Below are 103180 nucleotides of genomic sequence, written 5' to 3' on the forward strand. Positions count from 1 at the left end.
TTTTGTGACCAGGCTTTATGGAGTGCGCTGGTCGCCTGAGCAAGGTGCTGACGCAGTGCCACCTGGTCCTGACTTAACAGCTCAGCTCCGGCCGACGGGGTAGGGGCTCGCAAGTCAGCGACAAAATCGGCAATGGTCACATCAATTTCATGGCCTACCGCGCTCACTACCGGTAGCTGACTCTTTGCTATAGCATGTGCCAGATTTTCGTGGTTAAAACACCATAAATCTTCCAGTGAACCGCCTCCGCGGGTAAGCAGAATAACATCTACCTCGTTACGCTGGTTGGCGGTTTGCAACGCATCGATAAGCTGAGTATGGGCGCTGTCTCCCTGAACCATGCTGGGATACACCACCACTTGGGTGGTAGGGCTACGACGTTGCAACACCGTTAATGCATCATGTAATGCCGCACCTGATAGCGAGGTAATAATACCAATTCGGCGGATGGTATGGGGCAATGGCTGTTTTTTTTCAGGGGCAAACAAACCCGCCTGATGCAACTTAGCTTTTAATGCTTCAAAAGCTTGTTTTAGCTGACCCGCCCCGTCTGGCTCGAGATGTTCAACAACAAGCTGATAATCGCCCCGTGGTTCGTACAGACCTACCGAGGCCCGTACTAATACCTTATCGCCTTCTTTAGGGCGCTGACGCACACTACGATTGGTATTTTTAAACATAGCCGCACGAACCTGTGCTTTATTGTCTTTTAAAGTAAAGTACCAATGCCCGGAAGCGGCACAAACAAAATTTGAGATTTCAGCAGAAAGCCAGACAAGACCAATCTCGCCTTCTAAAACGTTTCGGGCCAGGCGATTAAGCTTGGTTACAGACAAAATTTGGCGACTAGAAGAGGGGCTGTTAAATAACATTAAAAAATTTCTTATTGATAAAATTCAAATACAGTTTACCTCAAACTTAAAAAACACTACAATTGCGCCGCAATTAACCCTCGACTCAAAAGGTGTTGTTGCATGCTCCGAATCGTTCAGGAAGCCCTAACATTTGATGATGTTTTGCTGGTACCCGGCCACTCATCAGTCCTCCCTCATACTGCGAACCTGCAGACTAAACTCACGCGCAATATAACGCTGAACATTCCGATGGTCTCGGCGGCTATGGATACTGTTACCGAAGCGCGTCTGGCTATCGCTTTGGCGCAGGAAGGTGGTTTAGGATTTGTTCATAAGAACATGCAGCCTACCGAACAGGCTCGTCATGTACGCGAAGTCAAAAAATACGAAAGTGGCGTGGTTTCTGACCCGGTTACGGTTTCTAAAGATACCGCTCTGGGCGAGGTACTGGCGCTGAGTAAGAAACTGGGCTATTCAGGTTTTCCGGTGACCGATGATGACAACAACTTAATTGGTATTGTTACCGGTCGCGATATGCGATTTGAAAACCGGCTTGAGCTACCTGTTCATAAGGTAATGACCGGCAAAGACAAGCTGGTTACCGTTAAAGAAGGTGCCAGTTCTGAACAAGTGCTTGAACTGATGCACGCCAATCGTATTGAAAAAATTCTGGTCGTTGACGATAATTTCAAACTAACAGGTTTAATAACGGTTAAAGACTTTCAAAAAGCTGAAAGCAAACCTAATGCCTGTAAAGATTCGTTGGGTCGGTTAAGAGTTGGTGCTGCGGTTGGCGTAGGTCCGGGAACCGACGAGCGTATTGAACTATTGGTAGAAGCCGGCGTGGATGTATTGCTTATCGATACTTCTCACGGGCATTCGCAAGGCGTTATCGATCGGGTTGCGAAAGTTCGCCAGAATTACCCCAACCTTGAAATTATTGCAGGCAACGTAGCCACAGCCGCAGGCGCAAAAGCGCTGGTTGAAGCCGGTGTGGATGCGGTGAAAGTAGGCATAGGTCCAGGTTCTATTTGTACTACGCGTATTGTCACGGGCTGTGGTGTTCCGCAAATCAGCGCGGTTTCTGATGCGGTGGACGCGATTGAAGGCACCGGGGTTCCAGTAATTGCCGACGGTGGCATCCGTTTTTCTGGTGATATTGCCAAAGCCTTAGCGGCCGGGGCAAGCTGCGTAATGGTGGGCAGTATGTTAGCTGGAACAGAAGAAGCTCCGGGTGAAGTAGAGCTTTATCAAGGCCGGTATTTCAAATCTTATCGTGGTATGGGCTCGCTGGGTGCGATGGACCAGAGCCATGGTTCTTCTGACCGCTATTTTCAAGATCCTAACAGTGCTGAAAAACTGGTCCCTGAAGGTATCGAAGGCCGAGTGGCATACAAAGGACCAATCTCTAATATTATTCATCAGCAAATGGGCGGATTACGCTCGGCGATGGGCCTGACAGGCTGTGCAACTATTGATATTTTGCGCAACGAAGCGAAGTTTGTAAAAGTGACCTCGGCCGGAATGGGTGAGTCGCATGTGCATGACGTCAGCATCACCAAAGAAGCGCCTAACTATCGTTTAGGCTAAGCCACGACATTGCTTTTCATCAGGCTGGTTTCGACCAGCCTGATTAGTTTTATATATACGGGTAATCATAATGACCACTAATATTCATGATCAACGCATACTGATATTGGATTTCGGCTCTCAGTATAGTCAGCTAATAGCGCGGCGGGTACGAGAAATTGGCGTGTACTGCGAACTTTGGGCATGGGATGTCACCGAAGCTCAAATTCGTGAATTTAACCCTCAGGGTATTATTTTATCTGGCGGGCCAGAGTCGGTCACCCAACTTGATTCGCCCCGGGCGCCTCAGTATGTATTTGATGCCGGTGTTCCGGTACTTGGCGTATGTTATGGCATGCAGACCATGGCCGAGCAACTCGGTGGTGGGGTATTTGGTTCGAACAAGCGCGAATTTGGTTATGCCCAGGTTGAGGTCACCGAGTCGTGTCCGCTGTTGAGCAAAATTGAAGACCATATCGGTGATAACGGCAACGCACTAATGGATGTGTGGATGAGCCACGGCGATAAGGTACAGACAATTCCTGACGGCTTTGTGACGACCGCGCAAACACCTTCTTGCCCGCATGCGGCAATGCACAACCTTGAAAAACAGTTTTTTGGGGTGCAGTTTCATCCTGAGGTTACCCATACGCGTCAAGGCATGCGTGTTTTGACCCATTTTGTGATGGACATCTGTAAGTGTGAAAAGCTTTGGACCGCTGAAGCGATTATTGACTATGCTATTGCACGTATTAAAGAAAAAGTAGGCGATGACCATGTGGTGCTGGGGCTTTCAGGCGGTGTAGATTCGTCGGTCGTGGCGATGCTGGTGCATCAGGCCATCGGCAGTCAGCTTACGTGTGTGTTTGTTGATAACGGCTTGCTACGCCTTAATGAAGGCCAGCAGGTTATGGATATGTTTGGCGATCATTTTGGTCTGAACATTATTAAAGTAGATGCGGAAGAACGTTTTTTAAACGCACTTCAAGGTGAAGACGAGCCTGAAGCCAAACGTAAGATTATTGGTAATGAGTTTGTACGCGTGTTTGATGAACAAGCCGCCAAACTGACTAATGCCAAGTGGCTGGCTCAGGGAACAATTTATCCTGATGTTATTGAATCTGCAGGTTCTGCTACGGGCAAAGCGCACGTTATCAAGTCGCACCATAATGTGGGCGGGTTACCAAAAGATATGAAAATGGGTCTGGTTGAACCATTGCGCGAATTGTTTAAAGACGAGGTGCGTAAAATCGGTCTTGAGCTGGGTCTGCCTTACGATATGTTGTATCGCCATCCATTTCCGGGGCCAGGTTTGGGCGTACGGGTGCTGGGCGAGATTAAAAAAGAGTACTGCGACTTACTGCGTAAAGCGGATGCGATTTTTATCGAAGAGCTGCACGCCGCTGATTTATACAATAAAGTTAGCCAGGCGTTTACTGTATTTTTGCCGGTACGTTCGGTCGGGGTGATGGGTGATGCGCGTAAATACGATTGGGTAGTGTCGTTACGAGCGGTCGAAACCATCGACTTTATGACCGCCCACTGGGCGCATTTGCCTTACGATTTTTTAGGGCGGGTTTCAAATCGTATCATTAACGAAATCGACGGAATTTCGCGGGTGGTTTACGATATCTCAGGCAAGCCCCCGGCTACTATTGAATGGGAATAGACTAACCATTTACTACTAAGCCTTACCGTTAAAAGCCCGGATGAATAAATCCGGGCTTTTTAAGTGAAATAAGTGTCAACTTATTCTAGGACGAGTCAAAAGAGCACTACGGGGGAGATTAAGAACGCGGAGTGCTTAATACCGGCTTTCCGGCAAGGTAAGGTCTTCACCTGTTCATTACTAATGATCTTCGACTCGTTGCTTTATAATCCGCATCTGCTATTTGCTACCGATTGACGTCTACCCATCAAGCCACAGAGCATGTTAGCCTTGACTTACTTTCTATCAAACCCGAGATTTAAAGCCATGCTCGCATTTGGATACAAACAAACCAGTGAGACCCCACACGCTGAAGCTCTCAGTGCCTTTAACACAGCCAAGCCGACCCCCGCGGGTCATGATCTGCTTGTTGCCATTGAAGCGATATCCGTTAATCCGGTAGACACTAAAATAAGAAAAAGTGTCGCTCCCGAGGCTGACGAATTTAAGGTTTTAGGCTGGGATGCGGTAGGTACCGTGAAAGACGTCGGAAGTAAATGCAGTTTGTTTAAGCCGGGCGACAAAGTTTTTTATGCGGGGGATATTTCGCGTCAGGGCAGCAATGCTCAATTTCAATTAGTGGATGAGCGCATTGTCGGGCACGCTCCTTCATCAATCAGCAACTGTGAAGCCGCGGCCTTACCCCTGACTTCACTGACCGCCTGGGAGTTGCTATTTTCGCGTTTGCAGGTACCTACCGATGAAGCCGGAAAGCAACAAAGCCTGCTAATTGTAGGCGGCGCCGGCGGCGTTGGTTCAATAATGATTCAGTTGGCAAAACAGCTTACCGGGCTTACTGTCATCGCCACCGCCTCCAGAGCGAAAAGCCAGGAGTGGGTGCGTAATCTGGGGGCTGATCATGTTATTGACCATAGTCAGCCCCTGGACCAGGAGTTGAAAAAAACCGGTATTGAAACCGTCGATTATGTCGCCAGCCTGACCCACACCGACACCCATTTTGATGCCTGTGTGAATGTTCTTAAAGCGCAGGGGAAATTTGGTCTGATTGATGATCCGCAACAGCTAAATATATTAGCGTTAAAGCGTAAAAGTATTTCGCTGCACTGGGAGTTTATGTACACCCGCTCGCTGTTCAACACCCCCGATTTACACGAGCAGCACAATATTCTTAATCAGATTAGCCGCCTGATTGACAATAACACTTTGCGAACCACCCTGGGTGAGCATTTGGGCAAAATTACCGCCGAAAATATCCTTAAGGCTCACCAGATACTCGAATCTAACAAAGCGTGCGGTAAGCTAGTGCTTGAGGGTTTTGACGCCGACGCCGAAAATTACGACAGTGATTAAGCGCTGTCAGCGCTGAACTATCACCAACAGACCTACAAAGGTATCGCCGGGAAAACCAAACTTTTTCCTGGCATACCCGAGCGGGCAGGCTTTGTCATCAAACGGTAACAAAGTCTGCGTGTAATGGCGTCCGCAAAGTTCACCTTAGGATCCGCCATTATGAAGTACACCAGTATTAACCGACTGGTAATGACCCCCGTTTTAATTACTCTGATAATTCTGGTGGCACTTAATGCTGCGTCGCTTTATCAGTCTTTTTCTTTACTGAACCATTATGAACGCCTGGAAAATAATCAGCTGCAGGCAGAGCGCGAAATAAATGTGGTTTTATCCACCTTTAAAACTCAGGTTCAGGAGTGGAAAAATGTCTTGCTGCGAGGACAGGATGAGGACGCCCGGAACAAATACTGGCAGCGTTTTTTACAACGCGAAGCTCAGATAGGCGATCTCATTGCGGCCCTGGGGCAAAACACCTACCTAAGCGAAGCAACTCAGCGTGATATCGAAAGTTTTACCCGCCCCCATGCGCTGATGGCGAAAAAATATCGCGACGGCTATCAGGCATTTATTGATTCGGGTTTTGACCCTGCGATGGCTGATGAGAAGGTGCGGGGAATCGACCGAGAGCCGGCCCGGTTACTGGCTTCGGCGGGAGAGAATATTGCACAGGCCTCTCATCAGGCGTTTGCCCAGCTACGTAGTACCACGCGCACTACCTTGTGGCTGATACTGGGCGCAGCGCTGCTATTGTCAGCAGGCGGTCTTCTTTATGTGGTGATGCGCTTACGTACCGGTGTGATAAAACCGGTCAGACAAATTGCACATTGTCTGGATGCGCTGTCGAAAAGCGATTACCGGGATGAGCTGAGCTACACCAGTGCGCATGAACTGGGAATACTGGCACAGGCTACCCGAGCCCTGCAAAGCAAGCTGCTCAACTCGGTCGATATGTTACAAAGCGCCGAGCAAAAAATGAGCACCGCCATCGACTCACTGGCACAGGTCAGTCAGTCAATTCAGGGTGGAGCCACCCAACAGCAGCAGGCCAGTCAGTCATTAGAGCATAGCACTACGCGGCTGACTTCCATGGTACATAATCTAACCCATATTTCTGAGCAGGTGGCACAAGCCACGGGGAGCTCCCAGGCCCAGGTTGCCAGCTGTTATGCCACCTTTGAAAAAGCCAATGCAGGATTTCATCAGCTGGCGCAAACCGTTAATGCCACCGCCGGTACGGTGAATGAGTTACAAAGTCGTAGTGTGAATATTCTGAAAGTAGTCAATGTAATTAACGAGATTGCCGATCAAACCAATTTGCTGGCCCTGAATGCTGCAATTGAAGCCGCCCGGGCGGGTGAGCATGGGCGTGGCTTTGCGGTGGTGGCTGACGAGGTCAGGGCGTTGGCAGCAAAAACCCAGCAATCAACCCGTGAAATAAATAATATTTTATCCTCGTTTGAAGCTGAAGCTCACTCAGCGGTGGCGGCGATGACGCAGGGTAAAGCCCTGTCTGACAGTAATGCCCAGGAAGCCAGCTCGGCGTTATCCACCCTTAGTCAGGTGGTTGCAAATATTGAGCAAACCGCAACAGTGGTGCACTCTTTACATACTACCGCCGACGAACAGGAGCAGGTTCTTAAAGAGGTCGAAGATGTCATCGGGCAGGTGGTAAGCTCGGCCGCGCATTATGAACAGCTGTCTCAACGTGATGATATCTCGGCAGCGATGAAAGCCATGGCAGCGAATGTAGAGAAAGTTGTGGGATCCTTGACCCGCTGAGCGCTTTCTGTCAGGTTGGCAATCTTGATTTTTTTGCTGCCGGGTAATTTGTAATTCATGATTCCCTTGACCTTTGCTCCAATTTACAGCCAGTTAAACCTGTCGGCACGTCATCGGTTTCCTATTCAAAAGTATCAGGGGATTTATGATGCCTTACGTCGGCAGGGGGTTCCTCACAATGCATTTGAACACCCCGAACCGGTGACAGAAGATACGCTTTGTCAGTATTACGATGTAGGTTACGTACATGCGCTGACACAAGGTAAGTTAGAGGCTAAAGCCATGCGGCGGATTGGCTTTGAATGGTCGCCGCAATTAATAAAACGTTCACTCACCGCCATCGGTGGCACCTGCCTGACCGCACATAATGCCTTGCGTGATGGCATAGCGCTAAATTTAACTGGCGGCTATCACCACGCATTTGCCAGCTATGGCTCCGGCTTTTGTTTGTTTAACGACTTGTATCTGGCGGCTAAATCTATACAGCAGCAACCAGGTATTGATAACGTGCTGATTATTGACTGTGATGTGCATCAGGGCGATGGTACGGCGCATTTAGCCGAAAACGACAAGTCGGTTTACACTGTGTCGTTGCATGGCGAAAAAAACTTTCCACATCGCAAACAGCATTCAAATCTTGATATGGGCTTGCCTAAACATTGTACCGACGCAGAATATCTGGACGCTCTGGACACCACTTTGCACTTAATTGAACGCTTTTATCAGCCTGACGCTGTGATTTATGATGCCGGTGTCGATATTCATGTTGATGATGACCTGGGTTTACTTGATATCAGTACCGCCGGGGTACGCCAACGCGACACAATGGTGCTTAACTGGTGTAAAAAGCATAGCTTACCGGTAGCCTGTGTTATCGGAGGCGGTTACCAACGCAACATTGAGGCGCTGGTCGAGGTACATATGCAGCTATTTCATGCTGCTGGGGTTACCAAAAAAGGGGGCTATTGCCAGGGGTTAGTCATTGAATATGGGCTATAAAAACATTAGCTGAAAGCCTAATCCCACTCGTTCCTGCGAACGGTCATAGTCAATCAGTGAGTCGCCATAACCGTTAAAGTACTGCAACAAAACTTCATAACGGTCAGATAGGGGATAACTCAGGTTCATCTCGATGCTGCCCCGATTAGTGCCAAAATTCAAATTATTGCGCAGCCGGGCCAGCAATTTGAAATTACCCATTCGGGTACCGTAACCTAACTCTATACGACCGTAATAATCCTGTATGTTCGGGTTGTCATCACCCGTAGGGTCGGTAGGCGAGCTTTTGTCATCTTCAGGAATACGATACCAGGTTTTAAGGTAATAAAGGTCATCAAAGTCAGAAAACAATACCGTGGCAAACAACCGGTTCCAGCTTCGCGAGCGCAGACCCGACTGTCCATTTGACATATGATTAAAGCCTACCTGAAACGCACTAAAGTCATAGCCTAAAAATGTGATGTCAGCTTCTTTCATGTAAAAAACTTCAGGTTCGTAGTTAGTTTCGCGAAAAGGTTTCGAGACCTCTGAATTATACAGTTGCCAGAACGATGTGAGCGTAAAACCCAGATACACCCCGTCGGTAGACTCATTGGGCAAATACATAGGCAACTTTACACTAAGCTGAAATTTAGCTTCTTTATTATCGACATTTAGCGCAGTAAGTTCTTCGTTACCTACCGAATTTGGGTTGGTCACGTAGGTCATGGGCAAAATAAAATTGGGATGATGCTGCGAGATAACGAACAGATTATCCAGGGCTTGTCGGTCAGCTTCAAAGCGTGAGCTGAGGATACCTGGCGCTTGTTTTATTTTATCTGTTTCCTGAGGGCTTTCGGCTACCGGTTCAGGATCAGGCTGCTGCTGAGCAGCCCCGTCAGGGCTGCTTAGCGAAGTCAGTATAACAAGGGTTAAAAAAACACGTTTCACCCACGTTTCTCCTGTTAGGCGAAATTAAGTGACAGTCCTTCAGAAGCCGCCATCATGTCCAACGGCGATTCAGCGGCATCGATAAATCGATGACAATGTGCAACCACTGCATCAATATCGTCATCAGTACGTTCCGGATCGTGGCTGTATAAAGCTAAGCGTTTTGCGTTACAGGCCATTGCCAGCTTAACTGCTTCTTCGGCCACCGAATGACCCCAGCCAGACTTGGCGGGCATGTCGGTTAGCATATACTGCGCATCATGTATAATAAGATCAGCATCACGGGCAAAGTCAACAAAAGACAAAAAGTCAGTTTCTTTTTGATAGGGAGGATATAACTCGTTATCAGTCATATACACCACTTTTATGTTATCGGCAACAATGGCATAAGCACTGCCTTTACCCGGATGATTCATCGGCAGGCGCGAGATTGCTGCTGAACCAATTGTCCAATTTTCGGTTTCATCCGGCAATGGTGTTATTTGAATATCAGACAGCAGGGCACTTGAAGGAACCGGAAATACCGACCCCTGCATTTGACGTAATATTTGGTCATGCTCGGGTAAGGTGGTTTGCCCAGGCGTGATTTTAATTTCACGATCTTTTTGATAAATGGGCGCAAAAAAGGGAAATCCCTGAATATGATCCCAGTGATTGTGGGTTAATAATAGATGAATAGGTGTCGTTTTTTTGATCAGAACATTGCCGAGTTGGCGAATTCCTGTACCCGCATCAAAAATAATATCAGTGCCATCATCGGTGGCCACATGCACACACGCAGTATTACCCCCATAGCGTACAAAATCCTTTCCCGGAGTGGGAATAGAACCGCGTACACCGTAAAACGTTAGCCGCATGGTTCCTCCTGCAGGCCCGACCGACTTTTAAACATTACAGCGCATGAACAAAATCGCTGACCGAGTCGATATCGAGCAATTGTTTTTCACCTGTTCGGCGATGCTTGTATTCAACCTGCTGATTGTCTAGGTTTCTCTCGCCAATAACAATACTGTGAGGTATGCCAATTAATTCCATGTCATTAAACATAACACCTGGGCGCTCTTTACGATCATCAAACAGTACCTCAATATTGAGGTCGGTGAGCTTTTGATACAGGGCTTCAGCGGTTTCTTTGATACGCTGAGATTTATGCATGTTCATCGGAATCAATGCGACTTTAAATGGCGCAATCGCGTCAGGCCAGATGATGCCGTATTTATCATGATTCTGCTCGATAGCCGCCGCTACTATTCGTGACACCCCAATACCGTAGCATCCCATCGTCAGGGTTTGGTGTTTACCAGTCTCGCTCAGTACACCGCAATTCATTGCTTTAGAGTATTTGTCGCCCAACTGAAATATATGACCCACTTCAATGCCACGCTTTATCTCTAACTGGCCGTTATCATCAGGTGAAGCATCGCCTGCCATCACATTGCGTATATCTGCAATCTCAGGTTTGTCCGACCAGTTTGCATTTAACTGCATGTGATTGGTTTTGCCCGCTCCGCAGATAAAGTCGGCCAAAGCTGCAGCGCTATGATCAGCAACCGTTGAAATCTTCAGGTTGGAGGCATCAGCAAACAGGGGGCTGCATCCCAGTAAGCTGGTGGCTTTTTCTTCACTGGCGAACACCAGTGGAGTAGCTACCATTGGCAGTTTTTCAGCTTTTACTGTGTTCAGCACGTGGTCAGCTCGTAATACCAACGCGACCCACTGTTCGGAAGTCTCGGTGCTATCTTCAGGTTCGGCCGCTTTAACAACCAAAACCTGCAGCGCCTGGCTGGCACTACTGTCTGCTTTACTATAAAACTCGTCCATAGGCTGGTTTTCAGGTTTTTCGACGACCTTAACCGATTTACCGGAGGCTTGCTGAGCCTCTGTAGGCTTTTGAGCCGGGGTCATTTCAACATTTGCCGCATAATCACCGGAACTTGAAAACGCGATAGCATCTTCGCCAGATTCAGCCAATACATGAAATTCGTGAGACACGCTACCGCCAATAGAGCCTGAGTCGGCAATTACCGCGCGATAGTCCAGCCCTAAACGTTCAAATATAGCACAATAAGCCTGATACATTTTTTGATAAGTAGTATCTAAGCAGTCGTCGTCTAAATGAAAGCTGTAGGCATCTTTCATGGTAAACTCACGGCCCCGCATAATGCCGAAGCGTGGTCGAACTTCGTCACGGAATTTAGTTTGAATCTGATACAAATTCAGCGGTAGCTGTTTGTAGCTGCTTACTTCGTTGCGCACCAGTGCAGTGATCACCTCTTCATGAGTCGGGCCCAATACAAAGTCGCGTTGATGGCGGTCTTTAACCCTCAACAGTTCTGGACCATATTCGTCCCAACGGCCAGACTCTTCCCACAAATCGGCTGGCTGAACCACGGGCATCAACACTTCAACGCCACCGGCACGGTTCATCTCGTCACGCACTACATTGGCAACTTTATTTAAAACACGAAGACCCGAAGGAAGCCAGGTATACAGTCCTGACGCCAGTTTTCTAATCATACCGGCCCGCAGCATAAGCTGGTGACTGATAACTTCTGCATCTGCTGGCGTTTCTTTTTGAGTGGAAAGTAAATATTGGCTAGTGCGCATTATTCGCGTCTCATCCTTAGGGAATTTAAAATCGGCAGTAGTTTAGCAGTATAGAAATGGTCTAAAAAGAAAAATGTCAGTTGTTATTCATTACATAAAGACAAATCACACACTATCACGCGCTTGCCCCTTACCTGCCAGCTTACATCAGCGTTATACAGCTTCACTTTATACACTTTTGGGTCGTCGTCATTTTGCTGGCGATAGGCCGGGCGGGGGTCCTGTGAAAGTACGCTTTTAATTAATTCTTTTAACTGCTGAGGGTAGGGTGAGTCGGGCGCTGTCAGCTGCTTCGTTACGGGCGGGGTAAACTCAACGGTTCGCATTGGAATATTGTGATATTGCGCCAGCGAGTCAGTGGCCTGGTTAATGCTGTCAGCGTAGGGCAGATAAGGTTTGATATCGACAATGGGTGTATGGGTCACCAGATCAACACCGCTGACTTTGAGTACCGGACGGTTGTTACGAACCACCAAACCCTGATTCTTAACCACTGACATGCCAATACCATTGGGACGGTGAGTGCTGCGACTGGCAAACACGCCCAGGGTGGCATTGCCACCTAAACGAGGAGCTTTAACCAACGGTTTCCACCCTCGTTCTAAAGTTTCATGAAATACAAACAGCAACCAAAGATGGCTGTAACCGTCTATACCCCTGAAGGCACTGGCATCGTAAATATCGTCATTAAAAAATATTTCACCTTCGGCGTCAGCCAGATTAGGCTGGCGGGGTATAGCGAATTTTTGTTTAAATGGACTGACAATATGGCCTATTGGTGACAGTGCGTACGATTCATAGGACATGGGCGCGATACTCCGGGAGCAAATAAGCCCAGCATTGTAATAGCAATATTGAAAATGTCCGAGTTTTCTATACTGGTATTCGCCTACCCGAACGAATAACCGGCGGGCTGGTTACCGGCAGATGGAAAAAGCATCACGTATAATTTCGTTGCTGAAATACAACAAGTGTACACTTGGCGCTAAAAACTACCCGGAGCGGGTCTTACTAATATTGATTTTTGGGGTAAAATCCCAATAAAGAAGTCGCTGTAAAATTACTTTTCAGACACCACAACAATCGCAAAAAATTTTGAAAAAAATGCGCTTGTAGCAGGAATTTCATGATATCAGTAAAAAATTTAAGTAAGTCATTTGGTGAGTTCACTGCAGTTAATGATTTATCTTTTGAAGTAAAGGCGGGAGACATTGTCGGTTTTTTAGGCCCTAACGGGGCAGGCAAATCTACCACCATGAAAATGCTGACCGGGTTTCACACGCCTACCCAAGGTGAGGTAAAAGTGAATGGCCGCCGCATGAGTAAAAATGCCAACCGATTACAGCGCGATATTGGGTATCTTCCGGAAGGGGCACCGGCTTACTCTGATATGACCACCTTCCAGTTCCTGAATTTTATCGCAGATATTCGGGGGCTGGATAAACACGAGAAGCGTGACCGTTTAAAAGAGGTGATAGACCAGGTAGAGCTGCACCAGGTGCTGGATAAAACCGTCGATACGCTGTCAAAAGGCTTCAGGCGCAGGTTGGGGCTGGCTCAGGCGTTAGTCCATAATCCGCAAATTCTTATCTTAGACGAGCCGACGGACGGGCTTGACCCTAACCAAAAACAACATGTTCGCCAGCTTATAAAGAATTTGTCTAAAGATAAGCTGGTTATTATTTCTACACATATTTTGGAAGAAGTCACCGCGGTGTGTAATCGGGTTATTATTATTGCCAATGGCGCGATGCGTTTTGACGGAACGCCGGCCGAGCTTCAGCAGCAGTCTAAGTACCACCAGGCAGTAACAATAAAGCTCAGCTATGCCGCTGATATCACCGGTCTGTTAGAAATTGATGGTGTGGCCGATATGGAGGTCGATAAACAAACTGGCGAAGTCACCTTGTTCCCGGAGCCGGGGAAACATATTCTCGGCCCTATTACAGAGCACGTTCAGCATTACCGGTTACCTATTGACCGGCTACATGTTGATGATGGCCGGTTAGAAGATGTGTTTGCCAACCTGACTCAAGAGGACGCTTAACCGATGAATGCTATTTTTGTTCTTGCTCGTCGCGAGTTTGCTTCGTTTTTTGCCACGCCCATCGCCTATGTATTTATTGCCATATTTTTGATACTCAGCGGTATTTTTACCTTTTTTATGGGAGATTTGTACGAACGCGGTCAGGCCGACTTGCAACCTTTTTTCTCGTTTCATCCCTGGCTCTATTTATTTCTGGTACCGGCCATTGCCATGCGCGGCTGGGCCGAAGAAAGGCGTTCGGGCACCATTGAGTTGTTGATGACACTTCCAATTACGGTAACGCAGGCGGTAATAGGTAAGTTTATTGCAGCGTGGCTGGTGCTGTTGTTGGCGTTGCTTTTAACGTTTCCGGTGTGGCTGACCGTTAATTATTTGGGGCAGCCCGATAACGGAATAATATTGACAGGATATTTGGGTAGCTGGTTAATGGCGGGCGCCTTTTTAGCCATTAGTTTGTGTATGTCAGCGCTGACAAAAAATCAGGTCATTGCGTTTGTACTGGCAATAGCACTCTGTTTTTTGTTTGTGGTGGCAGGTTCCGATCTGGTGTTAGACGCCTTTACCTTATGGGCTGATAACAGTGTGGTCGATACTGTTGCCTCGTTTAGCTTTTTGCAGCGATTCGATGCCCTGTCAAAAGGGGTAATTGCGCTAAATGATGTTGTGTATTTTTTGCTCTCCACAGGATTCTGGTTATATGCGTGCCAAATTATCATTGAACAAAAAAAGGCGGCCTGAACAATGCGCAAGATAACGACTCTGTTTACTTTATTGCTGGTGGCTTTGTTATTTATCGCACTGGTTATGATTAACCATAAGGTACTTGATCACGTCAGACTTGATTTAACCGAATCAAAAATTTACACCTTATCAAAAGGCAGTCGTGAGGTTATCGATGACATTGATGAGCCGGTAACATTGCACTTCTTTTTTTCAGATGATGCGACCAAGGGCATGACCAGCCTGCGTAATTACGCGGCGCGGGTTGAAAGCGTGTTACGCGAATATGAAAAGGCTGCCAACGGCAAAATCCGGTTAAATATTGTTGACCCTGAGCCATTTTCTGAAGAAGAAGATCGCGCCACCCAGTTCGGCCTGACCGGCGCGACACTAAACGGCGCCCATGAAACCGTATATTTTGGGCTGGCCGCCACCAATATGCTTGACGATCAGTTTGCGATTCGCTTTTTCGACCCGCAAAAAGAGTCGTTTCTGGAGTATGAACTAAGTAAGTTGCTGCATCAGCTCAGCAAGGTCGATAAGCCGGTAGTGGCTTTGGTGAGCGACCTGCCTGTAGCCGGGGGGCAAAACCCTATGTCAGCCCAATTTGACCGCTCTATGGTTTTTTACGAACAACTTACTCAACTATTTAATGTGGTACGGGTCCCGGCTGCGGCCGAAAGCCTACCGGCGAATACCAGTGTTGTGATGCTGGCTCACCCTAAACAAATGAGTGAGTCTTTGAAGTATGCGGTTGACCAGTTTGCCATGAAGCGCGGACGGGTTATTGCCTTTGTCGACCCGCATTACGAATCAGACATGTTAGCGATTATGGGCAATGCCGACGCAAACAGTTCTGACACCAGTTTATTGCGTGCATGGGGTATTGAGGTAAACGGCGATGAAGTATTACTGGATAGTACTTTGGGGCTTGATATTCGCTCTGAGCAGGGCGACATTACGCAGCACCCCGGGTTTATAGGGCTGGGGCATGAACAAATGAACAGTGAAGATGTGATCACTGCAAATTTGGAGTCAATTAATCTGGCTTCGGCAGGCACCGTTTCATTGTTACCTTCTTCAACGCTGGATATAACGCCATTATTGCAGTCGTCGGCGCAGGGGTATTTATACAATGCCAGTAACTACGCGACCCAAGCGGGCAGTAGCGCACTGAAACCCGAGACAGGCAGTATCGCAAAAAAATATACTGTTGCCGGCCATGTGAGCGGGACCACTATCTCAGCGTTTTCAAAGGCTATTAATACGGCGAGTGAAAGCGACTTCAAAGCCACCACGGATCATCTCAACGTGTTGGTGGTGGCCGATGCTGACATGCTGACTGATCGCTTCTGGGTACAGCAAAGCCCCTTTTTTGGGGACGTGGTGTTTACTCCCTTTGCCAATAACGGCGATTTTGTTATCAACGCCATTGAAAACTTAGCGGGGGGCAATGCACTTATCAGTATTCGCGGCCGGGGGCAAAGCAGCCGGCCATTTACCCGGGTCGAAGCCTTACAAAATACAGCGCAACAGCGTTTTACTGAGCACGAACAAAAGCTTCAGGATGAACTGGCTGTCACCGAGGCTAAGTTGGCACAATTACAAAGCCAGCAAGGCCGAAGTAGCTCGGTTATGTATACCGACGAGCAGCAAAGTACGGTAGACCAGTTTGTTGAAAAACGCGTTGCCATTCGCAAACAGCTACGCGAAGTACGTTATGAGCTGGACCGGGATATCGACCAGTTGGGCGGCTGGATTAAGTTCATCAATATTGCTCTGGCGCCCTTAGTGCTGATATTTTTTCTTTATTTGCTGGCATGTGCATTACGACTGCGCCCCGGTAAAGCGTATCTAAAAGGCTAGGCGATGAATATTAGAGTAGTACTACTAAGTATAGCCGTTGTGGTTGCAGGTGGTGTGGCCTGGTATCTCAATTCTGCCAACGAGCAGGGGGTTAGAAGTAAGTCGCAGCCGTTGTTTAAGAAATTTGCTAGCGAAGCAGGCCAGCTAGATAGCATTCTGATCGAAAATCAAAACGGAGAGGTGTTTAAAGCTCAACGAAATAAAAACCAGTGGCTGGCAACACATTTGGATCAGGAACAAAGTTTTCCGGTAAATAAGCAGCGTATGACCACGATGATAAATCGTGTATTAAAAGCCAATGTGATAGAACAAAAAACCAGTAAAGCTGAATACTACCCTCGGCTAGGAGTAGCCGGTATTACCGATGATTCGCATAGCTCTGCCCGATTAACCCTAACAAGCAAAGAACAAAGCAGACAGGTAATTATTGGTAAGATGGCGCAAAGCCGACACGGTACGTTTGTAAGAAGGCCTGATGACAAAGCCAGTCTGCTTATTAACGAGCGGGTGCTTATGCCTGAGTCTGAAACCGATTGGCTTGCCCAGAAGGTATTGCCTTTTGATGCTTCTGAGCTACTCAGTATTCGTTTTACCCAGAACAACACTACCTCGTTACTGTTAATGCGTCCTGAGCAGAATGCCAAGTGGGAAGTGGTTCAGGTTGATAACCGACGCATTGAGGTAGAGCCGCAAGGGCTGGCATATCCCGGAGTCATCGAACAAGCAGTGCAAGATATTACCGACTTTCGATTTCTGGGGGTATCGGCGTATTTCCCAGAGCAGTGGCAACAACAAGAACCGGTGGGTCAGGTTACTTTTACGCTGGCTGACCAACAGCAGATTACCGCTTATCTGGTGCAAACCAATGAGCTTAATCAGTATCAGGTTTGGTTTGACGATCAAAACACCTCACCCTGGTTATCGGGCTGGGTGTTTGAAGTGTCAGGATATCAGGGCCGCGCATTAATGCTGACCCTGGATGATTTAACCAAGTCTGGATAATTTAGTTAAAATAACCAGCGCTGCAATCAACGTGTTCTACACTGCTTTAAAAGATTTTCAAAATGACCACAACCCTGCTTGTCGGTTTCTGCCATGTTATTTTCAAAGATACTATGGGGGTCGGCGTAATCGTCCATAACCCGGGTAATATCGGCCTCTCTTAAAATATGTAAAACCGGGTAGGGCGAGCGGTTCGTATAATTAGAAGGCGCATTAGCCGCCTCGCCTTCAAACTGATATTGAGGATGAAAACTGGCCAGCTGGTAAATACCTTCATAGTTCCATTGCTCTAACATAACCTGCGCTAACTCCAATATATCAAGATAGCGTTCAAACTGCTTGAGCGCAGGTGTAATCAGCAGGGTCGTAGAGATAGCATCGTTAGCATCTAACCGTTGGCACTCTTGATACAGCTCCAGCATAAGGTCATCAGGTTTATAAGACTGACTGACCACATAGTGAATGGTTTCGGGGGTGCGCACAAAGCGTGCAAACGGACAAAAGTTGTGTCCGATAACCACCCGGTCAATCCATTCTCGGGTCGCTGTGATTAGCGCCTCAGGGTTGATTGACGATGTGTTCACGAATGGTACTTCACGTAGGCTTCAAGGGTATTTTCAATTAAACTGGCTACCGTTAATGGGCCTACTCCGCCAGGTACCGGGGTGATCCATCCTGCCCGCTCTTTGGCCTTTTCAAAGTCGATATCGCCCACTAATGAGCCATCTGCCATACGATTAATTCCCACATCGATAACAATCGCGTTAGGCTTAATCCAGTCCCCGGGTATAAAATTAGATTTACCTACCGCGACAACCAGCAAGTCAGCGCGGCTAACGTGATCTTTTAATCCTTTGGTGAATTTATGACACGTAGTGACGGTACAGCCTGCCAGAAGCAGCTCCAAACTCATTGGCCGTCCCACAATATTAGAAGCACCTACAATAACAGCATCTAAGCCTTTTACCGGGCGCTTAGTCGACTCAATCATAGTCATAATGCCCTTCGGCGTGCACGGTCGCAGCGCTGGGATACGCTGGGCCAGGCGACCAATATTGTACGGGTGAAAACCGTCAACATCTTTGTGAGGGTCGATTCGCTCTAACACTTCTTCTGCGTTTAAACCCGCAGGTAACGGTAACTGCACTAAAATGCCATCTATTTCACCGTCTTCGTTTAATTCGTCGACCAAAGATAACAAAGCACTTTGGTCGGTGTCAGCGGGCAAATCGTACGAGCGAGAAACAAACCCCACTTCTTCGCAGGCCTTTCTTTTATTGGACACATAAACTTGTGAAGCGGAATCGCTGCCAACCAAAACTACCGCGAGTCCGGGTGCGCGTTTACCTGAAGACTTAAGAGACTCCACATAAGAGGCCACATGTTGACGAACTTGTTTGGCAATTAATTTGCCATCAATAAGGTGCGCAGTCATAACTAAGGAAACTCTTTATAGATGAAAAAAACGTCGGCTATATTGTTCCATAAAACCCTATCAGCCTGCCAGTGCTTCATTGTCAGACACATTACCGTAAAAAAGTTTTAATAAGCAGCAAAATAATTATGGGTGTTATGGCTTATCGCTAAAATGAAAAACGGCAGTAAAAAAACTTAAAATAGCGCAAGAAAACACCAGAATGTATAAAATTAAAACGCAATTGCATGGTTTGTGAACGGTTGATGTTTTTCTTTCAAAAAGTGTTTGACGGGGTAGGGGCAAGTCAGTAATATGCGCTTCCCGTAACGACGAGGAAGAAAAACGCGTTGTTACACAGGTTCGGTGAGTGGCGCAGTTTGGTAGCGCACTTGGTTTGGGTCCAAGGGGTCGCAGGTTCAAATCCTGTCTCACCGACCATTTTTGCTAGCGAAGATTCGCCAGGCGCCCGTAGCTCAGCTGGATAGAGCAACGGCCTTCTAAGCCGTGGGTCGCAGGTTCGAATCCTGCCGGGCGCGCCATCTATTGCGGGTCAGGTAGTTAAGCAAGAAAAGTTAAATTTTTCACTGACATAGAGAAAAATTTGATGTAAACTTGCTAAGCCGCTTTCGATAGTGAAAAAAGCAACATCAGTGGTGGGCGTAGCTCAGTTGGTAGAGCCCCGGATTGTGATTCCGGTTGTCGTGGGTTCAAGTCCCATCGTCCACCCCACTTTTTTGCGGGAGTGGTGGAATTGGTAGACACGCTGGATTTAGGTTCCAGTGCTTCACGGCGTGAGAGTTCAAGTCTCTCCTTCCGCACCATATCTAAGATATTCAAAAAGCATCGTTCGGTGAGTGGCGCAGTTTGGTAGCGCACTTGGTTTGGGTCCAAGGGGTCGCAGGTTCAAATCCTGTCTCACCGACCATCTTTGCACAGTTCATTTCTCAAAATATCCTTTTTTCTTTTCTTGTGCTGCAGCTTTTGTGGATAAACTCTTCAATAATGCGCAATTGTTCCTGTTTGCCTCTCGACTCTCAAATGCTGTAGCTGTATACTACGGCGTCTTTTTTTAACCAATGTGTTTAATCAGCGGTTTAAAATAATCGTTAGTCAACGACCTCTAAATCCTAGGGCAACACTTTGCTTTGGTGAGGGGGCGGGGGCATGAAAACAACACGTCACCAGACGTCAAGTTGAGGTAACATAATGCAAGTTTCAGTCGAGACGACCCAAGGTTTAGAACGCCGTCTTACGATCACAGTGCCAGCCGATTCTATCGATTCTGCTGTAAAATCACGTCTTCAGCAATTAGCGAAAACTCAGCGTATCAATGGTTTTCGTCAAGGCAAGGTACCAGTAAGTGTGATTCAAAAGCGCTATGGTCAAGCGGTTCGTCAGGAAGTGGCTGGCGATGTCATGCAGCAGAACTTCTATCAGGCGGTAATGCAGGAAGAAATTACCCCTGCCGGAATGCCAAAATTTGAACTGACTAAGGATCAGCAAGGTCAGGATCTGGAATTCGTAGCTTCATTTGAAGTTTATCCAGAAGTTAAGGTTCAGGGCGTTGACGAAATCGAAATTGATCAACCTAAGGTTGAAATCAAGGACGAAGACCTCGATAACATGATGGAAACGCTTCAAAAGCAACACGCAAACTGGGTAGAAGTTGAACGTGAAGCAGCTGAAGAAGACCGAGTGGTTATTGACTTTGTTGGCAAGATTGATGGTGAAGAGTTTGATGGCGGAAAAGCCGAAGACTTTACATTAGAACTTGGCAAAGGGCGTATGATTCCGGGTTTTGAAAAGCCATTAGTTGGCGCCAAGGCTGGTCAGGATGTTACTGTTGAAGTAACCTTTCCAGAAGATTATCACGCTGAAGCCTTAAAAGGTAAAGATGCTGTATTTGACGTTCACGTGAAAAAAGTGGAAGGTCAGGAATTACCAGAAGTAAACGAAGAATTTGCTAAACTGTTTGGTATTGAAGAAGGCGGCATCGACGCACTTAAAGACGAAGTGCGTAAAAATATGCAGCGCGAACTAGACCAAACGCTTAAAGCAAAAGTAAAAGAAGATGTTATTGCTAAGTTGCTTGAAAAGAATGAACTAGATGTGCCTCAGGCACTCGTAGATCAGGAAATCGAAGCATTGCGCGAACAGGCAAAGCAGCGTTTCAGCCAACAAGGCGGTGGCCAGAATATGCCAGAACTGCCTGCTGAATTGTTTACTGACAATGCCAAGCGTCGCGTTTCAATTGGTCTGTTGCTGGGTGAAATCATCAAGCAAAACGAATTGCAGGCTGATGAGAGCAAAGTTGATGCATTGATCGAGACTTCAGCGTCGGCTTATGAAGATCCGCAAGAAGTGATCGAGTATTACAAAAATAATGAAGAACTGATGCAGCAAATGAAAAATGTGGCATTAGAAGAGCAGGCCATTGAATGGGTATTGGATAACGCCAAAACTCAGGAAGTGACCAAAGATTTTGATGAGGTTATGAACAAACAAGCTTAATTTTAACCGCTTGTTTGACTTAACCTGTCAGCAACTGCTTAAATGCTCGGAGCCTTCCGAGCATTTTTGTTTTTAACGCTAACGAATCAAGGTAGATATGATTAACCCATTAGAGCCGCAAAATGCACTGGTACCTATGGTTGTCGAACAGACAGCTAAGGGTGAACGTTCTTACGACATTTACTCACGTTTATTAAAAGAAAACGTCATTTTCTTAGTTGGTCAGGTTGAAGATCATATGGCTAACCTGATTGTGGCCCAGATGCTGTTTTTGGAAGCAGAAAATCCAGAAAAAGACATTTACCTGTACATCAATTCGCCAGGCGGTTCGGTTACAGCAGGTATGGCTATCTACGATACCATGAACTTTATTAAGCCTGACGTGAGCACGGTCTGTGTAGGCCAGGCTGCTAGCATGGGTGCTTTCCTGCTATCAGGTGGTACTAAAGGTAAACGCTATTGTTTGCCTAATTCTCGTGTCATGATCCATCAGCCGCTAGGTGGCTTCCAGGGTCAGGCGTCAGATTTTGAAATTCATGCAAAAGAAATTCTGTCTATTAAAGAAAAGTTGAATCGTTTGATGGCACAGCACACAGGTCAGGATTATGAGAAAGTTGCTCATGATACCGATCGTGACAATTTCTTAAGTGCAACCGAAGCCAAAGAGTACGGTCTAATCGATCAAGTACTGACAAATCGATCTGACGCGGCCGCGACGAAGTAGTATAGTTATAAAGACAGTCCGGACATCCTGTATTGAATTTGGGTCCGGCTAAGGCAGAGGCATTACGCAATGAGTGATAAACAGAACTCAGACGGCGACAACAAATTATTGTATTGCTCCTTCTGTGGCAAAAGCCAACACGAAGTGAGAAAATTAATTGCTGGTCCGTCCGTTTTTATCTGTGATGAATGTGTTGAATTATGTAACGACATTATTCGCGAAGAAATCAAAGAAATCGCACCTAAGCAAAAGCAGGACGCACTGCCCAAACCACATGAAATTCACGTTCATCTGGATGACTATGTTATTGGTCAGAAGCATGCGAAAAAAGTTCTGTCGGTGGCGGTTTATAATCACTACAAGCGACTTCGTCACGGAGACGTGCATGAAGGCGTAGAGCTGGGTAAAAGTAATATTTTGCTTATCGGGCCCACGGGTAGCGGTAAAACGCTATTGGCCGAAACCCTTGCTCGACTACTTGATGTGCCATTTACCATGGCTGACGCTACCACACTGACCGAAGCGGGCTATGTGGGCGAAGATGTTGAAAATATTATTCAAAAGTTACTGCAAAAATGTGACTACGATGTAGAAAAGGCCCAGCGCGGTATTGTCTACATTGACGAAATTGATAAAATTTCACGCAAATCTGATAATCCTTCGATTACGCGGGACGTGTCGGGTGAAGGTGTTCAGCAGGCGTTGTTGAAGCTGATTGAAGGAACCGTAGCGTCGGTGCCGCCCCAAGGTGGCCGTAAACATCCGCAACAGGAGTTTTTGCAGGTAGATACCTCGAAAATTTTGTTTATTTGTGGTGGCGCTTTTTCTGGACTTGATAAAGTTATTGAGCAGCGGGCACAAACCGGTAGCGGTATTGGTTTTGGCGCTAAGGTTAAGACCAAAGACAGCCTTCACAAAGCCAGTGAACTGTTCAAAAAGGTCGAGCCTGAAGATTTGGTCAAATATGGTTTGATTCCTGAGTTCATCGGCCGGTTACCTGTAGTAACCAGTTTAGAAGAGCTAAACGAAGATGCATTGATTCAGATATTGCGCGAGCCTAAAAACGCCATTACCAAACAATACGGCGCTTTGTTCGCAATAGAAGATGTCGAGCTTGAATTTCGTGAAGACGCACTTCAGGCAATAGCGAAAAAAGCGATGCATCGTAAAACTGGTGCGCGAGGCCTTCGTTCAATTGTCGAAGCGATATTACTGGATACCATGTATGACTTACCTTCACTTGAAGATGTGAAGAAAGTAGTTATTGATGAAACGGTGATTCGTGGCGAGTCAAGTCCGATATTGATTTATGCAAATGAAGAAAAAAAAGCAGCGTCTGAATAGGCGTTGTGGATTTTCTTGAAGAGGCCTCCTATGAGGTCTTTTTTGTTTTTATAGATTGTCCACTGATAGGTATCTTCCGTTTATTTAAACAACGCTGTTTAGATATAACCTAAAGAATAGTTGCCATAAACTGGTAAATAACTGAAGGTGAATAAAAGTTTTTCTCACAGGGGAGAACAGGCTGCCAGGTGAAGTAAAATTAACCCTTGGCTGTAACTAACTATTTGAACTTTGCCTGATTATCCCCATATAAATCGAAATCAGTAATCAATAGAGTGCAAGTATGACAGACGAGCGTGAAAATCGCATAGAAATACCCGTATTAGCCCTTCGGGATGTGGTGGTTTACCCACATATGGTCATACCCCTGTTTGTTGGTAGAGAGAAATCGATCCGTTGCCTTGAAGCCGCAATGGAAAACGACAAACAGATCTTCTTAGTTGCTCAGAAAGATGCCAGCGTCGATGAGCCTGAAACCGATGATATCTATCGGGTGGGTACAATTGCCACCATTCTCCAACTGCTGAAATTACCCGATGGCACGGTAAAAGTGCTGGTTGAAGGTAATGTAAGAGGTGAAATTAGCGAATACACCCAATCAGAACCTTTCTACTGCGCTACAATCGAAAAGATTGTTGACGGCGCCATTGCCGAAAACGAGCAGGAAGTGTTGATTCGCTCGGCAGTCTCGCAATTTGAAGGTTATGTTAAGTTAAATAAAAAAATTCCGCCCGAGGTATTAACCTCATTAAATGGGATTGATGATGCCGCCCGGTTGGCGGATACCATGGCGGCGCATATGCCGTTAAAGCTCACTGAAAAACAAAAAGTATTAGAAATGAAAGGCGTCAATGAGCGTCTTGAATATTTGATGGCGCTCATGGAAGGCGAAATAGATTTACTCCAGGTCGAGAAAAAAATTCGCACCCGGGTTAAAAAACAAATGGAAAAAAGCCAGCGCGAATATTATTTGAATGAACAAATGAAGGCGATTCAAAAAGAATTAGGCGAGATGGACGATGCGCCTGACGAATTTGAAGCGTTAAGTAATAAAATTACTGAAGCTAAGATGCCGAAAGAAGCCGAAGAAAAGGCCCGTGCAGAGCTGCAGAAGCTGAAAATGATGTCGCCAATGTCAGCAGAAGCAACAGTAGTTAGAAGCTATATAGATTGGCTTACTGGGGTTCCCTGGCAAAAACGGAGTCCCGTGAAAAAAGATTTGGCCAAAGCCGAAACGGTTTTAGATGCCGATCATTACGGGCTTGAAAAAGTTAAAGAGCGTATTGTCGAATATCTGGCAGTACAGCAAAGGGTGAAGAAGCTAAAAGGGCCGATTTTATGCTTAGTGGGCCCTCCTGGCGTGGGCAAAACCTCGTTAGGTCAGTCAGTGGCTAAGGCCACAGGCCGTAAGTATGTGCGCATGGCATTAGGTGGCGTACGTGATGAAGCTGAAATTCGTGGTCATCGTCGTACCTACATAGGTTCGTTACCGGGCAAGTTGATACAAAACATGACCAAGGTAGGCGTTAAAAACCCGCTGTTCCTGTTAGATGAAATCGACAAGATGTCTGCCGATATGCGTGGCGATCCGGCCTCAGCTTTGTTGGAGGTTTTAGACCCCGAACAAAATAATAGTTTTAGTGACCATTATCTTGAAGTCGACTATGACTTATCGGATGTCATGTTTGTGGCAACATCGAACAGCATGAACATCCCAGGCCCGCTATTAGATAGAATGGAAGTGATTCGTTTATCAGGGTATACCGAAGATGAGAAACTGAACATCGCTATGCGTCATTTGTTGTCTAAACAAATGGAGCGCAACGGGCTTAAAAAGAATGAACTGGAAATTACCGACTCGGCAATTATAGGGATTATTCGCTATTACACCCGAGAAGCGGGGGTTCGAAATCTTGAACGCGAAATATCCAAGGTTTGTCGAAAAGCCGTTAAAGATGTGTTGTTGTCTAAAAGCAAAGACAAAGTAGTGGTAACACAAGATAATTTAAAAGATTATTTGGGTGTTCAACGCTTTGATTATGGCAAAGCTGACAAGGATAATCAGATAGGCCAGGTCACTGGGCTTGCCTGGACTCAGGTAGGCGGCGACTTACTTACGATTGAAACCAGTACCGTGCCGGGTAAGGGTAAAATGACCACCACCGGTTCACTGGGCGATGTTATGCAAGAGTCTATCAAGGCGGCAATGACCGTAGTACGCAGCCGCGCTGATAAACTTCGTATTAACAGTGATTTTTACGAAAAACGTGATATCCACGTGCATGTTCCTGAAGGTGCGACGCCTAAAGATGGTCCAAGTGCAGGTATCGCAATGTGTACAGCATTGGTATCGTCGTTAACAGGAAACCCGGTAAAATGTGAAGTAGCCATGACAGGCGAGATTACATTGCGCGGTGAAGTTCTGGCAATTGGCGGGTTAAAAGAGAAACTATTAGCGGCCCACCGCGGCGGAATAAAAACAGTCGTTATTCCCAAAGAGAACGAACGCGATCTTGAAGAAATTCCCGACAATGTTAAAGAAGCATTGTCGATTCATCCGGTTAAGTGGATTGATGATGTATTAGATATCGCGCTTCAGGAGCCGGTTGAATCTTTCAAAGTCGAGGATAAAAAATAGTCGACTAAGTAAGGCTGTAACTCCTGTCATATATGGGTTGCAGCTTTTTTTTAGGTAAAAAAGCTTAAAAAATAACCACTAATGCATCGATTTGCTGGTTTTTTCGAAAATAGGGCTTTCAAGTCGCAAAAGTTGTGTTACCTTTACTGGGTTATCGCTTGAAGCCTTGTCTTTAAAGGGATTGCAGCGAGTCACTAAAAGTTAATTAATTGTAACAGAGTGCTTGAAGTTAATGTTCAAGCTTGTTATAAAGTCCGGCGATAATTCGATAATTGTTTCGGACAAACAGTATAATAACAAACGAAGGGGATCATAATTGTGAACAAGTCTCAACTCATCGACCAAATGGCAGCTGGTGCGGACATCTCTAAAGCGGCTGCTGGCCGAGCTCTAGACGCATTCACTGATGCTGTAACCGCAGCGCTTAAAGAAGGTGACCAAGTAGCATTGGTAGGCTTTGGTACTTTCGCAGTTCGTGAGCGCTCTGCTCGCAGCGGCCGTAATCCTCAAACTGGTGAAACCATTCAGATTGCAGCGGCAAAAGTACCTTCTTTCAAAGCAGGTAAAGCTTTAAAAGACGCGTGCAACTAATCTATATTCATTTATAAAAAGGCGATGGTAACCCCATCGCCTTTTTTATTTGTACGCACTTTAATATCATGCCTGGCGAGCAACGAATACATAGCCTTAATAAAACCGTAAACCAACAGGCCAATAGGTTTTTTACGGCTGCATTATAAAAATCACCTATGTACGTAATTCATTGTAGTTCAACGTGCCAACGGGTTATAAAACCGTCGCGTTTGTATAGGTAATCGCGTTATAATCTTGCCAAATTTTTGTCAGTCAAACGCTCAGATATTCAGTTATCTACTCTACAAAATGCAAATACTGACATGCAGAAGTAAGCAACGGAGTTGAAAGAACAATCATGCTAGAAAGAATCAGAGAAGGTTCTCAGGGCCCATGGGCCATGATCGTAATCGGCCTTGTAGTGCTGAGTTTCGTCTTCGCCGGCGTCGGCAGCTACCTGAACTCTTCAGGGCCTACCGCGGTCGCCACAGTTAATGGTGATGAAATAGATCAAAGCACGCTTGAACGCGCTTATCAAAATCAACGAGCTCGTATGGAGTCAGAATACGGTGAAAGCGTATCTGCCATGTTTGCCGACGAAAATTACCTGAAAGATTTTCGCCGCAATGTTCTCGAGCGACTCATTAACGACAAGCTGATTGAGCAAGAAGCTTTAGAGTTAGGTTTGCGGGTAGGCGATAAGCAAATCAGAGAAACGATTCGCGATATGCAAGAATTTCAAACTGCCGGACAGTTCGATAATGAGCGTTATCTTGCTATTTTACGCCAAAGTGGCTTTCAGCCTTCAGACTTCAGAGACTATCTTCGTACAGAGATGACACGTACCCAGTTAGCGCAGGCCTTGGGTGCTGCTTCTTTTGCCTTACCCGGTGAAGTTGAGCGAGCCTGGCAGCTTCAGTCGCAAACCCGTGATGGTCGTTATGTGGTGGTACCGTCAGCTAAATTTGCTGAGTCGGTCGAGATAACCGAACAAGACATTAAAAATTACTACGAGTCTAATATCACGGCATTTGATACTCAGGAAGAAGTTAACATAGCGTTTGTTACGTTAAGTATCGATGATCTGACAGACGAAGTGAACGTGTCAGAACAGGACATTGAGCAGTATTACCAGGAAAACAAAGACAGCTATCGCGAAGAAGAAGAGCGTCGTGTTTCTCATATTCTTATTGAATTTGGCGACGACAAAGACGCAGCGCGTCAAAAAGCTCAAAGTATTAAAGCAGAATTAACGGAAGGCGCAGACTTTGCTGAGCTTGCCGAGTCACGCTCTGACGATACCTTTTCAGCAGAAAATGGTGGCGATTTAGATTTTATTAATCGCGATATGATGGACCCGGCTTTTGATGAAGCGGCTTTTGCTTTGGAGCAAAACGGTGCGGTATCTGATGTCGTAGAAACCGAGTTTGGCTTTCATATTATTAAGTTAACTGATATCAAACCAGAGCAGGTAACGTCATTAGCTGAAGTGAAAGACGATATTCGCGATCGTTTGCAAACAGCACGTGCTACCGAACGTTTTTACGAAATTCGCAGCCGTATGGAAGAAGTTGCTTTTGAAGTCCCTGAGTCGTTGGAAGATGTTGCGGGAGTGGCAGACCAGCCTATTGAGGAAACCGGGATGTTCACTGAGCAGAAAGTTCCCGCACCAATAGACAATCCTAACGCAGCGTCACGTGCATTCAGCCCTGAGCTGGTTGAAGATCGTATGAATAGCGAGGTGATTGAGCTTGATGACAGTACCGTGATGGTGATGCGTGTTAAAGAGCATGAACCACAACGTACGCGTCCACTTGCTGAAGTCTCACAGAGTATCTCGAAGCAACTGCAAGTACAAAAAGCGCAACAGGCTGCATTAAACTGGGCGCAGTCATTAGTACAAAAATACACTGCTGGCGAAGACGTCGACGCATTACTTAGTGAACACGATTTAGCGTGGCAGCAGGCTAACGGGATAAATCGAGGCCCGGGCGACTTACCTCGTTCAATGGTCGAGACGTTGTTTACGTTATCGGGCCAGGAAGGAAATAGCGCCCAGGCGACCAAGCTGGCAAATGGCGATGTCGGGATAGTAGAGCTTACTGATGTCCAACAACCTGAAGCGCCCGACGAACAGCTTGCCGCCTCGTTGCGACAGCAATTAGGTTCAGCTTACGGACAAACGCTTTTCCAAAGCTATATCGACGCCTTACGCAGTGAAGCAGAAGTCGAAATATTACAGCCGTAATAACGTCTAATAGAAAAACCCGGCTTTATTTGCCGGGTTTTTTATCTCTGTTTAACACCAGTGCTCGACTTACCAGACAGTATCTATAGGTGCGTAATAAACATCATAAATGTATAAAACAATGCAATAACAACGGATATTACAAAAATATACACAAAACCTTGTTTGCCCTGAGCAATTGAATACCGATTCAACTTTAGATAAACCATCCACAATGCGCTGAGAAGCAGCGGAATTAAAACAATAATTTTTAGCACAAGCACTCTTAATGACGTTCGACATAAGCTGATGATGCGAAATTTTCGCCGGTACGTCCAGTAAGCCGGACACATTTTTACACTGTGACTAAATGGGAACATATTTCACATAACTGTAGCAATTTTGGCTGGAAATGACCCATATTTTCATGACGATTTACGCGTCAAGGCTGAAAATCAATAAAATACTACCAAAAAACAATAGTATAGTTAAATTTAGACTTTAGTATTAAAAAAGGGAATGGGAATTGCTCTTACTAAGTCTCTGGTAGTATTTATTACGGTGTTTTCATGAATTTTTGTAAGATTGCTTTCTCAACCGTTCTTCTAAGCTGTTTTGCCTCGGCTGCATTTGCTGCCGACCGTGGTCATTATAATCCTCAGAATTTAAATGATATCGATGTCTCGTACAGTGAACTATCTGAAGATCTGGAAAGTAAGCTGAATAAAGGCTCTGTATTAGATTATGACTTGTTTCAAAAGGGCCGGGTAGTCTATCGCGATGTTACCCAGGGTATGGTGGCACTTCGTTTAGAGAACAAAGTGGTACGCATGATTGAAGATACCCGTGAGATTGTTGATATTCTGGATACACTGTAAACGTCTATCGTATAACGGGCAGTATCATGCTGGCCGTAGCTTAATGTAAAAGACCTCACACGCGACATAGTTAAAGCCATAGTGTCGCCAATGGGCATCACACGCTACATCTTCAGTTGCTCTTGTTAGCCTTTCGTTATTTCACCACCGCAGCTTTCCGACTTCTTGTTTTGTCATAAAACGGAAGCCACTTACTATATGATTTATTTCCTTTCAAATTCAATCACCTGAATATTAGAAGGCAGCGTATTAGAGGCTAGCAAAAGCGCACAGGTGTAAGTACCAATAGAAAAAGAAACTTAACTACGTCAGCGATAGAGGTAATGGGCACGCAAAAGACGCGGGGGGGGGGGGGTGGACAAATTCATGTTGCTTAAAAAAGACACATAAAAAAAGCGCCGTGAGGCGCTTTTTTAACTGCAATTCAAGAGAATCTTAAAGCGCTTTAATTTGCGCAGCAAGACGGCTCTTATGACGAGCAGCTTTATTCTTGTGAATCAAACCTTTGGTAGCCATTCTGTCAAGAACAGGGGTCGCTGCGGCCAGTGCTGATTGAGCACCTTCTTTATCGCCATTGGCGATAGCTGCTACAACTTTCTTGATGCTTGTACGAGTCATGGAGCGACGGCTGGCATTATGCTGACGACGCTTTTCGGCTTGAATTGCACGTTTCTTAGCAGACTTAATGTTAGCCAAGGTGTAACTCCCAAATAAATTCATATCAAAAACGAGGGTGCGGATTGTGCCTAGCAATCGATTACTTGTCAAACTATTTAATAACAAATAAAAGAAGTACTAATCAGGTCCGACCCAACCAGGGCGCGGATTATAGCAGGCAACAATATAAAGTTCATCCTCCTTTAAGAAGAATTACTAATTAAATTGAACATTTTATTCAGCTTTGTCAGTTTTTATTATCCCCGAACGTTTTCTAGATATAGGCATTCAGCTATAGTGTGAATCCTTTTTTGCTACGTAAAAAACAAGAGGCTTTGTGTCGGGAAAATTAATCAGGTCGGGGCTGATAGTAAGCACAATGACGTTGCTGTCACGCATTTTGGGTTTAGCCCGGGATGTTGTTGTAGCGCGACTGATGGGTGATGGGGCGGGCGCCGATGTGTTTTTCTTCGCTAACAAGATTCCTAACTTTTTACGTCGCTTGTTTTCAGAAGGTGCCTTTGCTCAGGCATTCATTCCGGTTTTGACCGAAGTTCATCATGTAGAGGACGAGGCTAAGCTAAAAGCCTTTGTTGCAAAGATATCCGGTACGTTAGGCGCCATCGTTTTTGTGGTAACGATTATTGGGGTGATAGCCTCACCTGTATTGGCGGCACTATTTGGAATGGGTTGGTTTATAGAGTATCTCAACGACGAACCTGGTGGCGATAAATTTACGCTGGCCTCTGCGATGCTTAAAATTACTTTTCCTTATTTAGCGTTTATTTCTTTAACCGGATTGTCAGGCGCTATTCTCAATACCCTGAATAAATTTGCGGTAGCCGCCTTCACTCCCGTGTTGCTCAATGTTTGTATTATTAGCAGTGCGGTGTGGCTTGCGCCCCAAATGCAACAACCCGCCTATGCGCTGGCCTGGGGAGTATTTATAGGAGGTATCGTACAGCTTTTGTTTCAATTGCCGTTTTTGTATCGGGCGGGGGTGTTAGTTAAGCCAAAATGGGGCTGGCACGACCCTCATGTGGTCAAGGTTCGTACATTAATGATACCGGCACTATTTGGTGTCTCAGTGGGCCAGCTCAATCTGTTATTTGACACACTTATCGCCAGCTTTCTGGTCACCGGCTCAATTAGCTGGCTTTATTATTCTGATCGATTACTTGAGTTTCCGCTGGGTTTGTTCGGCATTGCCATAGCAACGGTAATTTTGCCAACACTGTCGCGCAATCATGTGGGTAAAGATGCGGTTTCGTTTGCTGGCAATATGGATTGGTCGGTTCGGATGGTTTCGGTTCTGGGTTTACCCGCAGCGGTGGGGCTTGCGTTTATGGCCGAACCTATTTTGACGGTTATTTTCCAGCGCGGTGAGTTTACCGCGGAAACCGCCAAAATGGCTTCTTACTCTTTAATCGCCTATTCGTTCGGACTGTGGTTCTTTATGCTGGTCAAGGTATTGGCTCCCGGTTTTTACTCGCGCCAGGATACCAAAACACCGGTTAAGTTTGGCATTTACTGTATGGTAGCCAACATGGTGTTTAACCTGATTTTCGCGATTCCTTATGGCTATGTGGGGCTGGCTATTGCCACCAGTTTATCAGCAGCATTAAATGCTATTTTGTTGTATCAACAGTTGCATCGCGATGGTGTTTTTGCGCTGTCGCGTCTTACTATTGTGTTTTTGATAAAAGTGGCTTTGGCCTGTATTGCAATGGCCTGGGTTATCGCACAATTTGCGCTGCATGATGCGTTCTATCTATTAAATTTGAGCGAACAAATTTTACATGTTGCTAAAACCATTGGTGCTGCCGTGGCTACATTTATGACCGTTTTACTGTTAAGCGGCACAAAACCAGCACATTTTAAAGCTTCAGGGGGCTAAACCCATAGAACAACGATTGGTATTACGTGTTGGGTCGTTTATAATCGCGGCTTTTGTATTATTTATCGCAGGAAAAGGTACAGGCAAGTTGTGGAATTGATCAGAGGGTTACATAACCTGCGTCCCCGGCATCAGGGCTGTGTATTAACAATAGGAAAATTTGACGGCGTTCATAAAGGGCATAAGGCAGTGTTGTCGAATGTACTTAAAAAAGCCCGCGAATTGGATCTTCCTGCAACCGTTATGGTTTTTGAGCCTCAGCCTGAAGAAGTTTTCGCTCCGGCTAAAGCACCAGCACGACTTAGCACATTATCTGAAAAGTACCGTTTGCTTGTTCAGGCCGATATCGACCGTCTTTTGTGTGTGCGATTTAACCAGGAGTTTGCCAGCCAAAGTGCTGATACGTTCATCCACGATTTATTAGTCGATAAACTGGGCGTGCGATTTTTAGTCGTCGGCGATGATTTTCGGTTTGGCCAGAATCGACATGGTGATTTTGCTATGTTGCAGCAAGCTGGAAAACAATATGGTTTTGAGGTTGTAAGTACTCAAAGCTTCCGGCTTGATGATAACCGTATCAGCTCGACTGCGGTGCGTGAAGCTCTGGAAACCGGAGATTTTGAAAAAGCCGAATCGATGTTAGGACGCCCATTTAGTGTTCAGGGCCGGGTTGTGCACGGAGAGAAAAAAGGGCGGACCATAGGTTTTCCTACGGCTAATGTATTGCTAAAACGCTTTCGCACACCCATTAAAGGGGTCTTTGCTGTTTCGGTAACCTTAAATAATACCACGTTTAATGGCGTAGCAAATGTGGGACGACGGCCTACCCTTGGCGGGCAGCGCACGCAGTTAGAAGTACATTTGTTCGATTTTAATGGCGACTTATATGGGCGCCCCATTAACGTAATACCACGCAAAAAACTGCGTGATGAACATAAGTTTGAGTCTTTTGATGCACTTAAACAACAAATTCAGGTCGATGCTGAGCATGCACGACGCTATTTTAAAGTGACTGATTCGTAAGCTGCCCCCGGGGCAGTAAAATTTAGGGTACGTCGTTGTCACGTACACTTCAGGTGGATGGAAAAAACAATTTTATGAGCGATTACAAGGCCACACTAAACCTTCCGGAAACACCGTTTCCAATGCGCGGTAATCTGGCGCAGCGCGAACCAAAAATGCTAAAAACCTGGTATGAAAAAGGCATTTACAAAAAAATTCGTGAAGCCAGATCAGGCAATACCCCTTTTGTTTTGCATGATGGCCCTCCGTACGCCAATGGTAATATTCATATTGGTCACGCGGTAAATAAAATTCTCAAAGATATTATTGTTAAGTCAAAAACTCTGTCTGGTTTTGACGCACCTTATGTCCCTGGCTGGGATTGCCACGGTCTTCCTATTGAGTTGATGGTTGAAAAGAAGGTGGGGAAACCGGGTAAAAAAGTATCAGCAGCAGAATTTCGACAAAAATGTCGTGATTATGCCGATAAACAAATCGATGGACAAAAAGCCGACTTCATTCGTTTGGGGATTTTTGGCGAATGGGATAACCCATACAAAACCATGGATTTCACCTCAGAGGCCGATATTATCCGGGCCTTGGGTAAAATAGTGGACTCAGGCCATCTGGAAAAAGGTTTCAAGCCGGTTCACTGGTGTACAGATTGTGGTTCAGCTTTGGCTGAAGCAGAAGTGGAGTACAAAGATAAAGTTTCTCCTGCCATTGACGTAAAATTTCCGGTAACCGAATTTTCGGCGATAGCCAATGCTTTTGGGGTAAGTGAAGAAGATTTAGCTGCTCACAATACCGGCGTGGTCATCTGGACAACCACACCCTGGACATTACCGGCTAACCGCGCAATTACGCTGCATCCTGAGTTTACCTACTCGTTGGTAGAGCTCACTGAAACCGGCGAATGGCTGGTAGTGGCGCACGACTTAATTGAAAGCTGTATGCAGCGCTATGGTATTCAGGCTTACTCAGAAAAAGCCAGTTGCTTAGGACAGGCTTTAGATAAGGCAACGGTTGCTCATCCATTTATTGAGGCGCAGCAAACGCCACTGATTATGGGTCATCATGTTACGACTGACTCGGGTACAGGCTGTGTACATACCGCCCCGGCGCATGGTGTAGACGATTTTAATGTAGGTAAAGAGTACGGGATTGAAGTCTACAATCCGGTAGGCAGTAATGGCGTATTTTTAGAAAATACCCCCTTGTTTGCGAACCAGTTCGTCTTTAAAGCTAACGATGCCATTATCGAAACAGTGAAAGCTAAAGGTAATCTGGTTTTAGAAGTAAAATATGAACACAGCTACCCCCATTGCTGGCGTCATAAAACCCCGATTATTTTCCGTGCCACGCCACAATGGTTTATCAGCATGGACAAAAAAGGGTTACGTGACGCGTCGTTAGAACAGATTAAACAAACTCAGTGGATTCCTGAGTGGGGCGAAAGCCGTATTCAGAAAATGGTTGAAGGCCGTCCAGACTGGTGTATTTCACGTCAGCGTACCTGGGGCGTTCCTATTCCGCTGTATGTGCATAAAACGACCGGCGATATTCATCCAAACAGCAACCAACTAATTGAGCAGGTTGCGGGCAAAGTAGAAACGCAGGGTATTGAAGCCTGGTGGACATTAAACGATGCCGAGCTGTTGGGCGATGATGCGCAGCAATATGATAAAGTTACTGATACGCTGGATGTGTGGTTTGACTCTGGCGTAACTCATTATTTTGTGGTTGACCGTCGTGATGATATTCCGGCCAAAGCCGATCTTTATCTTGAAGGTTCAGACCAACACCGCGGCTGGTTTATGTCATCGTTGATGACCTCTACTGCTATGCATGAACACGCTCCTTATAAACAGGTGCTGACACATGGCTTTACGGTAGATGCTCATGGCAAAAAAATGTCGAAGTCGGTAGGTAACGTAGTCGCACCACAGGAAGTAACGGGTAAGCTGGGCGCTGATATTTTAAGGCTTTGGGTGGCTTCAACCGATTATCGCGGCGAAATTGCCGTGTCGGATGAGATTTTAAAACGTGCTGCAGACTCGTACCGCCGATTACGTAACACTGCACGCTTTTTGCTGGCCAACCTGAACGGTTTTGACCCCAAAACAGACGTGGTTGCGCCTGAAAACATGGTGGCACTGGACCGCTGGATTGTCGCTCGTACTAATGCGTTACAGCAAGAGCTTACCAAAGCGTACGAGCAGTATGACTTACTGTTTGTCAGTCAAAAGCTTATGCATTTTTGCTCAATTGAGTTGGGCAGCTTTTACCTGGATATTATTAAAGACCGGCAGTACACCGCCAAAGCAGACAGCAACGCCCGTCGTTCGTGTCAAACCGCGCTGTATCATATTGTTGAAGCATTGGTTCGCTGGATGGCTCCCATTACCAGTTTTACCGCTCAGGAGCTGTGGGAAACGCTGCCCGGTGAGCGCGAAGAGTTTGTTTTCACGCAAAGCTGGTACGAGGGGTTGTCTTCGTTTACCGGTGATGGCGAACTTGGTACTGACTTTTGGCAACAAATTATGCAGGTGAAAGATGCCGCGAACCAGACCATGGAGCAAGCCCGTAAAGAAGGTAAGTTAGGAGGTTCGTTAGAAGCAGAGGTACATTTGTACGCCAACGAAGCGCTGGTCAGTTTATTAAGCCAGCTTGATGATGAATTGCGCTTTGTACTGATCACGTCAAAAGTTCAGCTACATAACATCGCCGATGCGCCCGACACCGCCAGCTCAACAGAGCTCGACGGATTACGTATTGAAGTAACCAAAAGCGATGGAGAAAAATGCGTACGCTGTTGGCATGTACGCGAAGACGTAGGTCAGGACAGTTCACACCCAGAGCTTTGTCAGCGTTGTGTGACTAATGTTGAAGGCGATGGAGAAACGCGTCAGTATGCTTAACTCTGTAAAAGCCAGCGGCTTGCGTTTTTTGTGGGTTAGCGTAGTGGTATTTGCTTTAGACCAATGGAGCAAATATGCAGTACTAGGTGCTATGGATTTGTATCAGTCAGTGCAGATTGCGCCGTTTTTTAACCTGACCTATGTTCACAACTATGGTGCTGCATTTAGCTTTTTGCACGACGCCGGCGGTTGGCAACGTTGGTTTTTCACCGGCATTGCGGCATTGGTCAGTGCTTTGATTTTATGGTGGCTAAAAAATACTCCACGTGAACAAACGCTGCTCCCGGTTGCCTATACCTTAGTCTTGGGAGGCGCCTTGGGTAATGTATACGATCGTCTGGTTCACGGCTATGTCATTGACTTTTTAGATTTTTACGTCGGCCAATGGCATTGGCCGGCGTTTAATCTGGCTGACAGCGCTATATTTATGGGCGCCGTTTTACTTATTATTGATATGCTGACCGCAAAAAAATCGGCCGGCGACAATACAACCTCATCGTAAAAGCAGTAATTGAAGGGGGCGAAATGTCTGATGCTGTAATTGGTTCGCATAGCGAAGTGTTGATGCATTTTGATTTGAAGCTGGAAGACGGTTCAGCCGCTGACAGCACCCGGGTTAACAAAAAGCCCGCCAAGCTGGTCATGGGCGATGGCAGCTTAACAGCAAATTTTGAAGACTGTTTGCTAGGACTGAAGCAGGGCGACAAAAAGTCGTTCACCCTAGCCCCGGAAGATGCATTTGGCCATTCTAATCCGGATAACATCCATCATATGGATCGCAACCGATTTTCCAGTGATATGGAGATCAGTGAAGGGATGATTATGGGCTTTGGGCAGCCAGATGGTCAGGAAATTCCAGGCATTATTCGTAGTGTTGCAGGCGACTCGGTAACGGTAGATTTCAATCATCCACTGGCCGGACAAACAGTCATCTTTGATGTCGAAATTTTAGAGGTTAACGAGCCGTCGGCTTAAAGGAGCTTTGTATGCAAATTCACTTGGCAAACCCACGGGGCTTTTGCGCCGGCGTAGATCGAGCCATCACTATAGTGGAGCGGGCGCTGGAAATGTTCAAGCCTCCCATTTATGTGCGTCACGAAGTTGTGCACAACAAATTTGTGGTAGACGGGTTGCGTGAAAACGGGGCGGTATTTGTCGATGAACTTAGCGAAGTACCTGATAACAGCATTGTTATTTTTTCAGCGCATGGGGTCTCCAAGGCCGTACGCACCGAAGCAGATCGCCGGGGATTAAAAGTTTTTGACGCCACCTGTCCGTTGGTGACCAAAGTACATATGGAAGTCACCCGGGCCAGCAAAACCGGAACCGAATGTGTTTTAATTGGCCACGCCGGACACCCGGAAGTAGAAGGCACCATGGGTCAATACAGTAATCCCGAAGGTGGGATATACCTGGTGGAGTCGAGCGCTGATGTTGCTAAGTTAACCGTTAAAGATTCTAACGCCTTGTACTATTGCAGTCAGACAACGTTATCGGTAGATGACACTGCCGATGTTATTGATGCGCTACGCGAACGCTTTCCCGCTATTCAGGGGCCGCGTAAAGACGACATTTGTTATGCAACGCAAAATCGTCAGGATGCAGTGCGAGAACTTGCCAGCGACTGTGAAGTGTTGCTGGTGGTCGGGGCGCAAAACAGCTCAAATTCGAACAGATTGCGCGAACTAGCTGAGAAAGTAGGGGCCCGTGCTTATCTTATTGCCGATGCAGACTGCATTAAACAAAGTTGGCTGGATAATATCGAACACGTGGGCGTTACCGCGGGAGCATCGGCGCCCGAAGTACTGGTTAAAGGGGTGATTGAGCGCCTTAAATCCTGGGGCGCAGAAAAAGCCTCTGAACGTCAGGGAAGAGAAGAAAACGTTGAATTTGCGGTACCAAAAGAGCTGCGGATTAAAGAGGTTAGTTAAACCCACGCGAATTAGATTCGATACGCTAACGCATCTACTGATACTTAACATTCATTGAAGCTGATATAGCATAAGATTGTTAATAGTCACTCAGGTAGATGCAGCGTATGGGCAATCAGACGCCCCACCATCAGCAAGGCGTAGGGATGATCGAAATTTTGGTCACCCTGTTTGTTCTGGCAATTGGTTTGCTGGGTGTTGCTTCACTGCAATTTGTGGGTTCTTTTCAAAATCGTGACGCCATTAGCCGCACCCAGGCTGAATTTGTGGCCGAGCAGGTAGCCGAAAGTCTGCGCTCTGCAGCGCGTCCCGCGATAGCGGGCGATGGTATGGTTGCCCATAACGACTATTTTAAAAATACAACGTACAACTTCAACGGTCTTTCCTGTGAGGGTTCAGACCCTTACCTGTGTCATTGTTTAGAACGTCCCGCCAGCATCCCCGACTGCGAAGGAGCCCAATGCTCTGAGTCACAAATGGCGCGCTATGAAGGCTGGGCGTTGTCTTGTGCAGCCGTTCAGACCAACCCCAGTACCCGTATAAGTTTAGGTTGTCAGGACAGCAATAGCGCCGACACTGATGCTTGTAGTGCGGGTTCACGAATTCAAATAACACTCACCTGGCCGGTAGCGGTATCGGCCAACCGCAGTTACAACCTGATTGCCCGTTGCAATCCTCTTGATAGTAATACTAACGAATGTGTGTTCAAGGACATCACATTATGAAACGGCAGCAGGGTTTTTCACTGGTAGAGCTCATGATATCGCTGGTGTTAGGGCTGGTGATTACCGCAGGTGTGATTCAGGTTATGGTCAGTAGCCGGGTTACCAATAGCCTTAACCAGGCGATTAGCCAGGTGCAGGAGTCGGGGCGCTTCATTATGACCCGTTTAACCCGCGAGTTACACGAAACCGGACGTTATGACCAGATAGGTGCACGTATAGACACCAGTGTCGATACATTAGTTGAGTCAGCATTTATTCAAAACAGACCCATTGGTTTACCCGGTGATTTTAGTGCTAAACCCGCGTTGGGCAGCCTGCAAAGCACTGACAACGACAAACTGGTGGTTAACTTACTGGCAGAAGCCGATTGCACCGGGGCCAGCCACAGCCATCCCGCCGATGAAGAGTTTCATGTCGTCAATGTCTACGAGGTTGTAGGCTCTCAGCTAATTTGCACAGGCTACGATGGCCGGGTTCTGCGTGGTGTAGATGCCGGTTCGGTGAATGATACTCAGCAGGTATTGATGGACAATGTTCAAAGCTTCCAGGTGCAATACGGTATTACCAATCAGCGTGATATTTCTCAGGGCCAGGTGGTCAGATATGTTACGGCTGACGAGCTTGCACTTGCGCGGGCGAACACGCAGCAGGTGGTGGCCCTGCGCATAGGTGTGTTGTTACGAGGCGATAAAGGTCTCACTGGTGGGATACCGTCCACGGATATCGCGGTACTCAATGAAGCCAAGCAAAAAACCGACGCTAACTATTACTATCAGGTGTTTAGCCAAACCCTGACCTTGAGAAATATGAAAAACTTTGTAAGGAGCGCCAAATGAAACGTCAACAGGGCGTTGTACTGGTATTAGCATTACTGGTGCTATTGTCATTAACCATATTGGGAGTCAGCGCCGTTTCCAGCAGCCTGAACCAAAACAAAATGGCGTCTTCAATGCAACAGTCAGGGTTGGCATTTGATGCGGCCGAAGCCGCTTTAGCCGGGGTCTTCTTTGAGTCAGAAGACGAGATTTTGCTGACAAACTCTGCACTACTTGACCCCTTATCTGAAGCACGCCAGGGCGCTCAATACAATCCGGATATCGAAAAGCTTAGCTGTAAAGAGGATGAAAAATGGACCAACCGACAAATGACAGATGCCGGTCTGACTATCAACTCTATACATACTGCGGTAGGCGACTATCAAAAAGAAGTTAAAAGCCGTAGCTGGTCGCGTACGGCATTTGTTCGTGAACAGGCTTGTCGTGGCTCAAGTAACGTCATCGGCGGCAGTAATATTAACTGCCATGTATTTGTAGTACGCGGTTGTGGTCAGTTAGATGGACGCTCAACCATTGTAGCTAACAGTGTCTCTGCGGCGGTGCTCGCACCTGCAACGAATTAATTCAGGAGAAAGCATGAAAACGCTGGCAAGATTTACATTATTTTCTACATTGTGGTTAGGTATCGGCGCCGCAGCAATAGGCGATGATTTGGATATTTATCTAGGCACAGCAGACTCTGCGACGACTTATAAACCCAATGTTATGTTCATTATGGATACATCGGGGAGCATGCAGAATCAGGATGATACTGAAAAGTCGCGAATGTTGCGGGTAAAAGAAGCGTTGTCAGAAGCGCTTAGCTCGGCGACCGATATTAATGCTGGCTTAATGCGTTTTTCTGATTATGGCGGACCCGTTTTGTATCCGGTGCGAGATATAGACGGTACGGTTTACCCTGAAATTGTAACGTCAGTAAACACCGATACCGACGACGGTTCTCAGGCCGGGAACTATCCCCGCATATACCGTGATACTTTGGATTTAAGTAATGGTACGCAACGTGTCATTTCGGGAGTCAGGTTTTCCAATCTGAAAATTCCTCAGGGCGCGGTGATTGAAAATGCCTACATTCGCTTTACCTCAGCCCAGTTAAATGTGGCTTCGACTGACATAAAAATAATGGCCGAAGACACTGGCGATGCACAAACTTTTAGTCAGTCGTATAGAAATATATCGAACCGTAATGTAACCAGCAACTTTGTTGACTGGCAAGATAACGGGTTTCCGGTGAACGACGAAACGCTGGTGACGCCGGATATTTCCAGTGTGGTTCAAGAGGTTGTCGACAGTAATGCATGGTGTGGTGGCCAGGCTATGAATATCTTGTTTGATGCTGATAGCTCAGATTCTGCCAGCGCCCGAAAAGTTCATGCCTACGATGCAGGTACAGACAAAGGCGCGCAGTTGGTGGTTACCTACGATCAGTCAACCGCATCGGGTTGTATGTCAGGTGAAAGCTTTTTTCAAATAAATGATCAAAGCAACAACCGCGAAGAAAGCTCTTCGGGTAAAGGCAATACCGGAAGTCGTCTAGATATTGCTGAAGATCAGAATGACTCTATCGGTTTGCGCTTTACCGATGTAAAAGTCGCCCCAGGTTCAGAAATTGAAGCGGCATACCTTATTCTTTATTCAAATGGTAATTTTAATTCAGAATCCTATGCCCGGGTTCGCGGTATTAATGTGGCCGATGTAAGTCCATTTGATGATGGTAAAAAAAGACAGCTTCGAAATTACAGTAAAACAGCAGGTATAAGCTGGAGAATGCCTGGCACAAGTAACTATCAGGGATTCATCAGCCCTAATATTCGGGACATTGTTAAAGCAATAGTAGGGCGAAGCGATTGGCAATCCGGAAATAACATGGGCTTTGTTCTGGATGACTTTCAAGGTAATGATAAAGGCGTATTTTCGTACAAAGGCCATGCAGGTTATGCCCCACGGCTTTACATAAAATACAAAGGGGATGCCCAACCAGGTCAGGTGGCCACGGTCAGAGAACATCTGATAAGCAAAGTCAACGAGCTGTCGGCCAATGGCTATACTCCTATAGTGGATACCTTATATGAAGCCGTTAATTATTACGGCGGCCGGGCAGTAGATTATGGCAGAAGCCGGGGTCGAAATGACACTCACAGCAGTATTCGCCGAAGTACCCGGGTTAGTCACAGAAGTTCATATATTGGCAGTGACCCGGTCCGCTCTGTAGCCTGTACCGATGCCAATCTTAGCGCTGGCGATTGTGTTACCGAGTACATCCCGGCTGGTGCGGTATACGATTCGCCCATCTCCGATTTACAGTGTCAGACCAACAATCACATTGTATTGCTGTCTGATGGTGAGGCTAATTTCAATCATAGCGTGGATAAAATACAAAGTTTGCTAGGAGCTACTTGTTCAGGCAGTGGCGGGGAAGCCTGCGGTTTAGATTTAGTTCGCAATGTTCGTGACAAAGACACGTCAAAAATAGATCGCCGTATCATGACCCATACTATTGGTTTTGCAGCAAATGCCACCGCCAATAATTTTTTGAACAAATTGGCGTTGCAAGGGGGCGGGGGGTTTTACAAAGCAGACGACAGCACCGAGCTATTAGAGGCTTTTGATTCAATCTTACGTTCGGTAAAAGATGTTAATGCAACCTTTGTATCCCCCGGCGTTGCGGTAAATCAGCTTAATCGTCTTACTCACCGCGACGAACTTTATTTTGCGCTATTTAAACCGGCTGAAGGGGCTTTGTGGCCCGGTAACCTTAAAAAGTACAGATTAGACGGCAACACTATTGTCGATAAGGACGGTATTAACGCAGTAGACAGTGTTACCGGCTACTTTACCGAATCCTCACATAGCTTTTGGTCTGTGCTTAACGACGGTAACGATGTTAATAAAGGGGGAGCCATTAGTCTATTTGACTCAAGCCGGAATATGTTCTTTTTTGAAGGTAATGGCACAATAAAAAAAGCCGGTAACTGGCTACACGAAATGAACAGTAATATTACGATTGACGATATGGGTCTGGGCGGCCGGTCTGACCGCTTACTTCTACGCGACACGGTTTTAAAGTGGTCCAGGGGTGTAGATATCAAAGATGCCGATGGCGATGGAGATATTGATGACGTGCGGTTGCAAATGGGAGACCCTATTCATTCGCAGCCGGTGATAGTGAATTACTCACCTACTGACTCGGCCATATTTGTGGCCACAAATCAGGGCTTTTTGCATTCGTTTGACGCCGAGTCCGGGGAAGAAAACTTTGCGATAATACCCAAAGACTTGTTGCAAAACCTGCATGTTTTTTATGAAGATAATTCAACCCTTAATCATATTTATGGGCTTGATGGCGATATTGTTTATCGCAAGGTAGATAATAAACAGTATTTGTATGTGGGCATGCGCCGGGGCGGAAGAAACTATTATGTCTTTGACGTTACCAGCAAAACGTCACCTAAGCTGGTCTACAGTATAAAAGGCGGCGAAACCGGTTTAGAAAAACTCGGTCAAACCTGGTCTCGACCTACCATCACCAAAATGAAAATTGGCGATACTGTTAAGAACGTAATGATTGTGGGCGGTGGTTACGATGAACAACAGGATGACAGAGCCGAACGCAGCCCGGATTCGGTGGGTAATGGGGTGTTTATTTTTGATGCAGACACCGGCACATTGCTATGGAGCGCCAGTAATACGGGGGCCGATTTAAACATTAGTGAAATGCAATACAGTATACCCGGACGTATTTCAGTGATAGATCGCGATCGCGACGGACTGGCCGATCATATGTATGTAGCCGATATGGGGGGGCAGATCTTCAGGCTGGATATATACAATGGAAAATCGGGAACCGATTTGGTTAAAGGAGGCAGGCTTGCAGACTTCGGCGGTACAGGCAGCGCAAACAATCGTCATTTCTATTATGGACCTGATATTTCTGAAATTGCCTTAGACGATGAGATTTATTATGCGGTAGCAATTGGCAGTGGCTGGCGTGCAGCGCCTTTGAATGTCGAAGTCGATGACCGTTTTTATATGCTTAAAGACAAAGGCGTGTTTATTACCGACGAAAATGGTCTGTACACATTTTCTAAAAATACGACACAAGCTGATTTATTTAATGCTACTTCGCATGCCTTAGCCAGCAGTGACAGTGCTACCCGCGACCTGGCGGCCAGTGCATTCGCCGGTAAGTCGGGGTGGTATCTTGAGATGACCACTGCAGGCGAAAAAATACTCGCTTCTCCACTTATCATTGACTACAAAGTATTATTTACCAGCTATATTCCTGCCGCCAGCTCGCAAAGTGCATGTGCCCCCCCTACAGGAAGCAGTCGCGCTTATCTTGTTAATCTGGTTAATGGGAATGCTGTAGACGATTTGAACCAAAACGAAGAGCTGGACCACTCCGACCGCTATACCGATTTAAGTCAAAGTGGTATCGCACCTGAAACCAAAGTGCTTATAGAAGAGATTACGACCCCCGTGGTTTGTTTGGGTACCGAGTGCGCCTCTGCGGTCATAGAGACCAACGAAGATGGCTCTGAAAAAGCGTGTTCGTCTACTTTCACCTGTTTAATGCAAAATATTTATGGTCGCTTTGAGCGTGTCATGCACGAAAGCTGGCAGTCCGAATTTGAACGAGAATAATATGAGAATTCAATCAATAGCAAGGGGCTCTAAGTCTCGGGGGTTCACCCTCATAGAATTAATGATCACGGTGGCCATAGTCGGAATTATAGCCGCAATAGGGTATCCGGCGTATCAAAATGTATTAGTAAGCAGTCATCGGGGCACGGCTCAGGCTGACTTAATGGCCTTCGCCGCCAGTATGGAGCGTCATCATAGCGGCGGGTTTACGTATGAGGGGGCTGCCAGCGAAGGAGCCGATACAGGTGCGCCTGCCGTATTCGCCAGTTTCTCGCCCGCTGCCGAAGGTTCTCAGAACAAACGCTACGATTTAGTTATTGATGAAGCCGATGGCCAAAGCTTTGTTTTAAAGGCTACGCCGGTCTCCGGCTCTACACAAGCCTCAGACGGTAACCTTTATTACTATAGTGATGGCCGCAAAGGCTGGGACCAAAATGATAACGGCGAAGTAGATAAAGGCGAGTGGTGTTGGTCGTGCTGATGATAAGTTACAAACCGGGCTGAAGTGGCTTAAAGCTTAACTTTTCAGGGTAGGGCGCCGGTGACGAGCGCGTAATTAAATAAACGGTTTTGTGCTGTACCTCACCAATTTCATCGGGAATTACAGACAATAAAGTAATGTAAGTCGCGTCGCTATCAGCCGCTGATGTAGACTTGCTGGTCAGCCGCTGTGTCTCAACACTGAACGCTGAATGGTCCAACTGGGTACGCACTCTGGATACGCTATTATTCGAAGCCACCAGTGCGTCATCCAGCCATGTTTCGTGGTTAACGGTTGCTAATATATTTTCATAATGAGGGTCGCTTAGAGCCAGCGCCGTGGTGTAGATTGACCATATTGTTTTATGATGCTGGCAACGAATTTCGTGAGACTGCTTTAAATAAGTGAGTTGCTGCTGCCATTGAAGTTGAAGCCGGGCTATTGCAGTTGCTGACATAGTTAATATGAACCCTGCTATGAGACATTCCGATAAGCTCATTGTTTATACCTTTTGTTACGGCTCAAAAATCTCTCCAACTGCCCTTTAGCGGCTGTACACGTTGAAGCTCAATACTTTTTTGTAAAACCAGTAAGATATCTTTGCGGTAATGCACGGTCAGCTGTGAAGACGGATCAAGATCACGGTCGACAATTAAAGCGCCCGCAACGGTGGCTGATTCTGAATCTCCGGTTATTTGTATTGCAGAGGTCGATGTGGAATGTACCGCTAACACCAACCCGTATATCTGGCTATGGGGCGCGAAGTTCAGCATTTCGCCAGTTAAAATGAGCAGTACAGGTTGTGTCTCACTACCAATTTTTTGACCCACCGAAAGAACACAGTTTCCCGATACGACAAACAGCCCTGTTGAAGCCGAAGACAAGGATTGGCAGTTTTCAGCCGGTTGGGCAAAATCGCTCAGATGCGACAACGAGTTGATTTCCGGACCAAACAAAGAGGGTAGTATATGCGCTGGATAGCCAGAGTCGTCAGCATAGACACCTGACAAGGACGGCAAGTTTAGCAGCATAGATTCGCAAATTGTTGTGTTTCCCACCAGCAAAGAAATACAACGTTGTCGCCCCGGAGCTAATGTCACCGTTTCACGACTCCACAATGTTGCCGCTAAAGGCTGACCAATAGACTGAGTAAGGTGAACATTTAGCCGAGTGGGGCGCGGCAAAGTGTAGCTCAGCATAATTGCAGCCTGGGGAACAGCCTGCAATAGTGGGTAGCGGATAAGCTGCTGCTGCGCACTGAGGTTCCATTTGTTGTCAGAAGCGACCTTAAGTTGGAACACGCCAACCGGCACCTGGTTTATTAAAGCAGATTGCTGGTTAACTAGCTGAATTCGTGAACTATGAAAGTCAGGCAGCGTAGGTTGACGTAGTGCAATATGACTACCGTGGATTGCCATTGTTAACTCATGAGCTGTGTCATCCACTGCTTTTTGTTGTTCTTTTATCTGTGTACTGAAACGGGATTGCTGGGTCACGGTATCAACCATTAGCATCGCTGCACCTGTGACCATAAGCAATATCATAAATAACGGAACAATTACGGTAAAACCGGCGCTATGCTGCATCTTTAGAAATTCCTTACCGTGACTGTAGTGGTAAGGGTTCGCTGAATATCAGGGCTGTGTTTTAAAGCCGCGCGCAGGGTAATCAACACAAACGCCCCATTACTTTGGTCAGGCATAGGTATAAATTTAAATTCCAAATGAGTGATCACCAAAACGGTGACAGAGGTAAGGTCGTGCCAACCAGAACTATGGCACAAACGATTGCTCATACGATACTCAATAGCCTGCTGGCGTAACCGAAAGCCCATCTGCTCTGAAGGGTGCTGCGCGTTTTTTACTCCGTTATGATTTTTGTCGTAATGAAACAAAATACAACTATCGGTCATTTCTTCGGGGTGAGCATTGATGGTAAAGGCCGGATAAAAAGGGCTATCTGAACGGGGCTTTTGACTAAGCAGGCGTGTAGCGGTTAATCCGTCGTAACCGGCGCGGCGAATTTGCGAGCGCATAAGTTGTATAAGCCGGCTAAGTTCATCTTCCATTGCGGTTGTTTTTAGTACCAGCTGGTGGGTGGTGAGGGAGGTTCTTGCCCAAAGCAATGCTGCGCTTAATAAAGCTGAAGCGACGGCCAAACCTATCATAAGACTAATCAGAGTATACCCAGAAGCCTTTAACATGATTTTATTGCCACCACGGGCTGTTGTAATGAGCATAATCTTATGCGGCCCAGATTATTCAGCACCACCTTTATCTGGAACGCCCCGTTTTTCAATACGAATGAACCGGCATGACCAAAACTAAGCCCGGTTAATGCCTGGAATGCCGCCGGTTTGTTGTGCGTATACGTAGTGCTTATCAGCATAGGTCCGGGCTTGAAAAGTTGGGTTTTGTTACCGCTCAACACCACGCATCCATGTTGGTTCGCACACTGACAATCGGGCCGATAGCTTATCAGGGCACAACGGTTGTTTACTTCAATATAGGTAGGCACATACACGCTTTTATTGCTGCTGATAGCCAGTTGTTGGGCGTGTTTTAAAAACAGAACCAGTCTTTGGGCCTGATGGCGTATCGCATTTTCCTGCTGCCACAAGGTAAGTGGCGGCAACACCAGCTGCGCTACTATGGTCACTATTGTAAGGGTAATCAGTAGTTCAAAAAGACTAAATCCGTTTACTGGTAAAGTTCTGATCTTCTGCACAGTGTTTTGTTCACCTATAAGCGATAATCTGAATACCTATAGTATAAAAAAACGCCAGCTTAAAAAGCTGTACAGAAGGTAAGGATTAGCGCGTCATGGGAAATAGTAACGGATTTACTTTGGTAGAGTTAATGATAGCGTTAGTTATAAGCGCCATTCTGGCGGCCGTAGCAATGCCGGGCTATCGTCATATTATTGAACAAAGTCAGCTGCAACAAGCCAGAGTGAAGTTACTTACTCTGCATTCGTCACAAGAACTTTATTATCTTAAGCATGACTCTTATGCAAACGCAGCACAGCTTAGAATTTCAGGCTCTGAATTCTTTTCTTTTGATGTGGTGGTGGCCGACAACAACCACTATCAGCTAATTGCACGTAGTACAACACCGCGAAGTAAGTGCAAAGAGATAAGCCTGAATCAAGCTCTTGAGAAAAAACCGGCCGCGTGCTGGTAGGGCTTGTTTCTGGTTGGTGTTAACAGCTCAGATCGGCTCCGTCAGCGTCTTCTTTAATGCCATTATTGTCGCTGTCAGTAGCAACAGCAAGACGCCCATAAAGCGAAATAAGCAACGCTGAGGCTGACTTATTGTCTTTTGATGAAGGACAGATTTCAATGGTTGCTTGCTTACTCACCGACCCGTCAGGCCCGAAAACTAAAGAACCGGAAATACCCTTAACTTTGTTAGAGTCGGACAATGGTTCGGTGGCGGCAATCAGAATATCGTTCTCATCCAGTTCGCCATTGCCATTTTCGTCAATAAAAGCCATTTTGGCTTCTTTCCAGTTGTTTTTACATTTTTTGTAGTCTTTGGTCGGACATAAAATCACCTCGGTGCCTTCATCTACAGCGGTAAAGCGAGCCGCCCGGGCCACTGAGCTAATATTATTAATATCGGCGATAACCTGATTTTGCTGTAACATAGATGAAATGCCCGGTGCGCCTACAGTCATAAGAATCGCTACAATAGCAACTGTTATCATAAGCTCGACTAAGGTTAGACCGCGTTGTTTTAACATAAAAGCAGCGTTGTTAGATTACCGTGGTTACAGCCTAACCAAATTAAAGAAAAGTTGGGTATACTTTTATTAGCCCCTCTGTGAGAATTAATACCCCAAAGACTTCTTTACAAAAGTAATCTTGCGGCGAACCCAGCCGTATTGGCTAAAGAGCTTTTAAAAGACCGTAACAACTACTGACAGTTTTTTCTTGGTACAGTAAACTTATCGGGCGATAAATCATTAGACTACGTGGAAGACAACATGCAAAAACAAGCCATTATTGATGAAATGAAGGTGCTTGGTGAGATAGATTGTGAGCATGAAGTTTCACGTCGGGTTGAGTTCATTAAGCATCAGCTGACATCTTCAGGATTGACTGCAGTGGTGCTCGGAATTTCAGGTGGTATCGACTCGTGTACCTTAGGTCGCCTTGCCCAATTAGCTGTTAACGAACTTAACCAACAATACCCGGATAAGTCGTATCAATTTGTAGCGGTGCGGTTGCCTTACAACACGCAGGCCGATGAACACGATGCAGTAAAATCGATTGAATTCATTCAACCCAGCAAAAGCCTCAGCGTGAATATTCAGCCAGGTACAGACGGTTTACACGAAACTACCGCTGCGGCGCTTAGTCAGGCAGACCTATTGCCAGAGGACCCAGCCAAACAAGATTTTGTGAAAGGCAACGTTAAAGCGCGGGCTCGAATGATTGTGCAGTATGAAATTGCCGGCATGCTGGATGGCTTAGTTCTGGGTAGCGATCATTCAGCCGAAAATATCACCGGTTTTTATACCAAATATGGCGATGGGGCCTGTGATCTGGCGCCGTTGTTCGGGCTTAATAAACGTCAGGTTCGCCAGCTAGCGACGTATCTTGGCGCTCCGGCTGAGGTTATTAACAAAGCGCCCACAGCCGACTTAGAGTCATTAACCCCTCAAAAAGCCGATGAAGAAGCGTTAGGTCTGACCTACGATCAAATCGATGATTTTTTGGAAGGAAAAAACACCGATGCCGAGGTAGATGAAAAGCTACTGGCTATTTACACCCGAACGCAGCACAAACGCGTTTCAATACCGACTATCTACGATAAAGAGTAATGGTGACATGAAGAAGATCGAAGCAATAATCAAACCCTTCAAAATGGACGACGTGCGCGAGGCCCTCGCCGATGTCGGAATTTCTGGTATGACCGTTACCGAAGTAAAAGGATTTGGGCGTCAAAAAGGACATACTGAACTGTACCGAGGCGCTGAATATCAGGTCGATTTTTTACCTAAGATTAAGCTGGAAATTATTATAGGCAGTGAACTGGTAGAGCAAGCTGTTGAAGCCATTCAGGAAGCCGCGAACACCGGCAAAATCGGAGATGGAAAGATATTTGTCTACAATGTTGAAAGCGCGTTGCGTATTCGAACCGGCGAGACTAACGAAGAAGCCCTGTAGGTAAAATCAACGCATCACAGGTATTAAAAAAGGGGCCATAATATTGGCCCCTTTTTAAATAGCGTTACAAAGGTATTGTGTTGACCGCTAAACTTAGTGGTCGTTACCTGAACCCGGACCATGGGCATGGCCATGCTCAAGTTCTTCGGCAGTAGGTTCGCGAACATCTACCACTTCAACGTCAAAAGACAATGGCACACCTGCTAAAGGATGGTTACCATCGATAACCACATGCTCTTCTGAGGTATCGATGACCATTACCGATTGTTCACCCTGGTCGGTAGTGGCACGAAAAGACATACCAACTTCGACATCCATACCCTCAAACATATTGCGGGGTACCTGTTGAACCAGTTCATCAGCGCGCTGGCCATAGGCTTTATCGGGTTCTACTGATACAGAAAACTGTTCGCCTTTTTCTTTGCCTTCTAGTGCGTCCTCAAGCCCTTCTATTAAAAAGCGCTTACCTAACAATACCGTCAGGGGCTCTTTATCTACAGAAGAATCAAGCTGAGTGCCATCTTGTGCAGATACGGTATAGTGAAGGGTGACGACACTGTCTGATGTGATTGTCATAAAAAATCCTGAGTTTTGCATGGCAGTCTTACTGCCGTGAATTTTGCATCTTCACAATAAACTATTGCAAAGACGCTCGTTACTTTTTGCTATCTTCAATTGAGTAAGGTAAAGGCTCTATTGAAAATGTAGGCTGCTCTGTTTTAGCCAGTCTGAAAACATCATCAGAAGTCGTATCGTTATTGATCACTGCCAACAACCAGGTTTCATTACCCAGTACAGCATGCCGGATAACCGCGCCGCCGCGCCGCCAGTTTTCGCCGAGCTGCTTTTCAATAACCGCATCGGTACTTACCGTTAAGGCTGTCTGTGTTTTAAACGCAAACGCAGCGCGCTTGTTGCGACCCAGATACCGGGTACGAGCCACGACTTCCTGACCCATATAGCAGCCTTTGCTAAAATCGATACCTGCTAAAGCCTGAACATTCATCATTTGAGGAACATACTCATTGCTGTGATCAGCGGTAACATGAGGCACCGCATTTTGCACAGATAAAGCTTCAAAAACTTCATGGCTGTACTGCGTTATAGGGGTGGTATTTGAAAATTCAACCAATTGCTGACAAAAACTCTGCTCAGCGATCACTAAAAACACCTCTTGTGCATAATCCAGTTTGATTACCACACCATGGTCAAAGCTTTGTGCCTGCATAGAAGACTCAGGCGGGGTGAGGCCTTGTTCTTTAAGCCAGTTTAAAACTTTATGCCCGCCCACCGCGACCTGAGAATATTGGTCGCTGGCATCTTCAATATTTACTTTAGAAAATACACCGTATTTATTCAACTGTGCGTGAGTCATTGCCAGTGCACTTTTTTCAATACTTAACAAAATCTCGTCTTGAAAACGGGTAACAATCTGCAAAGACCAGGTTTTTCCTTTAAAATCACAATGAGCAGAATGTCTTGCCTGAGTTTCACTTAACGCGTTTATATCTATCGTAAGCTGACCCTGCAAATATTTAATTCTGTCTTCACCACCCACCGTTAAAAGGCCATAATGGGAAAGCGGAATAATAAAATCTTCAGAAAGTTCACTGAGTCTGGCTGGCAAATTCATAAACAACACGTACCTTTATATACATCGATAGCAATAGTGTTGGGATGAACCAAACAGAAGCAAGGGAAAGAGATTGAAAAACGGCAAAAAGGGCAGTGATTCGCTTTGTTTCAACGTGGTATGATACGCCTACTTTAATGACAGGTTATATGGTTTATGTTTTCACCCAAAAGATATGCACGTCTTAAGTGGGCGTGTCGTAGAGGCATGCTAGAACTTGATGTCCTGTTTTTGCCTTTTGTTGAAACTGGCTTTAATGAAATGAGTTTTGAACAGCAGGAAACTTTTGAACGACTTCTTACCAGTGACGATCCCGATTTATTCGCCTGGTTTATGGGCCATCAAAAATGCGAAGACACAGAGCTGGCCGGTATGGTTCAACATATTTTAAGTCGTGTTAAAGTATAAATTTAGCTTATATTCTCATCCTATTCGTCGATGGCAAAGGTTACTGCCAGTGTGCGCTGCTGCAATAGCAACGGTATGCATGCCCGAACAAGTTTACAGTTATATTGGCAAACCCGCGGTTTTTGTTTGTCTTGTTTTGCTGGCGGTGATTACGTATAAAACTAAAGACTATGCTTTGCAGCCCACCCGGCGGCTGGTTATCTTTGATGGGGTTTCACGGTGGCAACAGGCTACCGTAGCCGACGAGTTAGCTGAAGCCCCGGTGTGGTTATTGTCACGGCAATCTCGTCACACGCCTTTAGGGTTGTATTTACACTTCTGTTGCTCAGGACAGCAAGATCATTACCATTGGGTAGGGCGTACCGAATGTTCACAAAAACACTATCGGCGACTGTCACGGGCTATTCTTCATCTTCAACAAGCTTCATTACCAACTCATTAATTGCTTATGAAATCACTGAATCTTTTTTTTAATGCGTTAACCCGGCGTAGCGACAAACAACGGCTTATACAATTTAAGCCGCCGGCGTTACCCAGTTGTCAGTATTCACGTGTGGTTGATATTGATGCAGGCCATTATCACCAATACTGTGATTTAGTAAAATGGTCGCCTGCTGACTCTTTGCATCCATGTTATCTGCAAATGCTCAGCTTACCACTGCAACTTCAGTGTTTAACCACGGTGAATAGCCCGTTTCCGGTGATGGGATTAATTCATAAAGCCAACCAGATTATTCAGCATGATCGCGTAGACACAAAAGCGCCTTTTGTCCTTTATGCCCGGTATCATGCTGCGCGAGCGCATTCGAAGGGTTGGGTGATAGATATTGAAGTGACCGCCCAGCAACGACAACAAACGGTTTATCGAGCCGTAGGTTCATATCTGGTAAAGGCAAAAGCACCGCATGTCGATCTCAATGCTCGCCGGCGCTCGCCCCTGCCGTTTATATTACCCGAAACCGCCCAAGAGCTTAGTGCATTAATCGCACGTAAAGATATCGGTCGAAAATATGCCCGCGTATCTAATGACTACAATCCTATCCATCTTAGTCGAAGCAGTGCAATGCTATTTGGTTTTAAACAGGCCATTGCACATGGTATGTGGACACTGGCCCATACATGGAGCAGCCTGCCTGAAGTAAATAGCCCCGGCAATTCAGGGTCTGCGAATATAAAGTGTGAATTTATCAAGCCTGTGCCATTGCCCGGTACAGCCCGGTGTTTTTATAGCAATGAAGCATCCACCACAGATTTTTGGTTAGCCAATAATTCGCTCACTTCACCACATATTATAGGCAAGATTGGATAGGCAGAATTGAATAGGCAGAATTGAATAGGCAGGAGTGAACCGTAACAAGTTTGAAGCTACGGCCCAAGCACGCCCGGTGTGTTTTTTGTGCGACTGGCTGACGGCATTAGCGTAGAAGGCTCTGAACTCTCTAAAGTGTCAGGATAATCAAGGTTAAAATGCAAGCCACGGCTTTCTTTACGCTGCATAGCGCACCGAACAATTAATTCGGCCACCGTGACCAGATTGCGCAGCTCTAAAAGGTTATTTGACACCCGAAAATGGGCATAGTATTCCTGAATTTCCTGCTCTAATAAATTAATACGTCGCAAAGCGCGCTCTAAGCGTTTGTTTGTGCGTACAATTCCTACGTAATCCCACATAAACAGACGGAGTTCGTGCCAATTATGTTGAATAATTACCTCTTCATCAGAATTGGTAACCTGGCTTTCGTCCCACGGGGCAATATCTTCATTGCTGACGGGAGTATCCAAGCGACTCAGAATGTGTTCCGCTGCCGAGGTTGCATAGACCACACACTCTAGCAGTGAGTTTGACGCCATTCGATTGGCACCATGCAAGCCGGTATACGCCACTTCTCCTATCGCATAAACATTATCAAGGTCGGTAAGGGCGTGGGTGTCGGTAATCACCCCTCCGCAACTATAATGAGCAGCGGGTACCACTGGTATTGGCTGGCGGGTGATATCAATACCTAAATCCAGGCAACGTTTTTGTATATTCGGAAAATGCTTTTCGATAAATTCGGCCGGCTTATGACTGATATCCAAATACATACAATCAGCGCCCAGGCGCTTCATTTCGTAATCAATTGCTCTGGCGACAATATCCCTTGGCGCTAAATCGCCCCGTTTATCAAAATTGTGCATAAATCGGGTGCCATCAGCATGACAAAGCTGAGCCCCTTCGCCCCGAAGCGCTTCAGAGATCAAAAAGTTTCGTGCGTCTGGATGATACAAACACGTGGGATGAAACTGATTGAATTCCATATTGGCTACCCGACAGCCGGCACGCCATGCCATCGCAATACCGTCTCCGCTGGATACATCAGGGTTGGAGGTATACTGATACACCTTACTGCCACCCCCCGTGGCCAGGGCAATAAAGCCTGAGCGGATAACTTCAACATGCTCGCGTTTCCGGCTCCATACATAGACCCCTGAGCAGCTACCCGGATGCTGTTTTGACTGAATCAGGTCAATAGCATTGTAACGTTCAAAAAAATGAATGTTGGGGTGTTTCGCTACTGCATCGTTCAAAGTGATTTGTAACGCTTCGCCGGTGGCATCGGCGGCATGTAATATACGGCGGTGGCTATGCCCGCCTTCGCGGGTAAGATGATAACGCTCTTCACCCTGTTCGTTTTGCTCTTTATCAAACGGCACACCATAGCCTATGAGCCAGGTTAGTGCTTCTTTTGCCCGCTGGGCAGTGTAACGAACTGCGTTTTCGTCGCACAATCCGGCTCCGGCCTGTAAGGTGTCCTGAACATGTGCTTCAATAGAGTCTGTTTCGTCAAATACGGCTGCGATTCCGCCCTGTGCATAGCGAGTAGAACCTTCGTTACGATCGCTTTTGCTAAGCACAATAACTTTACAATGATCAGCAAGTTTCAGTGCCAGGCTGAGACCTGCCGCACCGCTACCGATTATAAGAACATCACATCGGTGTTCGATAGAGTGGGGTGAAGCAGAAGATAGTGAAGAGGACGCTGAATTCATGTATTTTAGCGGGTAATCATTAAGCTAAGGTTTGGCAAGTCTAATGGATAAGCTGCAAAACTCAATGGCCTTATGTGTAATGGGGCGCGGAATTTACGATATTTATTAATTATAATACGAACTTTATGAGTTTGTGTCAGTCTACTTTGATGCTTAAGAGAGCTATTAAGTAGTAGAAGTATAGGAGTAATGGCTCGAATGAGCGAGCAGATAACCGATCAACAACTTGTTGAAAAAGTACAAAGCGGTGACAAAAACGCGTTTAATCTGCTAGTAACACGGTATCAGCATAAAGTTATGCATTTGGTATCTCGCTATGTCAAAAACACCGGAGATGTGGCCGATGTGACCCAGGATGCGTTTATAAAAGCATATAGGGCCTTACCTAATTTTCGTGGAGACAGCGCGTTTTATACCTGGCTTTACCGCATTGCGGTAAACAGTGCGAAGAATTATTTAGTTTCGCAGGGCCGAAAGCCGCCTGCAAGCGACGTTGACGCTGAAGATGCAGATTATTACGAAGGAAGCGATGCGCTCAGAGAGCATTCGACGCCTGAACGTACTTTATTGTCAGATGAAATTGAATCCACCTTATTTCGGGCTGTTGAGAAACTGCCTGAAGATTTACGTATGGCCATAACCCTTCGCGAAATTGAAGGAATGAGCTACGAAGAAATAGCGAATGTAATGGAGTGTCCGGTTGGTACGGTACGCTCTCGTATTTTTCGGGCAAGGGAAGCAATTGATAAAGTTTTGCAGCCTTTGTTAGAAAATTGAACTTTTCTGTAATGCGTCGCACTAAACAGATGTTATAGGGTGTAGTGCGATCAGAACTGATCAGGATGTTTATATGACGCAACAGCAAGAAAAATTGTCAGCCTTTATGGATGGCGAGCTTGATAGTAGTGAAATCTTGTCAGAAATTAAGCAAGATGCAGAACTTCAGGCAAAATGGCACCGCTACCATGTTATCCGCAGTGGCCTGCGTAAAGAGGCCACAGTGGCGCCGACGTTTGATATTACTGCTCAGGTGGCCGCAGCATTAGCCGATGAACCGGTAGTTATCGCGCCAAAGCAGTCTATGTGGAAGCGTTGGTCTGGCTCGGGTAAGGTTACCCCGTTTGCGAAGCATACTGGCCAGCTGGCGGTAGCCGCTTCAGTGGCTTTGGCGGTAATTTTAGGCGTTCAGCAAATGAATCAGCCTGCGCCGGTAAATACCCCTTCCGGGTCAGCCGTACCTTTAATTGGAACCCCTGGTGGTTTAGCGCCGGTGAGCTTAGAGCAAACTCGTTCGTTACCACGCAACGATATGGCCGGTATGGTAGAAAAGAAACGTAAAATTAATGCGTTAATTGCTGACCATAATCAGCAGATAAAACTAAAACAAACGACTAAAGAAGATCTTAAGCATCAAGAAAATCACCCTGAACAATAGTTTTCAGTGGAGTAAAGTACCGATGAGTAAGCAGTGTGAATTTAACAACTCTGGATGTACCGGCTATTAAAATAAATTTTTATCGTCGCAGCCATGCGATTTTCAGACAAGTCAGTACAGCGGGGCTATTGGGCAGTATTGTGGTATCTGCTGCCTCGATTACCAGCCAGGCTGAAGCGGCTCAGGCCGTCTCTGAACCCATCACGAACCAGGCAAAAGACGCCCAGGCAAAAGATAGTCAGGCCAGTGCGTCGCCGGGCGACCCTGCTGTAGACATCAAGGCATCCTCAAATGTAGCAGACTGGTTGAGCAAACTGGCGCACGTGGTGGCTTCTGCCAACTTTCAGGTTTCGTTTGTTCAGTCAAAACTGGGACAGGAGACCATTCCGTGGTTATGGCGCCATGCGGTACTGGAAGATGGTACTGAAATGGAGCAGCTAAATTTGCAAAATGGTCCTGGACAGGAGCAAATCAGGGTTAACGACGTGGTTAGCGTGTTTGAGCCTGATGTGCCGCCGTACAGTGTTCGTTCCGGTGCTATTCATGGTCCAATTCCGGCTATGTTGTTGCAGCAGCCAAAAAAACTCGAAGATGCCTATAAGTTTGTGGCTGTGGGGCGGGCCCGGGTATCGGGGCGTACTGCGCAACAATTACGCATTATCAGCCGCGATAACACCCGTTTTTCTTATCAGCTTTGGCTTGACGAGACGAGCGGTATGCTACTTAAATTCAATACGTTAGATTTGCAGGGTAATGTTCTGGAGCAAATTCAGGTAACGTCGCTGGACATTACTCAAGGCCCTCATGACTATTTTTCTAAAGTGAATCAGTCTTCTTTACCGCAATCGGTCACGGGCAATCTTAGTCGTTCTGATAAACACAAATGGCAAGTCAGCTATCTGCCCCAGGGCATGGTTGAGATAAGCGGTAATGTGCGTCGATTAGCCCTCACCGGGCAGGCAGTAGAACATAAGCTATTTAGTGATGGTCTGGTGGATGTTTCTATATATGTGCAATCAGCGAAACAAGCGATTGGTAGCGATCTTGCCTTGCGTCATGATTTAAGCACATTTCTTACCTTCACCAGAGGCGCAGCACAAATTACCGTATTGGGCGAAATTCCTCTGCAGACCGCCACCGCCATGGCAAAATCTATCTCGCTAACGGATAAAAAACAATGATCACCGAGACTGCACGGGTGGTTGCCATAAAAGACGATTGTATAACCGTAGAGGCGGCCATTAAGTCTACTTGTTCAACCTGCCAGGCCCAGTCTGATTGTGGTTCGGGGGTTATTTCGCGAGCTATGGCCCCGAAGGTACAGCATTTAGTTATTGAAAGCCCCATGTCGGTTCGTATTGGTGATACCGTTAAAGTAGGTATACCTGAAACAGGTCTGTTAAGCGCTTCGGTATGGCTATATTTAGTACCTTTGCTGGTTTTTATTTTTGCCTCGGTGGGATTAACTCAGTTTTTGGTCTGGGTAAACTTTAGTCACGAACTTTTGGTTGTTGCAGGTGCTATGCTTATTACGCTGGCCGCATTTGTGGGCATTTCCGGGCACCTTAAAAAAGCAGACAAAAGCCGTTTTCGTCCAGTCATTCTTTCGATTTTACCTGCCCCTGTAGCAAAGCCTTCCGCGCAATAATCTACCCGAATCAATCATTGATTCATTGCAGATGAACTAATTCGCTTTTATGTTCAGAAATAGGTAAAATCCGCACTCTTTACGCTGTTATCCGACTTTGTTTTATACAATGAAATGACAGCGCCTCTGTGTCTTTGCTACGGCAAAGTATTTATAACGTTTTGACTTATTGCAGGTAACCTCCAGCATTATGCAACATTCGCACATTCGTAACTTTAGTATTATTGCTCATATCGACCATGGTAAATCCACGCTTTCAGATCGGTTAATTCAGGTTTGCGGGGGGTTAACCGAACGTGAGATGGCCGAGCAGGTACTGGATTCCATGGACCTTGAGCGTGAGCGCGGGATCACTATCAAGGCTCAGAGTGTGACATTAAATTACACTGCGAAAAACGGTGAAACTTATCAGCTGAACTTCATCGACACCCCAGGACACGTCGATTTCTCTTATGAAGTTTCACGCTCGTTAAAGGCCTGCGAAGGGGCCTTGCTGGTGGTAGATGCCGGTCAGGGTGTTGAAGCACAAACCCTGGCAAATTGTTATACCGCCATTGAGATGGATTTAGAAGTCGTACCGATTCTGAATAAAATCGATTTGCCCCAAGCTGAACCTGATCGTGTGGCAGAAGAAATCGAAGATATAGTAGGAATTGATGCTGTAGAAGCCGTTCGTTGTTCAGCGAAAACCGGTATTGGTGTCGAGGATGTTCTTGAAGAGATAGTAAAACGTATTCCGCCGCCGGTAGGCGACCGTAACAAGCCACTAAAGGCATTAATCGTAGACTCCTGGTTTGATAACTACCAGGGCGTGGTTTCGCTGGTTAGAATTATTGAAGGCGAAATGCATGTAAAAGATAAGTTGCAGATTATGTCTAACGGTCAGGTGCATCAGGCTGACAAAGTTGGTATTTTTACGCCTAAGCAAAAAGACACCGGCGTGTTGCGCGCAGGTGAAGTAGGTTATGTCATTGCCGGCATCAAAGATATTTTGGGCGCGCCGGTTGGCGATACCATTACCACTGCTAAAAATCCGGCCACAGAGATGCTCGAAGGCTTCAAGAAAGTAAAACCCCAGGTTTACGCAGGGGTCTTCCCTGTCAGTTCTGATGACTACGAAGACTTTCGGGATGCACTGACCAAATTGAGTCTTAATGACGCTTCATTATTTTTTGAGCCAGAAAGTTCCGCGGCACTGGGCTTTGGTTTCAGAATTGGTTTTCTGGGTATGCTGCATATGGAGATTGTTCAGGAGCGTCTTGAACGTGAGTACGATCTGGACCTTATCACCACCGCGCCAACGGTAATATATGAAGTACTCAATACCAAAGGTGAGCTGGTAGTAGTAGACAGCCCGGCTAAACTTCCTCCTATTAATGACATTGAAGAAATTCGCGAGCCTATTGTCGAAGCCAACATTCTGGTTCCGCAGGAATACCTGGGTAATGTTATAACCCTGTGTGTAGAAAAGCGCGGAATGCAGACCAATATGGCATACCACGGTAACCAGGTGGCATTGACCTATGAAATTCCGATGGCTGAAGTTGTATTAGATTTCTTCGACCGTCTTAAATCAACCAGTCGCGGTTTTGCCTCGCTTGATTACAACTTTAAAAAGTTTGTGGCCTCAGATATGGCCCGCGTAGACATTATGATCAACGGCGAGCGGGTTGATGCGCTGGCGGTGATCACGCACAAAGAAAACAGTCAAAGCCGGGGCCGCGAATTAGTCGATAAGCTGCGTGAACTGATTCCAAGACAAATGTTTGATATCGCCATTCAGGCCGCTATCGGCAACCACGTTATTGCCCGAAGCACCGTTAAACAATTGCGTAAGAATGTTATTGCTAAATGTTATGGCGGCGATGTCAGCCGTAAGAAAAAGCTTCTTCAAAAACAAAAAGAAGGAAAAAAACGCATGAAGCAGGTGGGCAATGTAGAGCTACCTCAGGATGCGTTTTTGGCGGTGTTAAAGGTAGGTAAATAATGGCAAATTACTTTTCTATATTGCTGGTTATCCTTACCGTTGTAACAGGACTGGTATGGTTGCTGGATGCTTTATTTTGGGCGCCTAAGCGCAAAGATGCGGCGGCAAAAGGACAATCTTCAGAGCTGCCATACTGGGTCGATACCTCACAGCAGTTATTTCCTGTCATCGCTTTTGTGCTGGTATTACGCTCGTTTTTGTATGAACCGTTTCAAATTCCGTCGGGCTCTATGATGCCTACATTATTAGTGGGCGACTTTATTCTGGTCGAAAAATACACCTACGGTTTGAAAGATCCGGTGGTGCGTCACAAATTTTTAGAAACAGGCGCACCAGAGCGTGGCGATATTGTGGTCTTTAAGTATCCAGAAGACCCGAATATTGATTATATCAAGCGGGTAGTGGGTTTACCGGGCGATACTGTCGTTTATCAGGACAAGCAGTTATTTATTAAGCCCAAGTGTACCGGTGACAATGCGCAGCGGTGTGCAAAGTTGCAACCGGTTCCGTTGGAATTTAAAAACCGTGGCGAGTTTGTTCAAAACATGGCTCCGTTGCTACGCTTTACCGAAGATCTCAATGCCACGGGGCATGATATTCTTCGACACCCCATGCGTGCAGATATGACCCACCGGTATTACGCTCAGCCAGGTAGCCGGGCAGGGCAGTGGTTAGTACCCGAAAATGAGTATTTTGTGATGGGCGACAATCGCGACAATAGCCGCGATAGTCGGTTTTGGGGCTTTGTACCCGATGCCAATCTGGTGGGTAAAGCAGTGGCAATATGGGTAAGCTTTGAATTTGAGCGCAATCCGGAAGATTGGATCCCCGCGTGGGTTCCTACCGGCATTCGTTTTAACCGTATTGGTGGCATTGACTGATGCAGGGTATTGATAAATTTGCGCATTTATCTCGCATACTAAACTATCGTTTTGAAGACTTAACCTTACTTGAGCAAGCTTTGACCCATCGAAGCGCCGCTAAGCTTCACAATGAACGATTAGAGTTTTTGGGAGACGCGGTACTGGGGATGGTGATTGCCGAGGCCTTGTATAATACGTTTGAAAGTGTGCCAGAAGGCAAGCTAACCCGAATGCGTTCGACCCTGGTCAAGGGTGAGACATTGGCTGAGATTGCCAAAGAAGCAAAGCTGGGAGAACTGCTGAGATTGGGGCAGGGCGAACTCAAAAGTGGCGGTCATCGTCGTAGCTCTATTTTAGCCGACGCCGTTGAAGCTATTTTAGGGGCGATTTATCTGGAAGCGGGTTTAGAGCCCACACGTAACGTGATTCTGAAACTATGGGCACAGCGTATTGAAGCGTTGAATCCTCATGAGCACCCTAAAGATAATAAAACTCAGTTACAGGAGTTTTTACAATCACGCCGTCAACCTTTACCTATTTATGAAGTTGTTAATATCTCGGGTAAAGATCATGACCAAACTTTTGAGATAAGCTGTAAAATTTCTCAGGAAGGTGAGCCGGTAACGGCCTCGGGAAACAGCCGCCGTAAAGCTGAACAAAAGGCCGCTAAATTAATGCTTGAGAGGTTAGAAAATGCAGCTCGATGATATACAAACCCGCTGCGGGCTAGTTGCCATAGTCGGCCGGCCCAACGTTGGGAAATCGACCTTGCTTAATTGTCTTTTAGGGCAAAAAGTCAGTATTACGTCGCGTAAACCGCAAACCACGCGCCACCGTATTCTAGGCATTGATACCGAAGCGCAGTCGCAAACCATTTACGTCGATACTCCCGGGTTACACAAAGAAGAAAAACGAGCGATTAATCGCTACATGAACCGCGCGGCATCTTCTTCACTTGCCGAAGTAGGCTTGATTTTGATGGTGGTAGAAGGCACACGCTGGAGCGATGATGACGAAATGGTACTTACCAAGGTTCGTCAAACCGGGTTGCCGGTCTATTTGATAGTGAACAAAATAGATAAAGTTCAGGACAAAAAAGCCCTGATGGAGCATCTGCAAAAACTATCTTCGCAATTTGATTTTGAACATATTGTTCCGGTTAGTGCTAAACAAGGCAAACAGGTCGACGCCTTGCGAGAGCTTGTGCAAAAAAGCTTGCCCGAAAGCGAATTTTTCTTTCCCGAAGATTATATTACCGACCGTTCCAGTCGCTTTATGGCTGCTGAAATAATTCGTGAAAAACTGATGCGTTATACAGGTGATGAGCTGCCTTACTCTACCACGGTAGAAATTGAACAATTTAAGATGACTGACAACGGTGTTTACCGAATTAATGGTCTTATTCTGGTAGAGCGTGAAACTCAGAAGCGAATGGTTATTGGTAAAGGTGGCAAACATATTAAAACCATTGGTGAGCAGGCACGTATGGACATGGAAAACCTGTTTGATACCAAAGTATTTTTAGAACTGTGGGTTAAGGTAAAACAAGGCTGGGCCGATGACGAGCGGGCGCTTCGTTCATTAGGCTACGGCGAGGACTAATAATCCGACGTAGTGGTCGCCGATTAATGTATGCAGAAGGGCACAATAATGGCTATTTCAAATATGCGTCGACAATACTCTATGGGGACTCTCACCAAAGAAGCATTACCCCTCGACCCCATGGTATTGTTCGATACGTGGCTTAATGATGCTATTGAAGCAAAGATACCCGATCCTACCGCAATGACTGTTGCTACGGTTAACGAGCAGGGTCAGCCTTCCCAGCGCATTGTTCTGTTAAAAGAGGTTACCCGCGAGGGGTTTGTCTTTTACACGAATTTCGGTAGCCGTAAAGCGCGCGAACTGAGTGGCAATGCGCGGGTTTCTTTGCATTTCCCCTGGTTTTTTATGGAACGTCAGGTCAGTGTTCGCGGCGTAGCAGAAAAGTTATCGGCTACGCACAACGCCGCTTACTTTTTTTCCAGGCCCATCGACAGTCAACTTGCTGCTTATGCTTCGCGTCAAAGCCAGCCTATTGATGATAAAAAGACACTATTAACGCGCTTTGCCCAATTAAAAGAGCAATACAGCGATAATACCCTGCCGGCCCCGGATTTTTGGGGCGGTTTTTTGATTAAGCCTTCGCAGATTGAATTTTGGCAGGGTGGAGTAGATCGCCTGCATGACCGGTTTGAGTATACCCGCGGTTCAGGCGAAAGCTGGGACGCCCAACGTTTGATGCCGTGATGATTGACAGTCATTGTCATCTTGACTTACCCGCGTTTAAGAATGACGTTGACGACGTAATCGCGCGCAGCGAAAAAGCCGGTGTTGTTCGGTTTCTGGTTCCGGGAACTACCCCAAAGGGTTGGCAACGCCAAAGTGTATTACGGCAACGTTACCCGCAGGTTGATATCGCTTTTGGTTTGCATCCGTACTTTGATACATCAATGCAAACCAAAAGTCTGGATGCGCTCAATGCATGGTTGTACGATGCGCATGAAGATGCAGTGGCCATAGGTGAGATTGGCCTGGATGCAACGGTGTCTACGCCTGTGAAAACGCAGCAATATATCTTTGCGCAGCAACTACAGCTGGCTAAAGAATATCAGTTACCGGTGATTCTCCACCACCGCAAAACGCATCATTTGTTACACGCGTCGCTTAAGCAGGAAAACTTTGAAGGCGGCGGTATTATCCATGCATTTTCAGGCAGCCAGCAACAAGCAGAGAAATACATTGAGCGAGGTTTTTTACTGGGGGTCGGTGGCACAATCACCTATGACCGGGCCACGAAAACTCGCGGCGCCCTAGCCTCAGTCCCATTAAGCAGCCTGGTTTTAGAAACCGACTCACCCGACATGCCAGTAGCAGGCTATCAGGGTCAGCGCAATACCCCCGAGCGACTTCTTGATATTACCAACGCATTAGCGTCTTTGTTAGATACCGGCCCTGAGCAAATTATCCAGCAAACCACCGATAATTATCATCGGTTATTTGTCAGAAGATGAGCGCTGATGCAGCTTTTTACTCAACCATGGCCGAAGCTGATAATAAATACGCGCACAGTAAGCGCCGCCAATAAAAACAATTATGGCCAGCATAATGGCGCTTTCAAAGCGCATGGCTGCTAATTCGTAAGGTCGTTTTAACTGACGTGCTGCATCATTGTTAATTTGTACATACCCAACAACACTTTTTGCCCGGTTAACAATGTCGGCAACATGCACCACCGGAGGCCAGTCATACGGTGAACTAATCTCGGTTTCACGTTGTTTACTAAAGAGCACTTTACCTTGTGCATCAAATATTTTTGCGCTGATTACCCCGGGTTCCTGAGTAATAAAAGCCATGGATTGCTCAATGGTCTGCGTATCACCAGTTTGCATAGGCTGGGTTAATAAGCGGGCATAGTGACGAGCAAGTACGGCCGAGGGTTGATTGACCTCATGGGCCAGCCAAGCTGTTTGTTGTTCCTGATATTTATGCCACGCCATTACCGCAAGGGCTGCGGTCAGCAGCATTATTGTGGTATGAATCAAACGACGTGCAGCAAAAAATCGTTCTGGCATTTCATGTTGCTTACGCCGACTCTCCTCAAGTCTCATCGGTACCTACGGTGATAAAGATAAATATCATAAAGTTATAGTATCAAGTTCGTGAGGCTATCGGTAAAAATTATCGATTACGTTTATTTCGCTAAACATCAGCATAAGGTAGGATGTATGCACTTTTTTGCTGACAGTAACAGGTAAGAGTGTGGCTGTGCTACCGATATCCGACTATCAACGCTATGCGCATCAGTTTCTTTTAGAAAGTTTTCAAACCCGGTCTTATCTGAACTACAGTGACGGGGAGTGGAAAAAACACCTCACGCCTGCTGATGAGGGTGGCAATACCGTGCTGACTGTATTTGGCCAGGCAATCAACTTCCATCAGCTTGAAGGTTTACTCATGCAGTTAGGCACGAGTATAACGTTGCACCGCATTCAGCGGCATTCGCTGTGTAATGTATATGGTGAAACTGTGTTGCGCGCTAATGTCACCTTAAACGATGAAGCGCAGGCGAGGGTACGTTTAGCGCAGGCTTGTGAGCAGTTTGCACTAGAAGCCGGTATTCAGTTGCAGCAACCCAAACTAAAAGAAGCAGGGTTGCTGGTCATGGATATGGACAGTACGGTTATACAGATTGAATGTATTGATGAGATTGCCGCCCTGGCAGGGTGTAAAGATGAAGTTTCTGAAGTTACCCTTCAGGCGATGCAGGGCAAACTTGATTTTGACGCGAGTCTTATTAAGCGGGTGGCGTGTTTAAAAGGAGTTGAAGTAGCGGCGCTTGAAAAAATTCGCGATAGCTTACCGCTAACCCAAGGCATTCAGATACTGATTAAAGAGTTGAAAATGCGCAATTGGAGACTGGCAATTGCTTCAGGTGGGTTTACTTATTTTGCCGATTATTTGGGTGAACGCCTGGGTTTAGATGAGACCCTGGCAAATATTCTTGAGGTCAATAAAGGTAAGCTAACCGGGCAGGTGACGGGCTCTATTGTGAATGGTGAAACAAAAGCGCAAACCATCGCCAGACTTGCGAGCGCTTACGATATTCCTCTTAGCCAGACCGTAGCAGCAGGAGACGGTGCTAACGATCTCCCAATGATGCAGGTCGCTTCATTAGGCGTAGCTTGCCATGCAAAACCTACGGTCACAGAACACGCTGATGTCAGTATACGGCACAGTGGTTTACATGCGTTGCTGTATTTTTTAGAGGTATAACCGGCAGCTATTCTGCCGGGGTCAGCGTCTTGTAATTAGCTCCGTTTTGTTGATTAAACAGTCGGTTTTGGCGAATACGTTCTGGTTCAATATTATAACGTCCCAACACTTCATCGGTAATGTCTACCAAGTGAACACAGGCTGCTATGTTCCAGATTTTGTCTTCTAGTTCGCGGGCTTTGTGAATGGCGTACATACTCACGTAATTCATTTCAGCCTGTAACATATCGCGATCTGGCTTGCCGGTTGTGGTAAGCAAAACATGTAATGCAATAAACTGACCTCTGGCCATAGCATCGTTAATAAAATTAATACGGGTTTCGTCGTGCACAAACCGTGTATCAAAGCGGGGTATAATGGCGAGTTTGTTTTCTTTACGGGTGGGATCAAAGGAAATATAAAGCTCTTGTCGTAATGGCAGCTGCTCTACTTTGATTTGTTTTATACCGTGCTGAATAAATGGGGCTTCTAAATTGCGGTCCCGAAACATAAACTCAAAATTTAATTCACGGTCGGCCGCAAAATGCGCTGCAATCCGATTTACATTTTCATCCCGACGACTAATTATGGCCGACTGAGGAAGATATCGAGCCCCGTCTTTTGCCATAACAAAGGCCAGTGAAGGAATATTTTTCGCATTAATGCATCGTAAAGCGTGCCCCATACCGGGAATGTCTTCTTCTTCCGGATACGTTTTTAATGCGGCTTTGTTCTTCTTAATGAGGTTTTCAAAAAAGTTTCTGGCCGATGTGCCCAACTCACCTTCTAAAGCTTTTAGATGCAAGATATTTTTGTCGTCATTGATGTTAATCACTTTATAGCGTAGCTGCATAACATCATAGCTTTCGGTTAACGCCTGCAGGGCTGGAAAGCCTACTTCAACCACGGAGTCTATTTCACCGCTAAACTCATGGGTGAGCTCAATTCGCAGACCGCGAACGGAAATATCCTCACTGACACCTTGCCACTGCGCTTCGGTTTGCGACAGCGATAACAGCAGGTGCGAGCGCATAAGGTATCGTTTTTCCATGCGTTTATCATGATAACGATACCGGTAAGTGGTTATGGGGGCGGGTATGCGGTTACGGGGGTGTGCAAATACTTTTAAATGCGAAAGGCTGCTGCGATTGAACTTGTATTCACTGTAATGACGCTGACCACTTCCAGATGTAATATCGGTAATGTGTACGATAAAGCGTAAGCTTTTTAGCCGAGCCATCAGGCGTGGTGAGGGCGCCTGATTTTGCTGCTTTACTTTACTGCTGATATTATCAGGAATAGACAAAGGTGCATGCGCCTGTCCCGGTGACATATCGGTCATAGTCAGTTTGAATACCCGCCAGCTTGCTTTGCGCGACCCAAATCCCAGATAGACGGACTTCAGGGCAGCGTTTTTATCCAGCTCCTGCATGGAGGCAGAGTAAAAATAAACTTTTTCATTTTGCAGATGAGTAAATGCAAAAACGTAAAGTTCACGTTCGTTTTTGGGCAGTTTAACCAGTTTTGCTAACCGGGCAAAGTTTACCAGATAGCCGACTTGTAAGGTGTCTTCTTCGTTTGACCAATATTCCAGTATGTCTGTGTTAACTTCATTGGTCATTGCATAACGAGGGCTAAGTTTGCCGTCTTCATAGGCAATGAAAATGGGCAGCGAAGGGCTTCGGGGCGACAAAAACTGCTCAACCGTTTTATTGAAAATCGCCTCGATGGTGTTGTTCATATTGACTTTATAACGGCGCTTATTGCCGTGAATAAAGTTTTCTAAAAACTCATCAAAAGGAGTGTTTGGCGTATCAGTGCTGCGCTTGAGCATTAGATACAAAAATTCATTTTTATGAATGATTTTTAAAACGTTGTAAGCAATACCGTGATTTTTGTCCAGAGAGAATTCTTCTTCAAGTCCCCGAAAGAAAACCTCAATAGTCTGGCCTGTAGTTATGTTAGCGGCATGAGAAAGCTTGACCTGCAAGCCTTCGGCCGAGATGTCAATACTGTTGCCGCGCCATTGATATCCGGCGTCGTTCATCACTTCTACGGCGACGGCAAAATTCATACGCTCGTGCTGGCGCTGGGCGTAGGAAAGCAAGTTTACTACCGGAACATTGTAGCGTTCCATAGGCATCGTCTGATACGCCGGCACTTTCCCTTTCGCGGAATCACTGGCTTTTTCACGCATTACCCGAAAGTTGTTTTCGGTTTCCATCACCGACTCGTAAACACCAAAGGTAAAGTTGCCATAAACCGCGATTTGTTTTTTAAATTCTTTTATCGCCGTATCGTCAAGATAGTGTTTTGTCCCAGCATACTCATACAACTGACATTTGCCCTTAACATGTCCACGAAGATCAATTGAACGCAAGCACGGCCGGGCCAGACGTTTTACCTCCATTTTAATCAAAAATCGACGTTCATTAGCAAGACCCGCGGTGAGTCTGTTGAGCTTTTGGTTAAAATCTTGCCGGGCCACGTAGGGCTTTAGCTGATCAATTATCTCAGCGTACTGGCGCAAATCATCATTCATAGGCAATTATAATTATAATATTGAGCAGACAGGCTATTAAGGTTATCGGCAGCACGTCCAGACTCTGAAATTAGTTGTTATTATGATACCTGAGTTCAGCATGCAGGCATGGTGGTAACGGTGTAGAATACCCTGAAATGTCAGAAGTGAAAATAGTTTATGGCAAAACGAAAAACCGCCTACGTATGCGCTGAGTGTGGTGCTCAGTTTCCGCGCTGGCAAGGCCAGTGCACCGAATGTAAAGAATGGAACAGCATCACTGAATTTGTGGTGAGTGCGGCTAGCCCTGTTAAGCAGGCTACCAGCGGCTATGCCGGACAAACCCAGGCTAAAATAGAAACGCTCAACGCGATTGATTTGGAAGCCTTGCCCCGCTTTTCTTCAGGCTTTAAAGAGTTAGACCGCGTTCTGGGAGGCGGGATAGTTCCCGGGGCTGCGATGCTTATTGGCGGCTCACCGGGAGCGGGCAAGTCGACCTTGCTGTTGCAGGTTATGTGCAATATGGCGAAAACACAGAATGCGCTGTACGTAACCGGCGAAGAATCATTACAACAGGTGGCCATGCGAGCCCATCGCCTGGCGTTGCCCGATGACAAACTGATGATGCTTGCTGAAACAAACGTAGAAACCATCTGTGAGCTAGCGTTAACTCAGCTTCCGCGAATTATGGTTATTGATTCAATCCAGGTGATGCATGTGGCCGATGTACAGTCGGCGCCCGGCAGTGTGTCGCAGGTACGAGAAAGTGCAGCTTACTTAACCCGCTTTGCCAAACAGCACCATATTGCTATGTTTGTGGTAGGTCATGTTACCAAAGACGGCAACCTGGCCGGGCCTAAAGTGCTTGAGCACTGTATTGATTGCTCGATGATGCTTGAAGGAGAAAGCGACGGGCGTTTTCGCACCTTGCGTAGTCATAAAAACCGTTTTGGCGCTGTGAATGAGCTAGGGGTTTTTGGCATGACTGAAAAAGGTCTTAAAGAGGTAAACAACCCTTCTGCTATCTTTTTAAGCCGCGGTGAAAACCAGGCGCCAGGATCCTCGGTTATGGTTATCTGGGAGGGCACAAGGCCTTTGCTGGTAGAAATTCAGGCGCTGGTGGACTATTCACAAATGGCGAACCCGCGGCGAGTTGCGGTGGGTTTAGAACAAAACCGTCTGGCGATGCTTTTGGCGGTATTGCATAGGCACGGCAATGTACAAATGAACGACCAGGACGTATTTGTAAACGTAGTAGGCGGGGTTAAGGTGAGTGAAACCGCAGCCGATTTGGCGCTGTTGCTGGCCATGGTATCAAGTTTTCGCAACCGGGCATTACCGCGCGATCTTATTGTCTTTGGTGAAGTAGGACTTGCAGGCGAGATACGACCCGTTCCCAATGGTTCTGAGCGTATTGCCGAAGCCGCTAAACACGGCTTTACACGTGCCATCGTACCAAAAGCAAACGCACCCAAAAATAAGCTTAAGGGTATAGAGATAGTGCCGGCAGGTCAGCTTTGTGAAGCGTTGGAGGCCTTGCCATAAATAGCATTGGTTAACGTATCAATGTCGTATTGAGACATCGATGGGTCGCCACTGTTGAGCAAAATGAGCTGTCGTAAGGCAGCTAGGCTCTCAACATCAATATGATCAACTTTACATCCCACTGCTACGGCTGTTTTACGTCGATCGGTATGTCGGTAGAGCTGTTCAACCCAGGCTTCTATAAGCGGCGCTTTGTCATCGGTTAAAAAAGCAATTCGGTAGGGCTGATGAGAGTCAAAGGGCAACGTAGCTAGAGCTTCTTCTTCTGCGCTTACCCGTAACCCCTGAATTGAGACATCTTCAATCATCACGCCAATATTAGTGTGACCATGGGACAAAATGCCAGGGATGTTGAGCTTTACACGCTGATATTGTCGTTTGTCTGACATTGATTACTCCCGAACGCAGGTTTAGTTAGCTCATAGTGTTACGACCATGCCAAGTAACTAAATAAATGGCAACGGCCGACGGCACTTTTGTATTTAGTATAGTAACAACACAAAAAATTACCCCCGGTATTTCGGGGGTAATGTGTATTATCATCAACTATTTTTTGGTCATACGCTTGTATTTCAAGCGATGCGGTTCAACTGCATCCTGACCATAGGTTTCTTTCATCCAAGTATCGTAATCGGTGTAATTACCTTCAAAGAAGTTAATACTGCCTTCATCGCGATAATCAAGAATATGGGTGGCTACGCGGTCAAGAAACCAGCGATCGTGCGAGATAACCAGGGCACAACCCGGAAATTCCAGTAAGGCATTTTCAAGAGCCCGCAAGGTTTCAACATCTAAATCGTTGGTAGGCTCATCGAGCAACAGTACGTTTCCGCCGGCTTTTAGCAGCTTGGCCAAATGTACGCGGTTGCGCTCACCGCCCGACAAGTCCTTAATGAACTTTTGTTGAGTATTGCCTTTAAAATTGAAGCGACTGCAATAGGCCCGACTGTTAATTTCAAAGTTACCAATACGGATTATATCCTGGTCATCTGAAATTTCTTTGTACACCGTATTGTTTTCATCCATATGATCACGAAACTGATCAACACTGGCAAGTTGCACGGTTTCACCTAAATCGATGTTGCCGCCATCGGGCTGTTCTGCCCCGGTCAACATTTTGAACAGGGTGGATTTACCGGCACCGTTAGGCCCTACAATACCCACTATGGCACCTTTAGGCACCGAAAAGGTCAAATCATCAATCAATACACGTTCGCCATAGGCTTTGTGCAGGTGCTCTACGTCAATAACCTTATCGCCTAAACGTTCACCTGGTGGAATGAACAGTTCGTTTGTTTCGTTACGTTTTTGATAATCGCTGGTAGATAACTCTTCGAAGCGGTTCATTCGCGCTTTTGACTTGGCATGGCGACCTTTTGGATTTGAACGTACCCACTCAAGCTCTTGCCTGATTGATTTTTGACGGGCATTTTCTGTACGTTCTTCCTGGTCAAGACGCTGCTCTTTTTGCTCAAGCCATGACGAATAGTTCCCTTCCCAAGGAATACCTTCGCCTCGATCCAGCTCCAGAATCCAGCCGGCCACGTTATCTAAAAAGTATCTGTCGTGGGTAATAGCGACAACCGTTCCTTCGTAGTCATGCAAAAAGCGCTCTAGCCAGGCTACAGACTCGGCATCCAGGTGGTTGGTTGGCTCGTCTAATAACAGCATGTCAGGCTTTTCAAGAAGTAAACGACATAGCGCTACCCGGCGACGTTCACCACCTGATAGCTTTGTTACATCGGCATCCCACGCCGGCAGACGCAACGCATCGGCGGCACGCTCTAAGGTGTTTTCTAAATTGTGTCCGTCTTTAGCCTGAATAATTGCTTCAAGTTCACCCTGTTCTTTAGCCAGAGCATCAAAATCAGCGTCGGCTTCAGCATAGGCAGCATAAACTTCGTCAAGCCGGGTAAGCGCATGAGAAACATCTGCTACGGCTTCTTCGATATTGCCACGAACATCCTTGGTTTCATCCAGTTGTGGCTCTTGCGGTAAGTACCCAATATTGATGCCCGGCTGCGGACGCGCTTCACCTTCAATATCGGTATCAAGGCCTGCCATAATACGTAACAGAGTGGATTTACCCGCACCATTTAAACCCAGCACACCAATTTTGGCGCCGGGAAAAAAACTCAATGAAATATCTTTAAGAATGTATCGGTTAGGAGGAACAATCTTACCCACCCGATGCATAGAATAAACGTACTGTGCCATGCTAAGTCCTTACCCAGAAAAAAGGAGGTTATTGTAAAGCTTTTAGCAGAGTTTTCACTAGTAAAGTCGGTGTGTTTGTTTGTTCCTGAGTAAAAAACCAACAGGTGTCAATGATTAATTACAAATAGTTAGGAGCGAGTGACGACGTAAGGTGAATTATGCAGTAGCATAATAACCATAGAGCGAGATTAAATAACCGAGGATTGTATGACCACGACCACCCACCAAACTCAATACACTCTGGCCGAACTGGCCAGTCATGCCGGCGCCACTGTTCAGGGTGACGATACCGTCCGTATCAGTGGGGTAGGTACTCTGGCCAAAGCAACTCAAAACCAGATTTCATTTTTAACCAATATTAAATACAAGCCTCAAATGACCGACACCCGCGCCGGTGCGGTAATTGTGCATCCCAAAGCCAGTGCCGATGCGCCAGGCCCGGCGCTGATTCACGACAACCCTCATGCTGCCTTTGCCCGTATCGCGCAATTGTTTGATTCTACTCCGACGTTAGCTAGTGGCATTGCCAGCACTGCGCAAATCGCTGACGACGCGCAGTTGGGGGACAATGTAAGTCTGGGACATCATGTTGTTATTGAAGCTGGCGCAGTGTTAGGGGATAACGTAGTGGTGGGGGCCAATACTTTTATCGGCAAAAATGCGCGTATTGGTGCCAACACCACCTTGTATCCTAACGTCACCATTTATCATGAAGTGGCTATTGGCGAGCGTATTACAATACACAGCCAGAGCGTTATCGGGGCATCGGGCTTTGGCTATGCCAATGATAAAGGGACGTGGCTGCCTATTCCCCAAACCGGGTCAGTGCAAATTGGCGATGATAGCCAAATTGGTGCTTCCAGTAGTATTGATCGCGGCGCTATGGAAGATACGGTCATTGGTAAAAATGTCATTATTGATAACCAGGTTCAGGTTGGACACAATTGTATTATTGACGACCATTCTTGTATTTGTGGGGCCACAGGCATAGCCGGGTCAGTGAATATTGGTAAGTATGTGGTGATAGGCGGAGGCGTGGGTATAAATGGTCACATCACTATTTGCGATAATGTCCAGGTAACCGGATATACCATGATTGTACAGGATATTACCGAACCCGGGCTGTACTCGTCGGGTCAGCCTGCAATGAAAAATCTGGTATGGCGCAAAAATACAGTGCGTCTGAATCAAATTGGCAATTTGTTTGAGCGGGTTAAAAAGCTGGAAAAAGCCGCCCTGGAAAGTGCCGAAAAATAAGCAACACATCGTACCACACGAGATTCTCAGGAATCTCAGACAAAGCAGTATACATGCTGCACAAATTGACTAGAATATGCGTTCACTTTATTGCCATTTCTAACGCTGTTAAGGAGCCTTAATGTTACCTCGCGAGATGACGATTGCGGATTTCGATCCAGAGCTGGCAGAAGCCATTGCTAACGAAACCACCCGACAGGAGCACCATATTGAACTGATTGCTTCTGAAAATTATTGCAGCCCGCGTGTAATGGAAGCACAAGGCTCGCAGCTGACCAACAAATACGCAGAAGGCTACCCGGGCAAGCGCTATTACGGTGGCTGTGAATATGTTGATGTTGTTGAGCAATTAGCCATCGATCGTGCTAAAGAGCTGTTTGGCGCTGACTTTGCAAATGTGCAACCACACTCAGGTTCGCAGGCTAACGCGGCTGCATTTATGGCGTTAATTGATGCGGGCGATACCGTACTTGGCATGAGCCTGTCTGATGGAGGCCATTTGACCCACGGTTCCCATGTTAACTTTTCAGGAAAAACCTACAATGCTGTGCAATACGGATTAAGTGACGAAACCGGTGAGATTGATTATGCACAGGTTGAAGCACTGGCTGAAGAGCACAAACCCAAAATGATCATTGGTGGATTTTCTGCTTATTCAGGAATTGTAGACTGGGCACGTTTTCGCGAAATCGCCGATAAAGTAGGCGCTTACTTGCTAGTGGATATGGCTCACGTAGCGGGTTTGGTTGCCGCCGGAGTTTATCCTAATCCACTGCCACATGCCCATGTGGTGACCACCACAACTCACAAAACGCTGGCGGGTCCGCGTAGTGGGTTGATTTTGTCTTCTTGTGGCGACGAAACGATTTATAAGAAATTGAACAGCGCGGTATTTCCTGGGATGCAGGGCGGCCCGCTATGTCATGTCATTGCAGCTAAAGCGGTGGCGTTCAAAGAAGCCTTGCAGCCTGAATTTAAAGAATATCAGCAACAGGTTGTGACCAACGCCAAAGCAATGGTTTCGGTTATGCAAGACCGCGGTTACAAGATAGTATCAAATGGTACTGACAACCATCTGTTTTTGCTTGATCTTATCGACAAAGATATCACGGGTAAAGAAGCTGACGCGGCCTTGGGCAACGCCAATATTACCGTAAACAAAAACTCGGTTCCCAACGACCCGCGTTCACCCTTTGTAACCAGTGGTTTGCGTATTGGAAGTCCGGCTATTACTCGCCGCGGTTTTAAAGAGGAACAAGCGCGTCAGGTAGCCACCTGGATGTGTGACATTCTGGATAACCTGACCGATGAGAGTGTTTCGGCGCGGGTTAAGCAGGAAGTTACCGAATTGTGTAAACAATTTCCGGTTTACGCGTAATCGCTTTACTGGCGTTGTACTCCTTATCATTGGGGCAGCGCTACCAATGATAAGGACCACCTATGTTTTGCCCGTTTTGTTCAGAGCAGGAAACCAAAGTTATCGATTCTCGCCTGGTCACAGAAGGGCAACAGGTGCGGCGACGCCGTGAGTGTCTGGTTTGCCACGAACGCTTTACTACCTTTGAAAGTGCTGAACTGGTGATGCCAAGGGTGATTAAGCGTGATGGCTCACGCGAACCCTTCAATGAAGACAAACTACGAGCCGGGCTGCAGCGTGCGCTGGAAAAACGCCCGGTCAGTACTGAAAAAATTGAACAATGCATTTTATCGCTCAAATCTCAGCTTCGAGCTACGGGTGAACGTGAGGTGTCCAGTCAGTTTCTGGGCAACTTGATCATGAATGCGCTCAAAGAATTAGATAAAGTCGCTTATGTTCGTTTTGCCTCGGTATATCGTTCATTTGAAGATATACGCGAGTTTGGTGAAGAAATTGCGAGGCTGGGCGACTGACCTGATATGAATACCTGTACCTCTTTTACCGAATCACTGGCTGACGACTATCACTGGATGGCGCAGGCAATTGCCCTGGCCAGACGTGGATTATATACAACCTCGCCTAATCCCCGGGTAGGCTGTATTGTGGTGGACGAAAACCGCCATAAAGTGGGCGAAGGCTATCATGTTCAGGCTGGCACCGAACACGCCGAAGTCCATGCATTAGCAATGGCCGGAACCAAGGCTAAAAACAGTACAGCCTATGTCACCCTGGAACCTTGCAGTCATTATGGGCGTACTCCACCGTGTGCAGATGCACTAATCAAAGCAGGGGTACGGCGAGTGGTGGTGGCGATGACCGACCCAAACCCTCAGGTAAGTGGCCGCGGTATTGCAAAATTGCAACAAGCAGGTATTGAGGTGAGCTGCGATATTCTGGCGGCTGAAGCTGCCAAACTTAATCGTGGCTTTATCAAACGTATGGTTGTACAAAAACCTTATGTCACGGTAAAGCTGGCGATAAGCCTGGATGGTAAAATTGCTTTAGCCAATGGTGCAAGTAAATGGATTACGGGGCCTCAGGCCCGAAAAGATGTACAGCGTCATCGTGCATCCAGCTGTGCAGTTTTAACAGGTTGGGGCACAGCACAAGCCGACGACCCCAGCTTGCTGGTACGGGCCGAAGAAGCCCAAATTGATCAGTATCCTTTACCTCATATACGCCAGCCTCTGAGAGTTGTCATCGATCGCAACAACACCCTTGCACACTCTTTACAGCTGTTTACTGACGGCCACCCTACCATAAAAGTGGTGGGCGATAGTTTACCCATTCAGCCGGGCCAGTTACCCGTGGCCACGAAAGACAATCACATCGACCTGAACGAGCTCATGCTGGTTTTGGGCGCACGCAATCTTAACGAGGTTTGGGTGGAAGCGGGGCCAGATCTTGCTGGCGCGCTGTTAATGAGTGGCGAGGTTGATGAACTTATTGTGTATCAGGCACCTAAGCTTTTAGGCAATACCGGCAAAAGCATGGTTTCTCTGCCGAACTTTAGTGATTTGTCGCAGGCAATTGATCTGGTGCTTGTAGAACAGACCCAACTGGGGCAGGATCTTAAGCAGACCTTTCAGATTAAAGCTTTCTAAATACGGAAAAAACAAGACTATGTTTACAGGTATTGTACAGGCATTGGGTACGATAAGTCAGCTAGACCGGCGCGGTGAAGACATTCGCCTGCGTGTTGATGCAGGCCGGTTAGACATGTCTGATGTAGCGCTAGGCGATAGCATTTCTACCAATGGTGTGTGTTTAACGGTGGTCGAGTTTGGCACTGATTATTACTGCGCCGATGTATCGGCAGAAACCATTCGTTATAGCGGATTTGCACATTACGGCAATGGCTCATCTGTTAATCTTGAAAAAGCCATGCGTCCCACCGATCGATTTGGTGGCCACATTGTCTCAGGCCACGTTGACGGTGTGGGTGCGGTTTCGGCAATAAATAAGCATGCAGATTATGTGGAAATTTGGATAAAAGCCCCAGCTGAACTTGCCCGTTATATTGCCCATAAAGGCAGTATTACCGTAGATGGTGTAAGCCTTACCGTAAATAAGGTTAACGGCGCCGAATTTATGCTGTGGATTATTCCTCACACACTTCAGGAAACCGTTATTGGTACTTATCAAAATGGCACCCAGGTAAATCTGGAAGTTGATGTGGTAGCCCGTTATCTTGAACGGTTAATGCTGGGCGACCAGGCGGCAGAACCTAAAGCCGGCAATATTGATATGGCCTTTTTGGCCGAAAACGGCTTTTTACGAAAATAACTTACCCTATAAAAGAATATTTATGGCCTTAAACAATACAAAAGACATCATCGAAGATATCCGTCAGGGCAAGATGGTAATTCTGATGGACGATGAAGATCGAGAGAATGAAGGCGACATTATTATGGCCGCCGAACACATTACGCCCGAAGCAATAAATTTCATGGTGACGCATGCCCGGGGTCTGGTGTGTTTGCCAATGACTCAGGCGCGGTGTCAGCGCCTGAATCTGCCGTTAATGGTAGATAAAAACGGGGCGCAATTTACGACTAATTTTACCGTGTCAATTGAAGCCGCTGAAGGTGTGACTACCGGAATATCGGCGGCCGATAGGGCTGCTACCGTACGTGCTGCATCAAACCCCAATGCCCGTGCTGAGGACATTGTTCAGCCCGGTCATATTTTTCCTCTTATTGCCAAAGAGGGTGGGGTCTTAAACCGCGCGGGTCATACCGAAGCAGGCGTTGACTTAGCCAGGCTGGCCGGGTGCGAGCCCGCGGCGGTTATCGTCGAAATTCTTAACGAAGATGGCACCATGGCGCGTCGTCCGCAGTTAGAAAAGTTCGCCGAAAAGCATAATTTGAAAATTGGCACGATAGCCGATTTAATTGAATATCGTAATCTAAACGAAACCACCATAGAAAAAGTAGCTCAGTGTCATTTGCCCACCGAATATGGCGACTTTGAGCTGCATACATTTAAAGATGTGATAGACAACCAGGTACATTTTGCACTTAAAAAAGGTGAGATATCACACGATTCTGCAACGCTGGTGCGAGTACATCTGCACAATACGTTAAGTGACTTACTGGGCTCTACCCGCTCTATCAACCGGTCTTTAACCCTTCCCGAAGGCATGCAGGAGATAGCCGAACATGGCGGTGTGTTGGTGATATTGGGTAAAGAAGAAGATCTTATCAGTCAAATAAAACGCTTTGAGGCAGAAGATGCGGGGCAACAACCAGCCGGCAAAGAGTGGCAGGGTTCTTCTCGTACCATCGGTGTGGGTTCGCAAATACTGGCATCGATGGGTGTACAAAAAATGCGACTGTTAAGTAAACCCATTAAGTACCATGCGTTGTCAGGTTATGGCCTGGAAGTTGTTGAATACGTTCATTCGTAAAGAGCGCAGCAGCATTTCGCCCGAACACAAACCGTACAATCATTCCATTTAGTTTGCGTGCAGTTGTGATATACTACGCGCCGTTTTTTCTCAGGGGTTGAACACCATGCAGGTTATTGAAGGTAATATCCGCGCCACAGGTAAAAAGTTTGCAATAGTTGTTTCTCGATTCAATAGCTTTGTTGTTGAAAGCTTACTTGAAGGGGCGCTGGATACTTTGGAGCGTCACGGCGAAGTGAGCGACAGCGATATTACGTTGGTTCGTGTTCCAGGTGCCTATGAGCTTCCGGTAGCGGCGAAAAAAATCGCTGAGAAAGGTCAGTTCGATGCAATTATCGCTTTAGGTGCGGTGATTCGTGGCGGCACGCCACATTTTGATTTTGTTGCAGGCGAATGCAACAAGGGTCTGGCCCAGGTCTCATTAGAGTTTAATATCCCTGTGGCATTTGGTGTAATCACTACCGATTCAATCGAACAAGCCATCGAGCGTTCAGGAACCAAAGCCGGAAATAAAGGTGCAGAAGCTGCCCTTGGTGCGCTTGAAATGGTTAATGTAGTTAGTGCTCTGGATAGCCTTTAATTAAGGATTTTTTGTGAAAGTTTCAGCAAGACGCAAAGCCCGTGAACTCGCCGTGCAAGGAATATATTCCTGGCAGATGAGCAAAAATGATATTGCTCAGGTAGAGCTTACACTGGCCACCAGTAACAATATGCATCAGGTCGATATGGTTTATTTTCAGGCGCTGTTGCGTGGTGTTGCCCATGATGCTTCAAGGCTGGATGCCGCAATTAAACCCTACTTAGGCCGTTTACCCGAAGAGCTTGATCCTATCGAAAAAGCCATTATTCGTGTGGCTACTTATGAAATGGTAGAGCGAATGGATGTGCCGTATCGGGTAATTATCAATGAAGCCATTGAACTGGCAAAAGTGTTCGGTGCTGAAGACAGCCATAAGTTTGTTAATGGTGCACTAGATAAAGCCGTACGTAAGTTCCGCGAAAGCGAACGTTAAAGCCGCGTGGCAGCCTGATATAGGCTGTCCGATATTATCTCCATATTGTAGACTTATTGTGAAAGAGTTTGATTTGATAGGCCGTTATTTTCAGGATGGCGGTTACCAACGCAAGGATGTTGTGGTAGGAATCGGCGATGATTGTGCCGTGACCACGGTACCTTCTAATCAGCAGCTGGCCGTCACGACAGACACACTGGTGGGCGGCGTTCATTTTTTAAAAGATGCGCCGGCACGCTCGGTAGCGTACAAAGCCGTTGCGGTTAATTTAAGCGACCTGGCGGCCATGGGCGCTGAGCCGGCGTGGATTAGTCTGTCGCTTTCTATGTCGGAAGTTAATGAAGCCTGGATGGCGGATTTTGCCGAAGGCATGTATGACCTGACACGATATTATTCGGTACAACTGATAGGTGGAGATACGGTTAAAGGCCCCCTTTCTTTAACTATCACTGCCCAGGGTTTTATTCCTGCCCGCAATGAACTTAAACGTAGCACTGCCAAACCCGGCGATTGGATATTTGTTACCGGCTCGTTGGGCGATGCTGCAGCTGGCCTGGACATTTTAAAAAATGAGTTAAAGGTCGCCGATGGCGTACGCGATTATCTGGTAAACCGTCATTGGTATCCCACCCCACGTGTTGCAACCGGTACCGCATTACGTCGGCTGGCGAGCGCGTGTATTGATGTTTCAGATGGTTTTATTTCAGATCTGAGTCATATTTTAAAAGGTTCGGGGTGTGGCGCTAACATTCAGGTTGATCGATTGCCTTTGTCAAGTCAGCTTACCGATGCAGTGAGTTTACAACAGGCTTATCACTACGCCCTGGGTGGTGGTGACGATTACGAACTTATTTTTACCATCAACGAAGAACAAAAAGGGAACCTGGACACTGCATTGGCCAGTACCGGTGTGAAAGTAACCTGTGTTGGGCAGGTGACCGGGCACTCAAATAAGCTTGATTTAAAATGCCACAATAAGCCTTTTGAATTCGATGGCTATGGCTATGAGCATCAATTTTAATGCAGCGTCAGTATCGCGAACGCGTCTCGCTTAAAAATCCGGTACATTTTTGTGCGCTGGGCTTTGGTAGCGGTTTGGTACCGGTTATGCCCGGTACGTTCGGCTCGTTAGCGGCAATACCGCTGTTGCTGCTTACCTGGTCGGCCCCCTTTTGGATGTACGCCAGTGTTACTGTACTGGTAGCGCTAACCGGTATTTATTTTTGCGGTAAAACAGCAAAAGATATGCAAGTGCATGATCACGGCTCGATAGTGTGGGATGAAGTAGCCGGCATGTTCTGTACATTCTTGCTGGTTCCGCTGACCCTTGCGCACCTGGTTGCCGGATTTATACTGTTTCGATTTTTCGATATATTAAAACCCTGGCCTATATTCATTATCGATAAACGTTGGCACGGCGGTACAGGCATTATGCTAGACGATTTAGTCGCCGGGCTAATGGCATGTGTAAGCTTACATGCCATATTGCTACTATGGCCTTTCTAAAGCCCCTTACGGCATTATGGTGGGGTAGTTAGATATGCTCGAACCACGCGCTATAAAAAAAGCCTGTCGATGTTGACAGGCTTTTTTGTAATAGATGACTCAAAAGCAATCTATTGGTCTAAGTAAGCATTTATCTGAGCAACAATGCCAGGAGCATCCAATTGTAATTCGGTATACATTTCTTGCTGCGTACCTTGCTCGATAAAGCGGTCGGGCAGGCCCAGCTGTAATACATGCACCAGTATCTTTTGCTGCTGTAAAAACTCAACCACACCAGCACCAGCGCCTCCGGCAATACAACCATCTTCAAGGGTAACCAGTAGCTCATGGTCGCCGCTGACCTGTTTTAGTGCCACAGCATCAAGAGGTTTGACAAACCGCATGTCGACCAGCGTCGCATTAAGTTTTTCAGCTGCTTCTTCGGCAAAGGGCAACAGTGTACCAAAATTCAGTATGGCAATTTTGGTCCCTTCGCGCAGTAGGCGGGCTTTGCCTATTTCAAGGGCGCTCATAGTCGCATCAGGCGCTATGCCTTTCCCTGCGCCTCTTGGATAGCGAACCGCGGCAGGCTTATCGCTGATATGGCCAGTATAAAGCATCTGACGACATTCATTTTCATCAGCAGGCGCCATAATTATAAGGTTGGGTAAGCAGCGTAAATAAGCAAGATCAAAGGCTCCCTGATGAGTCTGGCCGTCGGCGCCGACAATACCGGCCCGGTCGATAGCAAACAGCACAGGAAGTTCCTGTAATACAACATCGTGAATCAGTTGGTCGTACCCACGTTGTAAAAAGGTGGAATAGATAGCCACCACCGCGTTCAACCCATCTTTTGCTAAACCGGCAGCAAAGGTCACCGCGTGCTGCTCAGCAATCGCAACATCACAGTACTGTTCAGGGTATTTTTGTGAAAAGGCAACCATGCCTGAGCCTTCGCGCATGGCAGGGGTGATTGCCATCAGCTTTGGATCTTGCGCTGCCATATCGCACAACCAGTGGCCAAAAATCGCAGAGAACGAGGGAGCGCTGGCTTTAGATGCCGGTAAGGCATTATCGTCCGGGTTAAATTTTGGTACCGCATGAAACTTTATCGGATCTTTCTCAGCCTGTGGGTATCCTTTGCCTTTTCGGGTCACCACGTGCAAAAGCTGCGGACCATCAAAGCTACGCATATTGCGTAATGTATCTACTACCGTATCAACATCATGGCCGTCTATTGGACCAATATAGTTAAAGCCCAGCTCTTCAAAAATAGTGCCGGGCACCACCATACCTTTGAGATGTTCTTCAGCACGACTGGCAAATTCCTTGATAGGGGGCATGTTGCTAAGCAGCTTTTTACCGCCATCACGAATTTTATTAAAAAAGTTGCCGGTGAGCAGACGGGCAAGGTGCGAATTTAGCGCCCCTACGTTCTCAGATATCGACATTTCATTGTCATTCAGAACAACCACCATGTCTTTTTTGATATCCCCGGCATGGTTCATGGCCTCAAACGCCATTCCGGCAGTTAATGCGCCATCACCAATCACAGAAACAACTTTTCGACCCTTGCCTTCTTTTTCTGCAGCCACGGCCATACCCAGACCAGCACTAATGCTGGTAGAGGAGTGTCCTACTGCAAAAGTGTCGTATTCACTTTCGCCGGGCCAGGGGAACGGGTGCAAGCCGTTTTTCTGACGAATGGTAGACATACGCTCGGCACGCCCGGTAATAATTTTGTGCGGATAAGCCTGATGACCCACATCCCAGACCAGACGGTCAAAGGGAGTATTGTAAACATAATGAAGTGCCACGGTCAGCTCGACGGTACCCAGGCCTGAAGCAAAGTGTCCGCTGCTTTGACTTACGCAGGTAAGTAAGTACTGGCGAAGCTCGTCAGCCAGAGACTTAAGCTTATCCTGAGGCAGTTTACGCAACTGTTCAGGGGTCTGGGCTGTCGCCAATAATGGGTAATGGGTTAAATCTAAACTCATTGATTATTATTCTATGTCTTTTAAAAAACGGCAATACTAGTGATTGCGGTTAACCATCAGGTCGGTGTACGCCACCAGATAGTCAGTATTGTAAGGTAAAGAAGCCAGCGCCTGAAGCGCTTCTTCATGCAAGCGGGTCAGCTCCGATTTTGCCGCAGCCATGCCCAGTAACGCCGGAAAAGTATTTTTACCTAAAGCCGCATCAGAGCCTTGGGGTTTACCAATAAGACGGGCGTCGCCTTCGACATCTAAAATGTCATCCTGAACCTGAAACGCCAGTCCAACAATACGGGCGAAGCGAATAAACTGTTCACGATCATCCTTGTCTATGGCACTGCTTACTAACGTGACCATTTCTACGCAGGCACTTAGCAATGCGCCTGTTTTAAGTTGATGCAATTGGGTCAGTGTGTCAATACTTATGGTCTCGCCGGTACTTTGTAAGTCAATCGCCTGACCACCACACATGCCATTATACCCTGAAGCATTAGCCAGAACAGAGACCAATTGCGCGCGCTTTGTATTAGCGTAATCTGACATGGGTTGGTCGGTTAAAATGGTAAACGCCATAGTCTGCAAAGCGTCCCCGGCTAATATGGCGGTTGCTTCATCAAATGCCACATGGCAGGTAGGCTGACCGCGACGCAGAGCGTCGTCGTCCATAGCCGGCAAGTCATCGTGAACCAGCGAATAAGCATGAATACACTCAATGGCCATGCTAATGGTTAGCTGATCTTGCTGAGGAATGTCCAGGCTATTGCCCACTAAATGCGTTAACACGGGGCGCATCCGCTTGCCACCTACCAATAATGCATGCTGCATCGCGGCTTTCAGATTCTCAGCGTGTTCAGGCAATTGTGAAATAAGCCCTAACAGGTGTTCATCAGTTTGTTGTTTTATTTGCTGACGAAGTGCGTCAAAGTTCATAACCATGCCTGTATCAAATGTCACTGTAGCCGGTGAAAAGTCGGTCAGACCAAATAGCCCGGTTTATTCAGATTGAGTCTGAGCAAGATCGACCAGTTGCTCGTTGCCTTGTTCGCTAAGCAACACTTTTACTTTTTGCTCAGCATGCTCTAGTGCCTGCTGACTTTGGCGCGAAAGTGCTACCCCACGTTCAAATTTTTGCAGTGCCTGTGCTAACGGCAAGTCACCGGTTTCCATTTGCGTTACAATGGCTTCAAGTTCTGACAAGCTTTCTTCAAACGAAGGTTCAGATTTGGTGTCGGTCACAATCGTTATTCCACGGTTGTTTCGGATAGGCGCACATTAACTGACAGGTCTGACCCGGTCAAATGGTTTGTCCAGTTCAGCAACGGTATCTGAGCGATACCAATGGAAAAGTTTAGCGAAAAATACGTGACTATATAAAAACAGACTGGCGCTGGGGCGATTAGGTTATAGAATTCTATTACGAAGCCGATAGTATAGGTGTCGTCAAAGAAGTTGCCGTAAGTGCAGCTCATTTTCAAGTAATAATAATCAAGACTGAACACCAGCAACGATTTCGTATAGCGAGGATTTACGTGTGGATTTAGCAACCGTCATAGGCATGGTAGGAGGAATCGGTTTCATAGTGATGGCTATGATACTGGGTGGTGAACTTGGCATGTTCTTCGACGTCCCGTCGGTTCTTATTGTATTGGGCGGTACTTTATTTGTCGTGTTATCACAATACACGCTAGGGCAGTTTTTTGGCGCCGGGAAGATCGCCGGAAAAGCCTTTATGTTTAAGATAGACACCCCTGACGAACTAATTGAAAAAATTGTTGAAATGGCCGATGCAGCGCGTAAAGGGGGCTTTTTGGCTCTTGAAGAAGCCGAAATCGAAAATCCATTTATGCAAAAAGGCGTGGATATGCTGGTCGATGGGCACGATATTGATGTGGTGCGTGATACCTTAGCCAAAGACATCTCGATGACTACCGAACGCCATGTGTTCGGTGCTTCTATCTTTAAGGGAATGGGCGATGTGGCTCCGGCCATGGGAATGATAGGCACCCTGATAGGTTTGGTCGCCATGCTCTCGAATATGGATGACCCTAAAGCCATCGGGCCGGCTATGGCAGTCGCCTTGTTAACTACCTTATACGGGGCATTTTTAGCCAACGTAATTTGTTTGCCTATTGCCTCAAAGTTAAGCAATCGGGTCGAAGAAGAAAAACTAAACCAAAAACTTATTTTAGACGGTATTGTGGGTATTGCAGATGGCCAGAACCCTCGTGTTATTGAAGGCATACTGAAAAATTATCTGGCCTACAGTAAGCGCGGCAGCGCTGACGAGGAGTAGCTCATTATGGCGCAACAGGATGAATGCCCCAAATGCCCACCTGAAGGCTTGCCCGCCTGGATGGGCACCTTTGCTGACTTAATGTCATTGCTGATGTGCTTTTTTGTGTTGTTATTGGCGTTTTCAGAAATGGACGTACTGAAATTCAAGCAAATTGCCGGTTCAATGAAATTTGCTTTTGGTGTGCAAAATAAAATAGAAGTTAAAGATATACCTAAAGGCACCAGTGTTATTGCGATGGAGTTCAGGCCGGGCAAACCCGATCCTACGCCTATTGAAACAATTCAGCAGCAAACCATAGATATGACCCAGCAAATGCTTGAGTTTCAGGCAGGTGATGAAGACGATGCGGGGGGGCGCCAGAAGCAGCGCGGTGAACAACGCGGAGGTCAGGGGCAGCAAACCTCAACCGATCAATCGTCTGCGGCGCAAAGTGCGGATAGCGAGCAAATGCAGGAAATGATGAAAAAGGTGGCTGAACAACTGCAAAAACAAATTTTGGATGGTTCGGTAGAGATGGAAAGTCTGGGGCAACAACTGACTATTCGTATACGCGAAAACGGATCTTTTTCAGCAGGTTCGGCATTTTTGCAGCCGCAATTTAAACCTATTGTCAGAAAAATCGGTAAGTTACTGGCCGATATGCCGGGTGAAATTGAAATTTCAGGACACAGCGACGGACAACATATTGCGAATGAGCTCTATCGGTCTAACTGGGATCTTTCGTCGCAGCGGGCGGTAGCTGTTGCAGAAGAAATAAGAAAAGCACCTGGGTTTGATGAAAGCCGAATGCTGGTGGTGGGTAAGGCCGATACCGATCCCATGGTGAAAAAGCCTGCAACGTCCGCCGAAAGAGCCAAGAACAGACGGGTAGAGATAAATATTAATCAGGGAAAACCGATGTTATCAAAGCCCATTTCAGTCATCGATAATTAATTTTTTACGAACCGTAAACGCCGCATGGGTGGCGTTTATACGTAAAGAGAGGTGTTTCACTATAATAATGGTTTAATTCAACGGGGACGAACACCCGCTATTTAAATGACTAGTTTCTCGCAATGGGTGCCAGACAAGCAGGCTTGGTCATGACCAATTGTACCGTGCTGATAGCGCGCTCCAAAAAGCCTCCCTCACAATATTTCAGATAATAAGTCCACATCCGCACAAACCGTTCATCATAGCCGTCATTTAATAAATCGTCTTTGGCCAGCATAAACGCCTTGTACCAATCATCCAGCGTTTTGGCGTAATCTAACCCGATGTCCTGACTATCGCGGATAGACAAGTCACTATGCTGTTTTAACTGCTGATTTATCACAAGCTGGGAAGGTAAAAATCCGCCTGGGAAAATATATTTCTGGATGAAGTCTACGCTGTTGGCATAACCCTGATACCGCCGATCATCAATTGTAATCGACTGTAATACCATTATGCCATCGTCTTTCAACAAACTGCTGCATTTTTGAAAAAAGTTACCCAGGTAACGCTTGCCTACAGCTTCTATCATCTCAACTGAAACCAGCTTGTCGTATCGGCCCGTAAGGTCCCGGTAATCTTTTTTCAGCAAGGTGACTTTATCCTGAAGATTCTCCTGGGTTACCCATTGCTGAGCGTAGGCATATTGTTCTTCAGATATGGTGGTGGTAGTAACTTTACAGCCATAATGTTTAGCGGCAAACACAGCCAGTCCGCCCCAGCCTGTGCCAATTTCAATTAGGTGGTCATGTTCTTTTAACTGGAGTTTGTTGCAAAGGGTCCGTAATTTGTATTCTTGGGCCTGAGTCAGCGACATAGTGGGGTCAGGATAAATAGCCGAAGAATACATCATGCTTTGGTCTAAAAATCGGGTATACAAACGATTACCAAGGTCATAATGCGCTTCAATATTCTTTTTCGCCTGATCCGAAGTATTTCGACGCAAAAAATGCTGAATTTTGTGTACCGGTAAGCTAATCCATTTAAATTTGTCTTCCCACGTATCCAGAAAGCTTAAATTTCGGGCGAAAATTCGTATAACAGACGTGAGATCAGGCGTTGTCCACATACATGCCATATAAGTTTCGCCTGCTGCGATACTGCCACCTAAAAGTAACTGTCGGTAAGCTTTAATATCCTGAATATCAATAATTGCGTGTAATGTATCGTCAGGGTCGCCGAATGTCGCCACGCGGCTTCCGTTTTCCCGAATCTCCATTGCGCCCTGGGGAAGTAATGACATTAATTTTAAAAAAGCAGTACGACAGCTTTTATCTACCACAGAACCTGTTGAGATAACCGAAGCCAATGTTTCACCGTGAGACATAATGTTTTCCTAACTATTCGGATGTGGATATATAGGTGTACGTTTCAGCCATAACTTCACTGCCTGCCAATATATTCCACTTACCGTTTTAACCGTCATGCTGGGTATTTTTATCAGCGCGCGCCGGACCTCTTTATTAGTTAGCGGTGCGCGAGTCAACTGTAGGCCAGCAGTAAAATCTTTCTTTTGTTGGTAACATTCCATAGCTAAAGATAAAGTATTGCCCGGCTGCTGTATACGCCATTTATATACCATGTCCATTGGGTTAAAAGGTGAAACATGAAATGCTTTATTGGTATCTGACTGTAACGTCAAATCAACCGCATAATAGTGACGTTCATTCCAGGGTGTATTGGATACCTCTGCCAACATATAAGTAAATGAAGAGGTTTTGTCTGGTCTTACAAAATAAAAATTAACCGGGTTAAAATGAAGGCCCATCGTTCGTAATTGACTGAGCAAAAAAACCTCAGCCCCGGCAACAGTAATTCCTTCTAACTCTTTAATTTTTGTAAGGACAGCGTCTTTTAAACTAACTGATTTATCACCAATGTAATCGCTTCTGCGAAACTCTACAAGCGAACGATGGGTGGATGAAAAATGTTTAATTTTATCATCTAGATCAGTAAGTTCGTCTAAATTTAGCCAAAATAGATAAATTTGATATTGAAATGCATGGCGGGTCGGACGAAACCGTTCGTGGTACACGGTTCCATGGTAAATAGCACTGCTAGTCAAAGTTCAATTCCAAATCGACGAGCGACATCCATCGCGCTGTTTACACCATCTTCGTGAAAACCGTTGTACCAGTAAGCACCGCAAAAATGCAGATTATTAACCCCACATATCTCGCCTCGACGCTGTTGAGCTCTGACCATGTTATGGCTGAACTGCGGGTGAGCATAGCGATACTCTCCCAAAATACTGGATTTATCGATATTAGCAGTATTGTTTAAACTGACACAAAAAGTGACCGGTGCGTTTTCAATACACTGCAATATATTCATATTGTAGGTAACTGCAGCCGGCGCAGCAGCCTCATCATGTTGTTCGGTAAGTTGATAATTCCAACTGGCCCAGGCACGTTTTCGTTGCGGTAGCTGATTAGTGTCGGTATGCATGACCACCTCATTTTGTGCATAAGGAATGGCCGATAAGATTTCTTGCTGAGCGCTGGTCGCAGATTCGAGCAGTTGTAAAGCCTGGTCGCTGTGACACGCAAAAATAACAGCGTCGAACTGTTCTTCACCGCGCTTTGAGGTAATAAGCCAACCCGAATTAATCCGCACGACATTTTTGACCGGCGTTTGGGTATGGATACGTGCTTCAAAACCTTTAATCAGAGACGAAATATAAGAAGATGAGCCCCCCTTTAATGTGTACCATTGCGGTCGGTTGTTCACATTCAACAAACCATGGTTATTAAAAAAAGTCAGAAAAAACTGTAACGGAAACTGACGGGTTTGTTCAATGCTGGCTGACCAGATAGCGGCGCACATAGGTAAAATATAGAAATTAGCAAAGTCACCGCTTAATTTCAGTTCCTGAATATACCCGTATAATGTTTTATCGGCCACATCCGCATTGCTGGCTACCAGTTTTTTACACGACTTATTAAAGGTTAGAATATCTTTAACAATACGCCAGAATCGGGGTCTGAAAAGATTACGACGCTGCGCAAATAATGTATTGAGGGTGTTCCCGTTATACTCAATATCAGATTGTTTAGCATGAACCGAAAAACTCATTTCGCAAGGCTGACGTGCGACCTGTAGTTTGTCCATCAGCTTGATAAAGTTGGGGTAAGTCCAGTCGTTGAACACAATGAACCCCGTATCAATATTATACTGAGTGCTCTCTATAGTGACTTTTTTTGTTGCCGTATGGCCACCTATATAGTCATTAGCTTCAAAAACTGTAATAGCATGATGAGGGTGCAGCAAATGTGCACAGGTTAGACCGGAAATACCTGTTCCGATAATGGCAACCTTCTGTTTTTTCATTCAGTTATCTCTTACTGCTTATCTCGCATTATTATTGAAAGCTTTCTTTGCAGCGGAACGGGCAGGATGTGCAAAAACCGCATAATTAATCCAAAGCGGGTAGGGAAGAAAATGCTTTGCCGATTTTTTTTAATTCCGTGCAAAAGTTCTTCAGCGGCTTTTTCTACCTTTATTAGCATAGGCATGTCGAAATCGTTTTGCTCAGTTAAAGGTGTTTCTACAAAACCAGGTGATACACTTTGTACTTTTACACCTTTATGCCAAAGATCGACTTCAAGCGACTTGGTAAAATAGTGAAGCGCCGCCTTACTTGAGCCATAAGCTTCACTGCGGGTAAAGGGGAAGAGTCTGGCCATGCTGTCGACCACCACCAGTTTTTTTCCTTTAGTAAGGGTTGGCAACAGCCCGTTTACGCAATTGACTACGCCAAAGAAGTTAGCTTCAAATACCCGCCGAAACATGTCAGGCTCAAAGTCATCCATATCGACATATTCGCAGGTTCCGGCGTTTAAAACTGCAATATCATAATCTGCGTCTTTTAAAGCGTTTGCAGTAGCCTGAGTATCTGAAACATCAAACTTCAGTGTCTCTATATTAGCATGGCGACCTAGCTCGCTGAGTTTTTCCTGATTCCGGCCACAGGCGATAACCTTATAGCCCTCATCTACCGCTCGCTGGGCAAGTGCGTTACCAATACCTGAAGTTGCCCCGGTAATAAGCATGGTAGTCATGAACGAAGTTTCCTTTTTATCTTACCAATAAGCCAGCCTAGAACCGGTATATGTTCATATACCATCTCACCTAAGTCATAATAGTCACGATGATAATAAAAGCCATTATCGTTTTGTTTTAGTAAGGTAGAGCCTTGAGTTGTGATGATCCTATCGGTCTTCTTTAGCGTCAGGGTCATGGTCCAGGTCAGTACATAACTAATATTATCTGCGTTATCTTTGCACGGAACCGCATGATGAATATCAAATTTACAGGCTTTTGCATGCTTCGTTAGCTTTGCAAAATAGGTCTGTACCGCCGCCAGGCCCTTATGGTGCTCAATAGGATCAACAAACTCTACATCATCTGAATAGATCTGTGATAAATCTTCAGATGAAACTTTTGTAAGGTCTCGATATTTCAGGCAAAACTTTTCAATAAGTAACATACGCGGCTTTTTGTAAAATATATAAAAGCGTTACCCAATTTTTCACACATAAGATCAGAGTTGCCGAAAATTTACCCAGTTCAACTTAATGTTGAACTACGATCCAATTGCTATTAGCCGGCGTAACCACCGACACTACTTTGTCAACTTTTTATGTGTAATGCCTGTTCACCAATATCCCCTATTTCCCTTATCCGCTCATTTACTGCCAGGCGGAAAAATGTCGCTGCGCATCTTTGAGCCGCGCTATATAAGGATGGTGAAGGAAGTATGTGCTAACAATTCAGGATTTGTAGTCTGTATGTTAAATGCACAGGGGGACAAAAAAGAGAACCAACATATTCATGAAATTGGCACATATGCTGAAGTAATAGACTTTGAATTATTAGAAGATGGCTTGCTTGGCATAAAGGTTGCTGGTTTATCTAGTGTAAAGGTTAAGGATATTATCACCGAGTCCGATGGATTAAGGATTGGTAAATGCCACACCATGGAGCCGTGGCAGTGCGATATCCCAACCAAGCAAATTTCACCTATGGTGGAAAGGTTACACGAGATATTTGAGCGTTACCCGGAGTTGCAGTCTTTATATGAAGTGCCAGAATTCGATAATCCCAATTGGGTATTAATGCGCTGGCTTGAATTACTTCCGGTGGATGCACGTCAAAAACAATATTTTCTAAACCAGCAAGATTGTACTGTATTATTTAGCTATTTAAGTGCGCTGGTATAGTTCGCGATGTAAAGTTTACATGAGAACTGGTATTTAAGATCATTTTGTTTGTTTTTTGACACTCGCCAACCTTTTTCCTATAGATAATTATTAATAAATAGGACCGCGGACGAAGCTTATGTTAGTTGGAATTCCATTGGAACAAAGCAATAGTGTAATCAAGCCCAAAGATTGTGCCTCAGAGATGTCAGAATACATCGTGGCCGTTGCAGAAGAGCGTTGCAAACGATCCTTCGCCAGAGTCTTTAGTTATTTTGCACCACGCTTACGCTCGTACGCTCTGAAACAAATGGGTAACGAAGCTCTTGCTATGGAACTGGTGCAAGACACCATGTCCAATGTTTGGCAAAAAGCGCATTTATTCAACTCAGAGAAAGGTAGCCCTTCTACCTGGATCTTCACCATCGCCCGAAACATCCGTTTTGATATGCTGCGTAAATTGCAGAACAGAAAAGAAGACGTGTGTTCTGATGATTTGTGGCCGGTATTATGTGAACAAACCGCCGATGCCAATGAAACATCTTTAGATGAACAAATTACGCTGGAACAAATTGGTTTCATGTTTGAATCTTTACCCGTAAAGCAAAAAGCAGTCATTGAAGCTATTTACATTGATGGTAAGTCTCAGCAAGAAGTTGCAGACGAACTGAGCATTCCTTTGGGAACCGTGAAGTCTCGTACTCGCTTGGCACTACAACGATTAAAGGGCATGCTAAACGATCATGACTAAGTTCCATCCTGCACCTGAGCAACTTTCAGAGTTTGCTCAAGGTGCATTGGCGTCTGTGGAATCGCTTATGATTTCAGCACACTGTGATATGTGCGCCAGATGCCAGCAGGTTGTGGCACAACAAACGGTGTTACAAGCCGAGCATGCGTTGATGGACACGCAAGATGACCCAGCTACAAAGACTCATGACTTTCAAGATGATTCGAAATTAGATTCGATGCTCGAATCTATTACCCAGTTACCTCGCGCGACACCTTCAAAAACAAGTCGTTCCGGTTCTCGTAAAATAATAGAGCTGGATGGACGAGTTTTTACTATTCCAAGAACATTACGAAAATACGTCCCCTTTATGGGAAACTGGTCAAGTCTGGTGGGTAAACTCTGGCAAGCACCGGTAGATGTAGGTGTGTCTGGCGTTGCCAATTTTATCTATATTGGACAGGGCGGAAGCATTCCTGAACATACTCACCGCGGAACAGAGTACACGCTCGTAATCAACGGCGAATTCAGCGATGGTCTGAATCATTACCGCAAAGGTGATTTCATTAAAATGAATGAATCTGATATTCATGCGCCGTATTCAGACGATATCAGTGGTTGTCTTATTTTCAGTATTTTAGACCAGCCCCTGCATTTTACGGCAGGTATCGCCAGACTGCTAAATCCCTTTAGTCATCTCTTTTTTCGTTACTGAAATTATATTGTAAGTAAGTGTTAAGACAAAAAAACCCGAATCCAGGATTCAGGCTTTTGTATCAATAAACTTCAGTAAATTCTGTCTTAACCAATATATTCGCTGTCTGGATAATTCAGCTTTAACGTTTTCATGGCATTATCGCGCAATTCATTCAGGCCAAGTTGTTCATAACTCGACACCATGATTTCTAATGCATGCTGAACCTGATCAGAGTCGGGGTAATGCTCAATAACATAACGGCCTCGGTTCGCCGCTGCCACATAAGCTTCGCGACGCATGTAAAACCTGGCAATAGCGATTTCATAGCGTGCTAAACGATTCTTGATATAAACCATTCGCTTGCGCGCATCTGCGGCATACTTGCTATCAGGATACTGTTGTATTAAACGTCGAAAATCATCAAACGCCTGACGAGATTTCGCCGGGTCTCGATCAGCCCGGTCAATACTCATAAGCTCCTGAAACAGGTTGTTATCGGCTTCCATATTAACCAAACCACGCATATAGAACGCGTAATCAATGTCTGAATGGTTAGGGTTTAACCGGATGAATCGGTCGATAGTCGCAACAGTCTCATCAATTTTACCCGCTTTATAATAGCTGTAGATAAGATCAAGCTGTACCTGATGCGATAATGGACCAAATGGATAACGGGAGTCTAAGGCACTGAGCGTATTCGCCGCAGCCGAAAAATTTCCGCTTTCCATATTTTCTTTAGCACGCTCATACATCTGTTGAGCACCCATATTGGCCAGCGCTGCTTTTTCTTCTGAATCTTCAGATGAACTGCAACCTGCCACAGAGATCATAGCGCCAACTACCAGCGGCGCCATATAACGAAATGACTTCATAATACTTTACTCATTCCCAAATTCGTCTTTGGTGTTGTGTCTATGCATTGTATAACATCGCATTCTAACGTACTCATTCAGACAAACACCATAGAAATCCTCAAAGTTTGACCGAACCAAGTGACAAAGCTTGTTATAATGATGGTTTTAAGACAATAAAATAGTAATCATGACCCAATCATCCAATACCGTGAAACTTGAGGCGGTAACAGAATCACAGCATTTTGGTCAGCGGTTAGATCAGGTTCTGGCCGATTTGTTCCCTGAATATTCACGCTCTAAGTTAAAAAGCTGGATTGTAGATGGCAGCGTGACCGTGAACGGTGAAGTAAATACCACCCCACGACATAAAATGCAGCTTGATGAGCATGTATGTGTGAATGCTGAAATGGAGGTACAAACCCGTAGTCAGCCGCAAGATATCAAGCTGGATATTGTTTATGAAGACGAACATATTCTGCTTATCAACAAACCGGCCGACATGGTGGTACATCCCGGTGCAGGCAACAGTGATGGTACTTTGTTAAACGCCTTATTAGCGCATGTACCAGACATTGATAAAGTGCCCCGGGCCGGCATTGTTCATCGGCTTGACAAAGACACCACGGGTTTAATGGTAGTAGCCAAAACCTTACCGGCGCAAACGCACTTAGTGGCACAGCTGCAAGAACGCACCATGAGCCGCGAGTACGAGGCCTTAGCCATTGGCACCATGGTAGGCGGGGGCATGGTAGATGAACGTATTGGCCGTCATGCCACTAAGCGTACACTTATGGCGGTGCGCGAAAATGGTAAGCCGGCAACCACGCACTTTCGTGTGAAAGAAAAGTTCAGGGCGCATACCTATATTCGTTTAAAGCTGGAGTCGGGTCGTACTCATCAAATTCGGGTACACATGACACATATTAAGCACCCATTGGCCGGGGACCCGGTTTATGGCGGCCGTCCACGTTTGCCCAAAGGCGCCAGTGATGAGTTTGTTCATATTTTACGTAACTTTCGCCGTCAGGCGTTACACGCGGTGCAGCTATCTTTGTTTCATCCCGATACTGAAGAGTGGATGAGCTGGCAGGCGCCATTGCCCCAGGATATGCAACAGCTTATTGATATCGTTCGTAAAGATACTCAGGAACATGGCTTTGACGAGCTTTGATGCTCAGTTAATTACACCAGACTGGCCTGCACCACCTTCGGTGGTGGCCTACACCACCACGCGTCAGGCCGGGGTTAGTGAAGGGCGTTATGCCGGCTTGAACGTGGGTATGCATGTGGGCGACAATCCACAGGCGGTTGCGGCAAACCGTGCTTTGCTGCCAATGGCACAGCGTATAACCTGGCTAGATCAGGTACACAAAAATGGTTGTGTTCGCTTGCCTGCTAAATCTCTGCAGGCAGACGCCAGCGTCAGCCGAAACCGTCTGCACTGGTGTGCAGTGATGACCGCCGACTGCGTTCCTATATTATTGTGCGACAAACAGGGTACAGAAGTAGCTGCTATACATGCAGGCTGGAAAGGCCTCGAACAACAAATTATCGCCAGTACTGTAACCAGTCTGGTGGCAAAGCCCGTTGATATTATGGCCTGGATAGGTCCTGCTATTTGTCTGCAGCATTATCAGGTTGATGCCAGTCTGGCTGCACGGTTTGAACATCTCGAAAATGCGGTCAGGCCGGATACGGTCGCAGGAAAGTTTTGTTTGGATCTTCCAAAAATAGCGCAAATGCAATTATTGAATGCTGGTGTTACTAAGATATACCATAGTCAATTGTGCACCTATTCAGACCCTGACCGATTTTATTCACATCGCTACGCTCAGCATCATCAAAACGCACCCACCGGTCGAATGGTGTCGGTTATAGGGCTGGCATAAATAATTCAATAATTAACCCCTTTGCAATTTTCGTAACTTGAATCTGCTTATTAATGCACCCATAAACTAGGCATAAGTTAGGTGAGGACAAGACAATGCGATTAGACAGATTTACCAGTAAGTTTCAAATTGCAATTTCAGATGCGCAGTCGTTGGCCCTTGGCCGCGATCACCAGTTTATTGAGCCGGTTCATTTAATGACTGCACTGCTAAACCAGCAGGGCGGCTCGATACGTCCGGTGCTGGACCAAGCCGGAATCAATGTCAATGCGCTGCGCTCTGCACTAAGTCAGGCAATAGAGCGCCTTCCTCAGGTTGAAGGAATCGGCGGTGACGTTCAGCTTAGCAAAGCCAGTAGTGTGCTACTAAACCTGTGCGACAAAATAACGCAACAACGTAAAGATGAATATATTACCTCTGAAATATTTCTGTTGGCCGCGTTTGAAGACAAGGGCAGGCTGGGAGAGATACTGCGCGAGCTTAATATTACTCGTCAGGCAGTAGAAAGCGCGATAGATAAAATGCGCGGTGGCCAGAAAGTGACCGACCCAAATGCTGAAGATGTGCGTCAGGCATTAGAAAAGTACACCACCGATTTAACCGAACGCGCCGAGCAGGGTAAGTTAGATCCCGTCATTGGCCGGGACGATGAAATTCGCCGGGCAGTGCAGGTATTGCAACGGCGTACCAAAAACAATCCGGTGCTTATTGGCGAACCAGGGGTAGGTAAAACTGCAATTGTCGAAGGGCTTGCCCAACGCATTGTTAACGCCGAAGTGCCTGAAGGGTTAAAGAATAAACGGGTTCTGTCTTTAGACATGGGCGCACTTATTGCCGGGGCTAAGTATCGGGGCGAGTTTGAAGAACGGCTAAAAGCGGTGTTGAACGAACTGTCTAAAGAAGAAGGCCGGGTTATTCTGTTTATTGACGAATTGCATACCATGGTAGGTGCCGGTAAAGGGGATGGCGCCATGGACGCCGGCAATATGCTTAAACCCGCTTTGGCTCGGGGAGAACTACACTGTGTGGGTGCCACCACATTAGATGAGTATCGGCAATACATTGAAAAAGACGCAGCACTGGAGCGCCGCTTCCAAAAAGTGCTGGTAGAAGAGCCTAGCGTTGAAGACACTATCGCTATTTTACGGGGTCTTAAAGAGCGCTATGAACTGCACCATTCGGTGGATATTACCGACCCTGCAATTGTTGCGGCAGCAAGTTTGTCGCACCGGTATATAAGCGATCGGCAACTGCCTGATAAAGCTATCGATCTGATTGATGAAGCTGCATCCAGTATTCGTATCCAAATCGATTCAAAGCCGGAAGACATGGACCGGCTTGAGCGACGTATTATTCAGTTGAAGCTAGAAGAGCAGGCATTAGCTAAAGAAACCGACGAAGCCAGTCACAAACGTCTTGAAATGATTGAGCTGGAAAGAGAACAGGCTGAGCAGAAATATAACGAGCTGGAAACAGTATGGCGCGACGAAAAAGAAGCCATGCAGGGCACGCAAACTGTAAAGTCTGAATTAGAGCAGGCCAAACTTGATTTAGATATCGCCCGGCGTGCATCAGATCTCAATCGTATGTCAGAGTTGCAATATGGTCGCATACCCGAGCTTGAAATGAAGCTTGAAAAAGCGGCCGAAAATGAAATGCGCGAAACTGTTTTGTTGAAAAACAAAGTTACCGAAGCTGAAATTGCCGAAGTGCTGTCCCGTTGGACCGGTATCCCTGTTAACAAGATGCTAGAAGGCGAGCGCGATAAGTTATTGCGTATGGAAGACGTTTTGCACAAGCGGATGGTAGGGCAATCTGAAGCGGTTACGGCCGTGTCAAATGCAATTCGCCGGTCGCGCGCCGGTTTGGGCGACCCTAACCGACCGATTGGTTCTTTTTTATTTTTAGGACCCACGGGGGTAGGTAAAACCGAGCTGTGTAAAACCCTGGCCGGCTTTATGTTTGATACCGAAGACGCGATGATACGCATTGATATGTCGGAGTTTATGGAAAAACACTCAGTTGCGCGGTTGGTGGGAGCGCCTCCAGGGTATGTAGGCTACGAAGAAGGCGGGTATCTTACCGAAGCGGTTCGTAGAAAACCCTATTCAGTCATACTGCTTGATGAAGTAGAAAAAGCGCATCCTGATGTGTTTAATATTTTATTGCAGGTGTTAGATGATGGGCGGTTAACAGACGGGCAAGGTCGCACGGTTGATTTTAAAAATACGGTAGTGATCATGACTTCAAACCTTGGCTCAGACATTATTCAGGATCAGCATCAGCAGAGCCAATATGAAGAGATGAAAGCCAGAGTGATGGGGGTCGTGGGCCAACACTTTCGACCCGAGTTTATCAACCGTGTCGACGACATTGTGGTATTTCATCCACTGGGCAGAGAGCAAATTAAATCAATTGCAAAAATTCAGCTTGCTTCGCTTAGGTCACGGCTGGCCGATAAAGGCTTTAAGTTAGAGTTATCAGGCGCGGCTTTAGATAAGTTGGCTGAAGCAGGATTTGATCCCGTGTTTGGGGCGCGCCCTTTAAAGCGGGCTATTCAAACACAAATAGAAAATTCACTGGCCCAGCAATTATTGGCTGGCAATATAGTGCCTGACTCTACCATTCGTATTGATGCAGAAAACGATAAAATAGTCATTCGTTAATGCACTTGGTGCGAAGGTTAAAGCAATAAAAAAGGAGGCGTTTGCCTCCTTTTTTTATAGTGATGCGGCGAGCGCTTCAGCGTTAGGTTTTTCGCGAAACTGTTTGGCTAGCGTACCGTGTTTATTCAATAACGCTTTAGCTTCAGAACCACGTTGTAATTGTGCAAGCGTATAGGCGATATGAAACTGAACCGAAGGATCGGAGGCATCCAGAGTATAAGCCTGACGCAATACCCCAAGACCGGCCTGGTAGTCTTGGTTTAATGCCAGAATCCAGCCTTTGGTGTCTAACAGCGCGGCCGAGCGAGGGTCCAAAATTAAGGCTTCTTCTACGAAAGCCATTGCCTTGTCGCTATCGGTATGAGCATAAATGTTAGCCAGGTTGTTAAGTACAAAAGCACGCCGCGCAAGCGTTGGATTTTTAAGTAGTGCCTGATACAGCGTGGCCGCCTGTGTATAGTTATTGTTCAGGTAATACAGGTCTGCCAGTAAATGTTGTCGAAGCGTATCGTTCGGGTTCGCACGCCTTATGTTTTGCAGGTAGGCAATCATAGCGGGTCGCTGAGTATTCTGACGCGCCAATTCGAACGCCTTGAATAACGGCGCGCCAAAGTCAGGATCGCTCTCTAAAGCTTCAAGATACAACTTAAAACCTTGTTGTTTATCGCTTTTGGCCACCGCTAAATCGCCTCGTAACATAGTTACGTTGGAAGATGTACCAAAACGTAGATAAACGGTTTCAATGGTCTGAGCCGCGGCATCAAGTTGCTTTTTGTTTATCAAAAACGAAGTAAGCTCTAAATACGGAAGAGGACTTTCAGGAGCCAGTTTGATTGCTGCCCGATAAGACCTTTCGGCACCCTGACTATCTTCCACGTTGTCTTGCAACGCGGCAAGAGACAGGAGCTTTTGCGCATCATTCGCCCAAAGTCCATACACCATGTTCAATTGAGTCTTTGCCCCTTTCAGGTCCTGCAACTCATACAAAATAGCCGATTTTTGAATATGATAATTCGCCGAAAGCCGGTTCAAACCCAGCAAGGCATTAACTTCACTTAAAGCGGCTTTATTGTCGCCTTCTTCGCGGTACACTTTCATCAATAATTCGCGTGAAAGCGTGTTGGTTTTATCAAGTGTTTTAGCCGATACAAGGTGCTCTATCGCACTTTCGTTCCTACCATCAGCTAAATAAATCTGTGCGGCCAGAATTCGGGCTGCCACACTGGTTTTGTCATATTTTAGTGCTTCGTCTATAGCACTGCGGGCTTCACTGTAGCTTTTCTGATAGTACTCAATGCGAGATTTGGCAACCAGTCCGGCGACTGACTGCGCATCGTTGTGCAGCAGCTTATCGACCATTTCACTCGCTTGTTCAAGTTGACTGGTTCGAATAAGCAGATCTGCCACAAGTGCCTGATAATCAATATTTGTTTCATTAGTACCAAGTAGCTGCCGCGCCAAAGTAAGGGCGTCACTGAAATTGTCTTCATCACTTAATAACGCAATTTTCAGCTTAATGACCTCTTCATCTTTAGAATTGCGTAGCTGGGTATTGAGCAATGCTTTAGCTCTGTCAAGCTTTCGGGTATTCATATACAGTTTGGCTTTTAACACCGTAAACTGAAGATCCCCTTCATAGCGTCTGGTAAGTTCCGGGAGCAATTGTTCACACTTGAAAGAACGTTTCAGAATAATGAACAATTCGCAATTAAGCTTCGCCAGGTTCAGGTTCTGGACCACCAGAGCATCGTTTTTTTCCAAAAGCTTTGCGGCATCTTTGTAAGAACCAATTCGCAATAACGAGTCTGCTAACATGCCCAGTTGCTCAGGCGTTGCATCACGCTTACTCAGGTAGCGGCTAAGTTCAGAACTGGCCATATCGTAATTATTATTGAGATAGGCAACAATACCGGCTATCAGGCTAAGCTCAATTTGTTCATTCAGCTGTTCGTCTGACAGCAGACTAAGGCGCTCGGTAAGTTCACGTAAAATTTTATCCGCTTCCAACTGATTTTTGGTCATTGCTAAGATACGGGCTTTTAGCAACTGATTTTGTACATCACCGGGCGATTGTCGCTCTATGGCTTTGACCAACTCTTCAGCTTTCGAAAAGGCTTCATTTTCAGCTAATGCAGCAGCATAAGCACGCATAGTAGCTGGATTTTCCGGGGCCATTTGATACGCTTGCTCATAATAGGCCAGACTCGGTTCATCGCGGGCTTCGGTCAACTTTCCTGTGGCCAGAAGTGTATACGGCGCCTGACCATGCAGTTCAATAGCCCTATCTAATAACTTTTGCGCTTCATTTAATCGATCTAAGTCTATCAGCAAATTTGTTTGAGCAATGAGTAATGCAGCCGAATTTGGAAGGTCTTGCAATGAGCGCTGGTACAAACGAGCGGCTTCTGAGCGTTGATTTTGCCTGATGTGGGCATTACCTGCCATAAGCGTGACTGTCAGTCTGGCTTCATCCTCAAGCTCATACTGATTGAGCATGGCAAATATTTTATTAAATTTGCCGGTATACAGGTAGGCTCTTGAAAGATAGGGAAGGATTAAGTTTTCATCACCTCCAGCAAGTAACACCTCTTCAAACTCGTCTATGGCTTCTCGTACATAACCATCAAGCAGCAACACCCTACCCATAAGTAATTTTGAGGGCAGGTGGTCAGGGTTGGTGTTTAAAACTTGTTTTAACAGCAAGTAGGAATTTTGATATTCGCCCTGTGTATAGGCGGTGAGCGCCTCATCATAAAATTGCGCTTCATCCGCAACTACCATGCTACTGCCTGTTATTAGTAATCCTAACAAGCATCCTTTTAATTGACTTCGCACAGTGTGCTCTCCTGGTTCATCCTGCTATAAAATCAGTTTACACAAAAAAGCCCCGCACAGAGCGAGGCTTTAGGTATGTTTGTACAGACTTACTTCTGACGGCGGCGTAAACCAATCAGACCCAGACTGAACAACATTAACAATGCTGTGGCCGGGGCAGGTACATCTACTTCCGGTAAATCCTGAGTATTCAAAGCTAATAATTTGAAACTATCGTTGCCTTCAGTCCAACCTCTATGATCAAACAACTGGTTATATGCGCCAATTAACCAATATTGAGCAGTAGTTTCGTTGCCTGACAGGTCTAGCGGGTTGTTAACGCCCACATCGTAGAAACTTTTAATAGAACCTGTTATGGCCGAGTTAGCTACTGAAGACCACGAAGAATTGTCGATAGACTCAAGACTATTAAAGGCGGCGATAGTAATATCGGTATCGCCGTTTGCCCAACCTAAGGTCAAACCCGTTAAGCTTACAGCCTTATTAAAGTCGAACAGCAACATATCAATACCGTTTTTATTATCGATAGTATGTTCGCTATCATTTGCTCCGTATACACCTAAACCACCGCCATATCTTTGCGTGCTTGCAACACCTACCGAACCGCCCAAACCGTGGCGACTATCAGAAAAAGAATCAATCGTTACAGTCGAGTCGCCTACCGTTTTGATTAAAGAAGTACCTCCAAAAGGCGAGCTTGCAGAGGTCATGTTATTACCATCAAATTTCCAGGTGGTATCTGCCGCTTGAACGCCAGTAATCCCTGTTGCTAAAAAGCCTACTACACTTAATGTTCTTAAAATTGCTTTCATAATTATATTCCTAAATACCCAAGCTAAGTCAAAGTATATCTATACATATTCTGTGCCATAAAATATAATTCTTTATAATCATGATCTTGTAAAATTTTCACAATAATTTTTATGGTGAGTGTAAAAAATACCGACACGCCTAAGTTCTTGAACTTTAGTATGAATATGATAGCAGGCAAGTAGGGGTGGGGGTGTATGGCACTTCATACCCCGATATATAAGTATTTGGATCGCTTTTTCTACCCTGACAGTAAGAATCTGTGAAATACTAGCTTTATAAGCGTATCTGACCATTGAGGAATTATGTCTAAAAGTAAACGCAAAGGTATTTATCTTTTACCTAACTTGCTAACCACGGCAGGTCTGTTTTCAGGCTTCTTTGCCGTAGTATCATCTATGAACGGCCGGTTTGAAGCGGCTGCAATTGCGATCTTTGTGGCTATGGTATTTGACGGCCTTGATGGCCGTGTGGCTCGAATGACCAATACTCAAAGTGATTTTGGAGCAGAATATGATTCTATGGCCGACATGGTTTCATTTGGTATGGCGCCCGCTTTGGTTGCTTACAACTGGGGGTTGACCGAACTAGGTAAACTCGGTTGGTTAGCTGCCTTTATATATGTTGCAGGTTCGGCTTTACGCTTAGCACGCTTTAATACACAAATTGGTACCGCCGATAAACGCTTTTTTCAAGGGTTAGCCAGCCCTTCAGCTGCCGCGCTGGTGGCGGGCCTGGTTTGGGTAGGTGTAGAGTACGGTGCTGATGGTGATGACTACGGCTGGTTGGTTGCTATTATCACCTCGGCCGCCGGATTACTGATGGTAAGTAATTTCAAATACAACTCGTTTAAAGAAGTAAACTGGCATGGCAAGGTTCCCTTTGTGGCTTTGCTTATTATACTTCTTGTTTTTGTAATAGTAGCAACAGAGCCAGCACTTGTATTATTCCTAGTGTTTGCCTTGTACGCGCTTGCCGGACCGGTCAATACATTTCGTAGTGTGGACAAGATGACTTTAGATGATGTTGTAGGCGACCATGAAGAAAACGATGCTGATTTTCGTGATGACGAGGAATCTAATGATTCAAGTGAATCCGAGTCAGAGGAGTCTGAAACATCACGTAAAAGTACTTAATATAGACGTTTCGTTCAAAAAGCGACCACAAGGTCGCTTTTTTTATGTTTTTTTCAAAAAAAGCTTGCCAATAATTCTGAGGTTTGTAGAATGCGCTCCACTTCGACGGGACAGGCCAAACGGCAACACTGAAGAAGGGTTATCAGTCACGCTACAGAGCAGCACAGGTAACGGTTTTTAGCTTCAAACACTTTTAGAAAAAACTTTCAAAAAGATGTTGACGCAGAAAACGAAACGCGTAGAATGCGCATCCCGCTTCGGGGAGAAACGAAGCAGTCACCAAAAGGCAATGGCCAATCGGGTGAAGCAGGAAGTGCCACACTACAATATGTAATGTAGGTCCTCCTTGCGCAAAACGAAAAAAGCTTCGCTTTATTGTTTTGCACGATAGTTCTTTAACAATTTGTAACAAGACAATCTGTGTGGGCACTCGTTAAGAGTGTCAACCGAAGATTCATAAAAAGTTT

General features: G+C 46.2%; 95 protein-coding genes and 5 tRNA genes (1 of these 100 only partly in view). 69 read left to right on the top strand and 31 right to left on the bottom strand.

Annotation, left to right across the window (positions count from 1 at the left end):
• Positions 1 to 872 carry the 5' portion of an exodeoxyribonuclease VII large subunit gene (xseA, locus tag JK130_RS02460; protein ID WP_218352630.1) on the bottom strand. It extends 481 nt beyond the left edge of the window, so only the first 872 of its 1353 coding nucleotides appear in the window; its start codon is at positions 870 to 872; its stop codon lies off the left edge, out of view.
• Between the two features lie 102 nt (positions 873 to 974).
• Here xseA and guaB point away from each other — a divergent pair, with 102 nt between their 5' ends.
• The 5 genes from guaB to JK130_RS02485 all read left to right on the top strand — a co-directional run bounded on the left by guaB (position 975) and on the right by JK130_RS02485 (position 8220).
• The gene (guaB, locus tag JK130_RS02465) at positions 975 to 2444 is read left to right on the top strand and encodes an IMP dehydrogenase (RefSeq protein WP_218352631.1); all 1470 of its coding nucleotides are present in this window, start codon (positions 975 to 977) and stop codon (positions 2442 to 2444) included.
• Positions 2445 to 2514: 70 nt separating this feature from the next.
• Positions 2515 to 4092, top strand: a complete 1578-nt coding sequence (guaA, locus tag JK130_RS02470; protein ID WP_218352632.1) for a glutamine-hydrolyzing GMP synthase — start codon at positions 2515 to 2517, stop codon at positions 4090 to 4092.
• A gap of 306 nt (positions 4093 to 4398) precedes the next feature.
• Entirely contained in the window at positions 4399 to 5442 is a 1044-nt protein-coding gene (locus tag JK130_RS02475) for a zinc-binding alcohol dehydrogenase family protein (protein ID WP_218352722.1), read from the top strand.
• 159 nt (positions 5443 to 5601) lie between these two features.
• Positions 5602 to 7221, top strand: a complete 1620-nt coding sequence (locus tag JK130_RS02480; RefSeq protein ID WP_220099448.1) for a methyl-accepting chemotaxis protein — start codon at positions 5602 to 5604, stop codon at positions 7219 to 7221.
• A gap of 57 nt (positions 7222 to 7278) precedes the next feature.
• Entirely contained in the window at positions 7279 to 8220 is a 942-nt protein-coding gene (locus JK130_RS02485) for a histone deacetylase family protein (RefSeq protein WP_218352633.1), read from the top strand.
• On the opposite strand, the gene JK130_RS02490 is transcribed toward JK130_RS02485, so the two are convergent.
• The 4 genes from JK130_RS02490 to tsaA all read right to left on the bottom strand — a co-directional run bounded on the left by JK130_RS02490 (position 8215) and on the right by tsaA (position 12563).
• A complete protein-coding gene (locus tag JK130_RS02490) occupies positions 8215 to 9150 on the bottom strand; it encodes a phospholipase A (protein WP_218352634.1) in 936 nt (311 codons plus the stop codon). The two genes, JK130_RS02485 and JK130_RS02490, sit on opposite strands and share 6 nt — an antisense overlap.
• 14 nt (positions 9151 to 9164) lie before the next feature.
• A complete protein-coding gene (locus JK130_RS02495; protein ID WP_218352635.1) occupies positions 9165 to 10007 on the bottom strand; it encodes an MBL fold metallo-hydrolase in 843 nt (280 codons plus the stop codon).
• 34 nt (positions 10008 to 10041) lie between these two features.
• Complete coding sequence (locus JK130_RS02500; RefSeq protein WP_218352636.1) at positions 10042 to 11757, bottom strand: proline--tRNA ligase; 1716 nt, start codon at positions 11755 to 11757, stop codon at positions 10042 to 10044.
• Positions 11758 to 11840: 83 nt separating this feature from the next.
• A complete protein-coding gene (tsaA, locus tag JK130_RS02505; protein WP_218352637.1) occupies positions 11841 to 12563 on the bottom strand; it encodes a tRNA (N6-threonylcarbamoyladenosine(37)-N6)-methyltransferase TrmO in 723 nt (240 codons plus the stop codon).
• 320 nt (positions 12564 to 12883) lie between these two features.
• Here tsaA and JK130_RS02510 point away from each other — a divergent pair, with 320 nt between their 5' ends.
• Genes JK130_RS02510 through JK130_RS02525 form a run of 4 tightly spaced genes read left to right on the top strand, consistent with a single transcriptional unit; the run spans position 12884 to position 17392 of the window.
• Entirely contained in the window at positions 12884 to 13804 is a 921-nt protein-coding gene (locus tag JK130_RS02510) for an ABC transporter ATP-binding protein (protein ID WP_218352638.1), read from the top strand.
• 3 nt (positions 13805 to 13807) lie between these two features.
• A complete protein-coding gene (locus JK130_RS02515; RefSeq protein ID WP_218352639.1) occupies positions 13808 to 14542 on the top strand; it encodes an ABC transporter permease subunit in 735 nt (244 codons plus the stop codon).
• Between the two features lie 3 nt (positions 14543 to 14545).
• Positions 14546 to 16390: a GldG family protein gene (locus JK130_RS02520; RefSeq protein ID WP_218352640.1), complete on the top strand. Its 1845-nt coding sequence runs from the start codon at positions 14546 to 14548 to the stop codon at positions 16388 to 16390.
• A 3-nt stretch (positions 16391 to 16393) separates the two neighbouring features.
• Positions 16394 to 17392 (top strand): DUF4340 domain-containing protein, encoded by a 999-nt coding sequence (locus tag JK130_RS02525; RefSeq protein ID WP_218352641.1) that lies wholly within the window; start codon positions 16394 to 16396, stop codon positions 17390 to 17392.
• A 26-nt stretch (positions 17393 to 17418) separates the two neighbouring features.
• Here the strand turns inward: JK130_RS02525 and JK130_RS02530 are convergent, their stop codons facing one another.
• Together JK130_RS02530 and folD are read right to left on the bottom strand one after the other, a co-directional pair.
• Positions 17419 to 17976: a DUF1415 domain-containing protein gene (locus tag JK130_RS02530; protein WP_343210971.1), complete on the bottom strand. Its 558-nt coding sequence runs from the start codon at positions 17974 to 17976 to the stop codon at positions 17419 to 17421.
• Positions 17973 to 18827: a bifunctional methylenetetrahydrofolate dehydrogenase/methenyltetrahydrofolate cyclohydrolase FolD gene (folD, locus tag JK130_RS02535; RefSeq protein ID WP_218352642.1), complete on the bottom strand. Its 855-nt coding sequence runs from the start codon at positions 18825 to 18827 to the stop codon at positions 17973 to 17975. Before folD ends, JK130_RS02530 begins: the two co-directional genes overlap by 4 nt.
• Before the next feature lie 343 nt (positions 18828 to 19170).
• Between folD and JK130_RS02540 the strand changes: the two genes are divergently transcribed.
• The 12 genes from JK130_RS02540 (at position 19171) to JK130_RS02595 (ending at position 29704) form a co-directional block, all read left to right on the top strand.
• Positions 19171 to 19247, top strand: a tRNA-Pro gene (locus tag JK130_RS02540).
• A gap of 24 nt (positions 19248 to 19271) precedes the next feature.
• A tRNA-Arg gene (locus JK130_RS02545) sits at positions 19272 to 19348 on the top strand.
• Between the two features lie 114 nt (positions 19349 to 19462).
• A tRNA-His gene (locus JK130_RS02550) sits at positions 19463 to 19538 on the top strand.
• 7 nt (positions 19539 to 19545) lie between these two features.
• A tRNA-Leu gene (locus JK130_RS02555) sits at positions 19546 to 19630 on the top strand.
• A 27-nt stretch (positions 19631 to 19657) separates the two neighbouring features.
• Positions 19658 to 19734: transfer RNA gene (locus JK130_RS02560), tRNA-Pro, on the top strand.
• 281 nt (positions 19735 to 20015) lie between these two features.
• Positions 20016 to 21320, top strand: a complete 1305-nt coding sequence (gene tig, locus JK130_RS02565; protein ID WP_218352643.1) for a trigger factor — start codon at positions 20016 to 20018, stop codon at positions 21318 to 21320.
• A gap of 97 nt (positions 21321 to 21417) precedes the next feature.
• Entirely contained in the window at positions 21418 to 22044 is a 627-nt protein-coding gene (gene clpP, locus JK130_RS02570) for an ATP-dependent Clp endopeptidase proteolytic subunit ClpP (RefSeq protein WP_108566017.1), read from the top strand.
• Between the two features lie 69 nt (positions 22045 to 22113).
• A complete protein-coding gene (gene clpX, locus JK130_RS02575; RefSeq protein WP_218352644.1) occupies positions 22114 to 23388 on the top strand; it encodes an ATP-dependent protease ATP-binding subunit ClpX in 1275 nt (424 codons plus the stop codon).
• Between the two features lie 283 nt (positions 23389 to 23671).
• Positions 23672 to 26026, top strand: a complete 2355-nt coding sequence (gene lon, locus JK130_RS02580) for an endopeptidase La (RefSeq protein ID WP_218352645.1) — start codon at positions 23672 to 23674, stop codon at positions 26024 to 26026.
• 318 nt (positions 26027 to 26344) lie between these two features.
• On the top strand, positions 26345 to 26617 hold the full coding sequence (gene hupB / locus JK130_RS02585; protein ID WP_195811565.1) for a nucleoid-associated protein HU-beta: 273 nt from the start codon (positions 26345 to 26347) through the stop codon (positions 26615 to 26617).
• Positions 26618 to 26957: 340 nt separating this feature from the next.
• Entirely contained in the window at positions 26958 to 28847 is a 1890-nt protein-coding gene (locus tag JK130_RS02590) for a SurA N-terminal domain-containing protein (protein WP_218352646.1), read from the top strand.
• A 548-nt stretch (positions 28848 to 29395) separates the two neighbouring features.
• A complete protein-coding gene (locus JK130_RS02595; protein WP_218352647.1) occupies positions 29396 to 29704 on the top strand; it encodes a hypothetical protein in 309 nt (102 codons plus the stop codon).
• Between the two features lie 435 nt (positions 29705 to 30139).
• On the opposite strand, the gene rpsT is transcribed toward JK130_RS02595, so the two are convergent.
• A complete protein-coding gene (gene rpsT, locus JK130_RS02600; RefSeq protein WP_137168674.1) occupies positions 30140 to 30400 on the bottom strand; it encodes a 30S ribosomal protein S20 in 261 nt (86 codons plus the stop codon).
• Between the two features lie 298 nt (positions 30401 to 30698).
• Here rpsT and murJ point away from each other — a divergent pair, with 298 nt between their 5' ends.
• From murJ to JK130_RS02655, 11 genes are all read left to right on the top strand, one after another.
• Entirely contained in the window at positions 30699 to 32258 is a 1560-nt protein-coding gene (gene murJ / locus JK130_RS02605; RefSeq protein ID WP_218352648.1) for a murein biosynthesis integral membrane protein MurJ, read from the top strand.
• 90 nt (positions 32259 to 32348) lie between these two features.
• Positions 32349 to 33281, top strand: a complete 933-nt coding sequence (gene ribF, locus JK130_RS02610) for a bifunctional riboflavin kinase/FAD synthetase (protein WP_218352649.1) — start codon at positions 32349 to 32351, stop codon at positions 33279 to 33281.
• A 74-nt stretch (positions 33282 to 33355) separates the two neighbouring features.
• On the top strand, positions 33356 to 36181 hold the full coding sequence (gene ileS / locus JK130_RS02615) for an isoleucine--tRNA ligase (protein ID WP_218352650.1): 2826 nt from the start codon (positions 33356 to 33358) through the stop codon (positions 36179 to 36181).
• Positions 36174 to 36683, top strand: coding sequence for a signal peptidase II (gene lspA / locus JK130_RS02620; RefSeq protein WP_218352651.1), 510 nt, complete (start codon positions 36174 to 36176; stop codon positions 36681 to 36683). Before ileS ends, lspA begins: the two co-directional genes overlap by 8 nt.
• Positions 36684 to 36706: 23 nt before the next feature.
• On the top strand, positions 36707 to 37156 hold the full coding sequence (gene fkpB, locus JK130_RS02625) for an FKBP-type peptidyl-prolyl cis-trans isomerase (RefSeq protein ID WP_218352652.1): 450 nt from the start codon (positions 36707 to 36709) through the stop codon (positions 37154 to 37156).
• Positions 37157 to 37167: 11 nt separating this feature from the next.
• Positions 37168 to 38112 (top strand): 4-hydroxy-3-methylbut-2-enyl diphosphate reductase, encoded by a 945-nt coding sequence (gene ispH / locus JK130_RS02630; RefSeq protein ID WP_218352653.1) that lies wholly within the window; start codon positions 37168 to 37170, stop codon positions 38110 to 38112.
• Between the two features lie 107 nt (positions 38113 to 38219).
• Entirely contained in the window at positions 38220 to 38837 is a 618-nt protein-coding gene (locus JK130_RS02635) for a prepilin-type N-terminal cleavage/methylation domain-containing protein (protein WP_246587670.1), read from the top strand.
• The gene (locus JK130_RS02640; RefSeq protein ID WP_218352655.1) at positions 38834 to 39673 is read left to right on the top strand and encodes a PilW family protein; all 840 of its coding nucleotides are present in this window, start codon (positions 38834 to 38836) and stop codon (positions 39671 to 39673) included. The genes JK130_RS02635 and JK130_RS02640 overlap by 4 nt, the downstream gene beginning before the upstream one ends.
• On the top strand, positions 39670 to 40236 hold the full coding sequence (locus tag JK130_RS02645; protein ID WP_218352656.1) for a PilX N-terminal domain-containing pilus assembly protein: 567 nt from the start codon (positions 39670 to 39672) through the stop codon (positions 40234 to 40236). The genes JK130_RS02640 and JK130_RS02645 overlap by 4 nt, the downstream gene beginning before the upstream one ends.
• Before the next feature lie 13 nt (positions 40237 to 40249).
• Positions 40250 to 44317 carry a PilC/PilY family type IV pilus protein gene (locus JK130_RS02650; RefSeq protein WP_218352657.1) on the top strand — a complete coding sequence of 1356 codons (4068 nt, stop codon included), beginning with the start codon at positions 40250 to 40252 and terminating at the stop codon, positions 44315 to 44317.
• 1 nt (position 44318) lies between these two features.
• A complete protein-coding gene (locus tag JK130_RS02655) occupies positions 44319 to 44798 on the top strand; it encodes a type IV pilin protein (RefSeq protein ID WP_218352658.1) in 480 nt (159 codons plus the stop codon).
• Positions 44799 to 44805: 7 nt separating this feature from the next.
• Here JK130_RS02655 and JK130_RS02660 read toward each other — a convergent pair whose 3' ends face one another.
• The 4 genes from JK130_RS02660 to JK130_RS02675 form a co-directional block, all read right to left on the bottom strand.
• Positions 44806 to 45255 (bottom strand): hypothetical protein, encoded by a 450-nt coding sequence (locus JK130_RS02660; protein WP_218352659.1) that lies wholly within the window; start codon positions 45253 to 45255, stop codon positions 44806 to 44808.
• Between the two features lie 64 nt (positions 45256 to 45319).
• Positions 45320 to 46384 carry a hypothetical protein gene (locus JK130_RS02665; RefSeq protein ID WP_218352660.1) on the bottom strand — a complete coding sequence of 355 codons (1065 nt, stop codon included), beginning with the start codon at positions 46382 to 46384 and terminating at the stop codon, positions 45320 to 45322.
• A 2-nt stretch (positions 46385 to 46386) separates the two neighbouring features.
• Positions 46387 to 47037: a hypothetical protein gene (locus tag JK130_RS02670; protein ID WP_218352661.1), complete on the bottom strand. Its 651-nt coding sequence runs from the start codon at positions 47035 to 47037 to the stop codon at positions 46387 to 46389.
• Entirely contained in the window at positions 46995 to 47525 is a 531-nt protein-coding gene (locus JK130_RS02675; RefSeq protein ID WP_218352662.1) for a prepilin-type N-terminal cleavage/methylation domain-containing protein, read from the bottom strand. The genes JK130_RS02670 and JK130_RS02675 overlap by 43 nt, the downstream gene beginning before the upstream one ends.
• A 95-nt stretch (positions 47526 to 47620) precedes the next feature.
• Between JK130_RS02675 and JK130_RS02680 the strand changes: the two genes are divergently transcribed.
• Complete coding sequence (locus JK130_RS02680; protein WP_218352663.1) at positions 47621 to 47980, top strand: type IV pilin protein; 360 nt, start codon at positions 47621 to 47623, stop codon at positions 47978 to 47980.
• Between the two features lie 19 nt (positions 47981 to 47999).
• Here the strand turns inward: JK130_RS02680 and JK130_RS02685 are convergent, their stop codons facing one another.
• Positions 48000 to 48542 carry a GspH/FimT family pseudopilin gene (locus JK130_RS02685; RefSeq protein ID WP_218352664.1) on the bottom strand — a complete coding sequence of 181 codons (543 nt, stop codon included), beginning with the start codon at positions 48540 to 48542 and terminating at the stop codon, positions 48000 to 48002.
• Positions 48543 to 48785: 243 nt separating this feature from the next.
• Between JK130_RS02685 and nadE the strand changes: the two genes are divergently transcribed.
• Together nadE and JK130_RS02695 are read left to right on the top strand one after the other, a co-directional pair.
• On the top strand, positions 48786 to 49625 hold the full coding sequence (gene nadE, locus JK130_RS02690) for an ammonia-dependent NAD(+) synthetase (protein WP_218352665.1): 840 nt from the start codon (positions 48786 to 48788) through the stop codon (positions 49623 to 49625).
• Between the two features lie 7 nt (positions 49626 to 49632).
• Entirely contained in the window at positions 49633 to 49971 is a 339-nt protein-coding gene (locus tag JK130_RS02695; RefSeq protein ID WP_218352666.1) for a P-II family nitrogen regulator, read from the top strand.
• A gap of 93 nt (positions 49972 to 50064) precedes the next feature.
• Here the strand turns inward: JK130_RS02695 and JK130_RS02700 are convergent, their stop codons facing one another.
• Entirely contained in the window at positions 50065 to 50547 is a 483-nt protein-coding gene (locus tag JK130_RS02700; protein WP_218352667.1) for an FKBP-type peptidyl-prolyl cis-trans isomerase, read from the bottom strand.
• Between the two features lie 79 nt (positions 50548 to 50626).
• Positions 50627 to 51604 (bottom strand): tRNA-modifying protein YgfZ, encoded by a 978-nt coding sequence (gene ygfZ / locus JK130_RS02705; protein WP_218352668.1) that lies wholly within the window; start codon positions 51602 to 51604, stop codon positions 50627 to 50629.
• A gap of 156 nt (positions 51605 to 51760) precedes the next feature.
• On the opposite strand from ygfZ, the gene JK130_RS02710 reads away from it, so the two are divergent.
• Genes JK130_RS02710 through JK130_RS02720 form a run of 3 tightly spaced genes read left to right on the top strand, consistent with a single transcriptional unit; the run spans position 51761 to position 53321 of the window.
• Positions 51761 to 52012, top strand: a complete 252-nt coding sequence (locus JK130_RS02710; protein WP_218352669.1) for an FAD assembly factor SdhE — start codon at positions 51761 to 51763, stop codon at positions 52010 to 52012.
• Positions 51999 to 52454 carry a protein YgfX gene (locus tag JK130_RS02715; protein WP_343210972.1) on the top strand — a complete coding sequence of 152 codons (456 nt, stop codon included), beginning with the start codon at positions 51999 to 52001 and terminating at the stop codon, positions 52452 to 52454. The genes JK130_RS02710 and JK130_RS02715 overlap by 14 nt, the downstream gene beginning before the upstream one ends.
• A 6-nt stretch (positions 52455 to 52460) precedes the next feature.
• Positions 52461 to 53321 carry a MaoC family dehydratase gene (locus JK130_RS02720; RefSeq protein WP_218352671.1) on the top strand — a complete coding sequence of 287 codons (861 nt, stop codon included), beginning with the start codon at positions 52461 to 52463 and terminating at the stop codon, positions 53319 to 53321.
• 56 nt (positions 53322 to 53377) lie between these two features.
• On the opposite strand, the gene nadB is transcribed toward JK130_RS02720, so the two are convergent.
• Complete coding sequence (gene nadB / locus JK130_RS02725; protein WP_218352672.1) at positions 53378 to 55042, bottom strand: L-aspartate oxidase; 1665 nt, start codon at positions 55040 to 55042, stop codon at positions 53378 to 53380.
• A 198-nt stretch (positions 55043 to 55240) separates the two neighbouring features.
• Between nadB and rpoE the strand changes: the two genes are divergently transcribed.
• From rpoE to JK130_RS02775, 10 genes are all read left to right on the top strand, one after another.
• Entirely contained in the window at positions 55241 to 55819 is a 579-nt protein-coding gene (gene rpoE / locus JK130_RS02730; protein WP_218352673.1) for an RNA polymerase sigma factor RpoE, read from the top strand.
• A 73-nt stretch (positions 55820 to 55892) separates the two neighbouring features.
• Positions 55893 to 56477 (top strand): sigma-E factor negative regulatory protein, encoded by a 585-nt coding sequence (locus JK130_RS02735; RefSeq protein WP_218352674.1) that lies wholly within the window; start codon positions 55893 to 55895, stop codon positions 56475 to 56477.
• 35 nt (positions 56478 to 56512) lie between these two features.
• Entirely contained in the window at positions 56513 to 57658 is a 1146-nt protein-coding gene (locus JK130_RS02740) for a MucB/RseB C-terminal domain-containing protein (protein WP_343210973.1), read from the top strand.
• Entirely contained in the window at positions 57655 to 58125 is a 471-nt protein-coding gene (locus JK130_RS02745) for a SoxR reducing system RseC family protein (RefSeq protein WP_218352675.1), read from the top strand. Before JK130_RS02740 ends, JK130_RS02745 begins: the two co-directional genes overlap by 4 nt.
• 190 nt (positions 58126 to 58315) lie before the next feature.
• On the top strand, positions 58316 to 60112 hold the full coding sequence (gene lepA / locus JK130_RS02750; protein WP_218352676.1) for a translation elongation factor 4: 1797 nt from the start codon (positions 58316 to 58318) through the stop codon (positions 60110 to 60112).
• On the top strand, positions 60112 to 60993 hold the full coding sequence (gene lepB, locus JK130_RS02755) for a signal peptidase I (RefSeq protein ID WP_218352677.1): 882 nt from the start codon (positions 60112 to 60114) through the stop codon (positions 60991 to 60993). The genes lepA and lepB overlap by 1 nt, the downstream gene beginning before the upstream one ends.
• Positions 60993 to 61682 (top strand): ribonuclease III, encoded by a 690-nt coding sequence (gene rnc / locus JK130_RS02760; RefSeq protein WP_218352678.1) that lies wholly within the window; start codon positions 60993 to 60995, stop codon positions 61680 to 61682. Before lepB ends, rnc begins: the two co-directional genes overlap by 1 nt.
• Positions 61669 to 62577, top strand: a complete 909-nt coding sequence (gene era, locus JK130_RS02765; RefSeq protein WP_218352679.1) for a GTPase Era — start codon at positions 61669 to 61671, stop codon at positions 62575 to 62577. The genes rnc and era overlap by 14 nt, the downstream gene beginning before the upstream one ends.
• A 48-nt stretch (positions 62578 to 62625) precedes the next feature.
• Positions 62626 to 63264, top strand: a complete 639-nt coding sequence (pdxH, locus tag JK130_RS02770) for a pyridoxamine 5'-phosphate oxidase (protein ID WP_218352680.1) — start codon at positions 62626 to 62628, stop codon at positions 63262 to 63264.
• Positions 63264 to 64028, top strand: a complete 765-nt coding sequence (locus tag JK130_RS02775) for a TatD family hydrolase (protein ID WP_218352681.1) — start codon at positions 63264 to 63266, stop codon at positions 64026 to 64028. The genes pdxH and JK130_RS02775 overlap by 1 nt, the downstream gene beginning before the upstream one ends.
• On the opposite strand, the gene JK130_RS02780 is transcribed toward JK130_RS02775, so the two are convergent.
• Positions 64011 to 64625 carry a hypothetical protein gene (locus JK130_RS02780; protein ID WP_218352682.1) on the bottom strand — a complete coding sequence of 205 codons (615 nt, stop codon included), beginning with the start codon at positions 64623 to 64625 and terminating at the stop codon, positions 64011 to 64013. The genes JK130_RS02775 and JK130_RS02780 overlap by 18 nt on opposite strands.
• A gap of 151 nt (positions 64626 to 64776) precedes the next feature.
• Here JK130_RS02780 and serB point away from each other — a divergent pair, with 151 nt between their 5' ends.
• Positions 64777 to 65790, top strand: a complete 1014-nt coding sequence (gene serB, locus JK130_RS02785; RefSeq protein WP_343210974.1) for a phosphoserine phosphatase SerB — start codon at positions 64777 to 64779, stop codon at positions 65788 to 65790.
• Between the two features lie 7 nt (positions 65791 to 65797).
• On the opposite strand, the gene JK130_RS02790 is transcribed toward serB, so the two are convergent.
• A complete protein-coding gene (locus JK130_RS02790) occupies positions 65798 to 68311 on the bottom strand; it encodes a PilZ domain-containing protein (RefSeq protein ID WP_218352683.1) in 2514 nt (837 codons plus the stop codon).
• A gap of 159 nt (positions 68312 to 68470) precedes the next feature.
• On the opposite strand from JK130_RS02790, the gene radA reads away from it, so the two are divergent.
• Positions 68471 to 69835, top strand: coding sequence for a DNA repair protein RadA (radA, locus tag JK130_RS02795; RefSeq protein WP_218352684.1), 1365 nt, complete (start codon positions 68471 to 68473; stop codon positions 69833 to 69835).
• Here radA and JK130_RS02800 read toward each other — a convergent pair.
• Positions 69802 to 70224 carry a PilZ domain-containing protein gene (locus tag JK130_RS02800; protein ID WP_218352685.1) on the bottom strand — a complete coding sequence of 141 codons (423 nt, stop codon included), beginning with the start codon at positions 70222 to 70224 and terminating at the stop codon, positions 69802 to 69804. The genes radA and JK130_RS02800 overlap by 34 nt on opposite strands.
• A 157-nt stretch (positions 70225 to 70381) precedes the next feature.
• On the bottom strand, positions 70382 to 72052 hold the full coding sequence (gene ettA / locus JK130_RS02805; protein WP_218352686.1) for an energy-dependent translational throttle protein EttA: 1671 nt from the start codon (positions 72050 to 72052) through the stop codon (positions 70382 to 70384).
• 207 nt (positions 72053 to 72259) lie between these two features.
• Here ettA and lpxD point away from each other — a divergent pair, with 207 nt between their 5' ends.
• The 10 genes from lpxD (at position 72260) to JK130_RS02855 (ending at position 80654) form a co-directional block, all read left to right on the top strand.
• Positions 72260 to 73309: a UDP-3-O-(3-hydroxymyristoyl)glucosamine N-acyltransferase gene (gene lpxD / locus JK130_RS02810; protein WP_218352687.1), complete on the top strand. Its 1050-nt coding sequence runs from the start codon at positions 72260 to 72262 to the stop codon at positions 73307 to 73309.
• Positions 73310 to 73430: 121 nt separating this feature from the next.
• Entirely contained in the window at positions 73431 to 74687 is a 1257-nt protein-coding gene (gene glyA / locus JK130_RS02815; RefSeq protein WP_218352688.1) for a serine hydroxymethyltransferase, read from the top strand.
• A gap of 62 nt (positions 74688 to 74749) precedes the next feature.
• A complete protein-coding gene (nrdR, locus tag JK130_RS02820; protein WP_218352689.1) occupies positions 74750 to 75199 on the top strand; it encodes a transcriptional regulator NrdR in 450 nt (149 codons plus the stop codon).
• Between the two features lie 6 nt (positions 75200 to 75205).
• Complete coding sequence (gene ribD, locus JK130_RS02825) at positions 75206 to 76330, top strand: bifunctional diaminohydroxyphosphoribosylaminopyrimidine deaminase/5-amino-6-(5-phosphoribosylamino)uracil reductase RibD (RefSeq protein ID WP_218352690.1); 1125 nt, start codon at positions 75206 to 75208, stop codon at positions 76328 to 76330.
• 19 nt (positions 76331 to 76349) lie between these two features.
• A complete protein-coding gene (locus tag JK130_RS02830) occupies positions 76350 to 77012 on the top strand; it encodes a riboflavin synthase (RefSeq protein ID WP_218352691.1) in 663 nt (220 codons plus the stop codon).
• A gap of 22 nt (positions 77013 to 77034) precedes the next feature.
• Positions 77035 to 78135 carry a bifunctional 3,4-dihydroxy-2-butanone-4-phosphate synthase/GTP cyclohydrolase II gene (gene ribBA / locus JK130_RS02835; protein ID WP_218352692.1) on the top strand — a complete coding sequence of 367 codons (1101 nt, stop codon included), beginning with the start codon at positions 77035 to 77037 and terminating at the stop codon, positions 78133 to 78135.
• Positions 78136 to 78241: 106 nt separating this feature from the next.
• Positions 78242 to 78715 (top strand): 6,7-dimethyl-8-ribityllumazine synthase, encoded by a 474-nt coding sequence (ribH, locus tag JK130_RS02840; protein WP_218352693.1) that lies wholly within the window; start codon positions 78242 to 78244, stop codon positions 78713 to 78715.
• Positions 78716 to 78728: 13 nt separating this feature from the next.
• A complete protein-coding gene (gene nusB, locus JK130_RS02845; protein WP_218352694.1) occupies positions 78729 to 79148 on the top strand; it encodes a transcription antitermination factor NusB in 420 nt (139 codons plus the stop codon).
• Positions 79149 to 79206: 58 nt separating this feature from the next.
• A complete protein-coding gene (gene thiL, locus JK130_RS02850; protein WP_218352695.1) occupies positions 79207 to 80169 on the top strand; it encodes a thiamine-phosphate kinase in 963 nt (320 codons plus the stop codon).
• Entirely contained in the window at positions 80169 to 80654 is a 486-nt protein-coding gene (locus tag JK130_RS02855; protein WP_218352696.1) for a phosphatidylglycerophosphatase A family protein, read from the top strand. The genes thiL and JK130_RS02855 overlap by 1 nt, the downstream gene beginning before the upstream one ends.
• Positions 80655 to 80764: 110 nt before the next feature.
• Here JK130_RS02855 and dxs read toward each other — a convergent pair whose 3' ends face one another.
• The 3 genes from dxs to JK130_RS02870 all read right to left on the bottom strand — a co-directional run bounded on the left by dxs (position 80765) and on the right by JK130_RS02870 (position 83863).
• Positions 80765 to 82630: a 1-deoxy-D-xylulose-5-phosphate synthase gene (gene dxs, locus JK130_RS02860; protein ID WP_218352697.1), complete on the bottom strand. Its 1866-nt coding sequence runs from the start codon at positions 82628 to 82630 to the stop codon at positions 80765 to 80767.
• Positions 82631 to 82666: 36 nt separating this feature from the next.
• A complete protein-coding gene (locus JK130_RS02865; RefSeq protein WP_218352698.1) occupies positions 82667 to 83557 on the bottom strand; it encodes a farnesyl diphosphate synthase in 891 nt (296 codons plus the stop codon).
• Positions 83558 to 83620: 63 nt separating this feature from the next.
• Entirely contained in the window at positions 83621 to 83863 is a 243-nt protein-coding gene (locus tag JK130_RS02870) for an exodeoxyribonuclease VII small subunit (protein WP_218352699.1), read from the bottom strand.
• A 295-nt stretch (positions 83864 to 84158) separates the two neighbouring features.
• On the opposite strand from JK130_RS02870, the gene pomA reads away from it, so the two are divergent.
• Together pomA and JK130_RS02880 are read left to right on the top strand one after the other, a co-directional pair.
• Complete coding sequence (pomA, locus tag JK130_RS02875; RefSeq protein ID WP_218352700.1) at positions 84159 to 84920, top strand: flagellar motor protein PomA; 762 nt, start codon at positions 84159 to 84161, stop codon at positions 84918 to 84920.
• A 6-nt stretch (positions 84921 to 84926) separates the two neighbouring features.
• Entirely contained in the window at positions 84927 to 85856 is a 930-nt protein-coding gene (locus JK130_RS02880; protein ID WP_218352701.1) for a flagellar motor protein MotB, read from the top strand.
• 109 nt (positions 85857 to 85965) lie between these two features.
• On the opposite strand, the gene JK130_RS02885 is transcribed toward JK130_RS02880, so the two are convergent.
• Genes JK130_RS02885 through JK130_RS02905 form a run of 5 tightly spaced genes read right to left on the bottom strand, consistent with a single transcriptional unit; the run spans position 85966 to position 90384 of the window.
• Complete coding sequence (locus JK130_RS02885) at positions 85966 to 87222, bottom strand: SAM-dependent methyltransferase (protein WP_218352702.1); 1257 nt, start codon at positions 87220 to 87222, stop codon at positions 85966 to 85968.
• 9 nt (positions 87223 to 87231) lie between these two features.
• Positions 87232 to 87960, bottom strand: a complete 729-nt coding sequence (locus JK130_RS02890) for a DUF1365 domain-containing protein (protein ID WP_218352703.1) — start codon at positions 87958 to 87960, stop codon at positions 87232 to 87234.
• A complete protein-coding gene (locus tag JK130_RS02895) occupies positions 87957 to 89225 on the bottom strand; it encodes an NAD(P)/FAD-dependent oxidoreductase (protein ID WP_218352704.1) in 1269 nt (422 codons plus the stop codon). Before JK130_RS02895 ends, JK130_RS02890 begins: the two co-directional genes overlap by 4 nt.
• Before the next feature lie 11 nt (positions 89226 to 89236).
• A complete protein-coding gene (locus JK130_RS02900) occupies positions 89237 to 89956 on the bottom strand; it encodes an SDR family NAD(P)-dependent oxidoreductase (RefSeq protein ID WP_218352705.1) in 720 nt (239 codons plus the stop codon).
• Positions 89953 to 90384: a nuclear transport factor 2 family protein gene (locus JK130_RS02905; RefSeq protein WP_218352706.1), complete on the bottom strand. Its 432-nt coding sequence runs from the start codon at positions 90382 to 90384 to the stop codon at positions 89953 to 89955. Before JK130_RS02905 ends, JK130_RS02900 begins: the two co-directional genes overlap by 4 nt.
• A gap of 160 nt (positions 90385 to 90544) precedes the next feature.
• On the opposite strand from JK130_RS02905, the gene JK130_RS02910 reads away from it, so the two are divergent.
• The 3 genes from JK130_RS02910 (at position 90545) to JK130_RS02920 (ending at position 92541) form a co-directional block, all read left to right on the top strand.
• Positions 90545 to 91117, top strand: a complete 573-nt coding sequence (locus JK130_RS02910; RefSeq protein WP_218352727.1) for an LON peptidase substrate-binding domain-containing protein — start codon at positions 90545 to 90547, stop codon at positions 91115 to 91117.
• Positions 91118 to 91235: 118 nt separating this feature from the next.
• Complete coding sequence (locus JK130_RS02915; RefSeq protein ID WP_218352707.1) at positions 91236 to 91847, top strand: sigma-70 family RNA polymerase sigma factor; 612 nt, start codon at positions 91236 to 91238, stop codon at positions 91845 to 91847.
• Positions 91840 to 92541: a ChrR family anti-sigma-E factor gene (locus JK130_RS02920; protein WP_218352708.1), complete on the top strand. Its 702-nt coding sequence runs from the start codon at positions 91840 to 91842 to the stop codon at positions 92539 to 92541. Before JK130_RS02915 ends, JK130_RS02920 begins: the two co-directional genes overlap by 8 nt.
• An 86-nt stretch (positions 92542 to 92627) precedes the next feature.
• Here JK130_RS02920 and JK130_RS02925 read toward each other — a convergent pair whose 3' ends face one another.
• Positions 92628 to 93395, bottom strand: a complete 768-nt coding sequence (locus tag JK130_RS02925; protein ID WP_218352709.1) for an outer membrane protein assembly factor BamD — start codon at positions 93393 to 93395, stop codon at positions 92628 to 92630.
• Positions 93396 to 93564: 169 nt separating this feature from the next.
• Between JK130_RS02925 and rluD the strand changes: the two genes are divergently transcribed.
• The 3 genes from rluD (at position 93565) to clpB (ending at position 97932) form a co-directional block, all read left to right on the top strand.
• Positions 93565 to 94548 (top strand): 23S rRNA pseudouridine(1911/1915/1917) synthase RluD, encoded by a 984-nt coding sequence (gene rluD, locus JK130_RS02930; RefSeq protein ID WP_218352710.1) that lies wholly within the window; start codon positions 93565 to 93567, stop codon positions 94546 to 94548.
• Complete coding sequence (gene pgeF, locus JK130_RS02935; protein WP_218352711.1) at positions 94529 to 95266, top strand: peptidoglycan editing factor PgeF; 738 nt, start codon at positions 94529 to 94531, stop codon at positions 95264 to 95266. The genes rluD and pgeF overlap by 20 nt, the downstream gene beginning before the upstream one ends.
• Positions 95267 to 95361: 95 nt before the next feature.
• On the top strand, positions 95362 to 97932 hold the full coding sequence (gene clpB / locus JK130_RS02940; protein ID WP_218352712.1) for an ATP-dependent chaperone ClpB: 2571 nt from the start codon (positions 95362 to 95364) through the stop codon (positions 97930 to 97932).
• Positions 97933 to 97986: 54 nt separating this feature from the next.
• On the opposite strand, the gene JK130_RS02945 is transcribed toward clpB, so the two are convergent.
• Positions 97987 to 100713, bottom strand: coding sequence for a tetratricopeptide repeat protein (locus tag JK130_RS02945; RefSeq protein ID WP_218352713.1), 2727 nt, complete (start codon positions 100711 to 100713; stop codon positions 97987 to 97989).
• A 143-nt stretch (positions 100714 to 100856) separates the two neighbouring features.
• Positions 100857 to 101579: an exosortase-dependent surface protein XDP1 gene (gene xdp1, locus JK130_RS02950; RefSeq protein WP_218352714.1), complete on the bottom strand. Its 723-nt coding sequence runs from the start codon at positions 101577 to 101579 to the stop codon at positions 100857 to 100859.
• A gap of 303 nt (positions 101580 to 101882) precedes the next feature.
• Between xdp1 and pssA the strand changes: the two genes are divergently transcribed.
• A complete protein-coding gene (pssA, locus tag JK130_RS02955; RefSeq protein WP_218352715.1) occupies positions 101883 to 102713 on the top strand; it encodes a CDP-diacylglycerol--serine O-phosphatidyltransferase in 831 nt (276 codons plus the stop codon).
• The last annotated feature ends 467 nt before the right edge of the window (positions 102714 to 103180 follow it).

The organism is Alteromonas lipotrueiana, assembly GCF_019249245.1.
Taxonomy (GTDB): domain Bacteria; phylum Pseudomonadota; class Gammaproteobacteria; order Enterobacterales; family Alteromonadaceae; genus Alteromonas; species Alteromonas lipotrueiana.

What these genes read in the sequence shown, in the direction of transcription:
- JK130_RS02855 (WP_218352696.1), top strand. Translation starts at nt 80,169, where the DNA reads ATGCAGCGTCAGTATCGCGAACGCGTCTCGCTTAAAAATCCGGTACAT.
- era (WP_218352679.1), top strand. Translation starts at nt 61,669, where the DNA reads ATGCAGCTCGATGATATACAAACCCGCTGCGGGCTAGTTGCCATAGTC.
- JK130_RS02515 (WP_218352639.1), top strand. Translation starts at nt 13,808, where the DNA reads ATGAATGCTATTTTTGTTCTTGCTCGTCGCGAGTTTGCTTCGTTTTTT.
- nadE (WP_218352665.1), top strand. Translation starts at nt 48,786, where the DNA reads ATGCAAAAACAAGCCATTATTGATGAAATGAAGGTGCTTGGTGAGATA.
- JK130_RS02925 (WP_218352709.1), bottom strand. Translation starts at nt 93,395, where the DNA reads ATGAAGTCATTTCGTTATATGGCGCCGCTGGTAGTTGGCGCTATGATC.
- JK130_RS02880 (WP_218352701.1), top strand. Translation starts at nt 84,927, where the DNA reads ATGGCGCAACAGGATGAATGCCCCAAATGCCCACCTGAAGGCTTGCCC.
- ribD (WP_218352690.1), top strand. Translation starts at nt 75,206, where the DNA reads ATGAATACCTGTACCTCTTTTACCGAATCACTGGCTGACGACTATCAC.
- rpoE (WP_218352673.1), top strand. Translation starts at nt 55,241, where the DNA reads ATGAGCGAGCAGATAACCGATCAACAACTTGTTGAAAAAGTACAAAGC.
- JK130_RS02640 (WP_218352655.1), top strand. Translation starts at nt 38,834, where the DNA reads ATGAAACGGCAGCAGGGTTTTTCACTGGTAGAGCTCATGATATCGCTG.
- JK130_RS02735 (WP_218352674.1), top strand. Translation starts at nt 55,893, where the DNA reads ATGACGCAACAGCAAGAAAAATTGTCAGCCTTTATGGATGGCGAGCTT.
- pssA (WP_218352715.1), top strand. Translation starts at nt 101,883, where the DNA reads ATGTCTAAAAGTAAACGCAAAGGTATTTATCTTTTACCTAACTTGCTA.
- JK130_RS02685 (WP_218352664.1), bottom strand. Translation starts at nt 48,542, where the DNA reads ATGTTAAAACAACGCGGTCTAACCTTAGTCGAGCTTATGATAACAGTT.
- glyA (WP_218352688.1), top strand. Translation starts at nt 73,431, where the DNA reads ATGTTACCTCGCGAGATGACGATTGCGGATTTCGATCCAGAGCTGGCA.
- JK130_RS02700 (WP_218352667.1), bottom strand. Translation starts at nt 50,547, where the DNA reads ATGACAATCACATCAGACAGTGTCGTCACCCTTCACTATACCGTATCT.
- JK130_RS02645 (WP_218352656.1), top strand. Translation starts at nt 39,670, where the DNA reads ATGAAACGTCAACAGGGCGTTGTACTGGTATTAGCATTACTGGTGCTA.
- tsaA (WP_218352637.1), bottom strand. Translation starts at nt 12,563, where the DNA reads ATGTCCTATGAATCGTACGCACTGTCACCAATAGGCCATATTGTCAGT.
- pgeF (WP_218352711.1), top strand. Translation starts at nt 94,529, where the DNA reads ATGGCTTTGACGAGCTTTGATGCTCAGTTAATTACACCAGACTGGCCT.
- JK130_RS02910 (WP_218352727.1), top strand. Translation starts at nt 90,545, where the DNA reads ATGCCTGTTCACCAATATCCCCTATTTCCCTTATCCGCTCATTTACTG.
- guaA (WP_218352632.1), top strand. Translation starts at nt 2,515, where the DNA reads ATGACCACTAATATTCATGATCAACGCATACTGATATTGGATTTCGGC.
- JK130_RS02710 (WP_218352669.1), top strand. Translation starts at nt 51,761, where the DNA reads ATGTTTTCACCCAAAAGATATGCACGTCTTAAGTGGGCGTGTCGTAGA.
- dxs (WP_218352697.1), bottom strand. Translation starts at nt 82,630, where the DNA reads ATGAGTTTAGATTTAACCCATTACCCATTATTGGCGACAGCCCAGACC.
- JK130_RS02520 (WP_218352640.1), top strand. Translation starts at nt 14,546, where the DNA reads ATGCGCAAGATAACGACTCTGTTTACTTTATTGCTGGTGGCTTTGTTA.
- JK130_RS02510 (WP_218352638.1), top strand. Translation starts at nt 12,884, where the DNA reads ATGATATCAGTAAAAAATTTAAGTAAGTCATTTGGTGAGTTCACTGCA.
- ribH (WP_218352693.1), top strand. Translation starts at nt 78,242, where the DNA reads ATGCAGGTTATTGAAGGTAATATCCGCGCCACAGGTAAAAAGTTTGCA.
- JK130_RS02885 (WP_218352702.1), bottom strand. Translation starts at nt 87,222, where the DNA reads ATGTCTCACGGTGAAACATTGGCTTCGGTTATCTCAACAGGTTCTGTG.
- nrdR (WP_218352689.1), top strand. Translation starts at nt 74,750, where the DNA reads ATGTTTTGCCCGTTTTGTTCAGAGCAGGAAACCAAAGTTATCGATTCT.
- pdxH (WP_218352680.1), top strand. Translation starts at nt 62,626, where the DNA reads ATGGCTATTTCAAATATGCGTCGACAATACTCTATGGGGACTCTCACC.
- ygfZ (WP_218352668.1), bottom strand. Translation starts at nt 51,604, where the DNA reads ATGAATTTGCCAGCCAGACTCAGTGAACTTTCTGAAGATTTTATTATT.
- JK130_RS02595 (WP_218352647.1), top strand. Translation starts at nt 29,396, where the DNA reads ATGAATTTTTGTAAGATTGCTTTCTCAACCGTTCTTCTAAGCTGTTTT.
- tig (WP_218352643.1), top strand. Translation starts at nt 20,016, where the DNA reads ATGCAAGTTTCAGTCGAGACGACCCAAGGTTTAGAACGCCGTCTTACG.
- JK130_RS02895 (WP_218352704.1), bottom strand. Translation starts at nt 89,225, where the DNA reads ATGAAAAAACAGAAGGTTGCCATTATCGGAACAGGTATTTCCGGTCTA.
- JK130_RS02485 (WP_218352633.1), top strand. Translation starts at nt 7,279, where the DNA reads ATGATTCCCTTGACCTTTGCTCCAATTTACAGCCAGTTAAACCTGTCG.
- clpP (WP_108566017.1), top strand. Translation starts at nt 21,418, where the DNA reads ATGATTAACCCATTAGAGCCGCAAAATGCACTGGTACCTATGGTTGTC.
- JK130_RS02665 (WP_218352660.1), bottom strand. Translation starts at nt 46,384, where the DNA reads ATGCAGCATAGCGCCGGTTTTACCGTAATTGTTCCGTTATTTATGATA.
- JK130_RS02865 (WP_218352698.1), bottom strand. Translation starts at nt 83,557, where the DNA reads ATGAACTTTGACGCACTTCGTCAGCAAATAAAACAACAAACTGATGAA.
- JK130_RS02790 (WP_218352683.1), bottom strand. Translation starts at nt 68,311, where the DNA reads ATGAATGATGATTTGCGCCAGTACGCTGAGATAATTGATCAGCTAAAG.
- ileS (WP_218352650.1), top strand. Translation starts at nt 33,356, where the DNA reads ATGAGCGATTACAAGGCCACACTAAACCTTCCGGAAACACCGTTTCCA.
- JK130_RS02650 (WP_218352657.1), top strand. Translation starts at nt 40,250, where the DNA reads ATGAAAACGCTGGCAAGATTTACATTATTTTCTACATTGTGGTTAGGT.
- JK130_RS02475 (WP_218352722.1), top strand. Translation starts at nt 4,399, where the DNA reads ATGCTCGCATTTGGATACAAACAAACCAGTGAGACCCCACACGCTGAA.
- JK130_RS02915 (WP_218352707.1), top strand. Translation starts at nt 91,236, where the DNA reads ATGTTAGTTGGAATTCCATTGGAACAAAGCAATAGTGTAATCAAGCCC.
- rluD (WP_218352710.1), top strand. Translation starts at nt 93,565, where the DNA reads ATGACCCAATCATCCAATACCGTGAAACTTGAGGCGGTAACAGAATCA.
- JK130_RS02635 (WP_246587670.1), top strand. Translation starts at nt 38,220, where the DNA reads ATGGGCAATCAGACGCCCCACCATCAGCAAGGCGTAGGGATGATCGAA.
- lpxD (WP_218352687.1), top strand. Translation starts at nt 72,260, where the DNA reads ATGACCACGACCACCCACCAAACTCAATACACTCTGGCCGAACTGGCC.
- fkpB (WP_218352652.1), top strand. Translation starts at nt 36,707, where the DNA reads ATGTCTGATGCTGTAATTGGTTCGCATAGCGAAGTGTTGATGCATTTT.
- JK130_RS02655 (WP_218352658.1), top strand. Translation starts at nt 44,319, where the DNA reads ATGAGAATTCAATCAATAGCAAGGGGCTCTAAGTCTCGGGGGTTCACC.
- radA (WP_218352684.1), top strand. Translation starts at nt 68,471, where the DNA reads ATGGCAAAACGAAAAACCGCCTACGTATGCGCTGAGTGTGGTGCTCAG.
- JK130_RS02920 (WP_218352708.1), top strand. Translation starts at nt 91,840, where the DNA reads ATGACTAAGTTCCATCCTGCACCTGAGCAACTTTCAGAGTTTGCTCAA.
- JK130_RS02775 (WP_218352681.1), top strand. Translation starts at nt 63,264, where the DNA reads ATGATTGACAGTCATTGTCATCTTGACTTACCCGCGTTTAAGAATGAC.
- lepB (WP_218352677.1), top strand. Translation starts at nt 60,112, where the DNA reads ATGGCAAATTACTTTTCTATATTGCTGGTTATCCTTACCGTTGTAACA.
- nadB (WP_218352672.1), bottom strand. Translation starts at nt 55,042, where the DNA reads ATGAATTCAGCGTCCTCTTCACTATCTTCTGCTTCACCCCACTCTATC.
- JK130_RS02525 (WP_218352641.1), top strand. Translation starts at nt 16,394, where the DNA reads ATGAATATTAGAGTAGTACTACTAAGTATAGCCGTTGTGGTTGCAGGT.
- JK130_RS02905 (WP_218352706.1), bottom strand. Translation starts at nt 90,384, where the DNA reads ATGTTACTTATTGAAAAGTTTTGCCTGAAATATCGAGACCTTACAAAA.
- JK130_RS02900 (WP_218352705.1), bottom strand. Translation starts at nt 89,956, where the DNA reads ATGACTACCATGCTTATTACCGGGGCAACTTCAGGTATTGGTAACGCA.
- JK130_RS02695 (WP_218352666.1), top strand. Translation starts at nt 49,633, where the DNA reads ATGAAGAAGATCGAAGCAATAATCAAACCCTTCAAAATGGACGACGTG.
- JK130_RS02660 (WP_218352659.1), bottom strand. Translation starts at nt 45,255, where the DNA reads ATGTCAGCAACTGCAATAGCCCGGCTTCAACTTCAATGGCAGCAGCAA.
- lepA (WP_218352676.1), top strand. Translation starts at nt 58,316, where the DNA reads ATGCAACATTCGCACATTCGTAACTTTAGTATTATTGCTCATATCGAC.
- clpX (WP_218352644.1), top strand. Translation starts at nt 22,114, where the DNA reads ATGAGTGATAAACAGAACTCAGACGGCGACAACAAATTATTGTATTGC.
- xdp1 (WP_218352714.1), bottom strand. Translation starts at nt 101,579, where the DNA reads ATGAAAGCAATTTTAAGAACATTAAGTGTAGTAGGCTTTTTAGCAACA.
- lspA (WP_218352651.1), top strand. Translation starts at nt 36,174, where the DNA reads ATGCTTAACTCTGTAAAAGCCAGCGGCTTGCGTTTTTTGTGGGTTAGC.
- clpB (WP_218352712.1), top strand. Translation starts at nt 95,362, where the DNA reads ATGCGATTAGACAGATTTACCAGTAAGTTTCAAATTGCAATTTCAGAT.
- JK130_RS02680 (WP_218352663.1), top strand. Translation starts at nt 47,621, where the DNA reads ATGGGAAATAGTAACGGATTTACTTTGGTAGAGTTAATGATAGCGTTA.
- JK130_RS02500 (WP_218352636.1), bottom strand. Translation starts at nt 11,757, where the DNA reads ATGCGCACTAGCCAATATTTACTTTCCACTCAAAAAGAAACGCCAGCA.
- JK130_RS02800 (WP_218352685.1), bottom strand. Translation starts at nt 70,224, where the DNA reads ATGTCAGACAAACGACAATATCAGCGTGTAAAGCTCAACATCCCTGGC.
- JK130_RS02720 (WP_218352671.1), top strand. Translation starts at nt 52,461, where the DNA reads ATGAAATCACTGAATCTTTTTTTTAATGCGTTAACCCGGCGTAGCGAC.
- folD (WP_218352642.1), bottom strand. Translation starts at nt 18,827, where the DNA reads ATGACTGCGCACCTTATTGATGGCAAATTAATTGCCAAACAAGTTCGT.
- JK130_RS02670 (WP_218352661.1), bottom strand. Translation starts at nt 47,037, where the DNA reads ATGCTCATTACAACAGCCCGTGGTGGCAATAAAATCATGTTAAAGGCT.
- ettA (WP_218352686.1), bottom strand. Translation starts at nt 72,052, where the DNA reads ATGGCACAGTACGTTTATTCTATGCATCGGGTGGGTAAGATTGTTCCT.
- JK130_RS02780 (WP_218352682.1), bottom strand. Translation starts at nt 64,625, where the DNA reads ATGAGACTTGAGGAGAGTCGGCGTAAGCAACATGAAATGCCAGAACGA.
- JK130_RS02745 (WP_218352675.1), top strand. Translation starts at nt 57,655, where the DNA reads ATGATCACCGAGACTGCACGGGTGGTTGCCATAAAAGACGATTGTATA.
- guaB (WP_218352631.1), top strand. Translation starts at nt 975, where the DNA reads ATGCTCCGAATCGTTCAGGAAGCCCTAACATTTGATGATGTTTTGCTG.
- ribBA (WP_218352692.1), top strand. Translation starts at nt 77,035, where the DNA reads ATGGCCTTAAACAATACAAAAGACATCATCGAAGATATCCGTCAGGGC.
- lon (WP_218352645.1), top strand. Translation starts at nt 23,672, where the DNA reads ATGACAGACGAGCGTGAAAATCGCATAGAAATACCCGTATTAGCCCTT.
- JK130_RS02480 (WP_220099448.1), top strand. Translation starts at nt 5,602, where the DNA reads ATGAAGTACACCAGTATTAACCGACTGGTAATGACCCCCGTTTTAATT.
- ispH (WP_218352653.1), top strand. Translation starts at nt 37,168, where the DNA reads ATGCAAATTCACTTGGCAAACCCACGGGGCTTTTGCGCCGGCGTAGAT.
- rnc (WP_218352678.1), top strand. Translation starts at nt 60,993, where the DNA reads ATGCAGGGTATTGATAAATTTGCGCATTTATCTCGCATACTAAACTAT.
- JK130_RS02590 (WP_218352646.1), top strand. Translation starts at nt 26,958, where the DNA reads ATGCTAGAAAGAATCAGAGAAGGTTCTCAGGGCCCATGGGCCATGATC.
- JK130_RS02830 (WP_218352691.1), top strand. Translation starts at nt 76,350, where the DNA reads ATGTTTACAGGTATTGTACAGGCATTGGGTACGATAAGTCAGCTAGAC.
- JK130_RS02945 (WP_218352713.1), bottom strand. Translation starts at nt 100,713, where the DNA reads ATGGTAGTTGCGGATGAAGCGCAATTTTATGATGAGGCGCTCACCGCC.
- JK130_RS02495 (WP_218352635.1), bottom strand. Translation starts at nt 10,007, where the DNA reads ATGCGGCTAACGTTTTACGGTGTACGCGGTTCTATTCCCACTCCGGGA.